Raw genomic sequence first — 115,343 nt, forward strand, 5'->3', positions numbered from 1 at the left:
ATTTATGAGTGCACAGCCTAATGCGCTTGATTGCCTTGCCTCTGTGTTCCGGGCTTATGAGCAATCTCATGTATTTCCGACTAATCTGCCTCTAATTCAAGCGGTTTTATCAGCCGCTTGAAAAGTAGGCACTGATTTTTCGTCGCAGTAATTGAGGATATTAGCCCAGTGGCGCGTACTTGGCACCATCAACTGAAGATGGACGGCCTTCGAGGTTGAGCGCGCTGATGCGTTGTGGCGTCTCGGCAATGATCTTGCCGCGTTTGACGACGGTCAGACGGTTGGCTTTGAGACGCAGAGCTTCCAGTGGGTCACGTGCCTGCAACACCACGAAATCTGCATTACAACCTTTTTCAAGGCCGTAACCTTCAAGGCCAAGCGCCTTGGCTGAATTGACAGTGAGAGAATTGAAGACCTGCTTCTTGCCTTCAATCGACGTCATCTGCGCAACATGGACAGCCATATGGCCGACTTCGAGCATGTCGCCTGAGCCCATCGAATACCAAGGGTCCATAACGCAGTCATGGCCGAAGGCAACGTTCACGCCTGCTGCCATTAGTTCCGGTACACGTGTCATGCCGCGACGCTTCGGATAGGTGTCGGCACGGCCCTGAAGCGTGATGTTGATCAGCGGATTTGGAATGGCGTTCATTTCAGCTTCCGCAATCAGCGGAATGAGCTTGGAGACGTAATAATTGTCCATGGAATGCATGGAAGTAAGGTGCGAGCCGGATACGCGGCCCTGAAGACCGAAGCGCATTGTCTGCGCTGCCAGTGTTTCGACATGGCGCGACATTGGGTCATCGGTTTCATCGCAATGGATATCAACCGGCAGACCACGTTCTGCGGCGATGCGGCAGAGTTCTTCGAGTGAAGCTGCACCATCGGCCATGGTGCGCTCAAAATGCGGAATGCCGCCCACGACATCAAGGCCCATATCCAGCGAGCGATTGACAAGATCAACTGCACCGGGAGAACGATAATAACCATCCTGTGGGAAAGCCACGAGCTGAAGGTCGATATAAGGTTTAACCTTTTCGCGAACTTCGATCATTGCGGTCGCAGTAAGGAGGCGTGGATCACTTACATCGACATGGCTGCGGATGGCGAGCAAGCCCTGGCTGACGGCGAGGTCGCAATAGCGCAATGCGCGTTCAACCATGGCTTCAACGGTCAGCATGGGCTTTAATTCGCCCCAGAGTGCAATGCCTTCCAGCAGTGTACCGGAGCGGTTAAGGCGCGGCAAACCCAGCGAAAGTGTCGCGTCCATATGGAAATGTGGATCAACGAAGGGGGGGGTCACAAGGCGGTCGGAAGCATCGATTTCCCTGGCTGCCTGATGTTCGCCTTTTGAGGGGACGATATCGGCAATTTTGCCGTCCTTGACCAGAATGTCCTGCTTTTCACGTCCGTCGGGAAGATTGGCGTTTCTCACAATCAAATCGAACATCGGGCGGACCTTTCATATTTTGGGCAGGGTGAGCGGCGGCTAAAAGCGCGGCCCATTTTTCATTGCCTTATACCCAACTTTGCACGTGTGCAATGCTAACGCGGGCTTAAGGGGTCGTCATCCGCAACGTAAAATGCTAGGCCCCCAAAATACTCTTTGCAGGATCGTCATGTTCACCATCAGCCGCATTGAAACTATCAGCCAGGAGATCAAGAAGAGCCGGTTTCTGGCTGTTGCTGCACCCGTGGCTAATGAACAGGCAGCGAAGGATTTTCTGACTGAGCATTCCGATCTTGCGGCTAATCACAATTGCTGGGCGTGGCGGATAGGGCAGAATTATCGCTTCAGTGATGATGGTGAACCAAGCGGCACTGCGGGTAAGCCCATTCTGCAAGCAATCGATGGTCAGCAACTCGATAATATAGCGGTCGTCGTAACGCGCTGGTTTGGCGGCATATTGCTGGGCAGCGGCGGATTGATGCGAGCTTATGGTGGCACCGCTGCAATGTGTTTACGGCAAGCAGAAAAATCCGAAGTGATCCCGGTGACAGGTTTCTCGCTGGCTTGCGATTTTTCCGATCATGCTTTGTTAAAAGCTCGCCTTACGGCAGTCGAGCATGTGACGATTGCAAACGAGAATTTTACGGGAACAGGTGTCGAAATGAGCGGTGCGATGCCGCTCGCTGTTCAAGGCGAACTGGCGCAGCTCATCACCGACCTGACGCGCGGCAAGACGATCGTCAAATTTGAGGATTAAAGCGCTCCCGAAAAGTGTGAAGCGGCTTTCGGAGACATGCATACTAGATGCGCGTTAAAACAACGTGGTCTAAAGCGGCGGTTGCGACTTTCGGAGCGCTTCCGCCGAATAGTGCTTGCGCTTGTCCTCATACATCAGCAGGTCGGCACGCTTTGCAACCGTTTCCAGTTTTTCGCCTTGCATACTGGTGGCAGCACCCATTGAAAGCTCGACTTTCAGCTGCGAATAATACTGGTTATTGATGTCTACCAGTCGCCGGATATCTTCCATAACGGCCTCTGCGCCGCGCTCGTCGACATAAGGCAGAACAACTGCAAACTCGTCGCCGCCAATACGGGCGGCGTGACCCGGCAGTTTTACGGCTTCATTCAGAACTTCACCGATACGGCGCAGCAGACCATCGCCGCTTGCATGACCAAGCTGGTCGTTGGCAGCTTTCAAACCATTGAGATCAATGATGATGATCGAGACAAGTGCGTGTCCCTTGCGCTCAAGGCGATTGAGCTCGTCCACATAGAAAGCGCGATTGTGCAGCTTGGTCAGGACGTCGTGCTTGCCGAGATATTCGAGATAGGCTTCGGCTTTCTTGCGGGCGGTGATGTCAGCAAGTGCGACCTGAACAAGCGACCAGTCTTCTTCATGACCCGGCAGGACCGAGAATTGCAGGAGCAAATGCCGCTCGGAGCCATCAAGCGCATAATTGACAACTTCGCGCCGCTGAAACAGCACGCCATTCCACAGATCAATCAGCTGCTCGCGGAAGTTCGTTTCCATATCGCCTTTGAAAATATGCGGCAGGTTTTGCAGAAGTGTCTTTTTGTCGGGCGCGAGAAACAGCTCGAGCGTTTCACGATTGATATCGAGAACACGGATTTCACTCATGCACTGACGCACGAATTCCGGATGCACATCTGTGAAAACGCGGAAATCGACGATGCCGCGCTCGCGGATATCGTTCATCAGCTGTTTGATACGGCTGAAATCTTCAACCCAGAGCGAAACTGGCGAATGCTCAAACAGACCTTCGGCGTGCTGTTTATGCTTGCTTTGCTCACGCCGGGCTTCTTCGCGCGCAGTCACATCTTCAATGGACAGAAGAACGCGATCCCAGCTGTGCTCGTAGCCTGGTAACACCAGGCCCTTGAGCTGGATGTCGAGGCGCTTGCCACCCAGCGAATAATTGACGGTATCACTGATGAAAGCGTTGTCACCGTTCCAGAGTTGCACCATCTCATTGATGTGCGGTTCAAGCATGTCGTCGCGGAATACATGATCGAGGTTCTCGATCAGATGATTGACATCGCGGGCCTCGTATAACGCCAGCGTCTTGCGATTGACTTTGAGAACACGGATCAGGCTTGTGCAGATGCGCAAGCGGCTCGTATCTTCTTTCAGGAAGGTTCTGAGGTCCGTAACGCCGAGTTTCCGCCATTGTTCGAACTGCTCGCGTAATCCGCTGTAGTCTTCAAGCCACAGGGAAATTGGCGCTAGCTCAAAGACATTGGCACCGTCATTCAAGGCAGATTCAATATTCATGGTTCGGCTCTAAACCTGAGGCGTCCGTGCAAGAAGCGCAGATCAAACTGGAAAATAATGACCGCCTTATATTATGCGATGAGAAGATAGACCAGCAATTATGTCGGTTGCTATGTTTATTAACCAAAACTCGTAGCGATTGCTTAAAGGGCAGTTTGGTAGAGACAAGCCCATCAATAACAATTATCGATTGTATATAAAACTGATCATTGTTCATTTGTGCTTTCGTCTTAAGCGTTGCCGAGGGGGCTTGGCGGACGAGAGTTGCCGGGGCGGGTTTGAGGGTGATGACAAAAAATGGATGAGCGACTTAAAAGTCAGGACGTGCCTCTGGCCGTGGATCTCGACGGAACGCTCATCGCAACCGACTTGCTTTGGGAGAGCGCTTTCGTTCTTCTTAAGAAGAATGCTCTCTATGTTTTTCTGTTCCCATTCTGGCTCTTGTCGGGCAAGGCCTATCTCAAGCAGCAAATTGCGCGCCGTATCGTGATTGATGCTTCATTGTTGCCGTATCGTAAAGAATTTCTCGATTATCTTCGTCAGGAACATGCGCGGGGTCGCAGGCTGGTTCTGGCGACCGCAGCAGCGGAGCCACTGGCGCAGTCGGTTGCGTCGGAGCTCGGTATTTTTGAGACTGTTTTGGCCACAACCGGCAGCAACAATCTTTCTTCGCATAACAAAGCGCGCGCACTTACAGAGCATTATGGCCCCAAAGGCTTTGACTATGCCGGTAATGATCGCGCCGATATTGCGGTCTTTGCGGCTGCGCGAGATGTAGTTGTTGTTGCGCCGGATCGGGCTGCCGCGCGTTTTCAAATGGCCAATGGCAGTCGGCTCTTTGAGAAAAAAGCGACAGGCATCAAACCCTATCTGAAAATGTTGCGTGTCCATCAATGGCTCAAGAACCTGCTGGTTTTTGTGCCCGCGATCCTCGCTCACACGATCTTCTTTCCTGAAGTGTTGCTGGCTTCGGTTCTGGCCTTCGTCGCCTTTTCTGCGGCCGCCTCAGCGATCTATATTCTCAATGATATCATTGATCTGCCGCTTGATCGCCAGCATACCAGAAAGCGCTCGCGCCCTTTTGCAAGCGGTGTTCTGAGCATTCCGTTCGGCCTCAAGGTTTCAGCACTGCTTTTGCTGATTGCAGCCGCAACCTGCTTTTTCCTGCCGCCGATTTTTGCGCTGGTGATCGGTCTTTATCTGGTTGCAACGACAGCCTATTCGCTGGTGCTGAAGCGGGCATTGCTGGTTGACGTCATCTGCCTTGCAGCACTTTACACCTTGAGGCTGTTGGGCGGCACGGCAGCGACCGAAATTCCGCAGTCTTTCTGGCTGATGGCTTTTGCAATGTTCTTCTTCCTGTCGCTGGCGCTGGTGAAACGCTACGTCGAGTTGCAGCACTCGACGGTTACAGAAAAAGATCGTATCGCCGGTCGTGGCTATCGTCCTGAAGACAGAGATATTGTTGGTCAAAGCGGGGTTGCTTCCGGCTTCACCGCCGTGGTGGTTCTGGCGCTTTATATCAACAGTGCCGCTGTTCAGGAGCTTTATACCTATCCATGGCTGATCTGGCCGTTGGTGCCGATTGTTCTCTACATCATCATGCGTGTGTGGATATTGGCGCATCGCAAGGAAATGGACGATGATCCCGTCGTTTTCCTCGCCAATGACTGGCGCAGCCAGGTCGTGATCGCGATTGGTGCTGTATTGCTGTTCGTAGCCGGGATGCGTTGATGGACCAGTCGTTCGACAGCTTTGGGCGCATTGATCGCCACAGGCGAAACGCAATTGCGTTTGATGAAGTATGGTCCGAGCTGGAGGGTGTTAAAAGCCTGCTCGCCTATGGCAACGGGCGCTCTTATGGCGACAGCTGTCATAACGATGCCGGATTGCTTGTACCGATGCGCCCGCATGGTCGCATTGTAGGTTTCGACGTTCATACGGGTATTCTCGAAGCGGAATCCGGCGTGATGTTGAGCGATATCATCTCAGCTGTCGCACCCCATGGCTATTTTCTACCGGTGACGCCCGGTACGCGGTTTGTGACGCTGGGTGGTGCGATCGCCAATGATGTGCATGGCAAGAACCACCATTTGCGTGGAACATTCGGCAGGCATGTTGAAAGCCTCGAACTACTACGGTCCGACGGCGTGCACTACATCTGTTCAAGCGGTGAAAATGCCGAACTCTTTGCAGCAACGATTGGTGGTATGGGTCTCACCGGCCTGATCCTCAATGCCCGCATCCGGCTGATGCCGGTTGCGTCTCTTGATATCGAAGAACGCATTACGCCTTTCCAAAGTCTGTCCGAATATTTTGCAATCGCGGAAGATTCCGACCACCAGAATGAATATTCGGTTGCTTGGGTCGATCAGCTGGCCAGTGGTCGTTCTGAGGGGCGTGGCGTATTATTGACCGGCAACCACGGGATGAATGGCAATCACAACGGGCGGATCGGCGAAGCCAAACTCGGCCTGCCATTCGATCTGCCGTTTTCAATGTTGAACCGACCGAGCCTGACCGCATTCAATACTCTCTATTACCATGCCAAACGTCGCAAGCAGGAGCCGCATCTGGTGAGCTTCGCGAGTTTCTTCTATCCGCTCGACGGCTTGCGCAACTGGAACAGGCTTTATGGTCCTGCCGGTCTTTACCAGCATCAAAGCGTGATACCCTTTGACCAGGCTGAACGCGTTATTCCTGCCATGTTGGCTGCAAGCCGCGCGGCAGGTCAGGCATCATTCCTGACGGTGTTGAAGCGTTTTGGTGATGTGCGTTCGCCAGGGCTGCTGTCATTCCCGAAGCCGGGATATACTCTGACGATGGATTTCCCCAATCGAGGGCGGAAGACCCTTGAACTGTTGGGGCAACTCGACAGCATGACAATCGAGGCGGGCGGGCGCGTTAATCCTTATAAGGATCAGCGTATGAGTGCTCAGACATTTAAAGCGGGCTTTGCAGAATGGCAGCAGCTTGAGCAAATGCGCGATGCGCGTTTCTGCTCGGATTTCTGGCGACGTACCGCTTTGGAGCGCATCCCGAAAACTGTGTAACGGTTTTCGGACATGATGCGCGACAGAACAAAAATCAGAGCGCCGATCTGAGCATATCAAATCGACAAGCGCACGGACCAATTAACGACGGGACACAACATGAAATATATCCCATTCATTCTTTTCACGGTCATGACCAATGCGGCCGCCCAGCTGCTGCTCAAATATGGCATGATCACGCTTGGCCCGGTCAGCTTTTCGGCTGATACGCTGATCCAGCGCGTTTTCCAGATCGTGTTCAATCCATGGGTTTTCGCGGGTCTGTTCATGTTTGTGATCTCAATGGCCTCACATCTTTATGTGCTCTCGAAAGTCGACTTATCCTTTGCGTATCCTTTCCTGAGCCTCGCCTATGTTGCGGTTGCGCTTTTCGCGTGGCTTTTGTTCAAGGAAGAACTGGGCGCCTACAAGATCGCGGGTATCGCCTTCATTTGCATCGGAACAGTGCTGATCGCGCAAAGCGGTAAGACGCCGAATGCCGAACAGAACGCAGCGGTTCAAGACCGTTCGCCAGTTTAGTTTTTTACAGTCGGGGCTTGATTATGAGACATATTATTTTTGGTGGTGATGGTTTTGTGGGGCGCTATCTGGCTCCCATGCTCCTTGCCGATGGGCATGAAGTTATCGTCGCGGATATCGTGAAAAGCGATCTCGCACATTATAGCGAGGTGACGTTTGTCCATACCGATGTGACCGACCCGGAAGCGATCCGCAAACTTGGCATTCGCGCCGATGACATGGTCTATAATCTGTCGGCCAAGATGCTGTCGCCGCTTCAGGTGCGCGCCAAACGCCACGATTTCTTTTTCCCGGTCAATTATTACGGCACGGAAAATATTATCAAGGCGATGGACGAGGCGGGTGCAAAACGCCTCGTGCATTTCACGACAGATATGGTCTATGGCCACACCTATGTCTGGCCGCAAAAGGAAGATCACCCTTGCAATCCGCTTGGTGAATATGGCCTGTCGAAGTTTAGAACCGAGGAGCTGGCTGCGGAATGGCGCACGCGCGGGATGAATATTTCGCTGTTCCGTCCGCGTCTGATTATCGGACCAGGACGCCTTGGCATTCTGGAAAAGCTGTTCAAGCTCATCGATAATAACCTGCCGGTGCCAATGATCGGTTCAGGCAAGAACCCTTATCAGTTCATTTCGGTCTTCGACTGCGCCTCTGCGGCTTATGCGGCCTTCAAGGCCGGCGTGCCCAACGATGTATATAATCTCGGTTCGCTCAACCCGCCGCCGGTGCGTAAACTGCTGGGTGATCTGGTCAAACACGCGGGATCGAAATCCATTCTGGTGCCAACGCCTGCGTGGGCCGTCAAGCGCACGCTGGACTTTCTTGACTGGCTCAACAAGCCATTGATGGACCCGGAGCAATATCTGATTGCCGATGAAATGTGCGTTCTGGATGTGTCAAAAGGCGAACGGGAATTGGGTTGGGTGCCGCAGTATCGTGATGAGGACATGCTGATCGCAGCCTATAGCGAATATCGCAAGAAACTTGCCGATGCATCGAAGGCGGCGTGAGGATAAAACCATGACAAAGACAGTTACAACACATGATCCGATTGTGGTTGCCAACCACACGCCGAAGCCGAAACTTCTGACAGTAGAAGACGCCAAGGCGCTCGATCTGCCGCGCATGACGGAACTTTTCACCGGACATCTTAATCCGGGACAGCTGCATTTCATGAAGCTGCTCGGGTTTCACAAGGTGAAAATCGAACGTGCCGAAGGCATGTATTATATTGATCAGAACGGTCGCAAGATACTTGATTTCTTCGGCGGCTTTGGTTCGCTGGCACTTGGTCATAATCATCCGCGCATTCTCGAGGCGCGCGCCAAATTTCAGGAAGAAATGCGGCACGAAATCGCCATCGCGTTTATGTCGCAATATGCGGCTGCATTGGCCTATGACATTGCAGCCTGTTCACCGGGCGATCTTGATATGGTCTTCCTTGGCTCATCTGGCTCGGAAGCCATGGAAGCCGCGATCAAGGTTGCAGAACGCGCCGCAGGCCCGAAGAAGCCTAAGATTGTTTATGCAGAAAACTCGTTCCACGGCAAAACGAAGGGCGTTCTGTCGATCACAGATGGCGGACTTTACCGCGGCGAGTTCAAACTGGTCGACAATACCGTTCGAGTGCCGTTTGGTGATATCGAAGCGATTGAAAATGCGTTCCGTTCTGATCCGGAAATCGGCGTGATTGTACTTGAAACCGTTCAGGGTGGCGGTGGCATCATTCAGGCCGATACTGCCTTCTGGCAGAAGCTGCGTCAGCTTTGTGATCAGTATGGCGTGATCTGGATTGCCGATGAAGTGCAGTGCGGCTTTGGCCGTACCGGCAAGTTCTATGCCTTTGAACATTACGGCGTCATTCCCGATGTCACGGCCCTTGCCAAGTCACTCGGCGGCGGCAAGACGGCGATGGCGGCGATGATCGCTAAGCGCGACGTTTATATGAAAGCTTACGGCACACCAAAAACCGCGATGATCCATGCCATGGCAACGTTTGGCGGTATCGGCGAAGCCTGTATTACTTCGATTGAGACAATCAACGTACTTTACGACGAGCATCTGATCGATAATTCGGCTGAAACCGGTGATTATCTGCTTGATCGTCTGAAGGAGCTGCACGGACGATATCCGACGCTCATCAAGGATGTGCGCGGCAAGGGCATGATGGTGGGGCTTGAGTTCCATGATTTCTCAAAGGCTATGCCGATGGTTCTGCGCCCAGTGCTGGCCATGCTGGATGACAAGCTGAAAGGTTCGCTGCCGGGCTTTATCGGCAGTCACCTGCTGCGTGATCATGGCGTGCTGGTGGCTTTCACCGAGTATAATCGCAACGTGATCCGGCTTGAGCCGCCATTGATCTGCACACGCGCGCATGTTGATGAGTTCATCGCAGCGCTCGATGAGGTTCTGGGACGCGGCATTGTCGGTATCGTCAAGGATTTCGTGAAAGCGCAAATCAAGTAGAAATTAAAGGCCGGATGGTTTCATCCGGCCTTTCGCTTTGCCCGCTCTATTTTTGCAGAATGCCGGGGCGCAGCAACAAATCCCAGCACGCATCAAGCGGCACAACTTGGCGATCTTTGAGCGCATCTGCGTAAATTTCCTGCAATGCAAGACGCGTTGTCGTCATAGGACATTTAGGACGCAGAACGCCGTCGGTTGCTTCAACCGCCGCTCTGGTTTCAGGCGTCATCGCAGGGACAGTGCGGAACGGATCTGCGCCGATCTGGATTTTCCGTGTCGCTTCGCGGTCAAGCAGCCACGGAAAAGGATCGGTAAAATCGAGTGTCATCAGCGTTTTGAGATGAACGCCAGTGCTACTCTCGAACTTTCGGAAGGCTTTGACGGCTTCATCAGCGGAAATGATCCAGTACATCTGATAATCAAGCTCTGAATAAAGCCGCCAGCTTGGCAACTGGCCTTGCGTTGCCAATGCTTCGTAGGGCGCCGAATAATCGGCATAATGCACCGGCAGCAACTTCGCCCGATCCATAATGTCCGGTCTGGCGGACACCTGGCGCATGTTTTTAAGCTCTGTTACAGGCGGATGGACATAGGTGGGCGCTACCGCAATGGCGCGCAAAGTCTTGTGCGTAACCTTGCTGAAGGTCGGGATTACGCAGAAGGCCGCAAGCACCAGAAAAGCAATCTTTGCCTTGCCTTCAACGCGTTTGACGCGTTGGTATATCATCAGCAAAACGGGCCAGATGAAGATGAATTCCTGACTGCCGGTATTCTGTGTTTCCAGAATGATGCCGCCAAGCAGTATGGCTGCGAGCCATACGGAACTGCGGTCAAAAAAGCGGGTGGCAACAGTGCCGCGTGTCATTTCAATCCAGAATAGCACCAGAACGAGAATTGCTGTCGGCAGGACCACATCGAGTTTGCCAGATAAGACCGTTAAAAAACGTGGCAGCAGCGCGTCTTCATTCAGAGCCACAAGCTGCTCGATATCGGCGAGATAGGCCGAAATCATGTGGCCGTTTAGTTCGAGCGCGGCCGCTCCAATCAGTGTTATGGCGGCAGCAATCAAAACGGTTCTGATCGATAAGCGCCCTGCAAGAAGTGCCGTCAGCCCGAACAGACCACCAACCAGAAACCCTGTGATCTTCGTGAGAAACAAAGCAAGCATTGCGACAGCACAAAAGGCTGCAAGCTTGCGACCGTTCGCAATGAACATCAGGCCGCATGTCAGCACATAGAGCAACAGCGACACTTGCCGGTTATAGATGCCGAAGCCGTCCAGACCGGGATAGGAAGTGTAGGTCTGCACATTGGCAGGGAATATGGCGAAGGCGAGAAACGGAATGAGAAGCGCAAAGGCAAGCGTTCGGCTTTTGCTTCCCACTTCAGAGAGAACCACGATCATCAGTGGTGCTGCCACGATAAGTGTCGACCATTGCACAAGCAGCAGGGATTGTGCCTGCGGAAACAGCTTCATTCCCCAGGAGAAGAGATAATATCCCAGCGGGCCTACAGGGGTGAAGAAATCAACCGAGGGAATTTGTCCGGTGTTAATGCGCTGTGCTGCATCAAGATAGAGATAGGTATCCCAATACATGGGGCCGATTGGCACGGTCAGCGGGATGCTCAACAGACCCACCAATGCAACAAGTGCAAGCAGCATCCAGAAGATTGGGCCGCCGGCAAAGCGTGTTTTTCCGTTTTCTCTATCAGGCGCTGAAGAGACTGAAATTTTCAAATTCTGCCCCCGCTCCTTTGAAATGGCTCTGTGTTATACCCTTTCTATCGCGGATATGTTTAAAAACTCCAAAACACGCCTTGCGCTCACAATTTACCGCAATATGGTGCCGCAATCTTATTAAATCGGAGTTGAATGTTGCAGAGCGTCGATGTTTTGGTGATAGGCGCTGGCGCTGCTGGCATGATGTGCGCGATCGAGGCCGCAAAGCGCGGTCGTTCTGTATTGGTCTTGGACCACGCGAAAAAGCCCGGTGACAAGATCCGCATTTCCGGGGGCGGTCGCTGCAACTTTACCAATATTCATGCGAGCCCGAAGAACTTCCTGTCGCAAAATCCACATTTCTGCATTTCGGCACTAAGCCGTTATACGCAGCGCGATTTCATCAAGCTCGTGGAGAAGTACCGCATCGCTTATCACGAGAAGACGCTTGGCCAATTGTTTTGCGATGGTTCCGCAACGCAGATCATCGATATGTTGCTTGATGAAATGCAGCGCCATGGTGCACGATTGTTGCTCGAAACATCGGTCGAGAACGTCGAGAAGACCGATCGAGGTTTCGTCATCCGGCATTCCGGCGGCACCGTTTCTTCCAAAGCGCTGGTCATTGCCACCGGTGGTAAATCCATTCCGAAGATGGGTGCGACAGGCTTTGGCTATGACGTTGCCGCGCGTTTCGGTGTGCGCATTGTTGAGACGCGCCCCGGTCTGGTTCCGCTGACCTTCGAGCCGCACTTGCTTGAGCGATTGAAACCGCTTGCAGGCGTTGCCGTTGATGCGGTGGTTTCATGCAAGAAAACAAAATTTGCCGAGGCGATGCTGTTCACGCATCGCGGTATCAGTGGACCGTCCATTCTTCAGATTTCATCATACTGGCGTGAAGGCGATGAGATCGTCATCTCCATGCTGCCAAAGACTGACCTGTTTGAAGCTCTCAGAGAGCAGCGCTCTAAAAACGGCAAGCAGGCACTACAAACGGCTTTATCATTCTTCATCCCCAGGAAGCTCGCGCAGCTGATCGCGGCAGATTTTCCGGCAACCAACCTTGCCGATCTGTCAGACGCTGTGTTGCGCCGTGCCGCGGCTGCGGTCAATGACTGGCATGTTAAGCCCGCCGGTTCGGAAGGTTATCGGACTGCGGAAGTCACATTGGGCGGGGTCGATACGCGCGATATCGATTCCAAAACCATGGAAGCCAAGAACGTACCCGGCCTTTATTTCATTGGCGAGGTGGTCGATGTGACCGGCTGGCTTGGCGGCTATAATTTCCAGTGGGCGTGGTCGTCCGGCTGGTGTGCAGGACAAGTGGCTTAAGGCTTAACCAGACTGTCGGCGAGCTTCGGCGGATATTCAAGTTCGATTTCATTCTCGCCGTAGATGAAACCGCTGAGGCCCGGGCCTGTGATGATCGGGCGAATACGATACCTGCCAGGTGTAATGTCGGGTGGGAAGAACAGCGGATAGGCGTCCTGTCCGTCATTATCGTGATAGATCACATGCTGATCGCCACGTTTCTCAATCGGATTATCGTCGAGCATATGGCTTTCCCCCGGTGCCAGCGTCTGGCTTGAGAGATCATACAGCTTGTGGGCTACGCGCGTTCCGTTATCTCCATTGAAGAGAAGAAATAGTTCAGCATTGGAAAGCTCGACGTCCGTATCGCTGGTATTCCTGATCATTAGCGTGAAAAGATTGCGATAATAATCCGGGTTTTCAGTTGTATCTCCATAATCAGTGAGGCCGAGGGAGACCATTTGAGGCCTGCTTCCATTGGCGTCATAGCGGGAGACCAGATCATAAGCGTGCTTAAGGGAAATCCAGCCGCCGCGCAGGGTATCGCTGCCTTCACGGGCGAACTGCATAAAGTCGCCACTGAACGCAAGGATGCGAACCGTTTCACCTTTGACAACGTGGGCCGGTGTCCTGCTTTGCAAGTCCGCCGCGCTATATACTTCCAGTGTATCGACAGGGACTTCCCAGCTGTTCTCTATGTCGTCGCTGGGAATGACTGTCTCCAGCGTGATATTGCCTTGCCGATCATAGGACACCATGCGGGCGGGCCGGTTGAGATAGGGCCATTGCCAGACTTCTTCGTTGGGGCGGGATTGCTCAAGCAAATATGCAGAACCGTCACTGTCTATCTGCACAACATCGACGCGTGGGTCTTCGCCCGCAAAGTTGCAGCTGCTCCTGATGGCTTTTCTGCTTTCGACCAACTCGACATTCCATAAGCCGCCGCAGTTAAGTCGTTCACTGAATTCGTCTGAGAAATCGAGCGATGCGTAGGATTTTGTCGCTGGTTTATAGAGAAACAGACCGAAACCCGTATCCGTACTCTCGCTCGTGTTTGCTCCAAGCGCTACATCGGGGAATCCATCAAAATTGAAGTCTGCGACGGTAAAGATGGGATCACCATCAAAGTTTGCGGCCCATTCAGCATCAATCATCATGAGTTCTGAACCGTCGGGCTGCACAATGACATAGCCTTTATCGGCCTTTGCCACATGCGCAGTCACACCTGTTTCAGGTGTCAGCCGCTGTAATACTTCCGCAGCCGATGAAGCTGCCGGCAAGCTGAGAGAGAAACAAACGAGGGTAAGCCCAAACAGAGAGAAGCGGGAAAGCTGTGTCATCTTGAACGCATTTTTATGAATGAATAAGACTGCTTACATGATCCCGCCAGAAAGTGGGAGTATCCGCATTCATTATCTTCAAGCGGGTTCAGTCGTTTAAGTGTGTCGTCCGGTCGCGCTTGATGGAACCTGCTTGTTCCTTGGTTGCGATTCGCGTATCGCCTAAGAGAACGGATGAGGATGGAGGTCGTCCGAATGCCGCAAAGAAATTCTCCCCTGGCGCCGTTTCAGTATGGAACTTTTCGCGCCTTATGGTCTGCCACGCTATTTTCAAACCTCGGCGGTCTGGTGCAGACGGTCGGCGCAGGCTGGATGATGGCCACTATTGCGCGCTCGGATGATATGGTTGCACTGGTTCAGGCATCCACCACTTTGCCAGTGATGATCTTCTCGGTTGCGGCGGGCGCACTTGCAGATAATTTTGATCGCCGTCGCATCATGCTGACCGCTCAGATTCTGCTGCTTGTCATCTCGGTTGCGCTTGCGGCGTTCGCTTATCTTGGCGTGTTGACGCCATGGATGTTGCTCGGCTTCACCTTTCTCATCGGTTGTGGCGGTGCGTTGCATAATCCGTCATGGCAGGCATCCATGGGTGACATTGTTCCCAGAACAGATTTGCCTGCGGCGGTTGCGCTTAACTCGATGAGTTTCAATCTGATGCGCAGCATTGGCCCGGCAATTGGCGGCGCAATTGTTGCGGCAGCAGGCGCTGCTTTTGCCTTCATTTTCAACGCTTTCAGCTACTGCGCGCTTATTCTGGCACTTTGGCGATGGCAACCACAAACGACAAAATCCACTTTGCCTCGTGAAGCATTTGGACCTGCCATGGTCGCGGGGCTCCGTTATGTGGCCATGTCGCCAAACCTTCTGAAAGTCATGTTTCGCGGCTTTCTGTTCGGCCTGTCTGCCATTGTCATTCTTGCGTTATTGCCACTTGTGGCGCGTGACCTCGTTAAAGGTACTGCGCTGACATATGGCATCATGCTCGGCTTTTTCGGAATAGGTGCTATTGGCGGTGCGCTTTCAAGTGCCAGATTGCGAGAGCTGCTTGGCAATGAATGGCTCGTGCGCGGTGCTTTTGTTGCCTTTGCGCTGAGCTGTGTTTTGCTTTCTGTCAGCCGCAGTATCTGGATGAGCTGCATTTTCCTGCTTCCCGCAGGACTGTCCTGGGTACTTGCGCTTTCGTTGTTCAATGTGACGGTGCAGCTTTCCACTCCGCGCTGGGTGGTTGGCCGTGCACTGGCGCTTTATCAGACGGCCACGTTTGGTGGTATGGCAGCGGGTAGCTGGCTGTGGGGTTCGGTTGCAGATGATTTTGGCGTTCCGGGTGCATTGCTGGCAGCAGCCAGTGTTTTGCTCTTCGGTGCACTTGTCGGGTTTCTGCTGCCGCAGCCGGAATTTGAATCGCTTAATCTCGATCCGCTCAACCGCTTCAGCGAACCGCAATTGCGCCTTGATCTCAGGTCGCGCAGTGGCCCGATCATGATCATGGTGGATTATAAAATCGCTCAGGAAGATGTGCCGGCGTTTCTGGCAGCAATGGCGCTGCGGCGGCGTATCCGTATTCGCGATGGCGCACGACAATGGGCGTTGCTGCGCGATCTGGAAAACCCGGAAACATGGACGGAAAGCTATCACGTTCCGACATGGGTGGAATATGTGCGTCACAATCAGCGACGCACGCAGTCTGATGCGGAAGTTTCAGAAAGACTGTTTGCGCTGCATAAGGGGGCAACGCCCCCTCTGGTTCATCGCATGATAGAGCGGCAGACCGTATCCATTCACGATGACATGCCGCTCAAGGCGCATCTCGATTTGACGTGAGGCCGCCATACCAAGGTGCTAAGATGCTGACGCATAACGCCTTGAAAACGTTCAGTCGCCACACAGGCTCATCCAATATCCGATGGGTGCAACTCATCGGATATTGGTATCAGTTTCAGGCTGCTGAAAACTCGGTCTTTGCAATCTGGTTACGACCGCTTTTCTTGCTTGTGTAAAGCTGGTGATCGGCGTGCTGTAGCCAAAGAGAGCCACCCATATCCGGATGGGTACGTGCCGACGCAATCCCCATGCTGACCGTTACGTTGGTGCTGACTTCTGAACCGGGATGAGGAATGTTCAGCGACTGGATCTGAAACTGGATTTCATGAGCAGTGGCCAATGCTGTTTCAAGATCGGCACCGGGTAGAACACAGGCAAATTCCTCGCCGCCATAACGTGCAGTCATGCCTGACACCTTATGCACTGCGCGGTTCAGAGCGGCCGCGACCATGGCAATGCATCTGTCGCCTTCAGGATGACCATAGGTGTCGTTGAAGAGCTTGAAGAAATCGATGTCGAGCATGATGACAGAAAGCCAAGCGCCAGAAGGCGCAAGGCGCGAGATTTCTCCCGCCAGAATGACTTCCAGCTGCCGGCGGTTGCTGAGACCGGTCAAAGCGTCGGTGACAGCCATTTGAGCAAGCTGATCACGCAGGCGCTTGAGCTCAATATGATTGGAGACACGTGCGCGCAAAACAACCGGATTGATCGGCTTTGTTACATAATCGATGGCACCCAGTGAAAGGCCGCGGACCTCTGCCTCCTGATCATCGAGACCTGTTGTGAAAATAACCGGAACATCAGCCAGAAGGCGATCATTCTTAAGGCGCACGCAGACTTCATAGCCATCGAGGCCCGGCATCATGACATCGAGCAAAATCAGATCCGGTAAAACCGAACGGGCGACCTCCAAGGCCTGTTCACCAGATGTAGCGAAGCAGATTTCATAGTGGTCTTCCAGCACCGCGTTCATGATCTCGATGTTTGAAACTTCGTCATCGACGATCAGGACGGTTGCACGATCAGGCATTCATTATACTCCGGTAGTGTTTAGATCACCGCGTGGTTTTTATAATCTACGGCGAATTCCAGAGCGGCTCTTGTTCGGAATGAACGATTGAAACGGCTCTAAGTTCGCTGTGAACAATAGCTTCGGCCAGTGATGGCTGAAGCCATTGCGCAGCAAGTGATGATTAAGTTGCTAAAGGACGGTCCTCAGCAAAAGCTTCGTCCAGATTGCGCAGGGCTTGCTCGTAATCGAGCTTGTCCAACGCAGTTTTTGCCGCCCGCAAGGCTTCCGCATTATCGCCTTGGCTGGCATCAGAGCCAAGCAGTTGGAGCAATGCATCGAAACTGCTGCGAGCGCGCATGCTCCGGCGGGTGAGGAGGTCGCGCAGCGTCGTTACAGCCGATGCAATATCTGCGGATTGCGCACTTGTGCTTGTTTGTGGCGCGGCCGCTGCGGCCTGATCTTTCAGACTCGCCGCAGCTTTTAAGGCCGGCTTCAGCGCAGAGTTGAGCGCTGAAAGTGTTGGCTCCAGGCCAACCAGCTGTTCGTTGGCGATCGCCAGTTCCACTTCGGCAGAAATACGCGCAATTTCTGGCAGTTCCAGCGATGCTGCAACACCTTTGAGCGTATGCGCAAGACGTCGCGCGCCGGTCAGGTCGCCCTTGGCGATCTGATCCATCAGGGATTTTATGACGTTCTGAAAATCATCATGGAAACTGATGATGAGACGACGCAGCAGAGCCTGTTTTCCGTTCACACGCACCAGTGCCCGTGTCAGGTCGAATGGCGGAAGACGCTCGGGAAGATCGGCCTGAGTGACCTCAATCCTGCTTTCCTGCAATGGTGCAGAGGTCAGATCGACCCGGCGCGGCTTCATCCAGCGCTCAAGCGTTCCGATCAGCACACTCGGATCGATTGGTTTGGCGACGTGATCGTTCATACCGGCTTCCGCACATCTGCGGCGCTCTTCTTCATAGGCGTGCGCAGTCAACGCAATGATGGGTAGGGCATCCGGACTCCAGTCGCGACGAATATGACGGGTGGCTTCCAGCCCGTCCATTTCCGGCATCTGAACATCCATCAGCACAGCTGAATAGAGTGAGCCGGATCGCGCAACGCTTTCGCAGGCAATGCGACCGTTTTCTGCTGTATCCACGTCAAGACCCGCATCACACAGGAGTTGATAAGCAATTTCGCGATTAATCGCATTGTCTTCGACCAGCAGGACATGCGCACCGCGCAACGGTTCTGCGATCAATTCAGAATCCCTTGCTTCGTCCTTGGCATCTTTGGACAATGGGAAAAGCATGTTCAGCGTTTGCAGGATTTGTTGGGCTTCGATGGGTTTGGGCAGGTAGGCAGCAATGCCGGCACGTGACGCTTTTTCCTTGAACTCGTCACTGCCATAGGCGGTAATCAGGACAATTTCCGGCAATTTGGCAAGCTTTGCATTGGCATAGAGACTGCCCACTGTTTCCATGCCGTCCATGCCCGGCATTTTCCAGTCGAGCAGCAGCAAATCATACGGCTGGCCGCGTTGGAACGCGGTTTCCAGTGCGCCGATAACCTCGGTGCCCGATGCGACCAGATCGACCTGGATCGACCAGTCCGCGAAAAGGCTTTGCAGAATTTCGCGGGAAGCCGGGTTGTCATCCGCAACAAGTATCCGAAGCTTCTGAATATGCGCTTGCGGTCTTTCGACAATTGCATGCGTTCGGTCGACGTTGCCAAGAGTGGTCGTGACTGTGAAGACACTGCCTTGGCCGGGAGTGCTGAGCACGGTGATGTCACCACCCATCTGTTCGGCAATCTGCTTGCTGATGACCAGCCCGAGCCCTGTGCCGCCGAAGCGACGTGTGGTCGAGCTGTCGGCCTGCGAGAATGAGCTGAACAGTTTGGATTGCTGGTCGGGCGTCATGCCGATACCGGTATCGGCAACAGCAATCTGCAATCTATAATCGCCGCTATCTGTCGCTTTGCCGCCTACACGAAGTGTCACCGAGCCGTTCTCGCTGAACTTGATGGCATTGCTCATCAGATTGAGCAGAACCTGGCCAAGGCGCATTTCATCGCCGACAAGGCGTTCGGGAACACCCTGATCGATGTGCAGGCTAACGGTTACATTTTTGGCCCGGGCATCGGCGCTGGTAATCTGCAATTTGCGATCAAAAAGGGCACGCAGCTCGAACGGACGGTTTTCCAGCGTGAGTTTGCCGGCATCGTTCTTGGAAAAATCCAGAATATCATTGATCAGGCGCAGCAGAGAGCCGCTCGCGCCATTAATTTTGGCAAGGTAATCGCGCTGGCGCTCTGTCATGTCAGTACGGAGCATCAGGTGGCAGAAACCCAATATCGCGTTGAGCGGCGTGCGGATTTCATGGCTCATATTGGCCAGGAACATACCTTTGGTTTTGTAGGCCTGTTCAACCTGGGCCGAGCGTGTCTCAATCTCTGCATTCTTGACCATGATCTCGTCGCGCATGTTGCTGATGCTGTTAACGCAAGCGACGAGCATGTCCGAGAACCACACCAGAACCGCGGCTTCAAGAGCGACAATCACGGCATGAATCATGACCCGGCGAATATCGCTGCCAGTCGGGAAAACGAGGGATGGCAGCATGTAATCAAGTGTCAGATGGTGCAGCGCGATGGCAACAGCCGCAATGATGGTCGCTCTTCGATCGCACCAGCCAATGGTGAGCGCAAGCATGGCAAAGAAGTACATATGCATGTCCATCTGCCAGATGTGACCACGCAGCAGATAGAGCAGAATTGCGGGTTCTGCCACGAGAGCTACCGCAGATAAAAAGCGGGTTGCGGGTGCGATATCGGCTCGCCACCACATCAGATTATAGCTTGCTGCGAGGAATGCCCCTGCAAGCGCCCCACCCATGACCGAAGCACCGGTTGCATATGCGATGGCTGCAAACAGCGGAACATGCAGCCAGAAAAAAACGACCAGAAAACGCGCAAAACGTCTGCGAATATCATCAAGCTCAATGATCATGGATTAGGCCCCGGTGACAGCAAGGTCAAAACAGCTGGACAGTTGTGCGGGTTCGAAGACGAGCCACGCGCCTGCATCGTAAAGTGCGTCAATGGCGTCAGGACGTGCAGAATATACAACCACAACGTTCATACGCTCATTGAAGGAAAGGATCTGTGCATCGGCTTTGCTGAGCAGCGTGGCCACTTGTGAGACATTTGCCCATGGCTGCATGAGAACGGCGAATTGGCCGTTCTCACCACGCGGAAAAAGCATCGCATAGATGAGTGCTACAAGACCGATGAGGAAAAGGGCGGTAGCTGGCAGCATGTCGAGCATGCGCCATTTTGACTGCGCTAAATGGGAGTTCATGTGTCTGTATCCGCAATTCAACACGCCTTAGACGTTACCGCTTCATAGTATATAAAAAAGCGCGTGTCTTGCTGTATATGCTAATTTAAGATTGTATTATTCGGTGACCGGTGAGGCTCGATCCGTCGTTCGTTTCAGAGCACATCTCGAAAAGTGTGAAACGGCTTTCGGATAAGATGCGCGTACAAACAAACAATCAGATCGAGATACGCTCTAATGGCCCGGTAACGCGGCAGGGGACGTCATACATCGAATTTCAGGCCTTTCAATATAATGAATTGCGCCTTGTTTTCCGGCGAACGGTCCACGACGCAGCAGGCTGAATATCAGCCCGCGCTTGGTTTTGAGTATACCCCTTTAGTTCAATACCTCAAATTTTCGCTGAGCCCTTTGAGTGAGGCTGGCCACTATAAATTGCCAATGATTTTTATGTTATGCAGAATTTTGCTTTACGTACCTCAAAGCCAACGTTAAGGTTATATGGTGAAGCTTTGGGAGGAGTTCACATGCAAGTGGAAAATCTGACAATCAGAAGTCGCGGCGGGCGTTCAAGCGATAGCGCTTGCGTTGGTGCGCGCGTATGAACGCAACCCGAAACGAGCATGAGGCGCCGCTTCTGGAGGCGGTCTCGTTGTCAAAATCGTTCGGACCTGTTCAGGTTCTGAAAAATATAAATCTCAGCATTTATGGCGGCGAAGTTCACGCGATTATTGGCGAGAATGGTGCCGGTAAATCGACATTGATGAAGCTGCTGGCGGGCAATGAGCGTCCTACCAGCGGTGAAATCCACATTGATGGAAAGCCAATTTCGTTTTCCGGTCCGGTAGAAGCTGAAGCGCAAGGCATTGTTCTGGTGCATCAGGAAATCTTGCTGGCACCGGATCTGACTGTTGCGCAGAATATTTATCTGGGGCGCGAACTTTCCAACGGTCTCGTTGTTGATGACAAATCGATGCGCGAAGGCGCTCGCAAAGCCATTCGTGATCTTGGTGCAGATATTAGTGCCGATGCCATCGTGGGAAGTTTGTCTATTGCACAACGCCAGCTTGTGCAGATCGCCCGCGTTCTGCTTGTGCCACATCGCGTGGTGATCTTTGATGAGCCAACGGCATCGCTTACCCCGGTTGAAACCGAGGCGCTTCTGAAAGTGATTTGCGACATTCGCGCCAAAGGCGTTGCGGTTCTCTATATTTCGCACCGGTTACCGGAAGTGAAAGAGATTTCAGACCGTGTGACGGTCTTGCGCGATGGGACGCTCGTGGCAGCACATATGGCGTCCGAGCTTCAGCCAAACGACATGGCCCGACTGATGGTGGGGCGTGATGTTGCCAAGCTTTATCCAGATCGCGCAGCACGTCACGGACAGGTGCCGGTTCTGGAGGTCGATGATTTTACCGTTCCGGGCTATGTTAAAACGGCAAGTTTTACGTTGAGCAAGGGCGAAATTCTCGGTTTTGCAGGGCTTGTTGGTGCCGGTCGAACGGAATTGATGGAAGGTATTGTCGGGCTGCGTCCTGGCAAGGGGCAGGTTCGTCATAATGGAAAACCGGTCAATTTCCGCAATGCCCACGAAAGTCTTTCCGCCGGTATCGCCTATCTGAGCGAAGATCGGAAGGGCAAGGGTCTGCTGCTTACCAAGGACCTCGGTATCAATCTGACACTCGCTTCGATCAGTAAATTCGTACGGGGCTTGCAAATTGATCGGCGCAAAGAGCGCACGGCGCTCGACGATGCGATCAAGGAGTTTGATATCCGCACGGGCCGCAAGGATATTCTTGCCGGGCAGCTTTCTGGAGGCAATCAGCAGAAGCTTCTGCTGGCAAAAATGATGATGCTCAACCCGTCTATCGTCATTATCGACGAGCCGACGCGCGGCATTGATGTGGGCACCAAAGAACAGATTTATCAGTTCATTGCCAATTTGGCCGACGAGGGCAAGTCGATCATCGTCGTATCTTCTGAAATGCCGGAACTCATTGGCGTATGCGACCGTATCGTCGTCATGCGCGAGGGCAGGGTTGCAGGCGAGGTGACAGGCGAACGCATGACCGAAAATGACATCGTTGTCTTAGCAACCGGCGTCAGCACCGAAGAAGCGGCTTAAACAAAAAAAGGGGAGTAAATGACAGACGTAGTGACTGATAAAAGCAGAGTGCCGAAAACGTCCAAAGATTGGGATCTTAGGGCTGTTGCGCCTTTTATTGCGCTGCTTTTGCTGCTTGTTCTGGGTACAATTGCCAATCCGAATTTCATCAGCATCGACAATCTGTTGAATGTTGCGACGCGTAGCGCATTCATTGCAATCATCGCGCTTGGTGCCACCTACGTGATCTCTTCGGGGGGGCTCGATTTGTCTGTCGGTGCTATGGCAGCTTTTGTCGGCAGCATCATGATCATGTTTATGAACAGCGGTGTTATTGCCGATCCGGTCATGATGCTGATCGCTGCCGTACTTCTGGCCGTTGTGGTGGGGGCACTTTGCGGACTGACAAATGGATTGATTACAACACTTGGCGGTATAGAACCGTTTATTGCCACGCTCGGTACGATGGGTATCTATCGTGGCCTGACGACCTGGCTGTCACAGGGCGGCGCAATTACGCTGCGCAATCCTGAAATTCAGGCGCTTTACCGCCCTGTCTATTTCGGTTCCGTTTTTGGTGTCCCGATCCCGGTTATTGCGATTTTCGTCACGGCGGCGATAGCGGCTTTTGTGCTCTATCGCACACGCTATGGTCGCCATGTCATTGCAGTTGGTTCCAGTGAAGATGTTGCGCGTTACTCGGGCATCTCCGTCAAACGCGTTCGTACCATTGCCTATATCGTGCAGGGGCTCTGCGTGGCAGTTGCGGTGCTGCTCTATGTACCACGGTTGGGGTCGACCTCCGCAACAACGGGCATGTTGTGGGAATTGCAGGCGATCACCGCAGTCGTTGTTGGCGGTACGGCATTGCGAGGCGGAGTGGGGCGTGTCTGGGGCACGATCTGCGGCGCATTCATTCTGGAAATTGTCGGCAATATCATGCTGCTTTCCAATTTCATCAGCGAGTATCTGATCGGGGCTATTCAGGGCGCGATTATCATCATTGCCATGCTGGTGCAGCGTTCGTTGTCGCGACGATAACGGCCAGTGCCTGATGGCGCTGGCCACTAAGTTTGACGGGATTGAAGGGGCGGTCCGGTCACAGAGGGATAAAGCCCCCTGAACATTTGGGAGGAAATAATGCGAGGAAAACTTTTAAGTGTTGCTTTTGCAGCATTGGCCGCAGGTGCGTTGGTCTTTACGGGCGTTGCAAGTGCGCAGGACAAGAAGGTAACAATCGGCGTGTCCATTCCAGCCGCCGACCATGGCTGGACTGCCGGTGTTGTCTATCATGCAGAACGCGTGGCCAAGCTTTTGATGCAGGAGCATCCCGGCCTTAACGTGATCGTCAAGACTTCGCCGGATGCAGCAAGCCAGGCAAATGCATTGCAGGATCTTGCCGTTCAGGGCCTGGACGGTCTTGTGGTGCTGCCATCCGATCCTGATCCACTTGTCAATGCTATCAAGGAGATCAAGGACAAGGGCACGTTTGTAGCACTGGTCGATCGCGCACCAAGCAACAACGACAATTCGATCCGTGATCTCTATGTGGCGGGCAACAACCCTGCTCTCGGTCAGGTTGCTGGCGAATACATCAAGAAGACTACGCCAGACGCACAGGTCGTCATCATTCGCGGCCTGCCTATTCCTATCGATCAACAGCGTCAGGACGGCTTTGACAAAGGTATCGAAGGCTCGAATGTAAAGGTTCTCGATCGTCAGTATGGCAACTGGAACCGCGACGATGCCTTCCGCGTGATGCAGGACTTCCTGACGAAATATCCGAAGATCGATGTCGTCTGGTGTCAGGATGATGACATGGCCGTTGGCGTGCTTGAAGCAATCAAGCAGGCTAACCGCGAAGATATCCAGTATGTTATCGGCGGTGCCGGTTCCAAGGATATGATCAAGAAGGTCATGGATGGCGACAAGCTTATGCCGGTCGATGTTCTCTACCCACCCGCAATGGTTTCAACAGCCATGCAGCTCGCTGCCGGTCATTTCTATGATCAGATTCCAGTGAGCGGCAACTATATCCTTGATGCCACGTTGGTGACCAAGGACAACGCCGAGCAGTTCTACTTCCCGGATTCTCCGTTCTAATACTCATATGCGCGTCTGCCTTGGCGGACGCGCAGTTTAACGCTTGAGGGCTTCTCGCCCCTATGCCCGATATCGGGTCGAATTTTCAGTTGGAGGACTTTTGATGAAGACGATCAAAGGGCCTGGGATATTTCTCGGGCAGTTTGCGGGCGATGAAGCGCCGTTTAATACATGGGACGGCATCACCAAATGGGCCGCAGAAAAAGGCTATGCCGGTGTGCAGGTGCCAACATGGGCCAGCCAGCTGATCGATCTGAAGAAGGCCTCGGAATCCAAAGATTATTGCGATGAGTTTGCTGGTGTCGCGCGTGAAAATGGCGTTGAGGTGACAGAGCTTTCGACGCATTTGCAAGGCCAGCTTGTTGCCGTGCATCCAGTCTATGATGAAGCTTTTGACGGCTTTGCTGTTCCTGAAGTACGCGGAAATCCGAAAGCGCGTCAGGCATGGGCTGTCGAGCAGGTAAAAATGGCGATCAAGGCGTCGCGCAATCTCGGCATTGGCGCTCACGCGACATTCTCAGGCGCTTTGGCCTGGCCATTCATCTATCCATGGCCGCAGCGTCCTGCTGGTCTGGTTGAAACGGCATTTGACGAACTGGCGCGTCGTTGGACACCAATCCTCGATCATGCGGATGAGCATGGCGTCGATATCTGCTATGAAATTCATCCGGGCGAAGATCTGCATGATGGTGTGACGTTCGAGATGTTTCTGGAGCGCGTTAAAAATCATCCGCGCGCCAATATGCTCTATGATCCGTCGCATTACGTGCTGCAATGTCTCGACTATCTTGACAATATCGACATCTACAAAGACCGCATCAAGATGTTTCACGTCAAGGATGCCGAGTTTAACCCGACGGGTCGTCAGGGTGTCTATGGCGGCTATCAGGGTTGGGTCAATCGCGCTGGTCGCTTCCGTTCGCTCGGTGATGGGCAAGTCGATTTTGGTGCTGTGTTCTCGAAAATGGCTGCCAATGATTTTGATGGCTGGGCTGTGGTCGAATGGGAATGCGCACTGAAGCATCCTGAAGACGGTGCGCGTGAGGGTGCGGAATTTGTCAAACACCACATCATTCGCGTAACCGACAAAGCGTTTGATGACTTTGCGGCCGGCGGCACCGATGATGCAGCCAATCGCCGTATGCTGGGACTATAGGATAGTATAATGACGATTGAAGCAAAGACCAAAGAAACCGCAAATCCACGCATTCGGCTTGGCATGGTTGGCGGCGGCTCGGGTGCATTCATTGGCGGTGTACATCGCATGGCCTCGCGGCTCGACAACCGCTTTGAACTGGTGGCAGGCGCTTTGTCTTCGTCACCGGAAAAAGCACAGGCGTCGGGGCGTGAGCTTGGCCTTGCGGAAGACCGCATCTATTCGAGCTATAAGGAAATGGCAATCCGCGAAGCACGTCTCAAGAACGGGATCGAGGCTGTGGCCATCGTGACGCCAAACCACGTGCATTATGATGCCGCCAAGGAGTTTCTGCGCCGCGGCATTCATGTGATCTGCGACAAGCCGCTGACTTCGACACTGGCCGACGCAAAGAAGCTCAAAAAAGTGGCCGACGAGAGCGGCGCTTTGTTTGTGCTTACCCATAATTACACTGGGTATCCGATGGTTCGTCAGGCGCGCGAAATGATCGCCAGTGGTGAACTGGGTGATCTGCGTGTGGTGCAGGTGGAATATGCGCAGGACTGGCTGACGGAAGCTGTTGAAGAAACCGGTGCCAAGGGTGCTGTCTGGCGGACAGATCCAGCTCAGTCTGGTCTTGGTGGCGCGACAGGCGACATCGGCACCCATGCCTTCAACCTTGCGTCGTTTGTGACAGGGCTGACGCTTGACAGCCTTGCAGCTGACCTCGACAGCTTCGTTGCAGGTCGTCGCCTTGACGACAATGCACATGTGATGCTGCGTTTTGCAGGTGGTGCTAAGGGTATGCTCTGGTGCAGCCAGGTAGCACCCGGCAATGAGAATGCGCTGCGTCTTCGCGTTTATGGCACGAAGGGCGGCATTGAATGGGCGCAGGAAGATCCGAACCGGCTCTGGTTTACACCATTTGGCGAACAGAAGCGGTTGATCACCCGTGGCGGTTCAGGCGTAGGACAGGCAGCAACCCGCGTGACCCGCGTGCCGGGCGGTCATCCGGAGGGCTATCTGGAAGCCTTTGCGACAATCTACGTTGAAGCGGCCAATGCCATTCAGGCAAAGCGTGACAACACGCATCTGGACAGTGCGGTTGTTTATCCAACCGTGGATGACGGCGTCAAAGGCGTAGCATTCATCGACGCCTGTGTGCGCTCGTCCAGCAAAAATGGCGGATGGGTAAACCTTTGATATAAAATCAAATCGAAAAACGCCGCCATTTTTGGCGGCGTTTTTGTTTGGATTGATGGCACAATCAGCCACTCAATTCGTTCGCCGTAGAAAAGCCATCTTGTTTTCATGTCTGAGGCAAAGATGCCTGATACAGCCGACTAATATAATCTGCCGGCGCATAGGGTGTGCGAATTCAAAGCCGTACGAAAGCGTGTGCCATGCAGAAGTTTCGTCCCACAATTGCCAGCGGGCCGCTGTGCCTTTTAACAGCACTCTACGTTCTCATTTTCACGAACATGTCTTTCTGGCGTGCAATTGGCACCTATTATGCCGATTCTCCATTGAGGCTTGCGGGCATAGTGGCCACGCTTTTGCTGCTGCATGTGGCTCTGTTTGTTCTGTTCTCGGCAAAATATATCATCAAGCCAATACTGATATTTTTCGTGATCATTGCTGCGGGCGGCTCCTATTTCACCGACACATTCGGCACGATCATCGACAAGAATGTCGTTGAGGCAGCGCTGACAACCACACAGGCTGAGTCCGGTGCATTGCTGACGCCGAGCTTCCTTTGGCACATGCTGCTTTATGGCGTTATTCCATCGTTGCTGATTGCATGGGTGCGCGTCAAACACCGCCGGTTGCTCGGAAAGCTGATGGTGAACACAGGCGTCATTCTCACCTGCCTGATTGCAGCAGTCACTATACTGGGCACGAACTATGCTGCCTACTCGTCCATGTTCCGTGAGCATGGTGCTGATATCATGCAAAAACTTATGCCCGGCACCCCGATCACCAGCACGATTCAATATGTTTCAAACATCGTCAAAAACCGCGACATTCCAATGGAGCCGCTTGGATTGGATGCCAAACAAGCGCTGACACTATTGCCGTCGGGCAAAAAGCTCGTGACAGTTGTGGTGGTAGGCGAAACCGCACGCGCACAAAATTTCAGCCTCAATGGCTATGCGCGCGAGACCAATCCGGAACTGAAAAAGCGTGATGTGGTTGCCTTCACCGATACAACAAGCTGCGGCACCGAGACTTCCGTTTCTGTACCGTGCATGTTTTCACCATTCACCCGCGAAGATTATTCCAACACGAAGTTCCGCGGGTCTGAGAACCTGATGGATGTGCTCAAACATGCAGGCGTTGAAGTCAGCTGGTACGAGAACAATACTGGTAGCAAGGGTGTTGCAGAGCGGATCAAACTGATTGAACTGCAGAGCACGAAGGATAGTCGCTATTGCGAAGGCGGTGAATGTCTCGATCAGATACTGGTCGACAATCTGTCCAGGGAGCTTGACGAGGTTTCTGGTAATGCGACCATCGTTCTGCACATGACGGGTAGTCACGGACCAGCCTATTATCGTCGCTATCCAGTGGAATATGAAGGTTTCAAGCCGGATTGCCGCTCCAACGACTTCGCCAGGTGTTCACAGGAAGAAATCGTCAATGCCTATGACAATTCTATCCTCTACACCGACCACATTCTGTCGGAAGTTATTGATCTTCTTAAAGCGCGTGAGAACAAGTTTGCATCCGCGATGATCTATATGTCGGACCATGGCGAGTCGCTTGGTGAGGATGGTCTTTATCTTCATGCCGCGCCCTATTTCATAGCGCCATCACAACAGACCCACATACCGTTCATCACATGGTTTGCACCGGAATATGCATCGGATACGGGCTTGAATCTCGACTGCCTGCGTAAGACGGCGGCAGAGCCGTCCTCGCATGACAATCTGTTCCACACAGTGCTTGGGATGATGGCGGTAAAGACTTCTGCTTATGATCAGAGTTTGGATCGTTTTGCGGCCTGTCGGATGACGCATAATGTGGTATCGAATTAAAAAAAGCCCCGCTCACTGAGCGGGGCTTTTTGCTTTGTAACCAGCTCTTCTCATGCAAAACTGCTTCGCAGTTTTGGTTCAAATGCTTTAAACGTAACGGTTGACCACGTTTTCCAGATATTCCTGACGTCCGGATTTTGGCTGCGGATTGATGTCTTTCGTTTCGACTTCTGAAGCAATCTGTTCCAGCGAAAGACCGGTTGCGAGTTGTTTGCCGAAAGCGCCAGACCAACCAGCATAGCGCTCATCAAGCGGCTTCGTCAGAGCGCCGTCATTCAACATCTGGGCGGCGGCCTTAAGGCCACGCGCGCAACAATCCATGCCACCAATATGACCGATCAGCAGATCCTGCGGGTCGAGCGACTGACGACGCAGTTTCGCGTCGAAGTTGGTGCCGCCATTCCTGAAGCCACCATCGAGCAGCACCTGATAATAGGCAAGCGCCATTTCAGGCACATTGTTCGGGAACTGATCTGTATCCCAGCCCGACTGATAATCGTTGCGGTTCATGTCGATGGAACCGAGAATGCCGAGGCTGCGGGCGAGTGCCAGCTCATGCTCGAAGGAATGGCCGGCAAGAATTGCATGGCCCTGTTCGATGTTGAGCTTTACTTCGTTTTCCAGACCATAGCGCTTGAGGAAGCCGTAAACCGTTGCGACATCGTAATCATACTGATGCTTGGTTGGTTCCTGTGGCTTCGGCTCAATAAGGATCGTGCCCTTGAAGCCGATCTTGTGCTTATACTCGACCACGAGGTTGAGGAAGCGGCCCATATTGTCGAGCTCACGGCTCAGGTCGGTGTTGAGAAGGGTTTCATAACCTTCGCGACCACCCCAAAGAACATAGTTATCGCCGCCAAGGCGCTTGGTCGCGTCGAGACAGGTTTTGACGGTGGCTGCGGCAAAAGCAAACACTTCCGGATCGGGGTTGGTTGCAGCGCCTGACATATAGCGACGATGCGAGAAGAGATTGGCTGTGCCCCATAGAAGCTTGATGCCGGTTTCTGCTTGCTTCTGCTCAAAAACATCGACGATGGCTTCAAGGTTTTTGGTGTTCTCAGCGAAGTTATTGCCTTCCGGGCGGACGTCTGCATCGTGGAAGCAATAATAAGGCGCACCGAGAAGCGAGAAGAATTCAAATGCCACATCGGCTTTCAGCTTTGCAGCTTCGAGACTGTCCTTATACCAGGGACGGTCAAAGGTGCGGCCGCCAAAAGGATCGCCGCCTTCCCATGCAAATGTGTGCCAATAGGCGACAGCAAAGCGCAGGTGGTCTTCCAGCCGTTTACCAAAGACGATCTCGTCCGGGTTGTAGTGACGGAACGCCAGCGGATTGTCGCTGTCAGGTCCTTCGTAACGTATTTTCTGGATGTCGCCGAAAAATCCGGTGCTCATCATGCTCCTCCAATGTTGATGCTGGTGACGCTGTCGCTTCGCTTTTTACGCGAGTGGACGCAGCGCGGGATAAAGTGCGTGATAGCGCTGATAGGCTTCGTCATATGACGAGATCAGCGCCTGTTCGGGTTCAATGGTGCGGGCCGTGCGAGGTGGCGTACAAATCGCAAATGGGTCGGCACCGCTGGCGGCGATCAGTCCGAGGCGCGCCGCACCGAAAGCCGCACCAAAATCGCCTTCTTCAGGCAGGGAAATAGGCACATTCAATGCGGTAGCGATTGATTTCAGCCAATAGGAAGAGCGCGAGCCGCCGCCCACAGCGATGAGGGACTTGATTTCTGTGCCTGCCGACTGGAGCGCCACGAGATTGTCACGGATGGCAAAGGCCACGCCTTCAAGCACCGCCTGCGTCATCGCGTTGCGATCGGTTTCATGCTCAAGGCCGCTGAATACACCACGGATTTTCGCGTCATTGTAAGGCGTGCGTTCGCCGGACAAATAAGGCAGGAAGGTCACACTGCCGGGTGCTTTGAGTGTATCGCCAAGTTCCGTGTCGAGCGCATGCGGGGTTGCGCCAACGATACGGGAAAACCAGTCGAGCGCACTCGCGGCAGACAGGATAACGCCCATCTGATGCCATGTACCGGGAAGCGCGTGACAAAAGGCGTGAACCGCACTTTCAGGCTTTGGCTGGTAGGCGCCATTGGCCGCAAACAGAACGCCCGACGTACCAAGCGAAACGAAAGCATGTCCGGGCTGGACCGTTCCCATGCCACAAGCAGAAGCCGCGTTATCGCCTGCGCCACCTGCAACGACAGGAGCATTTGTAAGCCCCCAACGCGCGGTGAGTTCAGCGCGCAAGGTTCCGGTGGCATCGCTGCCTTCGGCAAGCTTAGGCATATGGTTCTCAGTCAGGCCTGTCTTTGCGAGCAGCTCAGTTGACCATTTGCGCGCGCCGGTATCGAGCCAGCTCGTGCCAGCCGAATCCGACACATCGGACACATATTCGCCGGTCAGCCAAAGGCGCAGATAATCCTTTGGCAAAAGAACCTTGCGGGTGCGGGCAAAAATATCTGGTTCGTTGCGGGCGACCCAAACGAGCTTAGGCGCGGTAAAGCCGGGGAAAACGATGTTTCCGGTGATGGCGCGGAAGGCTGGATCGGCGTCAAGTTCTGCCGCTTCCCTATAGCTGCGTGTATCGTTCCAAAGGATGCAGGGGCGTAATACCTGATCGTGTTCATCAAGCAACGTCGCGCCATGCATCTGGCCTGAAAGGCCGATCCCCGCAACGGCTGCAAACTCTTGGGGATACGCCGCGCGCAGACCGTCAATGGCTGTTTCGCAAGCCTTGATCCATTGCGCCGGGTCCTGCTCACTCCAGCCGGGATGAGGCCGGAAAACGTCGAGTTCACCATGCGCTGAGCCTATCAACTTCTGCTCGCTGTCGATCAGAAGCGCCTTTACGCCGGATGTTCCAAGATCAAGGCCGAGATACATAATCGCTCCTGTGGATTTGTCGTTTTGCCTGCGCTTCAGTCGAGCTGCGGCAGGTTGTCTTTCAGAAAGATTTCGATGCGGATATGTTCCTGCCCGGGAACAATTGCCAGGCGATCTGCCGTTGCTTTAAGAACACGAATGGCACTGCGGATTTCATGGCCCGCATCCTGTGCAAGGACTGCATGAACGAGACCGTCTTTCAGGGCCTGCGATGTGACGTCGTCACGTTCATGGGCGATAACGAGGGGCTGATTGTCATTTCGGGCAGCCGCAAGTGCTCGTACAAGTCCGCTGTTGCCCGCACCCAGACTATAAATTCCTGCAAGGTCTTTGCGGTTTTTTAGCAATTCAAGCACGAGCTTTTCGACGCGCGCGCCTTCATCGAAACCTTCCAGAACCGGCAGAATCTCACGCCCGGAAAAATCGGACTCCATGGCGCTTTTAAAGCCTTCAAAACGCTCCTGATGGTCGTGCACTTTCAGCGAGCCGGCGATGACCGCGATGGCTCCATTGGTGCCACTTGCAAAAAGGCCCAGCAGCCGCGCTGCAGTGCGTCCGGCAGCGCCGTTATCGATGCCGACATAATGTTCGCGGGATGAATTGCCGAGGTCTGAAACAAGCGTAACCGCATGAACGCCCTGTTCCGCGAGGCGTAAGCAGGCGTCGCGCACCGGGTCGGTATCGACCGCAACAAAAGCGACACCATCAGGTTTGCGTTCCGCACTCGCTTGCAGCGCTTCAACGAGTGCTGCTTCATCAAATGCCGGTACAAGCACGAGATTGATGAGAACACGCTCGGAAAGTCCGCGTTCTGTTGCCGCTTCAAGCTCTGCCCGAAGGCTCTGCATGAAGGTGTTTTCATTATCCGGCAAAATAAAATCAAACTGATAAAGCCTGCCGCGCGCAAGATTGGCGGCGCCGACATCGCGTACATAGCCAAGCGTGTTCATCGCCTCCGTGACACGGTCGCGAGTCTTTGCTCTCACACCGGGGCGATCGTTCAGCACACGGTCTACCGTGGCGAGGCTGACGCCCGCAGTTCTGGCTATATCATGCACAGTGGGTTTCATTTTCACTCCTCGGAGCGGAACATAGGATCAAAAATGAGGTACGTAAATCAAAAAATGCTTGCTATTCATTTTTGTTCACGTATCAATTGCATCCGAGGATGAGATCTTGCACCTTTGCGGGCAAGACTCACTGGAGTGATCTTGGTGCATTGCACCGCAGGGAGGATCAGCCAGATATGAAATCAAGCAGCTTCGTTAGGGGCTGCTTTGTCGTGCCAGACTCCGGGGGCGGGTTCGTTCGGGGCGAGGATTTATATCAACCGGCATAATGCCGGCGGTGATTGGAGGAACAGTGCATGAAACGTCGTAATTTTCTAACAGGCGCGCTGGTTGCAGCAGCTCTCGGCATTGGCGCAATGGGCGCAACACCAGCTTTTGCATCGCCGGAAAATCCGGTTATCGGTTTTTCCATTGATGATCTGCGCGTTGAACGCTGGGCACGCGACCGCGATTATTTCATCGCGGCAGCAGAAAAGCTGGGTGCCAAGGTCAACGTTCAGTCGGCTGATGGCAACGAAGAAAAGCAGGTCAAGCAGGTTGAAAATCTGATCTCGCAGGGCGTTGATGCCATCGTGATTGTGCCTATGAATTCGAAGGTTTTTGACGCGGTTGTGGCCGACGCGAAGGCTTCCGGCATCAAGGTTCTTTCCTATGACCGCCTGATCCTCAATGCCGATATCGACGCTTACATTTCCTTCGACAATGAGCGCGTTGGTTTCATGCAGGCTGAAGCGGTTCTGAAGGCAAAGCCAGAAGGCAATTATTATTTGCTCGGCGGTTCGCCAACCGACAACAACGCGAAGCTGCTTCGCGCTGGTCAGGAACGGGCGCTGAAGGAAGCGGTTGATTCAGGCAAGGTCAAGATCGTTGGCTCGCAGTGGGTCAAGGAATGGAGCCCGACTGAAGCGCTTTCGATCATGGAAAACGCGCTGACAGCCGCACAGAACAAGGTTGATGCAGTTGTCGCTTCCAATGACGGCACTGCCGGTGGTGCGATTCAGGCACTTGCAGCGCAGGGCCTTGCGGGTAAGACTGCTGTGTCCGGTCAGGATAGTGATCTGGCAGCCGTTAAGCGTCTGGTTGATGGCACGCAGACCGTTACGGTTTACAAGCCACTCAAGCTGATTGCTGAAGAAGCAGCCAAGCTGACCGTGCAGCTGGTGAAGGGCGAAAAGCCGGAGTTCAACGGCAAGATCGATAACGGTTCCAAGGAAGTTGATACGCTTCTGCTCACGCCGACTGCCGTGACCAAAGACAATATCGACATCTATGTAACGGATGGCTTCTACACCAAGGAGCAGATCGAAGGGAAATAGGCCTTCTTTCTGTGAAGCTGAGAATGAGTTGCGGGGCCGGATGCTGGAAACTTATGCTTCCAGCGTCTGGCCTCACATTAAGTTTGGCAGGACTGTCTTTGACAGCGTTGTCGGACAATTTTTTATGTAGATACTGCAAGGTCGTTATTGATGTCCGAATATCTTTTGGAAATGCGAAACATCGGTAAAGAGTTCAACGGCGTGAAGGCGCTGGATGGCATTTACCTGAAAGTGCGCGCGGGAGAATGTGTCGGACTCTGTGGCGAAAATGGCGCTGGCAAGTCCACGCTGATGAAGGTTCTGTCGGGCGTCTATCCCTATGGCACCTGGACCGGTGAAATCTTCTGGGAAGGGGAGGCGCTGAAAGCCAGTGGCATCCGTGACACGGAAGCAGCCGGGATTGTCATCATTCATCAGGAACTGATGATGGTTCCACATCTGTCTGTGGCTGAGAACATCTTTCTGGGTTCGGAGCCGACCAATGGCGGCTTCATCGATTACGATCAGATGAATGCGCGGGCAACTGAACTGTTGGCGCGGCTCAAGATTAACGACATCAATGTAGCATTGCCCGTTTATCATTATTCTGGCGGCAAGCAGCAGCTGATCGAGATCGCAAAAGCGATCAACAAGAATGCCAGGCTGTTGATCCTTGATGAACCGACGTCTGCGCTGACCGCTTCTGAAACGCGGGTTCTGCTTGATCTGATCAAGGACTTCAAAGCACAGGGCATGGCTTGCGTATACATCTCTCACAAGCTCGATGAAGTGGCGGAGATTTCCGACACCGTGACGGTCATCCGCGATGGCGCGCATATCGCGACGCGACCGATGGCAGAACTGACAACGCCTGATATTATCACCATGATGGTAGGGCGCGAGATGAAAAACCTCTTCCCGCGCGAACCGCATGACATTGGCGAGGTGATGTTTGAAGCTCGCAATGTGAGCTGCTGGGGTGTCACCAACCCCGACCGCAAGGTGGTCGACAATGTTTCGTTTGCGTTGAGACGCGGCGAGATTTTGGGCATTGCAGGTCTTGTAGGAGCGGGGCGCACCGAACTCGTATCGAGCCTGTTTGGTGTATGGCCGGGTGCCCATGAGGGGCAGATATTTCTCGACGGCAAAGAAATCAAAATCCGCACGCCGCGCGATGCCGTGCGGCAGGGCATTTGCATGGTGCCCGAGGATCGCAAGCGGGACGGTATCCTTCCGATCATGCCGGTTGGCCATAATATGACGATCTCGGTGCTGGATCGCTTTTCGCTGCGCGGCCTGATTGATAAGGAAGCGGAACTGGCCACCATCCAGCGCGAAATTCTGCGGCTCAAAGTCAAGACAGCTGATCCTATGCTGGCGATCGCGTCGCTTTCGGGCGGCAATCAGCAAAAGGCAGTGCTGTCTAAAATGATGTTGCCCGATCCCAAGGTTCTGATCCTTGATGAGCCGACACGTGGTGTCGATGTTGGGGCGAAATATGAAATCTACAAGCTGATATTCGCGCTCGCCAAACAAGGCGTTGCGATCTTGATGGTTTCGTCGGAAATGCCGGAAGTGCTCGGTATCAGCGATCGAGTTCTCGTGATTGGCGAGGGCAAATTGCGTGGCGACTTCCCGAATGAAAATCTCACCCAGGAGAAGGTTCTTGCCGCTGCTATCGGCAAGCCTGCAACCAATGCGGCCTAGTCTTTGAAGACTGATCTGCAACTAATCTAACCGGTGCATGACATGACGTTGACAGGCAAAAGCCTCAGAAAATTTCTTGCAGAATACAAGATCGTAGCGCTCCTGATTGTGGTGGCTCTCATCTGGGCATTCTTTGCCGTAATGACCTATGACCCGGAAATGGGGCGCTCGCAGTTTCTGACGGCGCGCAATTTCTCCAACCTTCTGCGTCAGATGGCGATTACAGGCATGTTGGCCTCGGCGATGGTGTTTGTCATTGTCGCGGGTGAAATCGACCTGTCTGTCGGGGCACTGCTTGGGCTTCTTGGTGGGGTCGCCGCAGTTCTGGACGTGGTTTACGGTTGGCCATTATGGGCCACAGTAAGTACGGTTCTTGTATTGGGCGTGATACTGGGCGGCTTTAACGGCTGGCTCACTGCCTATCTCGGTATTCCGTCGTTTATTGTCACTCTTGGCGGACAATTGGTGTTTCGCGGTATCGTATTGGGCATCATGGGCGGCGTCACTATTGCGCCGATTTCGTCGGATTTCAAATATATCGGACAGGGTTATCTGCCGGGCTGGCTCGGTAACGTCTGTGCTATGGTCCTCTTCACAGTGCTCATACTGATCACGCTGCGAACCCGCGCCAGTAAACGAAAGCACAGTCTGCAGACACTTTCACCTGCGATGGAAACCGCTCGTCTTCTTGGCACAGGCGTCCTGATCCTTGGCTTTATCCTGATACTCAACAGCTATCAGGGGGTGCCGGTTCCAGTTCTGGTTTTGCTGGTCATTCTGGGTGTTTTCACCGTCATTTCCCGCCAGACGGTTTTCGGGCGGCATATTTATGCTGTCGGCTCTAATTTGGAAGCGACGCGTTTTTCGGGCGTCAATGTGAACTTCGTCAAGATGGCGGTGTTTGCGCTGATGGGCTTGATGGCTGCGGTTGCCGGTCTGACAACGACGGCGCGCCTTGCAGCAGGAACGCCTTCAGCAGGCTTCGGTGGCGAACTGGATGCGATCGCGTCGTGTTTTATTGGTGGCACGTCCATGCGCGGGGGCGTGGGATCGGTCATTGGTGCGCTGGTCGGTGCGCTCATCATGTCGAGCCTCGACAATGGCATGTCTATGCTTGGTGTCGATACCTTCTGGCAGCAGATCATCAAGGGCAGCATTCTGGTGCTGGCCGTTTATCTCGATATCGTTTCATCAGGCACGCGTCGCGCCTGATAAGAGTTGAGCGCCCGATGCGGGTGGGGGAGTATCGCGCAGAGCCATAAAGGTTCTGCGCGATATTATTATCTAGCTCTTTTCGTCGCCGCTTGGGCGACCAATGCTGAGCAACTGGTATATTATCAGCGCTGCAAAAGTGGACGTTCCAATTCCGCCCAGCGCAAAATCACCAATATTGACGGTAAAATCGCCAGCACCAAAAATCAGGGCCACACCAACTGTGAACAGATTGCGCGGGTCGGCGAAATTGACCTTGTTCACCACCCAGATACGCGCCATCGCGGATGCGATGAGACCGAAGACGGATATAGCAAGGCCTGCGAGAACCGGCGCTGGAATGGTCTGCAAGATCGCGCCGAACTTTGGTGACATGCCGAGCGCAATTGCGACCACCGCAGCGATTACGAAGATCAGGGTCGAATAAACCTTGGTCATAGCCATAACGCCGATATTTTCGGCATAGGTGGTGACGCCTGTGCCGCCGCCAGAACCGGAAATCATCGTGGCAAGACCGTCACCCAGAAAGCCGCGACCGATATAGCGGTCCATATTCTGGCCGGTAATTGAGCCAAGCGCTTTGATGTGTCCAAGATTTTCAGCGACAAGAACGATCGCGACCGGTGCAATCAGTGTGATTGCTGGCCAGGTGAACTCGGGTTTAGCAAAGGCAGGCAGGCCGAACCATGCGGCCGCACCGACAGGGGCAAAATTGATGCCGGGAACCATGCCCATACCATTGCCGAAAATCAGCACGAGGCAATAGCCAAACAGGAGCGCAAGCAGCACAGCAATGCGCTTCGTGGCGAGCGGACCATAGGCCGAAATCATCGCCATGCAGAGGACCGTAAGCATTGCGATGGTCATATGCGCGCCAGTGCCTTTAAGCTGACCAACTGCCACAGGTGCAAGGTTCAGGCCGATGGCAACGCCGATTGCCCCGGTCACAGCAGGCGGCATGAGTTTCTCGACCCAGCCTGTTCCTACCGTCATAACGATGAGGCCGATCAGGGCATAAAGCGCGCCACAGGCGATGATGCCGCCAAGCGCCAGACCGATATTGGGATTGGGGCCGCTGCCGGAATAGCCAGTAACGGCTATGACAACCGCAATGAAGGCAAAGGACGAGCCGAGATAGCTCGGAACACGCCCGCCGGTCATCAGGAAGAACAACAATGTTCCGATGCCTGAGAAGAACACCGCAACATTGGGATCAAACCCCATAAGTAAAGGTGCAACGATCGTGGACCCGGACATTGCCAACAGATGTTGGATGCCCATCGGCACCGCAGCTGCGGTTGGAAGCCTCTCATCGGGCAATACAGTGCTGTTATTGGTAAGCCGCCATTTCGGGAAGTAAGACATAGACCCCTCATACTCATATTTATCAAAGTGCATTTATCCGCATTCCATGCGGATCGCCAGTGTCTATGAGTAAGAGAAGCGAAGCTGAATGTTTTAGCATTAAACCGTGAGGGGCTTCCTTACACGCGAGCGCGAAGCTTTCTCAATGGTGCGACGAAGCTGCAAAGGGCACAGGATTTATGCTTTAAGGAAGGAACGTTCATGCTCGACGGACTCGGTTGCGTTGCTCCCCGCCATTGGGGTGTTGTAAGCCCCGATAACAAAAGAGGCCGGAACATCATAACAAATGTTCCGGCCTCACAATGTATAAGCCTTCGCATTAAGCGAGGGGTTTTTTGCCACCCGTGGCCTGCTTCCGATAATTGCATCCCTTTGCCTCGGGCAGCGAGCAATGCCGGAATTTGACCACTGACACGAATATGACTCTAGCGAAGCTCCTGAATTCGACGTTTGAAACTGAATCTGAGTCAGCAGGGGTTCAAACGTCAAACTCAGTCCACCAGAATGGAACGATCAGAACTTGTAGGCGACGCCCAGTCTCAGATCGTTTGTACGCAATCGGCTTGAGTACCCACCTTCATTGTCGCCTTCAGTTTGCTTTCCAAAATCGGTAAAGCGATATTCCAGCCTCAGAATGACATTGTCGGTTGCTGCATAATCCACACCAGCGCCGACCGTGTAGCCTGTTTTCCACGATTTGCTGGTGAACTGATCATCACCAACCGGATTAGGATCTAACGAAGTTGTGTTGATGGTTTGCTTAATGCGCCCAAAGGCAACACCACCGGTAACGAATGGAAGAAAGCGATCTACCGCATACCCGGCTCGAGCGCGAACAGATCCTGCCCAATCGAGCGATTGGCTATACTTTGTCTGTTCGCCGTCCATATCGGTGAAGGTTTGATTGCCAGTCATGCGTGCATAAATAGCGTCGGCTTCGACACCCAACACGACATTCTGCCCCATATCGAAGTTATAGCCACCGTAAACGCCGCCCAGAAAGCCGTTTGATTTTGGTTTGATGGTTAAATTATCTCCGATGTCACCCGGAATATCGGCGTCTGGTCCAGTCCATGCGTTAATCTTCGGGCTAGCCCAGCCATAGCCGACCTGGCCACCGATATAGGCACCTGCCCAGCTGAAGGCCGGGGCAGCGATTGCAACAGGAGCTGGCTCTTGAGTCATGACAGCATCAGCCGCATGGGCAGTGGACAGGGCGCCGGTCGAGAAAATTGATAGCGCGATAAATGTCTTGATTTTCATAAAATGCCTCGATCTGAATTTAACAAGATGAACTTTTATTAGCTTTTAATTTAATCTAAAATCGCAATTTGTTGGGCTGTAGATATATTTTGACTAAATATCGATTATATTAAATAAAAAATGTCAGATATAACAACATACATATATTATATACTATAGAGATTTCTGAATATATTTCTTATCTATGATATATTGTTTATTATATCACATTATAAGAAGTAAAAATTGACATTGTATTAAATATTGTCCCCAAAGTTGGTACCCGGGGATGGGTTGAGAGCCAAGTGCTTTTAAAAAATGCTGTGCTTGGCGGAACAGACTATATCGCTGATCAACACGACCTTGGTTACGATGTTGGTACCACACCACCAGATTTTCGAACGCATGATCATGCGCCGTGTACGCGGGACAGGTCTTTAATTTTAACAGGGGATAGTCCCGGCACACTTGCGCACTATGTAACCTCCTTGCACGTATCGGTTTCAAGGAGGAAACGGCAATGCAGCATCGAATCCACGAGAACATGGAAGTAATCGGAGCGGATGGCGTTCATGTTGGAACGGTTGATCGCCTCGAAGGCAATCGTATCAAGCTTAAGAAAACTGATAACTCAGCAGCTCACCGAGATCACCATCATTATATCGAACTCGGCTTCGTCGCCGACATCGAAAGCGATGATAAGGTCAGGCTATCGGCCAACGCCGATGTCGCCGTAACCCTTGAAGAAGAAGACTCAGGAAAGCCGGTCGATCTTTGACGGTTTGAATCTTTGCGCAAAAGTGAGGCAGCCTCTTCCCACAAGGGCGGCCTTTCTTTTGTGGAAGCCGTAATCAAGTTGCGTCTGCGACAGAGCGCTGATTGTTATTTGTGGACGCCATTACGAAAGCTGACAATCCTGGTCGCTTTAATTGGTGATCTCATACAATAACATTCTGATAAAATTTCGTGACTTGCCCTCCTCTATCGGAAGGCAGATTGTCATTATCAAACATCAGCAAAGAAGGCAGTGAACTCATGGGAAACTTCAAAGCATTTACGTCTATAAGCGTGATCGCCTTGCTCTCGTTTGCACTGTCTGGATGCGTGAGTGAGTCATATTCCTATGACGGCTATAGAAATTATGACCCGTCATATGGTGGTTATTATTCGGGGTCGGACGTTATCTATCGCTCTGGCCCGAGATATAACTCACGGTATTATAGAGATAATCGTTACTACCGTAATGATTCGTATCGTGAGAGATCTCGCTCGAGACCGGAGCGGCGTCCTGAAAATACCAGGCCGACTTATCGCTCAGACAAGCGGCTTATCGTTGTGCCGAGCAGTAATCAGTCAACCGATACTCCCAACAACTCAGGACCAATGCGTATTTTCAAGAGAGAGTCCCATAACTAGGGCTGGTCTGCCCTCGGTTTTGAAGGTCTCGGAATCCAAGGTAGCTTGATTAAAGTTCTGTCGAGAAGCGCACGATATGCGCCGCAGCGCTCGTGTCATCTGTCTATCTGATTTTGTTGAAGAATTTGCTGGCTTGGTCTGGATTCGAACCAGAATTAACGGAGCCAACCAAAGGAACATAGGTGGTGATGCGTTTATGGGAAGCTGGCCGCTCAGTTTAACCGCAGTCGGTTCCGACGAAGGGCCAAATGACAAGCGCAGCGAACAGTTGAATGTGGCTCAGCGGAGTGCTGGAAGAAACGATGGATGAGGACCTTGCCGTCATCGAGGAGGAACTGGAGGCATCGTAGGACGCACCAACGCATTCGCCACCGACACCACCATGAAGCGGCCTTGTGCTTACCTCAAGGACGTGCTGGCCCGCCTGCCAACGCTGCCAAATAGCCGCATCGGGGAATTACTGCGGCATCACTGGATGTTGGCTGACTAGTCTGGGGCGTCAAGGGCGCGCGGCGGGCGCTTACGATTCACTGGTTTCCTTATTTCTTCTTTTTCCCTTGATCGTGATGCCACTTAATGGCGAAGAACATGCCGGTGCCTAACACGAGAAACTTGAACGCAAAGAATACTATAGGGAACCAATCCATCGTTTTGAACATTTCCAGGCTATTATTTGACACTATTTATCGTGAGGAGCATTACCTCAAAACTGCTGCTTTAGCGGCTTCACTTTTTGTTCAAACCATTGTCGAATCCAACTTTGGACTGGCCCTGAATTAGTCGAGAGTTTCCGACATTAGATAGCCGTTTGGCTCTCATAAGAGATTGGCGCTTTATATCCGAGAGCGGAGTGTCTGCAAATAGGATTGTAGAGGCCATCAATATACTGTCCAATAGCTCTAATGCCTGCTTCAGCGCATACACTGACGAAAGTGGAACGCTGGTTTCCCACACCGTTTTAATCACAGGCGGATTGATCCAATAATGACCTATAAAAGCATTTAAGCGAACAGCTGGCCACAGGGTGATGGGAAATTGTACCGTTGCTCTGAATAGAAAAGATATTAAGAACAGGGAGTTAGCAGAGTTAGTAGATTGCGGTTTGCGCAGGTACAAACCAAAAAAATCCGAAAACCTAATGAAATCAATTGGCTGGGGAACCTGGATTCGAACCAAGACCAACGGAGTTGGAGTCCCGGGCAATATGTTGATATATAATGACTATTTTGCAAAATTATGCATATCACTCCCTTCGTGAAACAATGAGTTAGATATAAAACGCAAACCGATTTGCAGCAATTTCGTTCGATGGCCTCACTTCTAAATGCTAGCTTCACTCGGGTCGATTAGACGTCAGCTTTCGAGCCTATTGTGGTCATGGAGCAATTGCAGGATGCTTTCCGAAAGCCGAAGTAGCTGTTGCAGATCAATCCGCGCAACAGTATACTATTCGGGTCGGAAAAGGCAGACTTGGTGTGGTCCAGCCCAGGTCCTTTCGGAAACGAAAGCTCTGTCCGTGCCTCATGCATGAGTCCCGCGACGAATGTCGGACGCTGTTCAAGCGCCCGTTGTTCGTCCGTGTGGTTCTCAAACCGACGAACCGCTCCGGTCGAACACCACGAAGGAGTAGTTCATGCATATCCTCGATCAGGCTCACTATGATGTCGTCATCGCCGGTGCTGGCCCTGTCGGACTTTTTCTCGCCTGTGAGTTGCGCCTCGCCGGCGTGTCAGTGCTGGTGCTGGATCAAGCCGAGGACCCTTACTCTGCTCTGAAGCGCTTGCCCTTCGGCGTGCGCGGCCTTTCGGCACCTACCATCGAAACCTTCTACCGTCGCGGCCTACTAGACAAAATGGCTACACCGCAACGGGCGAAGGGTGGCTCAGGCGGTAGCAGCGCGGCGACCGGCGCGCATTGGATGCAACAGCAGCGTCGTCCAGGCGGACATTTTGCCGGCATCCAGTTTTACCATGACCACATTGACACCTCGAAATGGCAGCACCGCCTGCCAAACTCGGCCAGTCCCAGCATGGCGGTGACGATGGAGCACCTTGAATGCATCCTGACTGATCGCGCCATCTTGTTAGGCGTCGAGATCAGGCGCAACGTTGGTGTCGAAGGCTTCGAGCAGACGGCCGAAGACGTGACCGTTCGCGCCGGTAGCGAGATTTTTCGCGGACGCTGGCTCGTCGGTTGTGATGGCGGACGAAGTACGGTTCGCAAGGCCGGCGGCTTCGCTTTTGTCGGTACCGACCCGGAGTTCACGGGCTACTCCGTGCAGGTCGAGATGGCTGATCCTGACAAGCTCAAGCTGGGCCGAAACTACACGCCCACGGGCATGTATACCTATCAAGCGCCCGGCACAATCGCGATGGTCAATTTTGACGGCGGTGCTTACCATCGAACCCAGCCGGTTGTGCTGGATCATGTACAAAAAGTGCTGCGTTATATCTCCGGCACCGATGTTACGGTGACCGCGCTCGATCTTGCCACCACCTGGACCGATCGCGCTTTTCAGGCAACGGCTTACCGCAAAGGGCGGGTGCTGCTGGCCGGCGACGCTGCACACATTCATTCTCCGCTCGGCGGTCAAGGGCTTAACCTCGGGCTGGGTGACGCGATGAACCTTGGCTGGAAGCTTGCCGCTACCATCCGTGGCGACGCGCCCATCGGCCTGCTCGACAGCTACATGATCGAACGCCATCCGATCGGTGCGCAGGTGCTTGACTGGTCACGCGCGCAGGTCGCCCTGATGCGGCCTAGCCCGGCCACGCGAGCGCTTGAAGCAATTATCCGTGACCTGATCGACACGCGCGACGGCGCGACTTATTTTGCAGAGCGCGTGTGGGGCGTTTCGCTTCGCTATGATTTTGGCGATAGCCATGCGCTGGTGGGGCGCAGCGCGCCCGACTTCGAGTTGATCGATGGAACGAGGCTCGGCGACCTCCTCGCGACAGGGAAGGGCCTATTGCTGGACTTTGAAGCTACAGGGTCGCTTCACACGCTGGCAAGCCGCTGGGCCGAACGCATTACCTATGTCGCAGTTGATGCCAAGGATCGACTTGGCTTGAGTGCATTGCTTGTGCGACCGGATGGCGTTATCGCTTGGGTAGGTGAGACTGCATCTTACGATGCGGCAGCTGCCGAAGCTATGTCGCGGTGGTTCGGCAAACCTGACGAGGTACGTGAACCGGCCTGAACCGTCTCATCCACAGCTTTGGGCCGAATGTCCGCCTCCCACCCCGTTTCAGTCACGTGTAGATCGATCGAATAATGCAACATAGAAGCGTTTTGGCAGACAGCTGATGCCGAGAGGTTTGGAACGTGTACCGTTGTTTTAGAATTAAACGATAATAAAAACAGTGAGTTAGACTTCTCAAGAAACCGTAGTTTGCAAAGTTTACAAACGAAAGATAGCCAAAAATGTAGATTAGCCAGAAAAAAACTAATGAAATCAATTGGCTGGGGAACCTGGATTCGAACCAAGACTAACGGAGTCAGAGTCCGTCGTTCTACCATTAAACTATTCCCCAGCAGGGTGCGCATATCAGCTTTATTTTTCTGAGGCGCTATGCCGACTAAAGCTTGAAGCTTCGTTCGTCGACGGCCTCCATCTAGCGAACTCAAACGATGAGTGCAAGCCCTTCTTTCAAAAAAATCGTGGCAAATTCAGTTATTTCGCAGTTGCGCATGGAAAGAACCGGTTTGTAGCGAGGTGCTGTCCAGTTTGAGCATAAAAAAAGCCCGGCAGCAGAGTGCGGCCGGGCAAAGGGGCAGGCTGGCCGAGAGGGGACCCGGCCTGTGAAGGTGGCGCCTGCCAGATGTTCGTTCAGCAGATGTGGCGCGTGGCTTCGACACGCAAGCGGGCATCTGCCAAGGCGGCCAGTATACGGGTCGGATCGTCCGCACCGCGCTTGTGGATTGCCGTATAAATGTCTCCGCTCTGCAACCCGATATCCTTCAGAAGGTGATTGTCGAGCTCATTGAGGCGAAGCACATGGCGTCGGTTTCGGAAAAGCGTCCAGCGACGCATAACCGACGTAAACACGGCATTTACCATTTGCTTGAGCACGGAGGTCGTTGCGCTCGTTGTCGGTAAGGGTGTCATGGTGGTCTTGCTGATCGCTGTCATTGCCGCTCTCCTTCAAGCGCGCTTGGTCAAAATGTTTCTATCGTCAGGTCATTCGCTTTCGCGTCTCCATTCTCTGCGATGGCGCCTTTATCCAATAATTGAATTGATTGTTCTAACGAATGTTTTTAATGTAATAGTTCAATAATTATGATGGATGGTACTGATGAGCGCGCCCTTGGATCTTGACCAGTTGCAGACCTTCATCGCCATTGCCGATACGGGTAGTTTTACCAAAGCGGCAGACGCTGTTTTCAAAACACAATCAGCGGTTTCCATGCAGATGCGCCGCCTTGAGGAGCGCATTGGAAAGGCGCTTTTTGAACGCGACGGGCGCGTCAATCGCCTGACCGAAGATGGCGAAAGGCTGCTGCTTTATGCGCGCCGTATGTTGCTGCTGAATGGTGAGACCATGGCGGCTTTTGATGATACGCAACTCGAAGGCCATGTGCGCATCGGCACGCCCGATGATTACGCAGATCGGTTTCTGCCAGAAATCATGGCGCGATTTGCACGCTCCAATCCGCGTGTTGAGCTATCTGTGGTATGCGAGCCGACTGTCAATCTCGATGAGATGATCCGTCGTGGAACGCTTGATATTGCCCTTGTGACCCAGTGCGATGACAAACGACGGTCCGAGGTGGTCCGTACTGAGCCGCTTCTGTGGGTGACGTCTGCCAATCATGCGGTACATGAGGAGGCCATGCTTCCGCTTGCGGTGGGACGTCCGACCTGTATCTGGCGTCACGCGGCAATCGACGTGCTTGAACAGGTTCAGCGCGATTATCGTATTATCATTACGAGCTGGTCTGCGACTGTTCTTGCGGCCGCGGTGCTGTCCGGTCTTGCGGTATCGGTTTTGCCGGAATGTGCGCTGAGGCCGGGAATGCGTGTTCTGGGTGTGGCCGATGGCTTTGGCACTTTGCCGGAATTCGGCATCGGCATCATGCGCGGCCATACCAAACAGAATGCAATCGTTGATGCGCTGGCCCAGCATATCATTGAAAGTCTTGATAATATTTCTTCGCCAGCACCCGCTTCTATGGTTTCCGCTGAAATTGCATCGTTCCCTTCTGTCCGCACACGTCGTGTGCGCAGCAACGAATTGCTGCCAGGCTGGTGACCGTGCATAATCGAAAAAGGCGGCGTCTTGACCAGTTGACCGGAGGGGGTGGCTGGTTGCCTATGATGGGATGAGCATGGGTTCCGATTCTACACCAACCGGCACCGCTTCGAATGTAGCGGAATATAGCGTTTCCGAGATTTCCGGCGCTTTGAAGCGTACGGTCGAGGATACGTTTTCGCATGTGCGCGTGCGCGGTGAGATTTCCGGTTATCGAGGTCCACATTCGTCGGGTCATGCCTATTTTGCTTTAAAAGATGATCGCGCGCGGCTTGAAGCGGTCATCTGGCGCGGTTCCATGGGACGTTTGCGCTTTCGTCCTGAAGAGGGAATGGAGGTCATTGCCACTGGCAAACTGACAACCTATCCAGGTTCTTCCAAATATCAGATCGTCATCGAGCAGATGGAGCCCGCAGGTGCGGGTGCCTTGATGGCACTCCTCGAAGAGCGCAAGCGCCGTCTTGCCGCCGAAGGACTGTTCGATCCGGCAACGAAGCAGCTTCTGCCTTACATGCCGCGTGTGATTGGCGTTGTGACATCACCAACGGGCGCGGTCATTCGTGATATTATTCACCGCATTTCGGATCGTTTTCCGCTGCATGTGATCGTCTGGCCGGTGCGCGTGCAGGGAGATACCAGCGGCGCAGAGGTGGCCGCGGCGGTTGAGGGGTTTAATGCATTGGCCGAAGATGGTGCCATTGTGCGGCCTGATGTGCTGATTGTCGCGCGTGGCGGCGGTAGCCTTGAAGACCTCTGGGGTTTTAACGATGAGATCGTCGTGCGGGCAGTTGCAGCATCGCATATTCCAGTGATTTCGGCTGTTGGCCACGAGACCGACTGGACCTTGATCGATCTTGCCGCGGACATGCGTGCGCCAACGCCGACAGGGGCTGCCGAAATGGCCGTGCCCGTCAAAGCTGATCTGGTGGCAACGGTTGCAACACAGTCTGCGCGTCTTGCTTCTGCAATGTCGCGGTTCATTGATTTAAGGCGCCAAGCGTATCGTGCTGCCGGTCGGGCTTTGCCATCTGCTGATCAGCTCCTGGCTTTGCCGCGTCGGCGGTTCGACGAGGCTGCATCGCGTCTCACACGCGCGCTTTTTGTGAATACGCAAAAGAAGCGTGTGCAATTTGAAGGTCGTGCGCGTCAATTGTCACCGCGTCTTCTGCAACGCGGATTTGACGAGCAGAAACGTAATATGAAGCTGCTTGGCCAGCGGTTGCCGCGTGCATTGGAAGCGTTCTTGCGCGAACGTCGCACGGTGTTTGCAAGACGCGCCGACCGGCTCGCGCCCGAACCTCTACTGCGACGCACAGCGCAGGCCAGGACCGCTATCGATCAACTCGATCGCCGCCGTGATCAGGCTATCGGCTTGCTGCTCGAACGCATCAGACGCCGTGGACAGGAGCTGGAAAGGCTTATGCGCACGCTGTCTTATGAAAGCGTGCTGGAGCGCGGCTTCGCGATTGTTTTCGATGCGGAAGGCAACCCGATCAAACAGGCAACGAGCGTTTCCGAGGGTGATGCTCTGTCGATTCGTTTCCGTGATGGCGATGTTTCCGCAACTGTTGGCGAAACTCCGGGAACACCTTCGTCCAAAGGTCCGACACGCAAAACATCGTCGTCTCGCCCCGGTGGGCAGGGATCGCTATTTTAGCAACAGTCGCCGATAGATTGCCCCATGATTGCCTCGTCACTGCACGTAAGTCGCAGATTATGTTGTTTTCTTAAGGCTGGCTTAAGTTTGTTCTTCTCTTTCTCAGCACATATTCGCTGACGTGTATTCCCAATGGGAAAGCGCGTGGTTTTAGAGCATCTCCAGCAAAAAGTGCGCGAGCCTTTGTGCTGGGTGATGTGAAATACAAATACGGAGAGCGGGTCTGACAACGCCGTTTTGGCTGGAGCCGATCTAACTCGTGCAAATGAAAGAGTGTTGAATGTCGCGTAAATTTTCTCAAGGCAGTGGCTTGCCGCTTTTGCCCAATGGCGTAACGAGCCGCCGTACTTTTCTCATTGGTGCGAGTGCCTTAGTGCTTTCTGGTTGCGTTTCGACAGCCCAACAGGGAAGGCCTGTCAAAGCCGCTGTGGAACCAGCTCCTGTTCGCGCTGTTCCGGCAATGTATGAGGCGATGCCCTATGAGCAGTTCCCTCTGCCAGCCGTGAATGTTGCCAAGGTCGATCCAAAGTTCTGGCGACAGGAAGTCGATTATCCGACTGACGAGAAAGTTGGCACGGTCATTGTCGATACGCCGAACAAATATCTCTACCACGTCCGTGGCAATGGCCGCGCAATGCGTTATGGCATCGGCGTCGGCCGTGATGGCTTCTCATGGGCGGGCCGTGCGATCATTGCTTACAAGCGCCAATGGCCACGCTGGACCCCGCCGGACGAAATGGTCGCTCGTCAGCCAGCTCTTCAGCCTTACAGCATTGCCAATGGCGGTATGCCTCCCAGCTTGAAAAATCCGCTCGGCGCACGCGCGCTTTATATTCACAAGGATGGTCGGGACACGATCTACCGCATTCACGGTTCGTCGGAAGAATGGAGCATCGGCAAGGCGGTATCGTCTGGCTGTATCCGTCTGCTCAATCAGGATGTCATCGACCTTTATAACAATGTGCGCGACGGCAGCACGATTGTCGTGATTCCCGATCCGACAAAAGGCACGCAAGTGACGAGCTGAATGTAAACAAGGGCGCGATTATCGCGCCCTTTTCCATTCTGTTTGGTGTCTTGATCAGATGCCTGTTTGTTTACAGATCACAACGCGCCAACCATCAGGGTCTTCATAGGTAAAGCTACGGTCAATCCAGTATGGGTTCTCAGGTACGACTGGAGCATAACCTTTATCCCGCATACGGTGGTTCAGCTTTTCGTAGGCATTCTCGTCAGTGATATAAATCACAAGCAGATTGTCTTCTGAGGGCGCCCGACAAGGACTACCTGCCTGATGCTCGGTGAATTCCAGATGCGCGGCTTTTCCGGGCAGCCCGAGCATGATGCCATTATATCCGTCATGATCTGCAAAAGAACCCAGCTCCGGCAGACCAAGACCATCTCGGTAGAAGGTAACGACTTCGCTGAATTTGTCGGTTGGCCGGGCAAAGCGGATCTGCACCGGTATTGCGCCTTCACCCAGCGTGAGAGAGGTCGATTGGGTATTCATTGTCGTCTCCTTTAGTTCTGCCCGGAAGAGGCGGTTATGGTTTGTACTGTTCGCCAGAGCGACGGACCTTGCATGACGATGACGCCTATGGCGACCAATGCAACACCAGCAATGCGGGAAGGGGTGATTGCCTTGCTCGCAAAGCCCACGATGCCGAAATGATCGATAAGCACAGACGCGATGAGCTGACCGGCAATGACTGCCGTCATGAAACCCGCAGCACCCAGCCTTGGTGCGAGAAGAATTGCAGCGGTGATGTAAAGCACGCCAGCAATGCCGCCGATCCATATCCATTTGGGTTGCCCGGAGAGGCCAGCAAAAGTTGGAAGCGAAACTTTCATCGCCAGCATCACCGGCAATACGCAGATCAGGCTGATAAGCAGTGAGATAACCGTTGCCCAGAGTGGATGGCCGAGCGCCCGCCCCAGCGAGGCATTGGCGCCTGCCTGAAATGGCACCACCGCACCCGCAATGAGAGCCGCGAAGAGAAATGTAAGTGATCCTTGAGCCTGCATGGAAAATCTTCCTGTGTTCCTTTGGCTCTGATCTAGTTATAGATAATAAGAATTTGAAATTCAGATTACCGGGGCAATTATGCATCAGGCGAATAATCTACGGAATGTCGACCTCAACCTGTTGGTGATTTTGGATGCGCTTCTGACGGAGCGTCATGTGTCGCGTGCAGCGGTGCGGCTCAATATGAGCCAACCCGCAGTCAGTCACGCGCTGGCGCGTCTGCGCGAGTTACTCGATGACCAACTGCTTATTCGGGAAGGTGCAGGTCTATCTCTGACAATCAAGGCAATGGAAATTACCAGGCCGCTTACGGAAGTGCTATCGGGCGTCCGCAGTGTACTTGGCCCGCTTGGTTTTGAACCTGCAACCACGCGGCATCGCTTTCATCTCTCCATGTCGGATTATGGCGGCAATATTGTGCTGCCTGGATTGGTCAGAGAGTTACGAAACGATGCGCCTGGCATTGACCTCGCGATCAGCCAGTTCAGCCGCGAAGGCATGATCGCACGCATTCTGGATGGCGAGATCGATCTGGGCTTTGGGGTGTTCCCGCATTTGCCTGCTCAGATCGCTGCCGATGTGCTGATGAAGGATGAATATGTGTGTCTTCTGGATCGCCGGAGCCTAGAAGGACGGCAATTCGATGCCGATATTTATTTTTCGCGACCGCATGCGCTTGTAGCAGTGCGTGGTGACGCGACGACCGAGATCGAAGCAAGCCTGAAAATTGCGGGATACACACGGCATATCGCGGTGGTTGTTCCTCACTGGAGTGTCGCGCCACAACTGATCGCAGGCACTGATCTTATCCTGACGATAGCGCGTGGTGGGCTTAAAAATCTGCCGCCGGATGACAATCTTGTTGTCCTGCCTGCACCTGTAGCGTTGCCGCCAGTACCGTTTGTGCAAATATGGCATAAGCGCCGGGAAAGTGACCCGGCGCATCGTTGGTTGCGGACGAAGATAACCTCCGTTTTATATGGAGATTAATACGCGTATTCGAGGAAGATCGGCTCAACTGAACCGGCCCAAACACTGTTATAGGCTTTGAGCATGCGCTCCGCATCGGTAATGCCAGCAGCGACAATTTCTTCCAGTGGTGCCAGGAAATGTGTTTCGTCAAATCCATCGGCGTTCAGCTTGTTGCGGTTGAGAAGGCCGAGACGCGAGATTTCAAGCGTCTTGCGGGCGATCTGCGCAACCGGCTTACCACGGAATGAAGCATTGAGCGCTTTTGCAGGAACATCATTGCGCAAGGCCAGAACTTCTTCATAGGTCCAGTCTTTTGTCAGATCTTCTGCGGCATCGAGCGCTTCGTCGTCATAGAGCAGGCCAACCCAATAGGCAGGCAGGGCGCAGATACGACGCCACGGACCACCGTCAGCTCCGCGCATTTCGAGGAAGCGCTTGAGGCGCACTTCTGGGAACAGTGTCGACAAATGGTTGGTCCAGTCGCCCATATTCGGCACAGGATCGCTGACTTCGCCCTTCAAAGCGCCATTCATGAACTGGCGGAAAGTCACATGCGTGCAGTCATGATAACGACCGTCGCGCAGGATAAAATACATCGGTACATCAAGCGCCCATTCGACATAATCGATGAAACCGAAGTTTTCGGAGAAGACAAACGGCAACACGCCCGAGCGCTGGTTGTCAGTATCGCGCCAGATATTGGAGCGCCATGACTGAAGACCGTTTGGCTTGCCTTCGGTGAAAGGAGAACTGGCAAACAGCGCTGTCGCAATGGACTGCAGCTTCATCGAGACCTGCATCTTACGGCGCATGTCTGTTTCAGAACCAAAGTCGAGGTTAACCTGAACGGTCGACGTGCGGTACATCATGTCGAGACCTTCATGCCCGACTTTCGGCATGTAGTTGCTCATGATTTTATAGCGCGACTTCGGCATGACCGGCGTTTCAGCCAATGTCCATTTTGGACTGCCACCAAGACCCAGGAAACGAATGCCGAGCGGCTCGGCAATCTCACGCACTTGCGAAAGATGGGCGTTCACTTCACGACAAGTCTGATGAATGGTCGAAAGAGGCGCGCCGGACAGTTCAAACTGGCCGCCCGGTTCGAGCGAAATCGCGCCTTGTCCCGTAGGCTCGACCAGGCCGATGATGTTGCCTTCATCGATGATTGGCTCCCAGCCAAGCTTGGCCTTCATACCTTCCAGAATGGCCTTGATGCCGCTCGGGCCTTCGTAAGGAACAGGACTGTTGTTTGCAACGTAGAAAGGAAATTTCTCGTGCTCGGTGCCGATGCGCCACGCATCTTTCGGCTTGCTGCCTTCGGCAAGATAGGCTGCGAGTTCTTCAACACCAGTCAGTGCTGTTTCATCGGTCGTGTCGCGCGCCATGCGTATTGTCCCTAGTCGGATTTATATTTGTCAGCGTGATTGGACAAATTTGTCAAATCACGCAAGTCAATTTCATTGATGATTGGATTTTCTCAAATTCATGCTGTTGCTTTCCAGTCGCCCAACACCGCCTGTACCAGCGTCAATGCTGCAACTGCGGCCGTATCTGCACGCAGAATTCGCGGGCCCAGCGGTATCGCTGTTACAAAGGGAAGGCTGCGCAACTGCTGTCGTTCGATCTCTGAAAACCCGCCTTCAGGGCCGATCAGAACCGCATAAGGGCCGGGCTGCAAGCTGCCCAGAATGGTCAGCGGATCATCCGTTTCATGGCCTTCATCGCAGAATATGAGACGACGTGACGGATCCCATTGTTCCAGAAAACGATCAAAACGCAGAGCATCGCGGCATTCTGGTATTGCCAACACCCCGCATTGTTCGGCAGCCTCGATGGCATTGGCCTTGATACGATCTGTCCCAAGCTTGGGTACCTGCGTATGCTGCGTTACGACGGGCTGCAAAATGCCCGCGCCCAGTTCAACGGCTTTCTGCACCATGTAGTCGAGCCGCCCCTGTTTCAGCGGCGCGAAACAATAGAGCAGATCGCATGGTGCTGGTTGCGGACGTGTTTGCTCGACTGCTTCAAGAAACAAGCGCTTCTTGCCCTCAGGCCGCAACCGCATTTTCCATTCGCCATCCTGTCCGTTGAAGGCGAGGATTTCGTCGCCGTCCTTCAATCGCAGCACATGCGTCAGATAATGAGCGGCTTGCGTCGGCGCTTCCACGTTTACGCCATCGCCAAGGCCGGTCTCGATATAAAGTCTCTGCATTTTATAATTCGCGCGCATGATCGCATCGATGGCAGAGGGCTGGCCCAATGGTCAAGCTTTTTGGTTGGTCGGGGAGATTTGAATGCGTAGCTACACAAACATTTGATGGGACTAATAAAGTAGTTGCATTGAACTAGATTGTATCCATATAGATATGAAGCTATCTATTTGAATGGAATTTAAGTGATGAAACAAGCCTGGGGCGAATTTGCACCGCTGTTGTCAGCCAATGCCCGTGGATGGCGTAAAGCCTTCGATGCCGCAATGGCGGAACACAACCTCTCGGACGCAAAAGCCATCCCGCTCATGACGCTTTTACGGCATGGTGATTGCATTCCTCAGGGTGTGCTTGCCGAAAGAGTCGGAATTGAAGGAGCAACCATCGTCCGTGTCGTGGATGAATTGGAAAAGGAAGCCCTGATCCGCCGAATCCCTGACGATACGGATCGCCGGGTCAAGCTCATTCAGTTGACGGATGAGGGGCGGATCCTTGCGGCCAAGGTAGAAAAGACTGCGGCGCGTCTGCGAATGGCTTTTCTTGGCGACCTTGATCCTGATGCCGTTGATACCGCGATGGATGTGTTGCGCAAACTTCACGAGAAATTCCAGAACCCGTCTTCCTGACCGGAAGGCACACAGACATTCTAATGAACATTCCAGAAGCCAATGATTAAACCCGCTGAAACATTGCCGCGATTTTGGGACGTGGTCTTCTCACTGAAGACCTTTGCGGCCGCCATGCTTGCGCTGTGGATTGCCCTGATGGCAGACCTTCCCAACCCATATTGGTCGGTTGCGGCTGTCTATATCGTTGCGCATCCGCTTTCGGGCGCTACAACGTCCAAGGGTTTCTATCGTTTGATTGGTACAATTATTGGCGGTGCGGTCACGATTCTCTTCGTGCCGCATCTGGTCAACTCACCTGAAATTCTGACGCTGGCAATCGGTCTGTGGATGGGACTTTGTCTTGCCATCAGCCTGCTGGATGGCACGCCACGCAGCTACCTTTTCATGCTGGCTGGTTATACCGTCGCTATTGCGAGCTTTGCGGTTGTCTCTTCGCCCGCCACGACCTTTGATTATGCGGTGGGCCGTGTAGAAGAAATTGCCATCGGCATCATTTGTGCGTCCCTCGTCAATCGTTTGGTATTTCCGCGCCATAGCGGTCCCGTTCTTGTCGCACGTATCGATAACTGGCTGCGCGACGGCTCCAAGCTTGCCGTTGCAACGCTGCGTGGGGACGGCGATAGCCCGGAATTCAGGCGTGACCGCCAGCGGCTCGCAGCTGATGCTCTCGAACTGCGAAATCTGACGACACATATCGCCTATGACACATCATCCATCCGCAACGTCGGAATGCTTTTGCATGTGTTACAACAGCGTATGGTTGCCGTTCTGCCGATTGTTTCCAGTCTGCATGATGTGTTGGTCCTCAAGCCCGGCGAGAGCGAAAAGCCGTGGCATCCTGCGGTGCAGAAGCTTCTGGATGAAGCTTGCGACTGGCTTGAAAGTGGAGAAGCTCTGACGGAACAGCGCCGGGGAATGCTTCTTGGCTATCTTGATGAAATCGAAAAGCATGGCAGAGATGCGGATAGCTGGGATGAATTGCTGCCGTTCAATCTGGCGGCGCGTGTGCGTGATCTGGTCCAGATCTGGAGCGACTGCATTACGCTGCGTCAGGACATTGTTTCCGGTTCGCGTCATTCGCTACGTTGGCGCCGTTACGATGCACATCTGAAGGCCCGTCCGCAGCACAGAGATTATGGCATGGCCTTTCTTTCTGGCTTCTCGGCCTTTCTCGCGACGTGTATTGCCACGACATTCTGGATTGCGACCGGCTGGTCGCAGGGTAGCGCCGCCGCCATGATGGCAGGGATATTCTGTTGTATTTTTGCGGGCATGGACGATCCCGTCCCGGTGATGCGCAAATTCAACTGGTTGCTACTGATCGTGATTGCTGCGGCATTTGTGTTTGAATTTGCATTATTGCCGCTGGTCGATGGGTTCTTCCCGTTGGTGCTCGTGCTTGGCCTGTTTCTGATCCCTGCCGGTCTGCTGCTTGCGATCCCATCGCAGTTTTTGCTCGGTATGGTGCTATGTGTGAACCTGCCAAACATGCTGATGCTGCAAGGTCATCTGACGCATGATTTTGTGAGCTTTGCCAATGTCAATCTGGCCACCGTTCTGGGTATCGTCATTGCTGCGGTGGTAACATCAATTGTGCGTTCGGTCGGTGCCGAATGGAGCGTGCGTCGCCTCGTCAGAGCAGGCTGGAATGACATTGTGCTTGCAACCGAGCGTCAGCCGGGCCGACATCGTCGTCAGCGAATGAACCGGTTGCTGCTCAAAATGATTGACCGCATCGGCATGATGACGCCGCGCCTTGCTTTGATACCGGCTGCGGATATTGCCAAGGTTGATCTGTTGCGAGATTTGCGCAACGGCATGAACACGATTGATTTGCAGCAATATCGTTCAAAGCTGCCAGATCCCTGCCGTGATGCGGTGGATTTGGTGCTGGACGGCGTTGGTGCGCATTATCGGGCCCTGTCGCGTGACGCCAGGTTGGAAACACGTGACGATATCGATGCTGATCTTCTGGCTGTCATCGATCAAGCCATCACAGCCATCATTGAAAATGGTTCACCAGCAACTGCCAAACGGCCACGTATTGCGCTGGTTGGCTTGCGCTTCAACCTGTTTCCGAAAGCTCCGCCCTTTGCCCTTCCACCGCAGCCACAGCTTGAGCTGCCACAGGCCGCATAAGGCATGCGCTTCGTACGAATGGAACTTGAACAGTCATGAGACCTGAACTCGATATCTATGGGATTTATCTGCCGACTTTGGCAGTTCTGGCGCTCGGCGCTTATTTCGCCAATTCAGTCCTGCAGCGGCTGCTGGTGCGCGCTCGCTTTTATCGGTTTGTCTGGCATCGGCCCTTGTTTGATGCCGCTATGTACTTTTGTATTCTTGGCGTAAGCGCCGTACTCTTGAATGGAATACCGCTATGAAAAAGCTCTTTGCACATTCCGGCCGGGTTTTCCTGACCCTTGTCATGGTCACGATGGCAGGGCTGCTCGGCTGGCATCTTTGGGATTATTACATGAATGCGCCATGGACACGCGACGGCAAAATCCGCGCTGATGTCGTGCGCGTGGCCCCCGACGTTTCCGGTCTTGTGAGCGAAGTGCTGGTCCATGACAATCAGACGGTTCAGCAGGGCGAGGTGATTTTCCGCATTGATCAGGCGCGCTACAAACTGGCACTTCAGTTGGCCGATGCGAAGCTTGCCAGCAGCAAGGCGGCATTGGATATGGCCAATCGCGATCAGACCCGCTATCGCAAGCTCAACGACACGACTGTGACCCAGCAGAAAATGGAGCAGATCGAAACGACAACCCAGCAGGCTGAGGCCACCCATCGTCAGGCTGAGCTTGACCGTGATTTGGCATCCCTCAATCTGGACCGGTCGTCGGTCAAGGCTCCGGTGAATGGCGTGATCACCAATTTCTCGCTTCAACCAGGGGATTATGTGACGACTGGTTCCGCAGTGACAGCGCTGGTTGATACGGATTCATTTTATGTTTCCGGTTATTTTGAAGAAAACAAACTTGAGCGTATCCAGATCGGCGATCCGGTTTTGGTTGATGTGATGGGCAGCAAGGTTCAGCTCAAAGGCAAGGTCGAAGGCATTGCCGGAGGCATTGAAGACCGCGAGCGTACGGACTCAACCAGTCTGCTTGCCAATGTCTCGCCAACATTCAACTGGGTTCGCCTCGCGCAGCGTGTGCCGGTCAGAGTGAAACTGGAGGAAGTGCCACAGGGTGTCCATCTGGTGGCTGGTCGTACAGTCAGCGTTTCAGTCGTCAACTGAAACAACCCAATCAGTCAGTAAAGCCCGGCTATTGTCCGGGCTTTTTTCATGATAGCAATCTTCGCAAAGAAGCGGCTTTGGAGCTTGAACGATGAGCGTGTTGGTCATTCAGAACTATCCGGATTCGGGCCTGGGGCAAATCGAGCCTATATTGATTGAGGCGGGTCGTTCGATTGATCTGCGCCACGCCTATCGGGGTGACGCGCTTCCACGGGATGACAGTGATTATCAGGCGCTTATCGTACTCGGTGGTGAGCAGAATGCGCTTGCAGATGCCCAATGCCCGTATTTTCCTGATCTCCTCAACCTCATTCGTGCTTTCGGCGATAAGGACAAGGCTGTGCTTGGCATTTGCCTCGGGAGCCAGCTCGTCGCACGGGCCTATGGAGGCGAAAATATTCTGGATCGCCCCATGGAGTTTGGCTGGCATGAAGTGCGGCTGACAGAGAAGGGGCAGAGCGACCCGGTACTGGCTGCCGCAGGCTCTGCGTTTCCGATTTTTCATTGGCACCGCGATACGTTTTCATTGCCAGAAGGAGCTATTCACATCGCAGTCAGCGATATGACAGCTCATCAGGCTTACCGGATCGGCCGAGCGGTCTATGGCACGCAGTTTCACTTTGAAGCCGACACCAAACTGGTCGTCGGCTGGAATGAAACACTCAGCGATGTGATCGCCGAGTTCGATCCTGAATGGGCGGCTGAATTTCCTGCACATTTACAGCATTCGGGCATTGCAGCAGATAAAGCAGGTGCCGCGCTCGCACGTGCATGGACCAATCTGATCTAGCACGGACGCCCTAAAAGTTGCCTGTAAACAACAACTCGCCCCTATAAGGCGTTGCGACTTTGCCACAGGGGAAAGCCATTCGGGTTTTTCCCTTGGAAAGGGACAATTGTAGCCCTCGCGTTCAGTTGCGGGTAACTTTTTTCAGGTGTAACTGAGGCCAACTTCCGGGTGGCAAGTGATCGGACAAGGTGCGAGCCTTGCTCATTATGAAAACTCGGTTTCCCGATCCTCCCGGTAACCCTGTAAAGAGTTTTCGATCATGACCGCTAAGCATGCCGCTCTCCTCACCGTCCTGATGATTTCTGCGATCGTGTTCATGGCAGTTGGTATTTTCACAGTCGATGCAGGTAACAGCATGACCTCGACTGATGGCTACGGCATTTCAAGCGCGCGTTAGTTTTTTTGGGCTGGCGGCTGGGCCAGTCGCTTCCAGAAAGCGCTTTTCAGAGCCATCGATGACGATGGCTGACAGCTTTCCACTCTTCCATGCATATGTATCGAGATTAACCCGATTGGGTTGAACGTCGATTGCACTCTGCGGTGTATGGCCGTGGATAATGACTTTTTCCAATGGATCGGTCCATTTCAGAAACAGCGTCCTGATCCACATCAGGTCTTCGGGGTCCTGAGCGTCGAGCGGCACTGCCGGGTTAACGCCCGCATGACAGAAAAAGAAATCATCGAAGTTCACTGAATGCGGCATGGAGCGGATATAGTCGATGTGCGCCTGTGGTACGGTGTCCACGAGCTGTTTATATCCGGTAATTGCTGACTCTGGATCGTTATAATCAACCTCAACTCCATAAGAGCGCGCAGTGTCGCTGCCGCCATGATGGGCAAAAATCCCGTTCGTGTCTCCCGTCGCAAGATAGCGCAGGAAACCATCATCATGATTGCCGATCAAAGACAGAACGCGCGGATCGTGTGCTGATGCGCTGACCAGAAAATCAAGCACGCCTTTAGAATCCGGTCCCCGGTCGATGTAATCGCCAAGATGAATGATACGCCAGTCATGTGCAGGTTTGCGGTCGAGATCGGCGCGGATAAGGCCATGCATATCCTGCAAAAGATCGAGGCGCCCATGAATGTCGCCAATGGCATAAAGCCGGACGCCTTCGGGTCCTTTAGCGTCCTTCAAGGTCACACCGGTCATAAGTCATCGCTTTCTTTTGCGTCTTTTCCTGCTCGCTGACGGTATCGCAAACGAGACACGCGCTCGCGTTCATCATTCAGCTCTCTGTCGTTCGTCGCCTGTTCGACAAAGCGGATGTGTTTTTGAACAGCTTCGCGGGCCGCTTGCGGGTTACCTGCAATGACGGCGTCGTAAATGGCGCGGTGCTGTGACAGGAACATGTCAGCGACGCCGGGGTAATTGTAAATCAGACTGCGATTGTAAAAAACCCCATCTTTGAGCAGTTGATAGCAGGAGCGTAATGTGTGCAGCAGCACGATATTATGTGCGGCTTCACCGATAGCATTGTGAAAATCGACGTCAAGCCGCGCTTCCGTATCGAAATCTCCGGCACCATGCGCGGTTTCCATTGCAACGATGATTTCCTTCAGGAGCGCCTTGTCGGCGGGCGTTGCGCGTAGCGCTGCAAACTCAGCGGCAATGCCTTCTATTTCACGGCGGTATTCGAGATAATCGGCTTTGGCTTTGCGATGGTCTGCAAAGAGCTTCACCACCGGTGCGCTGAAAACCTGCCCGATGACATCGGCAACGAATGTGCCGCCACCGTGGCGTGAACTAAGAAGCCCGGCATTTTCAAGCCGCTTCAGGGCATCTCGCAAAATAGGACGGGAAATATCGAACTGGCGCGCAAGTTCCCGTTCGCCCGGAAGCCGGTCGCCACCGCGCAAGACGCCTTCGAGAATCAGGCTCTCGATCTGGTGGACGACATCATCCGCTGTGCGGCTCGCTTGAATGCGTGAAAAAATTGTATCGGCCATGCCGTTTGAAGCCCTCTCCATATCGGCGGCAAGTTAGCCTTAAGGTGTCAGTCGAGCAACGGGGAGTTTACAGGTTAAACAAAAACCCCGGAAGGAATGCTTCCGGGGTTTGAGAAGATTGCAGCTCTGCGTCAGGCCTTCTTGCGCTTGCGGCCTGAAAAGAATGCGACGAGGCCCGCAACAAGGCCATACATCGCCCATTTGAAGGGAAGGACATCTGCCGTTTCGCTACGGATAGGCAGTACGGTAACTGTGCCTGGGCGGCTTTCAAAGCCAGATTTTCCTTCGGCTTTTGCCTGTTCAATCTGCTGCGGCGAGACGACCCATTCGGCGCCACGTGACTTGTCGTAGAACATGAAGCCAAAGCCGACGATAACGGCTACGACAACTGCGAGAATAAGGCGGGTAGGTGTATTCATCATCATTCCTCAAAAATCGACATGGCAGGGAGGAGGCCATCCGATTCGCTGAATTATGGGGCTAGAAGGCTATTGATAATCAATTGCTTAGCCGGCTGCATTTGCACGCTTTCTAATAAAAGCAGCTTGGTTTCATACGCAATCAGACGGGAAACGTCTATTTTGCCGGCATGTTTTGTGGAGAACTGCCGCTCTCCCAATAAGGAACCGGCCCGTAAAGATCAGCCAGATAATCTATGAACAGCCGCACCTTTGCAGGCAGGAATTGCTTTGAGGGGTAGACAGCATGGATCGCCACATTGCGGGAAGCCGAATATTCAGGCAGCACTTGCACGAGTTTACCGGCTGCGAGTTCAGGTCCCACATCCCATGTCGAACGCTGGGCGATACCAAGCCCTGCCAGAACCGCTTCACGCACCATCTCGCTTGAATTGGTTTGCAATGGTCCCTGTGGGCGGATGGTGATCGGCCCTTTCGGTCCTTCAAGCCGCCATGGATCATTATTATGCGGAGCAAGACATATATGCCCCTGCAAATCCTCGATGCTTTCGGGCGTGCCGCGCTCGGTGATATAATGCGGTGAGGCAACCAGCACTCGACGCACTGGCGCAAGGCGCCGGGCGACAAGGGTTGAGTCTGACAACTCGCCAATGCGGATCGCGAGATCATAGCCATCGCCAACGATATCCACCATCTCGTCAGAAAGCTGCATATTGACCGTGAGGTCTGAGTTGGTCCGCATGAAAGGCACAAGATAGGGCGCGATATGCATGCGCCCGAAGGTCGTCGGGGCTGATATTTTCAGTGTCCCGCGCGCGTTTGCTGATCTGCGGGCAACGAAGGCTTCTGCCTCTTCGATATTGCTCAGAATTGCCAGAACGCGCTCATGATAACCTTGACCGGCTTCGGTCAAAGCAATCTGACGTGTGGTTCGCTGCAAAAGACGCGTGCCGAGACGTTCTTCAAGTCGTCCCAGTCTTTTGGAAACAACTGCTGGTGATAGTCCAAGATCACGCGCTGCCGCTGACATGCTGCCCGTTGAAACAACACGCGCGAAAATCTCCATATCCGCCAGACTGCTCATCATGATAGTTTCAAATCCTCCCTGGCAGATATATGCACTGGCTCATCTAGCCGAGGCTGGCAAAGGACCGCAAGGCGATTATGCCGCAGCGTCACAACTGTTTCGCTATAGGCCAATTGGTAAAATAATATTACCACTTGACCCAAGCGACGCTGAATGCACTCTGGGGAGGCGGAGGAACACATGAGCGGACTGATTATGCCGGAGCCAAATGCTTCGGTTCTTGAACGGCGCGATACAATCGTTGCTGACCTTAGGGCAATAGTACCGGGGGAGGGCGTTGTCGATGCGACCAATACCATGCGGGTGTTCGAAACAGACGGGCTGACCGCGCATCGCGCATTGCCACTTGTTGTGGTGCTGCCGGAGACCGTCGAGCAAGTTTCACAAATACTGCGTTATTGCCATGAGAATGAAATCCGCGTTGTGCCACGCGGTGCAGGGACGTCGCTTTCCGGTGGTTCCATGCCTCTGGTTGATGCCGTGTTGTTGGGCATGTCGCGCTTCAATCGTATTCTTGAAATCGATTATCCCAACCGTGTCGCTGTCGTGCAGCCGGGTGTGACCAATCTTGGCATCACAAAGGCCGTGGAACACGAAGGCTTCTATTATGCGCCTGATCCATCTTCGCAGATTGCATGCTCCATCGGTGGCAATGTCGCGGAAAATGCGGGCGGCGTGCATTGTCTGAAATATGGGCTTACTGCCAATAATGTGCTTGGCATCGAGATGGTGCTGATCACTGGCGAAGTGCTGCGTCTCGGCGGCAAGCATCTTGATAGCGAAGGCTATGATCTGCTGGGGCTGATGACAGGTTCTGAAGGGCTTTTGGGCGTCGTTACGGAAATCACCGTGCGTATACTGCAAAAACCTGAAACGGCGCGCGCGGTCATGATCGGGTTCCCGTCGAGCGAACAGGCAGGCCAGTGCGTAGCCGATATCATTGGTTGCGGGATTATTCCTGGTGGTATGGAAATGATGGACCGTCCGGCCATTCAGGCGGCGGAAGACTTTGTTCGCGTCGGTTATCCGCTGGATGTCGAAGCACTGCTCATTGTCGAACTCGATGGCCCTCCGGTAGAGGTCGATCATCTGATTGATCAGGTGGAAGCAATTGCGCTTAAGAACGGTTCGACCGTCTGCACGCTTTCGCAATCGGAGGAGCAGCGCCTGGCGTTCTGGGCGGGAAGAAAAGCGGCGTTCCCGGCGGTGGGTCGTATCTCGCCTGACTATCTCTGCATGGATGGCACGATACCGCGCAAGGAATTGCCGCGTGTGCTTTCAGGAATGCGCGATCTTTCACAAAAATACGGGCTTCGCGTTGCCAATGTCTTTCATGCGGGCGATGGCAATCTCCATCCGCTCATCCTGTATGACGCGAATATTCCGGGTGAACTGGAAGCGGCGGAAGATTTCGGTGCAGATATTTTGCGGCTTTGCGTCGAGGTCGGCGGTGTGTTGACCGGCGAGCATGGTGTGGGCATCGAGAAGCGAGATCTTATGCCTGTCATGTTCAACGAGATTGATCTCGATCAGCAGATGCGCGTCAAATGTGCGTTCGATCCCAAGCATCTGCTCAATCCCGGCAAGGTCTTTCCGCAATTGCGCCGCTGCGCTGAGCTTGGACGCATGCACGTGCATCGTGGCGAGCTGGCGTTTCCGGATATTCCCCGATTTTAATCCCTGCTTTGATACGGTTTTGATGATGACTGACACAAACATAATAAAGCCGCAGGATGAAGCGGGCGTTCTGGAGGCGGTGCAATGGGCTTTGGCCAATTCAACGCCGCTGGAAATTCTTGGTCGGGGCAGCAAACGCGGCATTGGGCGCCCCATGGCCACAGGTGCTGTGCTTGATGTATCGAGCCTGTCGGGGGTAACTCTTTATGAACCCGACGAACTGGTGCTCTCCGCAAAGGCGGGCACACCGCTTTGCGAAATTGAAAAACTGTTGGCAGACAACAAACAGTGTTTTCATTTCGAACCGATGGATTACGGCCCACTCCTTTCAGGCGATGCTGGAAGTGGCACAATAGCGGGCGCGCTTGCTGCCAATCTTTCTGGTCCGCGTCGCGTCAAGTCGGGTGCCGCACGCGATCATATATTGGGCGTGCGCGTGGTTTCAGGGCGGGGTGAGCTGTTCAAATCCGGCGGACGCGTGGTCAAGAATGTCACCGGTTACGATCTTTCAAAAGGCATGGCCAATTCATGGGGTACGCTGGGCGTAGCCACTGAAGTGACCTTCAAGGTGTTGCCTGCGCCTGAAACGGTGGCAACACTTGCTGTGCGCGGGCTCGATGATGAGGCGGCTAGTCGTATCATGGCCATGGCTATGGGGTCGCGTGAAGAAGTGGCTTCAAGCGCTCATCTGCCACCAAGCGTGGCTTGGCGCTTTCTGGATGGCAATCTGGGTAGTGAAGCCGCTACTGTTCTGCGGATAGAAGGCTTTGCGCCCTCGGTTCGGCATCGCAGCGCGCAATTGCAGGCATTGCTGGGCTCCACGGGGGAGATCATTTCTCTTGATGAAGCGCAGTCGCGTCAGCTTTGGCGCGAGGTGCGTGACGTATTGCCTTTTGTGAAAAAGGGCGATCAACGCCCGGTCTGGCGTGTTTCAATGGCACCTATGCAGGGCTGGAAAATGGTGGATGAATTCCGACGCCATGCTGGTGCAGATGCTTATTATGACTGGCAGGGCGGATTGATCTGGCTGCGTATGGAATCCGAGCCCGAGGCTCAGATACTCCGCGCCCTTATTGCCAGATATGGCGGGGGCCATGCCACGCTGGTCCGGGCATCGGAGCAGGTGCGTGCAAATACCGATGTATTTGAGCCGCAATCGGCCGCGCTTGCCGCTTTGTCGCGACGTCTCAAGCAGCAGTTTGATCCGGAGAATATTCTCAATCCGGGCCGTATTTATCCTGAGCAGGCAGGAGTGTGACGCCATGCAAACCCAATTCAGTCCTGAGCAACTGCTTGATCCCGGCGTCAATGAGGCCGAAAAAATCTTGCGCAAATGTGTGCATTGCGGCTTCTGCACGGCAACATGTCCGACATATGTGACGCTGGGCAATGAGCTGGATAGCCCGCGTGGGCGCATCTATCTTATCAAGGATATGCTGGAGAATAATCGCCCGGCTGATGAACAAGTCGTTCGGCACGTTGACCGCTGCCTGTCGTGCCTGTCGTGCATGACGACCTGTCCGTCGGGTGTCAATTATATGCATCTGATCGACCACGCGCGGTCGCATATCGAGAAGACCTATAAGCGCCCGTTTATGAACCGCTTTCTGCGCGGAGTTCTGGCACAGGTTCTGCCGTATCCGGGCCGTTTCCGGCTGGCATTGCAACTCGCAAACCTTGGGCGGCCGTTTGCTTCCTTGTTCCGCAAAAGCGATACATTGAGGCCAGTCGCCGCCATGCTCGATCTTGCGCCGCAACATCTGCCCGCCCGACAGCAGGTCAATGCTATCAGCCCTGCGAAGGGCGAAAAGCGTGGGCGGGTCGCCATCCTCAATGGCTGTGCACAGCCCGTGCTCAATCCCGGCATCAATGCGGCCACCCTGCGCCTGCTGAACCGGATCGGTATCGAGGTGATAACGCCGAAAGGTGAAGGATGTTGTGGTTCGCTGGTGCATCATATGGGACGTGAGGAGCAGGCGCTTGAACAAGCGCGGCACAATGTCGACGTCTGGACCCGCGAAATTGAAGCCGGTGGTCTGGACGCCATTATCGTAACGACGTCTGGCTGCGGTACAACGATTAAGGATTACGGATATATGCTGAGGCTGGACCCTGCATATAAGGATAAGGCAGCAAAGGTCTCTGAGCTGGCCAAGGACGTGACCGAATATCTGACCTCAATAGAGCTGCCCGAGCCGCCACGGCCTGCAAGCCTGACAGTTGCTTATCACTCTGCGTGTTCCATGCAGCATGGTCAGAAGTTGGTGCGTCAGCCGAAGGATTTGCTTGCTAGGGCGGGTTTTACGGTGCGGGAGCCTCTGGAGGGGCATCTTTGCTGTGGCTCGGCTGGCACATACAACATCATGCAGCCTGAAATCGCGACCAAACTTCGTGACCGCAAGGTCAAGAACATTGAGGCCACAGGAGCGGATTTGATCGCGACAGGCAATATTGGCTGTATGACGCAAATCGCAACCGGCAGCAGGTTACCCATCGTGCATACAATTGAATTGCTCGATTGGGCTTATGGCGGACCAAAACCTGCGGCCCTTTCAAGCGCCAGTCTTCACTGACCGGGCGTAATGCAAAGGGAACCCTTTGAACCCCTTTGTTTCTTTCAGAACGAAGGTGGTCTGCATCTCCTTGATGCGGGGCAGGCGACGTAAGGTCGACATGGCGAAGTCTGCATAGGTATCGAGGTCATGCGATACTACTTGCAGCAGGAAATCGGCGTCGCCTGCAATGCTGTAACAGGTGATGACTTCATCAAGCCCCATCAGTTCGGCGGCAAATTGCTCGGCCTCGGCTTCACTGTGGCTGTCGATCTTGATCCGCACAAATGCCATCACACCAAGGCCAATGGCTTTCCGATCCAATGTGGCGCGATAGCCTTGTATGATGCCATCTTCTTCAAGCTTGCGCACTTTGCGCCAGCTTGGTGATGTGGACATGCTGATCTTATCGGCCAGCGCCTGATTGGTCAGGCGGCCGTCTTCCTGTAAAGCATCGAGAATCTTGATGTCGGATGGTTCGAGTGGGATCATGAGAATCGACCTGAAATGTTTTAAAATCTGGTAGATCTTACCAAATTCAGACCTGTAGTGGGGAATAAAGATAAGAACTGCCTCCCCAGGTGATGTAATTCTGGTCGGAACATCAATTCCGCCGGAGCCATCATGCAAGAAGATTTGCGCCTCGCCATCATCGTCAACCCGGAACTGCCGCTGGGATTGCTTGCCAATACGGTCGGCACAATTTCGATTGGTCTGGGCGCTAAGCTGCCATACATCGCAGCCCGACAACTGACCGATAAGTCAGGCACTGCAATTGATATCAGTTCTGATCGCCCGGTACCGGTTCTGCAGGCCGATGCCGAGACTATTCGGTCTATTGTTCTGAAGGCGGCGAGCTTTGAAGAACGACAGGCCGTTGTGGCATTCCCGGCGTTTGCTCGCTCGATGCATGTCTATGCCGAGTATGAAAAGACATTCCCGGACAAAGAGCTGTCATCGGAAACAATTGACGGGGTGGGTATTGCAGGGCCAGCCAAATGGGTGCGTTCACTGACCGGAAGCTTAAAGCTTCTGCGATAAAAAAGAAGCCCGGCAGAGCCGGGCTTCTCGTTTCAATCAACCCAACGAAAACGTGTTTGGGTTTGGTCCGATACGGCCATCGGCCTTGTCAAGTTTGGTGATTGCGTCGTGATCGGTACCGTTAAGACGGAAATCGAAAATATCGAAGTTTTCCTTGATACGGGCAGGTGTAACCGACTTCGGGATAACGATATTGCCGGTTTCGATATGCCAGCGCAGGATTACCTGAGCGACTGACTTACCGTGCTTTTCGGCGATTGTTTTCAGCGTTGGATTTTCCAGAATGGTGCCCTGTCCGAGCGGGCTCCACGCTTCCGTCGCGATGTCGTGCTTGCTGTGGAACAGACGCAGTTCGTCCTGCTGGAACTGTGGATGCAGCTCAATCTGGTTCAGAACTGGCGTAACATCGCTTTCTTTCAGAATGCGCTCAAGATCGGCGGTGCGGAAATTCGACACGCCAATAGATTTTGCGCGGCCTTCTTCTTTCAGCTTGATGAATGCGCGCCATGTTTCCATGAACAGGTCCTTGGAAGGGATGGGCCAATGGATCAGATAAAGATCCACATAGTCGGTTCCAAGCTTCTTCAGGCTGGTGTCGAACGCCTTGAGGGTCGATTCATAGCCTTGATCGCTGTTCCAGAGTTTGGTCGTCAGATAAATGTCGCTACGGGCAATGCCTGAATCGCTGATTGCTTTGCCGGTGCCTTCTTCGTTGCCATAGATGGCAGCGGTGTCGATGTGACGATAGCCGACTTTCAACGCTTCACTGACAGCCGCGATGGCTTCATCGTTGCCAACTTGCCAGACACCGTAACCGAGCTGTGGAATGTGATTGCCGTCGTTCAGTTTTACCGCCGGTACGGTCATGATCTGTCCTTCCCTCTTACGTGCATACTGTTTGATGTATCCACTCCAGCATATGGGTGTTCGCACAAAAAGTGAAAGGCATTTCCGACATGTTTGCCGGTGATGAGCGCGCTTTCTTCTAAAAAAAGCCAAAGGTTTCAATTTGATGACAAAAAAGACCGCTGTTGTTGCGATAACAGCGGTCTGATAGCTTTGTTTGTCAAGAAAAGGCTTAGCGGACCACGACCTGTGTGCCGACAGGGACACGTCCGTAAAGATCGGTCACGTCTTCGTTACGCATACGGAAGCACCCCGAAGACATAGCTTTTCCGATGGTCCATGGCTGATTGGTGCCGTGAATGCGATAAAGTGTCGAACCCAGATAGAGTGCACGCGCACCGAGAGGATTGTTGACGCCGCCCTTCATCTGCGCGGGCAAAATGCGCCCCTTTTTGCGCTCACGCGCGATCATTTCTTTTGGCGGTGTCCAGGTTGGCCATTCAGCTTTGCGACTGATCCGCTGCGTACCCTTCCAGCCAAAACCTTGCTTGCCAACGCCAATGCCGTAACGGCGCGCCTGTCCATTGCCCTCGACGAGATAGAGGAAGCGCTTGCTGGTATCGATCACCAGAGTACCGGGCTTTTCGCCGCCCGAATAAGACACTGTCTGTGGCAGGAACACCGGATCGAACTGCTGCTTCTTCCGTACAACCTTGGCCGGGTTCGCTGCCGGGCGTTGCTGGCTTACATTCTGATAGCGAGGCTTTTGCGGCTGCTTCTGGCGGACGACGGTGCGCTTTTGCGGCTGTACGGCGTCGAGCTGTGGCAGAACGCGGACAGCTGGTCCGTTGAGCTGCGCGATCCAGCGTTGTGATGTTTCGTTGTCGACGCGAACCGGTGGTTGGGTCGCGTAACGATCATTGGCAAAAGCCATGCTTGTGGTCACGATGGAAACGGCTATTGCCGCAAGTGATCCGATTAAAAGCAGATGACGTGGTTTCATAAGCCAAATCCGACTGTTTTGCGTTCTGCATTTGCCCAGCATCTGCAATAACGCGGTTGCCCGTCGCGCTCCTGACATCTCCTGTCAGGAGAACGGCCCCGAAATTCTAGGTCCCATTGTGCCGGGCAATGGAATCATAAAAGTAAATTTTGCCGCGTGTCGGGTCGTAAACTCGTTCAAATTAAAGTTGTGGTTAGCCACAAGTTGCGCGACATGATTAAAAATGAATGAAACTTCGGAGGACTGAAATGAGCGACACGGTGCAGGAAAAGACAGGCCTGATCGTTAATGCCGATGGCAAGATGCGCTGTTTCTGGCCCGGTGAATTGCCTGATTATATTGCCTATCATGATCATGAGTGGGGCGTCCCAGTCACGAGCGATCAGCGTCTGTTTGAGAAAATCTGTCTTGAAGGCTTTCAGTCGGGACTGTCGTGGCTGACGATCCTGCGTAAGCGTGAGAATTTCCGCGCAGCCTTTGACGGGTTCGATTTCGACCGCGTGGCCCTTTATGACGATACAGATATCGAGCGACTGCTGGCTGACAAGGGCATCGTGCGCCATCGTGGAAAGATCGTTTCCACCATCAACAATGCCAGGCGCGCTATAGAACTGGTCAAGGAAAAAGGTTCGCTTGCTGCCTATTTTTGGTCGTTTGAGCCGGGTGCGGAAGATCGTCCGCAAGTGGTGGATTATCCCACTTTGTCGGCCAATCCAACAACACCCACATCAACCCGGATTTCAAAAGACCTCAAGAAGCGCGGCTGGTCTTTTGTGGGCCCCACAACCGTTTATGCATTCATGCAAGCCATGGGGCTGGTCAATGACCACATTGAGGGCTGCCATTGCCGCCCGAATATCGAAAAGCTTCGGCAGGCATTGAAGCGACCGCAATAACGGTTCGATTGCGCTGGAATCCGTTTTCTGGCACAACCACGAGGCCTCGTTATGGGAGTGTGAAAATGGATCTGACGTCGCTTGCAGTCTTTGCCGGAATTTTGATGGTTGCAGCTGGCACGCCGGGTCCAAATATCGGTGCGCTGGTCGCTCGTGTCATCAGCCGCGGCCACAAGGGTGTTTTTCCATTCATGCTCGGGCTGTGGATCGGTGATGCTGTCTGGCTGTCACTGGCGGTCTGGGGGCTTTCGACGCTGGCGCAGAACTTCCATACTGTTTTCCTTGTGCTCAAATATGGTGGTCTTGTCTATCTGGCCTATCTCGCATGGAAAATGTGGTTTGCACCGGTCGGCGATCTCGTCAGCGAGGAAATCATTCCGCGTCGCAATGAAGCGGGTGGGCTTTTCCTGAGCGCCCTGGCGATCACACTCGGCAACCCGAAGATCATGGTTTTTTATATTGCCATCCTGCCAACGGTGATTGATCTGACAGCCGTTTCAATTCTCGGTTGGGGCGAACTGCTGCTGGTCATGTTCATGGTTCTGGCAGTTGTTTATAACGCCTGGGTGCTGCTGGCTGTGCAGGCACGTCGCTTTTTGCGTACCCCGCGTATGGTGAAGATTGCCAATCGCACATGCGCCGGAATGATGGCTGGTGTGGCTGTGGCCATTGCCACACGCTAAACACTGACTTTTAAAGCGCTACCTGCCCTTGCCGCACCCGGTTTGATGCGTTAGGAAACCGGCAACGGATTTGCCGGTCTTTACTGGCGCAACATGAACAAAATCAGCGATCAGGCAGGAAAAATGGCCGATAAAGCGGACAAGATGAAGGCGCGGTTGCCGCGCGGGTTTGTCGATCGGGTGCCAGATGATCTGCGCGCCACCGAAAAGATGACTGCGACCATCCGTGAGGTCTACGACCTTTATGGGTTTGAGCCGGTTGAAACACCGCTCATCGAGTATACAGACGCGCTTGGAAAGTTTCTCCCGGATCAGGACCGCCCGAATGAGGGCGTGTTCTCGTTTCAGGACGATGATGAGCAGTGGTTGTCGCTACGCTACGATCTGACAGCGCCGCTTGCGCGCTTTGTGGCTGAAAATTACGAAAGCCTGCCGAAGCCTTATCGCAGCTATCGCAATGGTTGGGTTTTCCGGAACGAAAAGCCGGGTCCGGGCCGTTTCCGCCAGTTCATGCAGTTCGATGCCGACACGGTTGGCGCGCCGAACGTATCGGCTGATGCCGAAATGTGCATGATGATGGCTGATACCGTTGAGCGCCTTGGCATTCAGCGAGGCGATTATGTCATCCGCGTCAATAACCGCAAGGTTCTGGATGGCGTTCTCGAAGCGATCGGCCTTGCGGGCGATGACAATGCGGGCAAGCGCCTCAATGTTCTGCGCGCCATCGACAAACTCGACAAGTTTGGTGCTGAAGGCGTTCGTCTTCTGCTGGGCAAAGGTCGTCTTGATGAGAGCGGAGATTTCACCAAAGGCGCGTTGCTTGACGATGCGGCCGTTGAGAAAGTTTTGGCCTTTACTGCTGCGGGCGGCGCCAATGGCGCTGAAACCATTGCCAACTTGCAGGCCGTTGTAGCTGGAAACGCCAAAGGTGAAGAAGGCGTTCAAGAGCTTGCCGATATGGAAGCACTGTTCGACGCTGGCGGCTACGAAGGTCGCGTGAAGATCGATCCATCGGTTGTACGCGGTCTTGAATATTATACGGGCCCGGTTTTTGAGGCTGAGCTTCTGTTCGACGTGACCAACGAAGACGGCCAGAAGGTTGTTTTTGGTTCAGTCGGCGGCGGCGGCCGTTACGATGGTCTGGTTTCGCGCTTCCGTGGCGAGCCTGTGCCAGCAACCGGTTTTTCGATCGGCGTTTCGCGTCTGATGACGGCGCTGAAAAATCTCGGCAAGCTTGATGTTTCTGATGTCGTTGGACCGGTTGTGGTTCTGGTCATGGACAAGGACGCAGCAAGCCTTGGTCGTTATCAGAAAATGGTTTCCGAGCTGCGCCAGTCCGGCATACGCGCCGAAATGTATGTCGGTGGTTCTGGCATGAAAGCGCAGATGAAATATGCGGATCGTCGTGATGCGCCGTGCGTGATCATTCAGGGTTCGCAGGAACGTGAAGCAGGCGAAGTGCAGATCAAGGATCTGATCGAGGGCAAGCGTATCTCTGCCGAGATCGAGGACAATACAACCTGGCGCGAAAGCCGCCCGGCACAGGTCACGGTCAAGGAAGAAGGTATCGTTGAAGCAGTTCGTGAAATCCTTGAAGCCCATCTGAGCATTCAGGCTCGCGATCGCGCACAGCAGGCAAAGTGACGGGACGATGACTGGATCACGCAAATCACCGATCTTCGCAACTCTTCGCGGCCAGCTTGATGCCAGCGAAGCAGAGCTTGTTGATATTCCGCTGATCCAGCCAGCCGATCCGTTTCTGGATATGGCGGGCGAGGATTTGCGCCGCCGTATTTTCCTCACTGAAAACGAGAATGGTGATAGTCTTTGCCTGCGCCCGGAATTCACAATTCCGGTTTGTCGCAATCACATCGCGCTCAATGCTGCAACGCCAAAGCGTTATGCTTATCTGGGCGAGGTTTTTCGTCAGCGTCGTGACGGCGCTGCGGAGTTTCTTCAGGCAGGTATCGAAGACCTCGGTGCTGCCGATGAGGCTGCATCGGATGCTCGTTCGATTGGCGATGCGCTTGCATGTGTGAAATCTGCTGCTGCCAACGTACAGCTTGAAATCGTTCTGGGTGATCAGGCGGTTTTTGCAGGCATGCTCAAGGCGCTTGGTTTGCCACAGGGATGGCGCAAGAAACTGCTGCGCGCCTTTGGTGATGAAGATACGATGGATGCAGCGTTTGCAGAACTGACGGGCGAACAGCGCAACGATCCGCTGCCTGAACAGCTCGCAGGGCTCGTTGCTGAAGGTGATGAGGCTGGGCTTGCCCGTATGCTTGAAACCGAAATGCTGGAAGCAGGCATTTCACCCGGAGCTGGCCGCACCCCGTCCGAGATCGCGCGACGCCTGATCGAGAAAGAAGATCTGGCCGCAACACGGTTCCCATCCTCGGCCCTCGAAGTTTTGAAGCGGTTCCTCGCAACGCGTGTTTCGCTGGAAGCGGCAAGCATCACGTTGCGCGCCTTCGCTGCCGACAATGCACTTGATTTGAACGCTGTTCTGCAAAAATTTGAAGCACGTACCGATGCAATTATTGCAGCCGGTATTTCGGCGGAAGACATCGTCTATGACGCGTCTTTTGGCCGTCCGCTCGATTATTACACCGGCCTTGTCTACGAAATCCGCCAGGCCGGTAGTGATAAGGAAATGGTTCTGGCGGGTGGTGGTCGTTATGACCGTCTGCTGACCATGCTCGGCGCATCCGAAAACATTCCCGGCGTCGGCTTTTCCATCTGGCTTGACCGGCTTCAGGCGCTGAGCGGAGAACAATCATGACTGTGACATTGGCACTCCCTTCCAAGGGACGGTTGAAGGAGCAGACGCTCGCGGTTCTGGAGAAGGCAGGATACAAGGTCGTTCTGCCGGACGATTCACGCAATTATCGCGCGCGGGTCGAAGGCGAGAATGACATCGACATTCTGTTCCTGTCGGCATCTGAAATTGCGCGTGAACTGGGTTATGGCAGCGTCGATCTTGGCGTGACGGGTGAAGACCTCGTTCGTGAGACGCTGGCCCATGCCGATGAACGCGTTGCGATTGAAGCAGAGCTTGGTTTTGGTCATGCCGATGTTGTGGTTGCAGTGCCGGAAGTGTGGCGCGATGTGACGACGATGGCCGATCTTGATGACGTGGCCGCGGATTTCCGTCAGCGTCATGGACGCCGTTTGCGCATTGCCACCAAATATTGGCGCCTGACGCAGCAGTTCTTTTCGCAAAAGCATGGCATTCAGGTTTATCGCATTGTCGAAAGCCTTGGGGCTACTGAAGGTGCCCCGGCAGCAGGCTCGGCTGATATGATCGTCGATATCACGTCAACGGGATCGACGTTGACCGCTAATCATCTGAAGGTATTGCAGGATGGCATCATTCTGCGCTCACAGGCTTGTCTTGTATCTGCCCGTCGCGATGAGACAAATGCGCGAGTTGCCGAAGTTGTGTCGCGTATCCGCAAGGGCCTTGCTGGCTGAAAAAAATACCGTGCAAAAAAAAGCCGGAGCATATGCTCCGGCTTTTTTGTTTTTAAGTTTTCGGTTTGCTGCCGATGAGGCCGTAATAGGCAATATAGATGTAACAGATGATTGGCATCAGGAATGCCAGATGGATGCCCACTGTATCGGCCAGTGCGCCCTGAATAAGCGGAATGATAGCGCCGCCGACAATTGCCAGACACAGAATGCCAGAACCCTGACTGGTGTGTTTGCCAAGACCATGCAGCGCGAGGCTGAAGATTGTCGGGAACATGATCGAGTTGAAGAGGCCGATAGCGAGTACTGACCACATGGCAACATGGCCTGTCGTTGTAACCGTGATGAGCAGTAGAATGATTGCGAAGGCTGCATTGAAGGCAAGCGCTTTGCCGTCATCGATATAGCGCATTGCAACAGAGCCAATGAAACGTCCGACCATTGCACCGCCCCAGAAATAGGTAACGTGATGGGCGGCGTCGGATTCGCTCAGTCCTGCGATTGTAGGGTCGCTCAGGAAGTTGACAAGGAAGCTGCCGATGCTGACTTCCGCACCCACATAGACAAAGAGCCCCACCGCACCGAGCACGAGGTGGCGATACTGCCAGGCAGAACCTTCCTCCTTGCTGGATACGGCAGTTTCTTCTTCCTGGACTTCAGGCAGTTTCAGGATCGCGAAAACCACTGCAAGAACAGCGAAAGCCAATGCCAGCAACAAGTAAGGGAACTGAACTGCATCCGCTTCAGCGGAATTCGCAGCATCGGTTGTGGCTGCTGAGAGGATCAGGAATGCACCAAAAAGCGGTGCAACTGTTGTTCCGAGTGAATTGAAAGCCTGTGTCAGCGTCAGACGGCTTGCTGCGGTTTCTGGCGCACCTAAGACGGTGACGTAAGGATTTGCCGCGACCTGCAGGATCGTAACGCCTGACGCCAAAACGAATAGCGCTCCGAGAAACAGTCCGTAGACGCGGTAGGATGCAGCTGGGATAAACAGTGCGCAGCCAATCGCGGCAACCACCAGACCCGTCACGATGCCCCATTTATAGGAGATGCGCTTAACCAGTGCGCCCGCCGGTAGCGAGACGATGAAATATGCCCCGAAGAAGCAAAACTGTATCAGCATCGACTGGGTATAGTTGAGCTGAAACACGCTTTTCAAATGCGGGATCAGAATGTCATTGAGACAAGTGATAAAGCCCCACATGAAGAAGAGCATGGTGAGGCTTGCGAGTGCAAAGCTATAATTTTTGCCCGAAGGGGCATCAGCCCGAAGCTGATTGTTCGTTGCGGGTGCAATGGCCATTTGTTCTCTACAAGCTAAGTTAATAGACACGTCTGGGAGGACGATATGTCTTTCCAAAATGAAAATAGGCGGCTGCAATATCTTACAAGATCGCTGGATGCAATCATTGCGCAATCTAAGTAACAGTTCTGTGTATCAATAAAGCTTATGCTAAAAAAAGCCGCGCTGATGAGGCGCGGCTTTTTATATTAAATCTTGAGGCTCGATCAGCCGCGCTTTGCGTCGATCGAGATTGAACCTGCACCCTGTAGTGCGAGCAGGATCAGACCGCCAGCAATAGCGAGGTTCTTCTGCGCCATCATGGCGTTCATGCCTTCGGCAAAGTTCATGTGGGCAACGAGTGTTGCGCCAATGGTGAACAGAGCCACGATTGCAGCAGAAATACGGGTCTGGAAACCAACGAGAATGGCGAGACCGCCGACAAATTCAACCAGACCGACGAGAACTGCAGTTACAGTTGGAACCGGAAGGCCGAGACCGGCGAAGTAGCCAGCAGTGCCCGAAATTGCCGTCAGCTTGCTGAAGCCGGCGAGAATGAACAGGATCGACAGGAAAACGCGTGCGACGAGCGTGGCCAGGCCGTTGCTCTGAGGAGTAATAGACGACATTAATGGTATCTCCAATTAAACTGAGCACCCAAATACCTACTCCACACTGTCAAGGAAAGATAGATATTCCTCGACAGTTTGTTCACCACTTATGCACAATCACTCCGGCGCGATCATTTTTTCGGCGCGAACCAACCGGTCATAGTCTTCTGCGGAGACGTGACCGCTCTTCAACGCTTCTTCCCGCAGGGTGGTGCCGTTCTTATGTGCAGTCTTGGCAATTCTGGCTGCATTATCGTAGCCGATAGCTGGCGCCAGTGCAGTCACAAGCATCAACGAGCGTTCAAGAAGGTCCTTGATACGGTCTTCGTTGGCTTCGATGCCTTCAACACAGTGGTCGGCGAAAGAAACCATGGAATCGCTCAGAATGCGGATCGATTGCAGGACATTATAAGCGATGACTGGTTTGAAGACATTGAGTTCGAAGTGACCCTGACTTGCCGCAACCGTAACAGAAGTTTGATTGCCGAAGACCTGTGTTGCGACCATCGTCAAAGCTTCCGCCTGTGTCGGGTTGACCTTGCCCGGCATGATCGAGGACCCCGGCTCATTTTCCGGCAGCGATAGTTCGCCAAGGCCGGAACGCGGACCGGAACCCAGAAACCGAATATCGTTGGCGATCTTGAAAAGGTCTGCCGCGAGCGCATTGAGACTGCCGTGGAAGTTGAGGATCGCACCATGGCTGGCAAGCGCCTCAAACTTGTTTGGCGCCGTTTTGAAGCTGAGGCCTGTGATTTCGCTCACAGCATCCGCAAAGCCGGTATCAAAGCCTTTTGGTGCATTAAGCCCGGTGCCAACAGCCGTTCCGCCTTGTGCAAGCAGGAAAACGTCGGTCAGCGACTGCTCAATGCGGTGGCGCGCATATTCCAATGCTGCGCGATAACCGGAAAATTCCTGACCGAGCGTAACAGGGGTCGCATCCTGCGTGTGCGTGCGGCCAATCTTGATGATGTCCCTGAACGCTTCCTCTTTGACCTTGAGGGCCTTGGTAAGATGCTCAAGTGCCGGGTAGAGCCGGTTTACCGCTTCAACGGCTGTCGCGATGTGAATTGCGGTTGGAAAGCTGTCGTTTGACGACTGGCTCATATTGACGTGGTCGTTTGGGTGGACCGGCTTTTTCGAGCCCAGTTCACCGCCGAGAAGCTCGATAGCGCGATTGGAAATGACTTCGTTGGCATTCATGTTCGACTGCGTACCGGAGCCTGTCTGCCAGACAACGAGCGGAAAATGATCGTCCAGCTTGCCTTCAATGACTTCGGATGCGGCAACGGCAATAACCTGCCCGAGAACGGGATCAAGCTTGCCCAGCGCGATATTGGTTTCAGCTGCGGCGCGCTTAACAACGCCCAGTGCGTGCACGAGCGGCAGAGGCATACGTTCGCCGCCGATCTTGAAATTATGCAGCGAGCGTTGCGTCTGCGCACCCCAGTAACGGTCGGCGGCAACATCGATCGGTCCGAAAGTATCTGTTTCGGTACGCGTGGCAGTCATTTTCAGTCTCCGGCTTGTTTCAGGCGGGGAAAATGCCCGCCTGTAGAATCGAGGATAGCAGCATTGGCAGAATATTGGCTATGCATGCTTGCATGCCAAAGCCTTAGCTCTCAACCATTTGATAAAATATGATTATAAAAGTCAAATTTTATTGACTGCTATATTCCGCTGACGATCAGTTATCCTCGTTGTCGTCATCGCTGTCGTCGGTCTCTGAAATCCAGGCGGTCGGCTCAACCTTCTGCTGGGTTTTGCTGTCGGTGAAAATCCACCAGCCAGTGTCTGTTTCGTCCCAGTCGCCACCACCCGCTTTGAGCTTATCAAGCGAGCGGTATTGGCCCACTGACTCATTGCGCTGATCGTCATCATCGATCCAGACCACAGTGACTTTACGCCCGTCTTTTGGTGCGGTGGTTATCGGAAGTTCTTTGCGCATATGATTATCCATCTCATTGTCAGTTCAGATAATCATAGGGCAAAAAGGCATTGCGACAAGCCGGATTGGGCCGGATTGGGCCGGATTGGGCCGCGTTAGATTTCATATTGCGTCATTACCCGGCTTGTCATGGAGCCAATTAGCCGGCGCGAGCGGCCTTCAATGCGTTGCCCCACCATGCAAGTTGGTCGAGCATGTTTTTTGCAGCTTCAGCCAGATGCGGGAAATCATCCAGCGTATTTTCTTTTTTGACAACTGCGAGGTAATCCGGGAACAGAATGTGCACGCCTGTCTTGACTGACATTGCAGACATTTCAACGGCAATCATGCGCAGATGCTCGACAGCCCGTGCACCACCGACACCGCCATGGCCAACGAAACCGATTGGCTTCTGAATCCAATCACCATAATCAATGGCGTTTTTCAGAACAGCTGTCGGTCCATGATTATATTCGGCTGCCGTCAGAATATAGGCGTCGAACGTACGAAGCCTGGTCTTCCACTTGTCTGCAGTTTCGGCCTGCGCAGTTGTCGTTGAGGTGTCGCCATAAAAGCCCATTGGATAATCGGCGAGGTCCAGAATTTCGACATCGAATTCAGGACGCTCGGCAGCGACCTTTGCAATCCATTCTGCCGAAACCGGCGAGAAACGCTGTTCGCGGGTGCTGCCGACAATCACTGCGACTTTAAGCTTGCTCATGGAAATGTCCTTTTTAAGTGGTAACCATTGGAGACTAACGCTATACCGGTGACTATATAAGGCACGCAAGGAGGCACTTTTATGAAACCCGGTGACTTTAAGGAAACCAGTGCTTGCAAGGCTGTGACCGATATCCTGTCACGGGTGGGCGATAAATGGACGGTTCTTGTCGTCAGCTATCTTGGTAATCGCCCGATGCGGTTTAATGAGCTGCGCCGCACGGTTAACGGCATTTCACAGAAGATGCTGACGACGACGCTGCGCAATCTCGAACGTGATGGATTTGTATTGCGGACGGTGTTTCCAACTATTCCACCCAAGGTGGAATATGAGCTGACCGAATTGGGGCGCAACCTTCTGGAGCCTGTCCGTGCTTTGGGTGAGTGGGCGATTGCCAATGAAGTGCAGGTCATGATGGCGCGTGCGCGCTATGATACCCGTATATCTGGCGATGGGTATGCACACGCCGATGCTGCGGAATAAGTCAGTTAAATGATCGGTTGCTGAAAAGTGGAAAGGCAGGCTTACGCCTGCCCTTCCTGTTGCCTGAGACAGGACTTCCAAAGTGCGGGGGCAAACAGGAAGTCCATCTCGTATCGCTAGCGATTGACCATGAAAGTCGCCGAAAGTAAATCAGAAAATGCTAAAATACATGCAAGGCGATTAATAAAGCCTGTGATAGGTAAATTTTCTATAAATCACAAAGAGTTACACGATGTAAAAAAGGCGGCCAGAGGCCGCCTTTCTTGATAGTTATGTCTTCTTAGAAATCCATGCCGCCCATGCCGCCCATGCCGCCAGGCATGCCAGCTGGAGCCGAATCCTTCTTAGGAAGTTCAGCAATCATGGCTTCCGTGGTGATCAGCAGGCCAGCAATTGAAGCTGCATTCTGCAGAGCGGTACGGACAACCTTGACCGGGTCAACGATGCCGAGTGCGATCAGATCGCCATATTCACCGTTTGCAGTGTTGTAGCCGAAGGTTTCCGAAGAGTTTTCGAGGATCTTGCCAACGATAACCGAAGCTTCTTCACCAGCATTGGTCGTGATCTGACGGGCAGGAGCCTGCAGTGCGCGACGAACGATGTTGATGCCAGCTTCCTGGTCGGAATTGATGCCCTTGACGGTGATCTTGACCGAAGCGCGGAGCAAAGCGGTACCGCCGCCTGCAACAATGCCTTCTTCAACCGCAGCGCGGGTTGCGTTCAGAGCATCGTCAACGCGATCCTTCTTTTCCTTGACTTCGATTTCCGTTGCACCGCCAACGCGGATAACTGCAACGCCGCCAGCAAGCTTAGCAAGACGTTCCTGCAGCTTTTCACGGTCGTAGTCGGAAGAGGTTTCTTCGATCTGCTGCTTGATCTGACCAACGCGAGCGTCGATTTCAGCCTTCTTGCCAGCGCCATCAACGATGGTGGTGGTTTCCTTGTTGATCGACACCTTCTTGGCGCGGCCGAGCATGTCGAGCGTAACGCTTTCGAGCTTGATGCCGAGGTCTTCAGAAATAACCTGACCACCGGTGAGGATCGCGATGTCTTCGAGCATTGCCTTGCGGCGATCGCCGAAGCCAGGAGCCTTAACAGCAGCAATCTTCAGGCCGCCACGCAGCTTGTTGACAACGAGCGTAGCAAGAGCTTCGCCTTCGACGTCTTCAGCAACGATGATGAGTGGCTTGGAAGTCTGAACGACAGCTTCGAGAACTGGCAGAAGAGCCTGCAGGTTCGAAAGCTTCTTTTCGTGCAGAAGGATGTATGCGTCTTCGAGATCAGCAACCATCTTGTCTGGGTTGGTGACGAAGTATGGCGACAGGTAGCCGCGGTCGAACTGCATGCCTTCAACGACTTCGAGTTCGGTTTCAGCGGTCTTGGCTTCTTCAACCGTGATAACGCCTTCGTTGCCGACTTTCTGCATCGCTTCAGCGATCATCTTGCCGATTTCGAGTTCGCCGTTAGCGGAGATCGTGCCAACCTGAGCAACTTCTTCCGAAGTGTTGATCTTCTTTGCCTTCTTAAGCAATTCAGCAACAACTTCAGTCACTGCGAGGTCGATACCGCGCTTGAGGTCCATCGGGTTCATGCCAGCAGCAACAGCCTTGGCACCTTCCTGAACGATGGCCTGACCGAGAACGGTCGCGGTTGTCGTGCCGTCACCGGCAGTGTCGTTGGTCTTCGAAGCCACTTCGCGCAGCATCTGTGCGCCCATGTTTTCGAACTTGTCTTCCAGTTCGATTTCCTTGGCAACCGATACACCGTCTTTGGTGATGCGTGGTGCGCCGAAGGACTTGTCGATAACAACGTTACGACCCTTAGGGCCGAGCGTTACCTTAACAGCGTCAGCGAGGATATCGACGCCGCGCAGCATCTTTTCGCGCGCATTGCGACCGAATTTTACTTCTTTAGCAGCCATTTTACTCTCCTGGGAAATATCCCGGTCAGATTATGGTGATGAATGAATTATGTACCGGCTATTCCGCCGGTTTAATGAAGGTATTGGCAGACAATACCGGTCCGCAGGCGTTAGCCGACGATACCAAGAATGTCAGATTCCTTCATGATCAGCAGGTCTTCGCCGCCGATCTTGACTTCGGTGCCCGACCACTTGCCGAACAGAACCTTGTCACCAGCCTTAACTTCCAGAGCGATCAGCTTACCAGCTTCGTCACGGGCGCCAGCGCCAGCAGCGACGATTTCGCCTTCCTGTGGCTTTTCCTTGGCGGTTTCAGGGATGATGATGCCGCCAGCAGTCTTTGCTTCCGATTCTACGCGACGAACGACTACGCGGTCGTGAAGCGGACGGAACTTAATCTCAGCCATGGTATAACCCTTGGTGTTGTAGACGTTGAACCCTGTTGAAGCGAGCCGACCGGCCCGCACTGTTAGCACTCTAGGTATCCGAGTGCTAACATGCCTCTGAGATAGAAGCGGGGCTATTCTTTGTCAAGGATCGTTGCCGTTTTTTGACAGTTCGGAAGATAATTTCCGCTTATATGCGCGTTCACGGCTGAGAACGTCTGTTCCTGAGATGTAGGGACTACACCGCTGAGCCACAAGGCGAACAGGAAAATAACCGCCTTCGATCGGTTATGTTCAGGAATTGACCGGTTTGGTTAATGGCGGCTGAGCGAAAGACTGATTGAATTCTGACGAACACAATGCGTTCATTTGGACGCAGACGGCTCTAAGCCGGGTGACAGATCGGGCTGCTTCTTGTAGAGGAAACCTCAGGATGCGTCAGAAGCATCTTTGTTAAAGTCCATCACCTGCACCGATGTTGCACGGTATGGATTCCCGCTTTCACCGGTCATGGACCGGACCAGCATACTGAGGAAAACCATGAAGCTGCCTGAACGCCTGGATGATCTGACGGATGGATATGATGCGATCTTCTGTGATGTCTGGGGTGTTCTGCACAATGGCGAAGTAGCCTTTGCTCCCGCCGTAGCCGCTCTGAAACGTGCACGTGCTAAGGGATTGACGGTTGTCCTGGTGACGAATGCGCCGCGTCCTTATCCGAGTGTTATAGCGCAAATGACGCTGCTTGGTGTGCCGGAAGATGCTTATGACCGGGTGGTCACTTCGGGTGATGTGACCCGTGACCTTATCATTGAAGGGCCGCGCAAAGTTTTCCACATCGGTAGTGAACGCGAGACTGTCATTTATGATGGGCTTGATGTTGAACTGGTCGAGGAGTTCGAAGCTTCCGGCGTCGTTTGCACAGGCCTTTATGACGATGAGACAGAAACACCGGAAAATTATACCGAGCTGTTGCAGCGTCTGCGCTCCCGCAATCTGCCTTTCATCTGTGCCAATCCGGATATCATGGTCGAACGCGGCCCGCGCCTGATCTGGTGTGCAGGCGCTCTTGCCCGCGATTTTAGTCAGCTGGGCGGCCGCACGCTGATTGCAGGCAAGCCGCATCGCCCGATCTATGAAGCTGCTTCAAAGGCAGTCGAGGAAGTCCGCGGGCATACGGTCGACAGAAAACGAATTCTCGGTATCGGCGACGGCGTGTTGACGGACGTAAAAGGTGCTGCGGATTATGGTCTGGATGTGCTCTATATATCGGGCGGTGTCCATGCTGCCGATTACGCGGCCGACGGAAACGTTGATTTCGATAAAATGAATGCTTTTCTACAAAAGCACGGCCATGCTCCAATCGCATCGCTTTATGCACTCGTCTGATATTTTCGAGAAACTGCTTCGACCATGACAAAACCTGTTTTTCAGCGCCTTTCAGGAACGGATGCATTGCCGCTTACCTTACGTGATTGCGTGGTGGCGATCGGCAATTTTGATGGTGTCCATCGCGGCCATCAGGCTGTGCTGGAGCGTGCGCTGGAACTCGCACACAGGGATGGTTTGCCTGCGGTCGTGCTGACCTTTGAGCCGCACCCACGCAGTTTCTTCAAGCCCAACGAGCCGATTGAACGGCTCACTGACGCTGTCGAGAAGGCTGAAATTTTGCGTCTCATGGGGTTTGATGCGGTTGTTGAACAGCCGTTTACTGCGGATTTTTCAGCGCAGTCGGCAGAAGACTTTGTGCACAATATCCTTGTTGAACGATTGCATGCCAACCGTGTTGTCACGGGCTATGATTTCCATTTCGGCAAGGCGCGTCGGGGCACACCTCAGTTTCTGGAGGAAGCTGGCCAATCGTCAGGTTTCAGCGTGTCACTGGTGGATGCTTTTGGCGATGAAGGCGGAAATCTCGTTTCGTCGACGCGGGTTCGCGCTCTCCTGTGTGAGGGCGAAGTCGCTGAAGCCGCCGGTCTGCTTGGCTATCGCTACCGGGTTAGCGGAGAGGTCATCCATGGCAAAAAACTTGGACGCACGCTGGGTTTTCCAACGGCAAATATGACAATCGACGATCATGTCAGTTTGAAGCATGGCATTTACGCGGTCCGCTTTCGCAGGGCTGATGGTATCTTGCACGACGGTGTTGCGAGTTTTGGTCGCCGTCCGACTGTCGCAAGCGATGGCAAGCCTTTGCTTGAAACATTCGTGTTTGATTTTTCAGGCGATCTCTATGGAGAAGTTGCTGAAGTTTCCTTCTTTGGCTACCTGCGCGGCGAAGTAAAATTCGACGGACTCGATCCGCTTATCGCGCAGATGAAGCGCGATGAAGAAGAAGCGCGCGCGCTGCTGGCAGGGGCGCAGCCGCTGTCCGAGCTTGATCGCCTTTTGTCGTTTCCAGCATCAGCTTAAAAATAGCTACAAAAAAGTTGTAGTCATTTCTACCTTAGATTTAAGTTTAATTTTACATATTCCGTTCAAACAGTGTTAAATGCCCTCAAAGTTTACGGGCCACTGTTATCGGAGTTTCATGTGACGCGTATTGTCCCCCTTGCCTTTGTTACAGGCGCCGCATTGTTCGTAGGTCCTTTGTCGGTCGTTGCTGCAGATATGCAGCAGACGGATGTATATGCGGCTGAAGAAGTGAAACCCGCCCGTAAATACTTCTGGTCGGGCGACTGGTATCTCAAGGTTGGTGCTGCTGGCTTGGTTGCTCCGAAATTTGAAGGCTCCAACAAATATAAGTTTTCAGCGCAGCCTCTGGTCTCGCTTGGCCGTCAGGGTGAAGCAGAGCGCTTCTCCTCGCGCAATGACAACGTATCCTTTGCGGTGATCGATACAGACCGCTTCCGCGTCGGTGCGACGGGCAAGCTGCTGTTCAAACGCGATACGGATATTGATGGTATTCATGAAACGAAGTTCGGCGGTGAAGCCGGTGGCTTCGTCGATGTCTATCCGACCGATTGGCTGCGTTTCCGTGGTGAAGTGCGTCAGGGTATTCGCGCCCATAAGGGCGTTGTTGCTGATGTTGCAGCAGACGCATTCTATGACGTGACGCCGGTGATCCGCGTTTCGGCTGGTCCGCGCGCGACCTTCGCATCCAAAGACTATTTCAAGACTTATTATGGTGTGACGGCTGAAGAAGCGGTTGCATCCGGCGTCAAGGAATATCGTCCCGGCGGCGGTTGGGAATCGGTTGGCGTTGGTGGCGCCATCACCTGGAAGGCAACGGATAAGATCGATACCAGCCTGTTTGGTGAATATAGCCGTCTTCAGGGTCCTGCAAAGGACTCCAGCATCGTGAAGCAGCATGGCTCACGGGATCAGTTTATGGTCGGTATTGCTGCGACTTACCGCTTTGATTTCTCACTCGACTGATCGAAACGGGTCAATCTGTTAAGTTTTCGAGGGCAGGGCTGCAAGTTTATTGCGCCCTGCCTCTTTATTCCTGTGAAGGTCATTGCTAAAAGCGTGCCCATGATGACGGATTTTCGGCATATTATCGCGGCCATACGAATTATTGGCCCGGCCTTCCTCTAAGCCTTGATAGCATTGCGTGACGCGCAATGCATGGCAGGAAGGTCCGGGAACGACCGGCTGTGCCTCGCAGCCTTTTGAATTTTCCCGGCTGTATGTTGCAGCCTCCTGAACTTTCAGCATCCTCGCCCACCATATTGCTGCGCGGGATTGACAGGCAAGTAATAAAATGACCGAGACGACTGCCAAGATCGACTATTCCAAAACTCTCAACCTGCCACAGACCGAGTTCCCCATGCGTGCGGGATTGCCTGCGCGTGAGCCTCTGTTTGTGCAGCGCTGGGAGGAAATGAACCTCTATAAAAAGCTGCGTGAAGACGCGAAGGACCGTCCGCTGTATGTGCTGCATGACGGTCCTCCTTACGCAAATGGCAACATTCATATCGGTCACGCGCTGAACAAGATCCTCAAGGATGTGATCACGCGCTCATTCCAGATGCGCGGCTTCAACTCGAATTATGTGCCGGGCTGGGATTGTCATGGTCTGCCGATCGAGTGGAAGATCGAGGAAAAATACCGTGCGCAGAGCAAGAACAAGGATGAAGTAGCAATCAACGAGTTCCGCAAGGAATGCCGTGAATTTGCTGCGGGCTGGATCAAGATACAGTCGGAAGAGTTCAAGCGCCTCGCAATCTGCGGCGATTTTGAAAATCCATATACGACCATGAATTTCCATGCGGAAGCGCGGATTGCTGGTGAGTTGCTGAAGTTTGCTGCAACCGGCCAGCTTTATCGCGGGTCGAAGCCTGTTATGTGGTCGGTTGTCGAGCGCACAGCGCTTGCAGAAGCAGAAGTCGAATATCACGACATCGAGTCGGATATGATCTGGGTGAAGTTCCCTGTTGCCGGTTCTGGCGATCTTGCTGGTAGCTCGGTCGTTATCTGGACAACGACCCCCTGGACCATTCCGGGCAATCGTGCTGTCGCTTATTCGACGCGTGTCGAATACGGCCTCTACGAGGTGACGGCTGCTGAAAATGACTTTGGCCCACGTCCAGGCGAGAAGCTTATCTTCGCAGATAAATTGGCCGAAGAATGCGCCAAGAAGGCAAAGCTTGAGTTCAAACGTCTGCGCGATGTGACGGGTGAAGAGCTTGCCAGGAATGTGCTTGATCATCCGCTCAAGGGTTTCGGCGGCGGATATGAGTTCGTCGTTCCGCTGGTTTCGGGTGATCATGTCACCGACGATGCTGGTACGGGCTTTGTGCACACCGCGCCAAGCCATGGTCGCGAAGACTTTGAAGCTTGGATGGACAGCGCGCGTGAGCTGGAAGCCCGCGGCATTGATCCGAGCATCCCGTTTCCGGTTGGCGATGATGGCTATTACACCAAGGATGCGCCGGGCTTTGGCCCGGATCGCGAAGGTGGTCCTGCGCGCGTTATCGATGATAACGGCAAGAAGGGCGATGCGAACGACTCCGTCATCAAACAGCTTATCGCGACTGACAAGCTGTTTGCACGCGGACGTCTGAAGCATTCCTATCCGCATTCATGGCGCTCGAAAAAGCCGGTTATCTTCCGCAACACCCCGCAGTGGTTTGTCTATATGGACAAGAACCTCGGTGATGGCACCACGCTGCGTTCGCGCTCGCTGAAAGCGATTGAAGATACACGTTTTGTGCCTGCTGCTGGCCAGAATCGTCTTCGTGCCATGATCGAAGGTCGCCCGGATTGGGTTCTTTCGCGTCAGCGCGCATGGGGTGTGCCAATCTGCGTCTTCGCTGATGAGGAAGGCAATATCCTTCAGGACGATGCCGTGAACAAGCGTATCCTTGAAGCTTTCGAGGCAGAAGGTGCTGATGCATGGTTTGCGGAAGGTGCGCGTGAGCGTTTCCTTGGCAATCGTGCTGGTGAAAGCTGGACGCAGGTTCGCGACATTCTCGACGTCTGGTTCGATTCTGGCTCGACGCACACATTCACGCTGGAAGACCGCCCGGACATGAAGTGGCCGGCGGATGTTTATCTCGAAGGCTCCGACCAGCATCGCGGCTGGTTCCATTCATCGCTGCTTGAAAGCTGCGGAACGCGTGGCCGCGCGCCTTACAATGCTGTTGTTACCCATGGGTTCACCATGGACGAGAACGGCAAAAAAATGTCGAAGTCGCTGGGCAATACTGTCACGCCACAGGACGTCATCAAGGATTCAGGTGCGGATATTCTTCGCCTCTGGGTGATGACAACCGACTATTGGGAAGATCAGCGCCTCGGCAAGAGCATCATTCAGACCAATATCGATGCGTATCGCAAGCTGCGTAACACCATTCGCTGGATGCTGGGTACGCTTGCCCATGATGAAGGCGAGAACGTTCCGCACGCAGAGCTGCCGGAACTTGAACGCCTTATGCTGCATCGTCTGGCGGAACTCGATGAAGTCGTGCGTTCAGGTTATGACGCGTTTGATTTCAAGCGCATTGCACGTGCACTGATCGACTTCATGAATGTCGAGCTTTCGGCATTCTACTTCGATATCCGCAAGGATGCGCTTTATTGCGATGCACCATCGAGTGTCCGCCGCAAGGCAGCACTTCAGACCGTTCGCGAGATTTTTGACCGCGTAACGACCTGGCTTGCTCCGATGCTGCCTTTCACGATGGAAGAAGCTTGGCTGGATCGCTATCCGCAATCTGTTTCGGTGCATCTGGAACAGTTCCGCAAGACGCCAGCCGAATGGCGCGACGATGTGCTGGCTGAAAAGTGGCGTAAGGTTCGCAATGTTCGCCGTGTCGTTACTGGTGCTCTGGAACTGGAACGTGCTGATAAACGCATTGGTTCTTCGCTGGAAGCAGCACCTGTTGTCTATATCGCTGACAAGAGCCTCGCCGATTCGCTTGAAGGATTGGATTTCGCTGAAATCTGCATCACCAGCGGTATTGACGTGACAGATGCTGGGGCTCCTGCTGAAGCTTTCACGTTGGACGAAGTGAAGGGCGTTGCAGTTGTTCCTGTACGTGCAGAAGGCGAGAAATGTGCGCGTTCCTGGCGCTATACCACAGATGTAGGTTTAGACGCGGAATTCCCGGAAGTCTCGGCTCGCGATGCTGCAGCCCTTCACGAATTGAAGGCTCTCGGCCGACTTTCGTCATAATAATTAAAGGCCCGGTTGCGCTGTGCATCCGGGCTTTCCGCTTCAGGGCTTGCCTTTTAAAATGAGGACATGGTGAAATAGCGGTTAATATCGCGATTGCCCGTAGAGATGCTCTCATGTACAAGGCTGTCCTTGAGATAAACTTGCAATCTGCCTTGGAGTTGCCGGTTTCTTGCGGCAAGGGTGAAAAAAGAAGCCTTTGGCGAAAAGAAAATCGACAGGCGTAAAAGAAGTGGCGCTAATGAAGATTGAAGGACGAGTTCTGGTATTGATGACGGCAGTTGCGGGCCTCGCGCTGTCTGGTTGTGTGTCGTCGCCGACCTACGGAACCGGCAAAACTGCGAATGCGCAGCTTCTCGACGACGTGTCGAACATGGCAAGCTTTGGTCAGGGCAAGAAAAAAGACCGTATTGATTACAAGCCGCGTCCTGATCTTGTGCGTCCAGCGCAGGGTGACAGGGGTTCGTTGCCAGCTCCTCAGGAAAGCCTTGCAAGTGCAGGTGATCCGGCATGGCCAGAATCGCCGGAACAGCGCCGCAAGCGTTTGCGTGATGAAATCACCGCAAACCGCGACAATCCAAACTTCGTTTCTCCTGTTGAGCAGGATGTGCCTGTTGCAAACAACCTTCGCGCTTCGCTGCCTAGCGGTAGCAGCCGTCGCGAGGATTATGCATCGCGCACGCCAACCTTCGATCCAGCCAGAGTTGCTGAATTGAAGAAGCAGCGTGCAGAGCAGACGCAAGGAACATCATCCAATCGGCGCTATCTGAGCGAGCCGCCTCTTGGTTATCGTCAGCCGGCAGCGACAGCTGCTGTTGGTGAAATGGGCCAGGATGAGGCGCAGAAAGAACGCGAGCGCAAGAAAGCAGCTGGCGGTGGCGGCAAGAGCTGGCGCGATCTGCTGCCCTGGAATTAATATCTATAGTATAGATTTTCAAAAACACGGAAACCGGAAGAAAAATTCTTCCGGTTTCTTTTTTGTATCAGCATTATAATCCATCCATAAAGCTGACGTGGATTTTTTTGGTTGAATCCATAATATTAAATATTTTTAATGTTGTCTATTCTGAACAATATTTGATTTCAATCAACGAAAACATTCTGGCAGAGCGTATCATGCAGATTTTCATGATGCGAGGTATAGCAATGCATAGGATAAATTCAATTTGGGACGAACCAAATGGCTATGGTGTTATAAGCCGCACGCTTCATTGGCTAATGGCCGCGCTTTTTCTATGGCAGTTCACGTCTGCTATCCTGCGCGTATTCATCAAGGACACCGCACTTTATAGTTTCTTCTGGTCATCGCATTTTACAATTGGCTTTTCCTTGCTGTTGCTCGTTTTGCTGCGCGGCATCTGGGGGCTGCTGAATCTCTCTAGTCGACCGCATAAGCCCGGTGTCATGGGTAAGCTCGCGGGTGTCGGCCATCTGGTGATTTATGCGCTTATGTTTGCAGTACCTGCGCTTGCGCTGCTGCGAAGCTATGGCAATGGCCGCGGCTTTTCTGCCTTCGGTATCCAGATATTTGAGCAGACCGGCATTCAGAATGCGGCCTTAACTGCGCCGGGCAATGCATTCCACGGTCTTCTTGGCTGGGTGTTGCTGGCCGCTATTATCGGACATGTACTGATGGCGATGCTTCATCATTTTGCACTCCGCGATAACACTCTTCGCCGCATGACGGGGCACAGGGTCATAAACTGAGCTGCTGGCTACCGTTTCTCGCGAAAAAAATCCCGGAGGATTTTCTGGGCTTTTTCTTCAGAAAAGCCTGCGTAAATTTCTGGAACGTGATGGCATGTGGGCTGTGTGTAGAAGCGCGACCCATATTCCACACCGCCACCTTTGGGGTCGGCGGCGCCGTAATACAGTCTGCGAATACGGGCAAACGAAATCGCGGCTGCACACATTGTACAGGGTTCAAGCGTCACATAGAGATCGCAGTCGAGCAGGCGTTCGGACCTAAGTGCTTCTCCTGCCTGACGGATTACGAGTACTTCCGCATGCGCCGTGACATCATTCAGTTCGCGCGTACGGTTGCCTGCACGGGCAATTATCGCGCCTTCATGCACGATGACTGCACCAATCGGCACCTCGCCGCGAAGGGCTGCAGATTTGGCTTCTTCGAGCGCAATATCCATCGGTGTCGCCACTTTTGAGGATGAAATGTCTGTAACCTTTTTCAACCTAACCTCATTTCGTGCATCGGACCGGGAAATTTCGCTCGCAAGCCATTGAGCGATTTGTTACTGCATAAGTCACGAAATCAAAACCGATTTGCAAACGGATTTATACAGCGTTCTTGACCGGACGGTTCTTTGCCAACCCCAAAGGGGCGAAAGACGACACGGCGGCGCTGCTGAAAGGCCAATACCAGATGAGCACTGAAGACGATAACAAGGGCGGTCGACGCCCCCCGCATGGACGTGGTGAAGGCCGTGGCGATCGCCCCGGCGGCAGTCGCGGTGAACGCGGCGAGCGACATTCGGGTCCTCGAGAAGATAGACCGCGTGAGGATCGCCCACGCGAAGACAGACCTCGCCGTGACGATGATCGCGGTGCGCCGCGCAAGTTTGGTTCGCGCGCGCCGCAAGAGGGTGACGATACCAGCGAGCGCATTGCCAAGCGTCTGGCACGTGCAGGCATTGCATCGCGCCGCGAAGCCGAGACCATGATTGCGGCAGGCCGCATCTCAGTTAACGGCAAGGTGCTTGAAAGCCCTGCAGTGAACGTGAAGCGCACCGATGTCATCACGGTTGATGGCAAGCAGCTAAAGCAGGCCGAACGCACCCGTCTCTGGCTCTATCACAAGCCAGCAGGTCTTGTGACGACCAATCGTGACCCTGAAGGTCGTCCGACCGTTTTTGAAGCACTGCCTCCGGAAATGCCGCGCGTACTTTCGGTTGGGCGTCTCGACATCAATACCGAAGGTCTGCTTCTGCTTACCAATGATGGTGGTCTGTCGCGCGTTCTGGAACTGCCTTCAACCGGTTGGCTGCGCCGCTACCGCGTTCGCGCTCATGGCAAGGTCACGCAGGTCCAGCTTGATGCGCTGAAGGACGGCATTGCAGTCGAGGGCGTTTTCTACGGCAGCATCGAAGCAACGCTTGAGCGTGAGCAGGGTGCCAACGTCTGGATTTCGATCGGTCTGCGCGAAGGCAAGAACCGCGAAGTCAAGAACATCCTCGGTGCGCTCGGTCTGACGGTTGGCCGTCTGATCCGCGTTTCGTTTGGTCCTTTCCAGCTTGGCGATCTTGAAGAAGGTGCAGTTCGTGAAATTCGCGGACGTATTCTGCGCGATCAGCTTGGTGAGAAGCTTGTTGAGGAATCAGGTGCAGATTTCGATGCTCCGGTTCTGAACGAGTTCTCCAATACCGTTGTGCAGGGCCGCACGCGGCGCGAGATGGAGCAGCAGCAGGAGCCAGAAGGCGAGTATCGTCGCCAGCCGCGCGAGCGCGAATGGATCTCCAGCCAGCCAGAGCGCCGCAAGCGTGAAGAGAAAAAAGAAGACAAGGTTGAACCGCGTCGCCGTGGCAACAGCAACGTCTGGATGGCTCCAGGTGCACGCCCACAGGGCGACAAAGCCGCCGCGCAGAAAGCAGCTCGTGCTGAGAGCCGTGGCGCGCGTGCAAGCCGCTCCGACGGTGATTTGCAGTCCCGTCCACGCCGTTTCGCCGACGGCGATCAGCGTCGCGACGAAGGTCGCGATGACCGTCCTCGTCGTTCCGAAGGGCGTTTTGATAAACAGGGTGCGCGTCCAGAAGGCCGCAACGATAGCCGTTCAGGGCCTCGTACGCCTCGTCCGGAAGGTGACTTTCAATCCCGCCCACGTCGTTCAGCTGATGGCGATCAGCGTCGCGAGGGAGGCCGTGATGATCGTCCTCGTCGCTTTGAGGGTCGTCCGGAAGGCAGGTCCGAGGGGCGCACAGAGGGTCGTTATGAGCCTCGTGGACCAAGGCCGGAAGGTCAGGATGCGCGCAAACAAGAACGCCGTCCAGGTAAGCGCGAGCGCGCTGAACTGAAAAGCGAGGGTGGCGAAAAATCGTCGGGTGGTTATGAAGGCCGCAGCTTCGGCAAGCCTTCAGGTCCGCGCAGCGAAGGTCGCTTTGGCGGTGGTAATGCCGACCGTGGCCCACGCACCAGCGGTCCTCGTTCTGGCGGTGACGATAGTCGTGGCCCATCCAAGGGACCGAGAAGCTTTGGCAAGGGTCCAGACCGTGGCGGTTCTGGCGGCAAGCCAGCTAATCGCAAACCGAGTGATGGAAAGCCAAGAGGTGGCAAGCCAGGGGGTAGCGGTGCGGATCGTCGGCGGTAAATTCCGCGGGCGGGCGCTCGTCACACCGACAACAAATGCCATTCGTCCGACCACAGATCGGACTCGGGAAAGCCTTTTCAATATTCTCGCACACAGCTTCCCGGACAAGGTTGAAGGCGGGCGCGTTCTGGACCTCTTTGCAGGGACAGGCGCTCTCGGCCTTGAAGCGCTTTCTCGCGGCGCGCGCTATGCTGTTTTTGTCGAAGAATCTGCTGAAGGGCGTGGCCTTCTCCGTCAGAACATCGAAGCCTTTGGCCTGCAGGGTCAGACCAAGGTTTTGCGCCGTGACGCCTGCAAACTTGGCGAAGCGGGTACGATGGAACCATTCGACCTGATTTTTGCTGATCCGCCATATGGTCGTCGTATGGGAGAAAAGGCACTTTTGTCAGCGCTTGAAGGTAGTTGGCTTAATCCTGACGCACTTCTCGTGCTTGAAGAAGATGCAGAAGCTTCGCTTGAGCTGGATGAACGATTCGTCGTGCATGAAGAGCGGAATTATGGTGGTACCATCATTCGGCTTATCCAGTTGAAAGCGAATTAGAGATTTATTCGGAACCGGGTGACCGGTTTCGAAACGAAGTGAACTTTGAATACAGGTCTTGCCGCTCGCCAGCCATCGCAACGTTGTCAGGGCGGAATGCAACTGATTGGAGATGTCGTTTGGTGCATAACCCCTCACTCCGGCACTTTTTGTTGTCCACCGCCCTTGGTTTGGCGCTGGCTCTGCCACTTGCAACAGGTTCGGTTCAGGCGCAGACGCCAGCTCCGGCCGCTGCAACAGAGGCTACTCAGCCTCCGGCACAGGCAAACTTGCCAGAAATCACGAAATCCGAAGATATCAGCAGCTTTACCCTCGAAAACGGGTTGAAGGTTGTGGTTATTCCAGATCACCGTGCGCCGGTGGTCACTCAGATGATCTGGTATCATGTGGGATCGGCAGATGAGGCCCCTGGTAAATCCGGCATTGCGCATTTCCTTGAACATCTGATGTTCAAGGGCACCAAAACCTATCCGGCCGGTGAATTTTCAGCGAAGATCGCAGCCATTGGCGGTCAGGAAAACGCGTTCACTTCTTATGATTTCACAGCGTATTTCCAGCGCGTTGCTCCAGATGCGCTTGAGATGGTTATGGGTTATGAATCTGATCGCATGGCCAATCTTGTTCTGGATGAAGAAGCCGTCACGACTGAACGCGAGGTTATTCTTGAGGAGCGTCGTATGCGCGTGGATTCTAATCCCGCAGCGATGCTGATGGAAAACACTGATGGCGTGCTCTACTATAATCATCCCTATCGCGTGCCTGTAATCGGCTGGCGACAGGAAATGGAGAAACTCAGCCTCAAGGATGCGGTGGATTTCTACCAGCAATATTACACCCCGAATAATGCAACGCTGGTGATCGCTGGCGACGTTACACCTGAACGCGTGCGCGATCTTGTCATGAAGACCTGGGCCACAATTCCCAAGCGCGCCGATGTGCTGCCGCGTGAGCGTCCGCAGGAGCCGGTCAAGCACGCTGCCCGCGTTGTGACATTGCATGATGATCGCGTCAGCACGCCATCATTCCGTGTGTCGTGGCTGGTGCCGTCCTATTCCAATGAAAAGCGCTTCCCGAATGTGAAGGCAGGTGATGCGCCTGCACTCGATCTTTTGAGCGAAATTCTCGGCGGCTCGCTGCGCTCCCGTCTTTATCAGGAGCTGATTGTCAAACAGGGCATCGCGTCCAATACGGGTGCGAGCTATGATGGCGATCCCCTCGATGACGGCACATTCTCGGTTTACGGTTCGCCACAGAACGGCAAGACGCTGGCCGATGTCGAAAAAGCCGTTGATGCTGAAGTTGCACGTATCATCAAGGACGGCGTGACACAGACCGAACTCGATCAGGCGCGTAACCGCTTCCTGAAAGCTGTTACATTTGCGCGCGACAGTCAGTCCGGTATGGCCCGTATTTATGGCTCCACGCTTTCCATTGGTCAGAGCATTGAAGATATTCAGAAATGGCCGGATGTGATCAAGGGTGTAACGGTCGAGCAGATCAAAGATGCTGCGAGCCGCTATCTGGTGAAAAATCAGTCGGTGACGAGTTATTTGCTGCCGCCGGATACTGAGCCTGAAAATGCACGCGAAAATCCGAATGCTGCCGCTGGCAATGCAGGTGAGAATGGCGCGGGAGGAGCAATCCAGTGAGCAAAGCTATTGCGTTGAATGTTAATCGTGCAAAGACCGCAATGATGGCGCTGGCAACATCCATGATGTTGCTGGTGATTCTGAACCTTCCGGCATACGCAATCGAGATTCAGGAAGTTGTTTCGCCAAAGGGTATCAAAGCCTGGCTGGTTGAAGACAGTTCTGTGCCGCTCATTTCCATGCGCTTCTCGTTCAAGGGGGGTACATCGCAGGACCCGGGTGGCAAGGAAGGCCTTGCCAATCTGATGACAGGCCTTTTCGATGAAGGCGCTGGCGACCTTGATTCCGACAGTTTTCAGGAACGTATCGATAATCTCGGTGCGGAGATGAGCTTCTCGGCTTCTCCTGATTCGGTTTCCGGTAATATTCGTATGCTTGCCGAGAATCGCGACGCGGTGAACGGCTTATTGGCGCTGGCTGTTAACAAGCCGCGCTTTGATCAGGATGCGATTGACCGTATTCGTCAGCAGGTGGTTGCAAGCCTTGAAGCCTCTCAGCGCAACCCTTCGACGATTGCCTCACGCAAGTTCTCCGAAGTTCTCTACGGCAACCATCCCTATGGACGCCCGGACGAAGGCACGGTTAAGTCGCTGCAATCAATCAACCGCGAAGACCTTGTCAATTTCCACCGCAAGAACTTTGCTCGTGATCGTCTGACGATCGGCGTTGTTGGCTCCATTAATGCCAGGGACCTTGGCGAAATGCTCGACAAGGTATTCGGTGATCTGCCTGCAAATGCGGAACTGGTGCCAGTTCCTGATGCGAAACTCGCACTTGGCACAACGACCAGCCTCAGCTTTGATATGCCGCAGACATCGATCAGCTTTGTCTATCCGGCAGTGCCTCGCAAAGATCCGGAATTCTTTGCTTCTTACCTGATGAACCACATTCTGGGTGGGGGGTTCACGTCGCGTCTTTATGCAGAAGTGCGTGAAAAGCGCGGTCTGGCCTATTCGGTGTCATCATCGATGGCGCTGCGTGATCACGTGTCAGCGTTGACGATCTCGACGGCGACCCGTCCTGAAAAGGCACAGGAATCGCTCAAGATCATTCGCGAGCAGGTAGCTGCGATGGCCAATGACGGCCCAACAGAAGCTGAGCTTGCAGCGGCAAAGAACTATCTCAAAGGTTCTTACGCAGTGAACAATCTCGATTCCTCGGTGTCGATCGCAGATACACTTGTTGGTCTGCAGGAAGCGGGGCTTGATCGTGAGTACATCGACAAGCGGGCCGAGCTGATAGATGCCGTCACACTCGATCAGGTGAAAGCTATTGCTAAAAAGCTTCTGGAAGCAGAACCTGCAATTCTGATTTTTGGACCTGCGCAATCGTAAACTGGCGCAATGGCAAGCCGATATGCCGTGAGGAAAGCTTCATGGATATAACAGTACCAACATCTCCGCGTATCGCCATCGCCTTTGGTGGCGGCGGTGCGCGCGGCATCGCTCATATACACATTGTCGAAGTGCTGGACGAGCTAGGCATCAAACCGGTTGCGATCGCCGGTTCGTCTATCGGCTCGATTGTCGGTGCCGGAATGGCGAATGGCATGAGCGGCAAGGAAATCCATGAATATATGGCGGCGATTTTTAATCGCCGTTCGGAAGTCGCTCGTCGCATGTGGCAAGCGCGTCCGGAACGCTGGGTGGAGCTACTGAAAGGTGGCTTTCGCGTCAGTCAGTTCAATATCGAAAAGATACTGGAAGTCTTTCTACCGGCGGCACTGCCCGAAAATGTAGAAGAATTGAAAATCCCGATGAGCATTACGGCTTCGGATTTTCATTCGGCTACTGAATTGAATATCGAACAAGGCGACCTGCGCTCAGCCATTGCGGCTTCCTGCGCTATTCCGCCAGTGTTTAGACCGGTGCGCCGCAATGGACGTATTCTGGTGGATGGTGGCTTGCTCAATCCGGTGCCATTCGATCTGCTCTTCGATAAGGCAGATATTGTGATCGGCATTGATGTTGTTGGTGCCCCTGTTGGCCCTGATGACTATATGCCAACCACAATCGAAGCAGTTATGGGAGCCAATCAGCTCACCATGTGCTCGATCATCGAGAACAAATTCCGCAATCGTCCACCGCATATATTCCTGCGTCCGAATGTCGAACGAATTGGTCTGCTGGACTTTCTTAAATTCGAGCAGATTTTATCGCAAAGCGCAGACATACGCGAAGAGTTGAAGCTTGCGCTCGATACGGTTTTAGGCGGGAAGCCAGCTGTAGCAGCGTCCTGAGCATAAAGCTGAAAAGTCGGGAACCGATTTCCCGATAAGACGCGCGTTAAGAAAAGCGAACAGAGTGTCGATCTGATTCAATCAGATCGACACGACTTTGCTCCTATTCAGCAGCAACTGCTGCCGAGGGTGTACCTTCATCGACATTGGCAACCGCATCCATGCCATCGCCGGCTTTGTCTATGCGCTGGCCCTCGCGTTGTGGCTTAACCAGAGGCTCAGGTGTAACGGGCTTGTTGAAGAGCAAATGCCGACCTGCCATGATCCCTTCAGATGCCTGTACGTGCAGGCGATCCTCGTCACGCTGGCGCACATCTTCGCGGATCGCATAGGCGTTGGCTTCCGACAAGCCAAGTCCTTCCAGCGTGCGCTGACCGAACAAAAGCCCGGATTCGAATGTTTCACGAAGTTCGTATTCCACGCCTTGTGCACGCAGTTGCAACGTGTGTTCCCGATCATAAGAACGCACGAACAGGCGCACGTCAGGATATTCTGACTGGATGAGGTTCACGATCCGGTTGGTGATTTCCTTTTTATGGGTACAAACGGCCACAATTTTCGCTTTGCGAATACCGGATGCTTCCAGCACATCCTTGCGGGAACCATCGCCAAAATAAATGCGAAAGCCAAACTTGCCTGCGGCACGCACGCGATTGGGGGAATTATCGATGACTGTCACATCGATACCGCCTGCCAGCAATATCTGAGCGGAAATCTGTCCATAACGCGAAAAACCGATCATCAGCACATCAGCGCCGGCGCCCTCAAAGTTTTCTTCGATAACGTCTTCGGTCTTATCCTTGATCAGCAGTCTCGAGCCAATGGCTACAGAAAGCGGTGTGAGCGCCATCGAGACGGTAACTGCGGCGACAAGTTCCGAGCTGAGTGCACTGGAAATCACGGCAGCAGCGGCTGCTGCTGAAAACAGCACAAATGCAAATTCTCCGCCCTGCGGCAGCAGGAAAGCAACCCGGATCGCATCATTGTGGTTGGAGCGGAAGATGCGGCACAAAACATAGGTGATAGCTGCTTTGACGACCATGAAGATCGGGACCGCAAGCAGGATTGTTTTCCAGTATTGAAGGATCACAGTCAGATTGAGCGAAAGGCCGACAGCCACGAAAAACAGGCCGAGGAAAATTCCACGGAATGGTTCGATATCGGCTTCGAGCTCATGCCTGTAAGAGGATTCGGCCAGCAACACGCCTGCGATGAACGCGCCCATTGCCATGGATAGCCCCGCTGCCTGTAAAAGACTGGCTGAACCCAGAACCACGAAAAGAGCCGCAGCGATCATCACTTCGCGTGCACCGGTATTGGCAATGATACGGAACATCGGATTGATCAGATACCGTCCCGCAATCACCAGTGCGATGATCGCGGCAATGGCTGTCGCCAGATGAAAGCCTGCGCTCGCCTGCGACGGTTCATTGGGGGACAGCGCCGGAATGATCGCCAGAATAGGAACAATGGCGAGGTCCTGAAACAACAGGATGGCAAAGGCGCGCTGCCCATGTTTCTGATTGGTTTCAGCACGGTCTTCCAACACCTGCATGGCGAATGCTGTTGAGGATAGTGCTAAGCCGAAGCCGATGATGATGGCTGCATTGGTCTCCAGTCCGGCAAGATAGACGCCCAGGGCAGCCAGCGCAGAGCCAGTGAGCAAAACCTGCGCAGCACCCAGTCCGAAAATTGCGTGACGCAACGACCAAAGTCGCGAAGGCTTCAGTTCAAGCCCGATAATGAAGAGCAGGAAGACGACGCCGAGCTCGGAAAAATGCAGCAGTTCCTCACCTTCGGAGATAAGGCGTGCGACGGGACCGATCGCAATACCGGCGGCGAGATAGCCCAGAACAGTACCGAGCCCAAGGCGTTTGAATAGGGGCGCAGCGATGATCGCACCACCCAGAATCACCAGCGCCTGTAAGTAAAGACTTCCGCCTGTTGCGACCATGTTTTGCTCTTGGAATATGAAGAATGTGGCAGGCTTGCCTTGAAGCCCCCGGATTTCAGCAATATAGAAACATGATATGGCTCTAATCAGTCTAATGTCGAACAATTTGACGATATTTTTTCGCAAATTCCCATTACGGTTGGTTATATCTCGTGGTTACCAGTCTGGTGCCGTTTTGCCCCTATAGTCTTGGATTATGTAATGATTTCAGATAATTCGTCGGAGAAACTGGTCGACCGCGCTGCCCAGCTGGTGGCTGCTGCAAGGCGTGCGGGTGCTGATCATGCTGACGCGGTTGTGATCCGTGCGCGCTCTGTCAGCGTTTCTGTTCGGCTTGGCAAGGTCGAGGGAACCGAATCGTCGGAGAGCGATGATTTTTCTCTTCGGGTGTTTGTCGGTCGTCGCATCGCCAGTGTTTCGGCCAATGCTGGCAGTGATCCCAACAAATTGGCGGAGCGCGCTGTTGCTATGGCACGCGTTGCACCAGAAGATCCGTATGAGCAATTGGCTGATCCGGCGTTGCTGGTGAACGCACCCCGCAATCTTGATCTCTTCGACGCGATTGAAGTCGATACGGCACGCCTTACTGAAGACGCGCTGGCAACGGAAGCAGCAGCACGTGCGGTGCAAGGTGTAAGCAATTCCGGCGGTGCCGGAGCTTCACGCAGCATGGGTGGTCTGGTGCTGGTCACATCGTCGGGCTTTTCAGGCGAGTATGCTGCAACGCGTTTCGGCCGTTCGGTGTCTGCAATTGCAGGCGAGGGGACCAAGATGGAGCGCGACTATGATTTCAGCTCGCGCCTTCACTTTGCCGATCTCGACACACCTGAAAACATCGGCAGACGCGCCGGTGAGCGCGCCGTGCGTCGTCTCGGTGCAAGGCAAGCCAGGACGGGTCCGGTTACAGTCGTTTTTGATCCGCGTCTGGCGCGGGGCATTGCGGGCCATCTTGCGAGCGCAATCAATGGCGCGGCCGTTGCACGCAAGACAAGCTTTCTGCGTGACAGTCTTGGAAAGCAGATTCTGAAAACTGGGATCAATGTTACCGATGATCCGTTGCGCATCCGCGGGTCTTCGTCTCGCCCCTTTGATGGCGAGGGCATTGAAGGGCAGCCCCTGACGATGGTTGAGGATGGCGTATTGCAGCATTGGCTCCTGGCTGGCTCGAGTGCACGCGAACTGGGACTGACAGGCAATGGACGCGGTGTGCGTTCGGGTTCCGGCGTCTCACCCGCTTCGACCAACTTTGCCATTGAACCGGGTGCAGAAACACCGGAATCACTGATCCGTTCTGTAGGCACAGGCTTTTATGTAACGGAAGTGTTCGGGCAGGGTGTGGATATGATCACTGGCCAATATAGCCGTGGTGCTTCCGGGTTCTGGATTGAGAACGGTGAGCTTGCCTATCCTGTGAGCGAGGTAACGATTGCCTCTAATCTTAAGGACATGTTCCTCAACATGACGCCCGGCTCCGACATTGATCGGAACTTTGGCATGACAGCCCCAACTCTTGTAATTGAAGGCATGACCCTTGCCGGAAATTGAGAAACGCAAAGACATTCAGAACGAGCTTGAACTTTTACGCAATGCGGCACGCGAAGCAGGCCGCATCGCCATGCGTTATTTTGGGCAGTCGCCGGAAGTCTGGTTGAAAGATGGGCAATCGCCCGTCAGCGAAGCTGATTTTGCTGTCGATAGCTATCTGAAGGAAGTGTTGCTCGAAGCGCGGCCTGACTATGGCTGGATTTCGGAAGAAACGACGGATGACCGGGCTGCTGCTGTGCGCAGCCGCGCTTTTGTTGTCGATCCGATTGATGGCACACGCGGTTATATCAATGGGCAAACCCAGTGGTGCGTGAGCATTGCCATTGTTGAAGACGGCAAGCCGATTGCCGGTGTGTTGCAATGTCCCGCGCGTAATGAAGTGATTGAGGCCGGCAAAGGTTTTGGTGCATCTCAGAATGGCACGCCTATTCAAACGCGCCTGCCTCCGCTGGGAGAAAAAATTTCGCTCGCTTCCGCAAAGCGTATGGTCGATGAGCTGCCCGAAGGCTGGCGTGATCGGGTGATCGTACATCCTTATGTGCCATCGCTTGCCTATCGCATTGCAATGGTGGCGCGTGGTGATATTGCCGGCACCTTCATTCGGCCAAATTCACATGATTGGGACTTGGCCGCAGCCGATCTCATCCTCAGTGAGTCGGGCGGAGCGCTCTTGACCCATGACGCTCAGCCTCTCGTTTATGGTGGACCGACGCTACAACATGGTGCGCTGGTTGCTGCCAGTGGAAACCTTCTGCAGGAAATGTTGAGTGTTGTCGCGGACTGGCCATTGAGCTAATCATGCTGCGAACCGGAATAAGCGCATCCCGAAACGCGTGAAGCGGCTTTTGGACTAAGATGCGCGTTAGATAAAAATGTTGAGATGCGCGATTTGATTTTGTCAGATCGAAACGCGTTTTTGTTCAAGGGATATTGTCATGAGTGCCGAAGGCGACAAGAAGCAGCTTCTTCATCTGGTATTTGGCGGTGAGCTGACAAAGCTCGGAACCGTTCAGTTCCGCGATCTCGATAACCTCGATGTCGTTGGTATCTATCCTGATTACGAGTCTGCAAAGACTGCCTGGAAATCGAAGGCGCAGCAGACCGTAGATAACGCGCATATGCGTTATTTCATTGTGCACCTGCATCGATTGCTTGATCCTGAAGGCGTGGACCTGAAAGCGGAATAAGCACTTTTGTCCGCTCCACGCGAAGATCAGATGGCAAAGGAAAAAGGCGTATCAAAAGCTGATGCGCGTAGCCGTTCGGATGGCTTTGCCAAACGCATGTGGCGCCGCATTCGCGGCCCGATTGCGCGTTCGGCTTTCATACAATCTGTGCTGGTGCAGCTGATTTCCAGCTATCTGAGATTTGTGCATCTGACCAATCCGCGTCTGAAGGGATCTGCCGATATCAAGACCCTTTTGCGTGAGAATAGTCCCTCAATCATAACGTTCTGGCACGGTCAGCACATTATGGCTGCGGTGGTACGTCCGCACGATCTGGAAGTGGTGGCCATGTTTTCGCGCAGTGCCGATGCAGAACTTAATGCACGCATTGCTGAAAAGTTCGGCTTTATCACAGTGCGTGGCTCTGGCGGCCGCGGCGAAGGCAATTCCGCTAGAAAAGGCGGGGCGCGTGCACTTTTAACGTTGAAAAATGCCCTGAAAAAGGGACAATCAGCGTCGATGATTGCTGACATCGCCCATGGCAAAGCGCGTGAAGCGGGCGAAGGAATTATTTTGCTGGCCAAATTGTCAGGTCGACCAATAATGCCTTTTGCGTATGCTTTTTCGCGGAATCATGTTTTGCATAAGACTTGGGACAAGACCACAATTCCGTTGCCATTCGGACGCTCGACCATTGTTTGCGGAGAGCCGGTCTGGGTGGATGAAAATGCCGATGAGGCGCAACTGGAAGAAAAGCGCATGGAATTGACGCGCCAACTCAATGACGCGACGACCAAAGCCTATGCCGCATTGGAGGCAGATAAATGAGTGAACGTTGGGCACGAAACATGTTGTCTGCCTATCGAATGCTCGGCTCTGCCGCCTATCCCTTCATCGGGGCTTACATTTCCTATCGTGCGTCGCGTGGCAAGGAAGAGCGCGTGCGGCGTGGCGAACGCTACGGAAAGACTTCCATTGCGCGACCACAAGGGCCTGTCATTTGGGCCCACGCTGCAAGTGTTGGAGAATCGGTAGCCATGGCGCCGCTGATTGAAAGCATTGCAGCCACTGGTATCCACATCGTTATGACGACCGGAACGGTGACATCTGCAAAACTGGTCGCCGACCAGCTGGGCAATCAGGTTATCCATCAATATGCGCCGCTTGATTTGCAGCCAGCGGTCAATAATTTTCTTGATCACTGGAAACCTGATCTGGCGATAGGCTGTGAATCTGAGATTTGGCCAGCCACGGTGCTTTCGCTTGGCGCGCGGCATATTCCGCATGTGCTGGTCAACGGCCGTTTGTCCGACCGCTCTTTTGCTGCGTGGCAGAAACGTCCTGAACTGGCAGAAGCGCTGTTTGAAAACTTTGCGCATGTGATTGCGCAATCCGAGCTGGATGGCGATCGCTTTCGCGCTCTTGGTGCAAGGCCCGTTTCAGTTTCGGGCAATCTCAAGGTCGATACTGCTCCGGCACCTGCCGATCCGCAGGCACTGGCAACCATGCAGCGCCAAATTGCCGGGCGTCGCACATGGGCCGCAATCTCTACCCATGACGGTGAAGAAGAAATAGCCGCAGAAGTGCACCAGATGCTGAAGGTCCGGTATCCGCGTCTGGTCACGATAATCGTCCCGCGCCATCCAAACCGCGCTTCTTCCATTGAAGCCATGCTTGGCGAAAAGGGATTGAAGGTGGCTGCACGCAGCCGCGGAGACGTTATTGAAGCGGATACTGACATTCTGCTGGGTGATACGATTGGTGAAATGGGACTTTATCTCCAGCTCACCGAGATTGCCTTCATTGGCAATTCACTGACCAAAGAAGGCGGCCATAACCCGCTTGAGCCTGCCATGATGAACACTGCGGTGCTGACGGGCAAGAATGTTCAGAATTTCCGCGAATCCTTCCAGCGGCTTATCAAGAATGGTGGCGCGCGCGTTGTGAAGGATCGCAACATGCTCGCTGGTGCAATCAATTTTCTTTTTAACAATCCAGAACATCTGCGCTCGATGATCATTGCCGGTGCAAATACGGTAAAAGATATGCGCGGCGCGCTGGATCGTACTTTGAATTCGCTGGAGCCATTCATTCAACCGCTGGTCTTGCAGGCGCAGTTGCCGGGCAATCGCAATGATGCAGCCTATAGCAACGGCGGCATCTGATCATGGCAGGCGAGGCACCACCTTTCTGGTGGGACAAGCCTGACTGGCGGGCTTGTGGGCTTTCACCGCTTTCGTGGATTTATGGTGCTGTTGCGGGGCGGCGACTTCTCAAGGCAGAGCCGCCAAAAGTTGCAGCTCCCGTTCTCTGCATCGGTAATTTTACGGTTGGTGGCGCGGGAAAAACCCCGACAGCCATAGCCTTTGCAAAGGCTGCTAAAGCACGCGGTTTGCAACCCGGTATCGTTTCACGTGGTTATGGCGGCAATTATAAAGGGCTGCACATTGTTGATCCGTCGAGTGACAGTGCGCGTCATGTGGGCGACGAACCACTGCTGCTTGCGCGTCATGCGCCAGTCGCTCTTTGCCCGGATCGTTTGAAGTCCGCGCTGAAGTTACGCCAGCGCGGCTGTGATTTCATTATCATGGATGATGGTTTCCAGAGCGCTCGACTGCATGCTGACTTTGCATTGCTGGTGGTCGATTCGACACGTGGTGTCGGCAACGGCCGGGTGATTCCCGCAGGGCCGTTGCGTGCTCCCATGACCGATCAGATGCGCAAGACTGACGCTCTGCTGCGTATTGGCAAGGGTGGTGAGGCTGATTTTGTGGTGCGACAGGCATCGCGTGCCGGACGCGCCGTTTACGAGGCACAACTGGTGCCGTCGTCTTCGGCAGCGGTTGCTGGTAATCGCTGGCTGGCTTTTGCGGGAATTGGTAATCCAGCGAAGTTCTTTGCGAGCGTACAGGAGGCTGGTGGCGAAGTCGTGGAAGGCCAAACCTTCCCGGATCATTATAGCTATCAGCCTGATGATATTCATAAACTCGTCGATACGGCGAACAGGCTTGGAACAGGTCTGATTACGACAGCCAAGGACCATGTCCGTCTTGTGACTATGAGTGATGTGTCGAGTGAGTTTATGCGCGAATTGGCCGTGCTCGATGTGGATCTGCAATTCGAGCGCAAGGACGCGCTGGACCATATTCTCGATATGGCAGTCGAGCGGTACAAAGCCCGCTCCATCACCTGATAACTAAGCCTTCTTGCGGCTGCGTAATTCCGGATTAAGTGCCAGCTCACGCTCATAAGAGATCAGCCCGGAGGCATAGGCTTCTTGTCGTGCAACGCTCCAGTATTTCAGCTCATCGAGCTGAATAGGTGCACCTGTGACTGCGCACAGGACAAAAGAGCCGTGCTTCACGATTTCAAAATCGCCATCGAGATAACGCAGGACAGCTTCTGAAGATCGGGGTGATTCAAATTTGTTCATTGTGTAATTCCTTGATGCCAGAATCTATCAAGCATGGACGTGGGCGTCTAGTGGTCTGATTCCGACATTTGCATCCCTCGGTTATAGGCGTTGGATAAATGTCGGTCGGGGTTCAAACGTCAAATTCAATCCACCAGAGCGTATCCCGAAAAGTGTAATGCGGGTTTCGGGAAGGATGCGCGCTAAAGCGGAGTTAACGTCTTCCGAACAAGCGTTCAATATCGGTAAGCTTCAGTTCGATATAGGTAGGGCGTCCGTGATTGCATGTGCCAGAGCCGGGTGTCGCTTCCATATCACGCAACAGCGCATTCATTTCCTCAGGCTTCAAGCGTCGGCCTGAACGCACCGAGCCATGGCAGGCCATGGTCGCGGCGACGTGGTTCAGCATGGCTTTGAGCCCATCGGATGTGTCATGTTCTGCAACTTCATCTGCAAGGTCACGAATGAGTTGCTGCACATTCATCTCGCCGAGCATCGCAGGTGTTTCACGCACTGCGATAGCACCAGGACCGAACTGCTCGATGCCCAGGCCAAAGCGGGCGAGCGTCTCAGAATGGGCGGTTAGGCGCTCCGCGTCTTCTTCCGGCAGGTCGACAATTTCGGGAATGAGCAGCATCTGCCCTGGTATCGCGCGCGAATGGAGCGCATTCTTGAGCGCTTCATAGACGAGACGTTCGTGGGCGGCATGCTGGTCTACAATGACCAGACTGTCCTCTGTTTGCGCGACGATGTAGTTCTCGTGGATTTGTGCCCGCGCAGCGCCCAGCGGTTTCTGCATTGTCTCGACAGTGGCTTCAGTGATTGTGGCGCGTGCATCGGCGGCAGGAATTGTGATTGATTCAATTGTTGCCTGCTCGTCTTCATGAAATGCAAGCGGGCTATCAAAACCAAGTGGCTTATGCGCAGGATGCGCTGTTTGCGGCGACCATTCTGTACGTGGTGTGGAAGGTGTCGCCGGGCGCCATGTGGGCGCTGTATAGCCACTGGTTGAGGTGCGCGGCTGAAATCCTTCAGCACGAAACGCCTGTAACATGGCTTCTGCACCGCTTGTTGCGGGACGTATGCCCGATTGCGCGAGGGCTTGCTTGATGGCACCTACAATAAGGCCGCGCACGAGGCCCGGATCGCGAAAGCGGACATCTGCTTTGGCAGGATGCACATTCACATCCACCAGGGACGGATCGAGTGTTAGAAACAGCACCGCGACCGGATGCCGGTCACGCGCAATGACATCAGAATATGCGCCGCGTAGCGCTCCGAAAATCTGCTTGTCGCGAACAGGTCGGCCATTCACATATGCAAACTGATGCAGTGCATTTCCCCGGTTGAAGGATGGAATGCCCGCAAAGCCCACAAGTCTCACGCCATCACGTTCAGCATCTATAAGCAGCGCATTATCCGAAAACTCCTTGCCGAGTATCTGGCCGATACGTTCAAGGGTGGCATCCACGCCAGTTCCTGTTGCCGGGAGTTCGAGTGGAGTCCGATCAGTTCCCGCCAGCGAAAACCGTACTTGTGGAAATGCAATTGCGATCCGTTTTACGATATCAGTGATAGCGGTGGCCTCGGCACGATCCGTCTTCATGAACTTGAGACGTGCAGGCGTCGCATAGAAGAGGTCACGCACTTCTGCAATCGTGCCGCGATTAAGGGCTGCGGGGCGTGGCCCGTCCAGATGCCCGCCATTGACGGCGACTTCAAACCCGGATTCCGCATCCTGTGGGCGCGATTTCAGTGTGAGTTTTGAAACGGAACCGATCGACGGCAGCGCTTCGCCGCGAAATCCCAGCGCGCGAATATCATTCACATCGTCGGTGAGCTTCGATGTGCAGTGGCGCGAAACTGCCAGTGACAGCTCATTGGAAGGAATGCCCGAACCATTATCGGTCACGCGCAGAAGCGTCTTGCCGCCGCCCGCGGTCACAACCTCAATACGGGTTGCGCCCGCGTCAATCGCGTTTTCGACAAGTTCCTTGATCACGCTGGCGGGGCGTTCAATCACCTCGCCAGCGGCAATCTGGTTGATAATGGTTTCGCTTAAGTGCTGGATTGTCATGGAGCGACTATAGCGGATTCGCAGCTGCGAAAAACCGCCATTTGTTGATGATCCAGATCACAATTCGCGTAGCCGCATCTTTAATCAGGTGCGCCCATAAATATCATCGTAACGGACGATGTCGTCTTCGCCCAGATATTCGCCGCTTTGCACTTCAATCAGCACCAGCGGCAGAATGCCGGGGTTTTCGAGACGGTGCTTGAAGCCGCAAGGGATATAGGTCGATTGATTATTGGTGAGCAGGATTTCCCGTTCGCCATTGACGACCTTTGCCGTGCCGGAAACCACAATCCAGTGTTCGGAACGGTGGTGATGCGCTTGCAGGCTCAGACGGCGACCGGGCTTGACCTCGATGCGCTTGATCTTGAAGCCATCGCCTTCTTCCAGAACCGTGTAAGTGCCCCATGGACGGTGAGCGGTACGATGTAATTTGGCCGCTTCGTGGCCTTGAGCACGCAATTTGTTGAAAACCTTGCGAACATCCTGTGCCTTATCGCGATGGGCGACAAGCAGGGCGTCCGGCGTATCGACAACCAGAAGATCGTGAACGCCGACGAGACTGACGAGACGGGTTTCCGAAAGAACAAAGCTGTCGGTCGTTTCTTCAAGAACCGTTTCGCCGCGCAATCGGTTGCCGTCAGCATCAGGCTCGATCAGATCGGCCATTGCTGCCCACGAGCCAATATCGGACCAGCCACAGGAAACAGGGATACAGGCGATGTTGTCTGCCTTTTCCATAACTGCATAGTCGATAGAAATGGCAGGCGTTGCAGCAAACTGATCCCTGGCGATTTCCAGCGTTCTGGTTTCGCCATTTAAACCCCGACGTGAGTGTTCTAGCGCCGATCTCGCGCCGGTTAGAACTTCTGGTGCATGACGCTGCATCGCATCGATCATCGTCGAAGCCTTGAAGCAGAACATGCCGGAATTCCAATAATAGCGGCCGCTTTCAACATAGGTCTGTGCGGTAGCAGCGTCGGGCTTTTCAACAAAGCGCAGAACGTCCGTACCATCGACTTCGATGTAGCCAAAGCCTGTCTCTGGATGATCAGGCACGATTCCGAAAGTGACGATGCGGCCAGCTTCAGCAAGTTTGCGTGCTTCCACCACAGCTGCTGCAAATGCTGTTTCATCTTCGATCAAATGATCCGCTGGCAAAATGAGCAAAGTCGCATCGGCACCATAGGTTGATGCTGCCTGAATGGCTGCCAATGCTACTGCAGGTGCTGTATCGCGGCCAAGCGGTTCCAGAAGGAACGTATTTTCGATCTTGTGCGCAGAGGTATCAGTCTTGGCGTCGGCATAGGCATCAAGCGTCAGAAACAGGAAATCGCGGTTCGTGACCGTGAGAATCTGATCGGCATCCTGAAGCCGCGAAGCGCGCGCATAAGTCTTTCCGATCAGCGTGCCGCCATCAGGCAGCCCGATGAATGGCTTTGGGTGGGCGTCGCGTGAAAGCGGCCAGAGTCTGGAACCAGAACCGCCGCTGATGATAACCGGGATAAAGCTCATTTGCTGGTGGCATCCTTCGTTGCGTTACGGGCGATTTCGAGTCCCATTGTCAATAGTTCACTGGCTTGCGCTTCGCTGGCGGCTTCCACATAGCAGCGCAGTTCAGGCGCATTGCCTGACGCACGATAATGCACAGCATTACCTGATTTAAAGAACAGCTTCACACCATCGATTGCTTCAAACCGTATAACGGTGTCCGTTGTCGGGAAAAGCTGAATACGTGCGTCTTCCTGCGTGATGACAGACAGAAATGCGGCACTTTTTTCTTGCGGCACATTCTGCAAACGGTCGCTCAGCGCAATACGAAAGCCATAGCTGCGCGCGATTTCAGAAAGAGGCGTTTGCGTTTGTTTGATCGTGCTCAGGCAGGCAAGAATTGGCAGAAGAGCATCACGTGTTGGGAGCACAGATAGTTGCCGACCTTCCTTGTCGATAGTGCTTCCGAGAAGCACACCACCATTGGCTTCAAATCCAACGACGTTCTTTGAGTTTTCGTTCAAAGCCTGTTGCATGCCAGCGATTACATATGGCGAGCCAACGCGCGTGCGCAGAACACGGGAAAATCTCCCACATTCCTCGAGGGCTGCATTTGAGGTTACTGGCGTGACGATTGTGTCTGCATTCGCCCACGCAGCAGTGATCGCGCCCACAAGATCGCCACGCACGAAGTCACCATGTTCGTCGGCGATTAGCGGGCGATCCGCATCGCCATCTGTCGAGACGATGGCATCAAAGCTGTCCTGCTTTGCCCAGTCTGCAAGCAGTTGAATATCCTCAGGTCGCAAGGCTTCTGTATCGACAGGTACAAAAATATCAGAACGGCCCAGCGCCACTGTCTCCGCCCCAAGTGTGCCAAGGATTTTGGTGAGCAGATCGCGTGCAACGGAGGAGTGCTGGTAGACGCCGACTTTCAGTCCTGCGAGGCTCTCATGACCGAAAAGCGTGATATAGCGCTCGGCATAGGCGTTGATTGCGCTATCGTTCACAGGCATGTTCGCGGCTTTTCTTGACGCAACATCTGCCGGAAGAGCGGCATAAGCCGCGCTTATCGCGGCTTCATCATTCTTATCGATTTCGCCATCGGCGCGATAGAATTTCAGCCCATTGCGATCATCCGGGATATGACTGCCGGTGACCATGATACATGGCGCATTTTGTGCCATGGCATAATAGCTCAGAGCGGGTGTAGGCAAGACGCCGCAATCAACAGGTTTGAAACCTGCATTCTCAATCGCACCCATTGCAAGCGCCGCAATATCTGGGCTCGACGGGCGCAAATCCTGACCGACAAAAACCTTGTCGCCTGTGTTCAGACTGCCTCTCGATTTTAGCATATGCACGAATGCCAGCGAATAAGCATAAGCAGGCAATCCGTTAAGCTCGGTCGCCAGTCCTCTGAGACCGCTTGTGCCGAATTTGAGGGAATTGTCTGTCATGCGGTGTCCGAACCTGTTTTCTGATGAAAATCAATTTAGTGCATTGTTTAGACTGCCAGTGCGGCCTTCGTGCACCCGACAAGGTGCACGGCGCTCTAATTCCAATATCAGGCTCTGTAAAAGCCGTTTCTCATATCGCGTATATTACGGACTGTTTCAATCGTTGCGTGTTTATGTGGTTATCGAGAACTTTCCGCTTAGAGCGGCTCCAGTGAATACTGAACAGTCGGAACCGCTCTATCTGTTCACTTTTATGCATTTTCGAGCCAAAACCGGTTTCCGCTTTTGGCTCGGAAGCTCTAGACATAGTCGCGATGGGCGGGCAGGTTAAGGTCCGGCAGACTTTCGGCCTGCATCACCGCACGGGCAACGGCATGAGCCATCACAGTCGCAGCGATAGCGCCAATGGCCGTTACATCAGCTTCAACACCTTCTGCATTACCTGTCGAGAGCGCAAAGATCGTATCGCCATCCCACATTGTGTGGATAGGGTTGATCGATCGGGCAAAGCCATCATGCGCCATGCCAGCAATCTTCTTCAGCTCAGCCTTGTTGAAAGGAACGTTGGTTGCAATCGCACCGATGGTCGTGTTGGCCCCGCCGGATTTGACGACATTGCGGCCCTGCATGATCGAGTCCATGATGTTGCGGAAGCCTTTGCCGTCTTCGTTACGCGCGCCAGCCAGAATCTGTTGCGAATTGGGCGCGTAGACGTCACCTACAGCGTTTACGGCAACGATTGCGCCAACCACGACGTCAGTTCCGGGGACCTTGTAGCTCGCTGTGCCAAGGCCACCTTTCATCGCATATTCCATGCCAAACATTTTGCCGACAGTTGCGCCAGCGCCTGCACCAATATTGCCTTCGCCGGAGGCTTCGGCTTTTGCTGCTTTGCAAGCCAGATATCCCGCTTCTTCATCGGGGCGAATTGAAAAGTCGCCAACACCGAGGTCCATCAGAATGGCGGCAGGTACAATCGGAACGACACCCTTGCCGATCTTGAAACCCAGATTGTTCTCTTCCAGATAACGCATCACACCGGTAGCAGCGCTCAGACCGTAGGCACTGCCACCCGACAGCAGAATAGCCTGCACCTGTTGCACGTAATTCATTGGATCGAGTAGATCGGTCTCGCGGGTGCCGGGTGCCGAGCCGCGCACATCGACGCCTGCTGTCGCACCATCTTCGCAAAGCAGAACCGTACAGCCGGTTGGGCGCTTGGTCAGTGTGTGATGTCCGAGTTTGATCCCCGGCACATCGGTAATGCTTCCGCCCATCAATTCCAGCATGCTTTCATCTCCCCTTTGTGCTGCTGTTGCCGAACCGACCATGAAGGGTACTGTTCCCAGCCCCGCAAGTGATTTTGCGAATGTTCTTCGATCCATAGGTATGTCCTCCCCCAATATGTTTATTCAGAGCATTTCCAGCAAAAGTGCGCAGCGGTTTTGCATGAGGTAAATGCGTAAGAAAGAATGATCAGAGTGGTTCCAATGATTTAGTCTTAACTGGAGCCGCTCTGATCAGATGATATATTCTTTTCCCTTGCGCGACGCTGGCGCAAGACATCAGCCACAAATGTTCGCGACAAAGCATGATAGAGCGGCTCGTGCGAAATGAGCCGGGCGGTGCCATATCCGAGCATCGACGCGCACATCAGCGGAATTACGTTGTTATGGTTACCTGTCATTTCCAGAATGATGACAAAGGCAGTCATGGGCGCTTGCACGACGCCTGCAAAATAGCCAGCCATGCCCAACACAGCAGCAAGACTGGCGCTGGTGCCGAGCAGCAGGCCTATCGTGCTGCCAAGTCCGGCGCCGACAGCCAGGGAAGGTGCAAATATCCCTCCGGGAATACCGGACACCATTGAGAGAAGGCCTGCAACGAACTTCTCTATGAAGTAGAAGGGTGGAAGTGACAGACCTTCCACTGCGCTGCGCGCCTGATCATAACCGGTGCCAAAGGTTGCTCCGCCAGATGCAATGCCGATAATGGCAATTACCAGACCGCATATGCCTGCGATAATGACAGTGTCCCGAAGCGGTGCCTTCTGTACGCGTCGTCGTGCACGATTTGTCAGATTGAGTGCGAGCGCGCTGAATGCAGCGCCGAATGCGCCACCAATAACGCCGCATCCAATCACCAGAATCCAGTCCATGTGGGTTGCGACGGTTACAGTTGTCAGGCCGAAATAGTTATAGTTTCCCACCAGGCCGAGCGAGGCGAGACCTGCGAGGATAACCGCGGAGAGAACCAGACCATTGGTTCGTGCCGCATAGGCTCGCCCCATTTCTTCAATGGCGAAAACGATGCCTGCAAGCGGCGTATTGAAGGCTGCGGCGATACCGGCCGCGGAGCCGGCAAGAATGAGTCCGCGCGCCTGTTCCATGCTGCCGATGCGTGCCGATAACAGCATGATCGACGCGCCGATTTGCACGGTGGGCCCTTCGCGTCCGATGGAGGCGCCAGAGAAAAGGCCAACGATTGTCAGAATGATCTTACCAAATGCGATCCTGAGCGAGAGCAGTATTGTCCGGTCTTCCGGGTTAGTCAGATGACGGGCGGCAATCGCCTGCGGGATGCCGCTGCCGCCTGAACCGGGGAAACAGGTGATTGCTATCCATGAGCACAGCATGAAGCCCAGTGGCGTGATAATGAGCGGCAACCAGGTCCGCCATGGGCTGGCAGAGCCGTTAGTCAATGTTTTGAACCAATCCTGCGCAATATCTGCGGCTTCGGCGAAGGCAACGCTGATAAGCCCGATTGCGATGGCGCCGCACCAGAAAACGAGGCGAGGCTTCCACAAACGTGGAGACATCCACATTGCCTGTGATCGGCGAATGAGTGGAACGCGTTGATATGATTTACGCATTTTGCCCCCTTTGGGCTAATTACAGCAAATATGCCGGCGATTTATCACGAAAATCGTTATCAGTAACTGAAACTTGTCTGTAAAAGACTTTCCAAGCAGTCATAACCATGTTACCAGCCGGTGCCAATTCAACACGAAACCCAGTCTAGTCGCTGCTCCCGGACGCTTTCCGGAGAGGCGGCTTTTCTCATTCGATAAAACCGGTAAAGGAATTGGCAATGGCAAAAATCGTGGAATCTTCCACCGGCGCGCTCGCTCTTACTTTCGATGATGTGCTTTTGCAGCCGGGCCATTCCGAGGTGATGCCGGGTCAGGTTGATCTGCGCACTCGTATTGCGGCAGACATTGAGCTTAATCTGCCACTCCTTTCAGCTGCTATGGATACGGTCACGGAATCGCGCCTTGCTATCGCAATGGCACAATCGGGCGGCATTGGCGTTATTCATCGCAATCTGACACCTGAACGTCAGGCTGAAGAAGTCCGTCAGGTCAAGAAGTTTGAATCTGGCATGGTGGTGAATCCCGTCACTATCGGACCGGATGCGACGCTTGCCGATGCACAGGCGCTGATGAAAGCGCATCGCATTTCCGGTATTCCTGTTGTCGAGAACGCCGGCAAAGGTCCGGGCCGTCTGGTTGGCATTCTGACCAATCGTGATGTGCGTTTTGCTTCCGATCCGGCGCAGAAAATCTACGAGCTGATGACGCGCGAAAACCTGATCACGGTTCGCGAAAACGTGCAGCAGGATGAAGCCAAGCGCTTGCTGCATGCACACCGTATCGAAAAGCTGCTGGTTGTCGATGACCAGGGTCGTTGCGTTGGCCTCATCACGGTCAAGGACATTGAAAAGTCGCAGCTCAATCCAAATGCAGCCAAGGATGCGCAGGGTCGCCTGCGTGCTGCTGCTGCCACAAGCGTTGGTGAAGATGGCTACGAACGCGCTGAGCGCCTCATTGATGCAGGCGTCGACCTTTTGGTTGTCGATACGGCACATGGTCATTCGCAGCGTGTTCTCGATGCCGTTGCACGCATCAAGAAAGCCTATCCAAATGTTGCCATTCTGGCAGGCAATGTTGCCACCGCTGGTGGCACACAGGCATTGATCGACGCTGGTGCGGATGCCGTCAAGGTTGGTATCGGACCTGGCTCGATCTGCACCACGCGTATTGTTGCAGGCGTTGGAGTGCCACAGCTTTCGGCAATCATGTCGGCTGTTGAAGCAGCTCAAAAGCACAATATTCCGGTAATCGCCGACGGCGGCATCAAGTTCTCCGGCGATTTTGCCAAGGCGCTTGCGGCTGGTGCCGTTGCTGCAATGGCTGGTTCGCTTCTGGCTGGCACGGAAGAAAGCCCGGGCGAAGTCTATTTGCATCAGGGCCGTTCGTTTAAATCTTACCGCGGCATGGGCTCCGTTGGTGCAATGGCCCGTGGTTCGGCAGATCGTTATTTCCAGGCGGAAGTGCGCGACGAACTGAAGCTGGTACCAGAAGGTATCGAAGGTCAGGTCGCTTACAAGGGCCCGATCTCAGCCGTTCTGCATCAGCTTGCCGGTGGCCTGCGCGCCTCCATGGGTTATGTGGGTGCGAAGACGCTGGAAGAATTCCGCGATAGAGCAACCTTCGTGCGCATCTCGAATGCGGGCCTGCGCGAGAGCCATTCCCATGGCGTATCGATCACCCGTGAAAGCCCGAACTATCCGGGCGGCATGTAATATCTATCGAATATTATCTTAAATCAGGCGGCCTTCGGGCCGCCTTTTTAGTTTGCAAGTGACGGCTTAGTTTACAAGTGACGGCAACTCATCGTCGTTGATGAGAAGATTGTTCGCGCTTTCCACTATGCATTCAGCAAGTGCCTGAAAGTCTTTGTGACGCTTGCTTTGTCTGCGCCAGAAGAGTGCGATTTCTCGTTTTGGCTGTTCCCCTTCAAAGGGAACGATGCGCATGTGATTACTGCGTGCTTCGGCACGAACGGCTATTTCCGGGATCAGCGTCAGTCCCATGCCGTGGCTCACCATTTGCAGCAGTGTTGTCATGCTGGTTGCGCCATATTTTACCAGTTGGCGCTGCGATGGCAGCGAACAAACAGCCAGTGCCTGATCGCGCATGCAGTGTCCTTCTTCCAACAGCAGCAAACGATCCAGCGCAACATTGTCCTGTGTCATGGGAGAAGAGAGGATGGTCTGGTCGTTGCTTGAGGTAGCGATCAGGAATCGGTCGTCAAAGAGCTTTTCATGCGCGAGACGATCATCCGCGATCGGAAGCGCTGCAACGATGGCGTCGATTTCGCCGGCATTGAGTTCGTCGAGAAGCTTGGCCGTCACACTTTCGCGCAGTTGCAGACGGAATGATGGATGCCGCTCTCTGAGCAATGGAATGAGATGGGGCACCACATAAGGCGCGACTGTCGGAATAATCCCTAAGCGCAACTGGGTTTGCAGCAAGCCTTTGCTTTGCGCCGATATTTCCTCCAGCGCATGGAGTTCTTTGAGAATGGTTCTGACGCCGGGAAGCAGGTCGCGGCCAAGCTCCGTAATGATGACTTTACGTTGCGAGCGTTCAAATAGCGGCGCGCCAGCGACCGCTTCCATTTCTGCAATCTGTGCCGAGAGGGCGGGCTGTGAAATATGCGCGAGCTCTGCCGCTTTCCGAAAATGAAGCGTGCTGGCAAGCGCATCGAAGTAGCGCATTTGTCTGATCGTGAACATGATAGGAAAATCCTATCAATAATAACACAAAAAGCAATTGGAGATTATTATTGGAACAAGTCTAAACTGCATTCGTTACCCAGCCAGGGCATGATGCAGCGAGGCTGTTTTGTGCCAGAAGCCAGGCTTGAATGCTGGATCGACCAATTTATTTTAGGAGGGAAATTCCCATGGCAGACCGTCCGATTATGACTACAAGCGCTGGTGCGCCAATCCCGGATAACCAGAATTCCCTGACCGCTGGTGAGCGCGGCCCTGTTTTGTTGCAGGACTATCAGCTGCTTGAGAAGCTGTCGCACCAGAACCGTGAGCGTATTCCTGAACGTGTTGTTCACGCCAAGGGTTGGGGTGCATTCGGCACGCTGACAATTACTGGCGATATTTCCAAATACACCAGGGCCAAGGCTTTGCAGCCGGGTGCCAAGACCCCGATGCTGGCCCGCTTCTCGACTGTTGCCGGAGAGCAGGGCGCTGCCGATGCCGAACGCGATGTGCGCGGCTTTGCTCTGAAATTTTACACCGAAGAAGGCAACTGGGATCTGGTTGGCAACAACACACCCGTCTTCTTTGTTCGTGATCCGTTGAAGTTCCCGGATTTCATTCACACCCAGAAACGTCATCCGAAATCCAATCTGCGTTCCGCAACCGC

At 53.8% G+C, this 115,343-nt stretch carries 100 protein-coding genes and 1 tRNA gene (1 of these 101 running past the window's edge); 59 read left to right on the top strand and 42 right to left on the bottom strand.

Going from position 1 to position 115,343, the window contains the following annotated elements; genetic code table 11:
* Positions 1-160 precede the first annotated feature (160 nt).
* Positions 161-1,450: an amidohydrolase family protein gene (locus tag CEV32_RS01000; RefSeq protein WP_094573583.1), complete on the bottom strand. Its 1,290-nt coding sequence runs from the start codon at positions 1,448-1,450 to the stop codon at positions 161-163.
* A 169-nt stretch (positions 1,451-1,619) separates the two neighbouring features.
* Here CEV32_RS01000 and CEV32_RS01005 point away from each other — a divergent pair, with 169 nt between their 5' ends.
* Positions 1,620-2,207, top strand: a complete 588-nt coding sequence (locus CEV32_RS01005) for an IMPACT family protein (RefSeq protein WP_094573584.1) — start codon at positions 1,620-1,622, stop codon at positions 2,205-2,207.
* A gap of 69 nt (positions 2,208-2,276) precedes the next feature.
* On the opposite strand, the gene CEV32_RS01010 is transcribed toward CEV32_RS01005, so the two are convergent.
* Positions 2,277-3,743, bottom strand: a complete 1,467-nt coding sequence (locus tag CEV32_RS01010) for a sensor domain-containing diguanylate cyclase (RefSeq protein ID WP_094573585.1) — start codon at positions 3,741-3,743, stop codon at positions 2,277-2,279.
* A 297-nt stretch (positions 3,744-4,040) separates the two neighbouring features.
* Between CEV32_RS01010 and CEV32_RS01015 the strand changes: the two genes are divergently transcribed.
* The 5 genes from CEV32_RS01015 (at position 4,041) to CEV32_RS01035 (ending at position 9,784) form a co-directional block, all read left to right on the top strand.
* Positions 4,041-5,477, top strand: coding sequence for a UbiA family prenyltransferase (locus CEV32_RS01015; protein WP_094573586.1), 1,437 nt, complete (start codon positions 4,041-4,043; stop codon positions 5,475-5,477).
* Positions 5,477-6,796, top strand: coding sequence for an FAD-binding oxidoreductase (locus tag CEV32_RS01020; RefSeq protein WP_094573587.1), 1,320 nt, complete (start codon positions 5,477-5,479; stop codon positions 6,794-6,796). Before CEV32_RS01015 ends, CEV32_RS01020 begins: the two co-directional genes overlap by 1 nt.
* A gap of 99 nt (positions 6,797-6,895) precedes the next feature.
* Complete coding sequence (locus CEV32_RS01025; RefSeq protein ID WP_094573588.1) at positions 6,896-7,315, top strand: EamA family transporter; 420 nt, start codon at positions 6,896-6,898, stop codon at positions 7,313-7,315.
* A gap of 23 nt (positions 7,316-7,338) precedes the next feature.
* Positions 7,339-8,328: an NAD-dependent epimerase/dehydratase family protein gene (locus CEV32_RS01030; protein WP_094573589.1), complete on the top strand. Its 990-nt coding sequence runs from the start codon at positions 7,339-7,341 to the stop codon at positions 8,326-8,328.
* A 10-nt stretch (positions 8,329-8,338) separates the two neighbouring features.
* A complete protein-coding gene (locus CEV32_RS01035; protein WP_094573590.1) occupies positions 8,339-9,784 on the top strand; it encodes an aspartate aminotransferase family protein in 1,446 nt (481 codons plus the stop codon).
* Positions 9,785-9,830: 46 nt separating this feature from the next.
* On the opposite strand, the gene CEV32_RS01040 is transcribed toward CEV32_RS01035, so the two are convergent.
* The gene (locus CEV32_RS01040) at positions 9,831-11,516 is read right to left on the bottom strand and encodes a hypothetical protein (protein WP_374883386.1); all 1,686 of its coding nucleotides are present in this window, start codon (positions 11,514-11,516) and stop codon (positions 9,831-9,833) included.
* A 144-nt stretch (positions 11,517-11,660) separates the two neighbouring features.
* Between CEV32_RS01040 and CEV32_RS01045 the strand changes: the two genes are divergently transcribed.
* Complete coding sequence (locus CEV32_RS01045; protein WP_094573703.1) at positions 11,661-12,836, top strand: BaiN/RdsA family NAD(P)/FAD-dependent oxidoreductase; 1,176 nt, start codon at positions 11,661-11,663, stop codon at positions 12,834-12,836.
* Here the strand turns inward: CEV32_RS01045 and CEV32_RS01050 are convergent.
* Complete coding sequence (locus tag CEV32_RS01050; RefSeq protein ID WP_094573591.1) at positions 12,833-14,155, bottom strand: FG-GAP repeat protein; 1,323 nt, start codon at positions 14,153-14,155, stop codon at positions 12,833-12,835. The two genes, CEV32_RS01045 and CEV32_RS01050, sit on opposite strands and share 4 nt — an antisense overlap.
* 195 nt (positions 14,156-14,350) lie before the next feature.
* Here CEV32_RS01050 and CEV32_RS01055 point away from each other — a divergent pair, with 195 nt between their 5' ends.
* Entirely contained in the window at positions 14,351-15,979 is a 1,629-nt protein-coding gene (locus CEV32_RS01055; RefSeq protein ID WP_094573592.1) for an MFS transporter, read from the top strand.
* Between the two features lie 115 nt (positions 15,980-16,094).
* Here the strand turns inward: CEV32_RS01055 and CEV32_RS01060 are convergent, their stop codons facing one another.
* From CEV32_RS01060 to CEV32_RS01070, 3 genes are all read right to left on the bottom strand, one after another.
* Positions 16,095-17,009, bottom strand: a complete 915-nt coding sequence (locus tag CEV32_RS01060; RefSeq protein ID WP_094573593.1) for a diguanylate cyclase — start codon at positions 17,007-17,009, stop codon at positions 16,095-16,097.
* A 163-nt stretch (positions 17,010-17,172) separates the two neighbouring features.
* On the bottom strand, positions 17,173-19,995 hold the full coding sequence (locus CEV32_RS01065; protein WP_094573594.1) for a response regulator: 2,823 nt from the start codon (positions 19,993-19,995) through the stop codon (positions 17,173-17,175).
* Between the two features lie 3 nt (positions 19,996-19,998).
* The gene (locus tag CEV32_RS01070; protein ID WP_143128772.1) at positions 19,999-20,346 is read right to left on the bottom strand and encodes a hypothetical protein; all 348 of its coding nucleotides are present in this window, start codon (positions 20,344-20,346) and stop codon (positions 19,999-20,001) included.
* A gap of 580 nt (positions 20,347-20,926) precedes the next feature.
* Between CEV32_RS01070 and CEV32_RS01075 the strand changes: the two genes are divergently transcribed.
* From CEV32_RS01075 to CEV32_RS01100, 6 genes are all read left to right on the top strand, one after another.
* Positions 20,927-22,450, top strand: a complete 1,524-nt coding sequence (locus CEV32_RS01075) for a sugar ABC transporter ATP-binding protein (protein WP_094573596.1) — start codon at positions 20,927-20,929, stop codon at positions 22,448-22,450.
* Between the two features lie 18 nt (positions 22,451-22,468).
* On the top strand, positions 22,469-23,470 hold the full coding sequence (locus CEV32_RS01080) for an ABC transporter permease (protein WP_094573597.1): 1,002 nt from the start codon (positions 22,469-22,471) through the stop codon (positions 23,468-23,470).
* Between the two features lie 99 nt (positions 23,471-23,569).
* Entirely contained in the window at positions 23,570-24,532 is a 963-nt protein-coding gene (locus CEV32_RS01085) for a substrate-binding domain-containing protein (RefSeq protein ID WP_094573598.1), read from the top strand.
* A 103-nt stretch (positions 24,533-24,635) separates the two neighbouring features.
* Complete coding sequence (locus CEV32_RS01090) at positions 24,636-25,688, top strand: sugar phosphate isomerase/epimerase family protein (protein WP_094573599.1); 1,053 nt, start codon at positions 24,636-24,638, stop codon at positions 25,686-25,688.
* 9 nt (positions 25,689-25,697) lie between these two features.
* Positions 25,698-26,870: a Gfo/Idh/MocA family protein gene (locus tag CEV32_RS01095; RefSeq protein ID WP_094573600.1), complete on the top strand. Its 1,173-nt coding sequence runs from the start codon at positions 25,698-25,700 to the stop codon at positions 26,868-26,870.
* 200 nt (positions 26,871-27,070) lie between these two features.
* Complete coding sequence (locus CEV32_RS01100) at positions 27,071-28,705, top strand: phosphoethanolamine transferase (RefSeq protein ID WP_094573601.1); 1,635 nt, start codon at positions 27,071-27,073, stop codon at positions 28,703-28,705.
* Between the two features lie 87 nt (positions 28,706-28,792).
* Here CEV32_RS01100 and xylA read toward each other — a convergent pair whose 3' ends face one another.
* The 3 genes from xylA to CEV32_RS01115 are packed head-to-tail and all read right to left on the bottom strand — an operon-like array spanning position 28,793 to position 32,667.
* Positions 28,793-30,100, bottom strand: coding sequence for a xylose isomerase (gene xylA, locus CEV32_RS01105; protein ID WP_094573602.1), 1,308 nt, complete (start codon positions 30,098-30,100; stop codon positions 28,793-28,795).
* A gap of 45 nt (positions 30,101-30,145) precedes the next feature.
* On the bottom strand, positions 30,146-31,597 hold the full coding sequence (gene xylB, locus CEV32_RS01110) for a xylulokinase (protein ID WP_094573603.1): 1,452 nt from the start codon (positions 31,595-31,597) through the stop codon (positions 30,146-30,148).
* Between the two features lie 35 nt (positions 31,598-31,632).
* Positions 31,633-32,667, bottom strand: coding sequence for a LacI family DNA-binding transcriptional regulator (locus CEV32_RS01115; RefSeq protein WP_094573604.1), 1,035 nt, complete (start codon positions 32,665-32,667; stop codon positions 31,633-31,635).
* 296 nt (positions 32,668-32,963) lie between these two features.
* Between CEV32_RS01115 and xylF the strand changes: the two genes are divergently transcribed.
* From xylF to CEV32_RS01130, 3 genes are all read left to right on the top strand, one after another.
* Entirely contained in the window at positions 32,964-33,983 is a 1,020-nt protein-coding gene (gene xylF / locus CEV32_RS01120) for a D-xylose ABC transporter substrate-binding protein (RefSeq protein WP_094573605.1), read from the top strand.
* Between the two features lie 150 nt (positions 33,984-34,133).
* On the top strand, positions 34,134-35,669 hold the full coding sequence (locus CEV32_RS01125) for a xylose ABC transporter ATP-binding protein (protein ID WP_094573606.1): 1,536 nt from the start codon (positions 34,134-34,136) through the stop codon (positions 35,667-35,669).
* Positions 35,670-35,711: 42 nt separating this feature from the next.
* Complete coding sequence (locus CEV32_RS01130) at positions 35,712-36,881, top strand: sugar ABC transporter permease (RefSeq protein WP_094573607.1); 1,170 nt, start codon at positions 35,712-35,714, stop codon at positions 36,879-36,881.
* A 72-nt stretch (positions 36,882-36,953) separates the two neighbouring features.
* Here CEV32_RS01130 and CEV32_RS01135 read toward each other — a convergent pair whose 3' ends face one another.
* Complete coding sequence (locus tag CEV32_RS01135) at positions 36,954-38,246, bottom strand: solute carrier family 23 protein (RefSeq protein WP_094573608.1); 1,293 nt, start codon at positions 38,244-38,246, stop codon at positions 36,954-36,956.
* A gap of 513 nt (positions 38,247-38,759) precedes the next feature.
* Positions 38,760-39,509, bottom strand: coding sequence for an outer membrane protein (locus CEV32_RS01140; RefSeq protein WP_094573609.1), 750 nt, complete (start codon positions 39,507-39,509; stop codon positions 38,760-38,762).
* Positions 39,510-40,008: 499 nt separating this feature from the next.
* On the opposite strand from CEV32_RS01140, the gene CEV32_RS01145 reads away from it, so the two are divergent.
* The 3 genes from CEV32_RS01145 to CEV32_RS01165 all read left to right on the top strand — a co-directional run bounded on the left by CEV32_RS01145 (position 40,009) and on the right by CEV32_RS01165 (position 44,103).
* Complete coding sequence (locus CEV32_RS01145) at positions 40,009-40,266, top strand: DUF2171 domain-containing protein (RefSeq protein ID WP_094573610.1); 258 nt, start codon at positions 40,009-40,011, stop codon at positions 40,264-40,266.
* Positions 40,267-40,980: 714 nt separating this feature from the next.
* Complete coding sequence (locus CEV32_RS01150; RefSeq protein ID WP_094573611.1) at positions 40,981-41,214, top strand: hypothetical protein; 234 nt, start codon at positions 40,981-40,983, stop codon at positions 41,212-41,214.
* A 1,323-nt stretch (positions 41,215-42,537) separates the two neighbouring features.
* The gene (locus tag CEV32_RS01165; protein ID WP_094573614.1) at positions 42,538-44,103 is read left to right on the top strand and encodes an FAD-dependent monooxygenase; all 1,566 of its coding nucleotides are present in this window, start codon (positions 42,538-42,540) and stop codon (positions 44,101-44,103) included.
* Between the two features lie 260 nt (positions 44,104-44,363).
* Here the strand turns inward: CEV32_RS01165 and CEV32_RS01170 are convergent.
* Together CEV32_RS01170 and CEV32_RS01175 are read right to left on the bottom strand one after the other, a co-directional pair.
* A tRNA-Gln gene (locus CEV32_RS01170) sits at positions 44,364-44,437 on the bottom strand.
* A gap of 296 nt (positions 44,438-44,733) precedes the next feature.
* On the bottom strand, positions 44,734-45,036 hold the full coding sequence (locus CEV32_RS01175) for a DUF1127 domain-containing protein (protein WP_094573615.1): 303 nt from the start codon (positions 45,034-45,036) through the stop codon (positions 44,734-44,736).
* A gap of 163 nt (positions 45,037-45,199) precedes the next feature.
* Between CEV32_RS01175 and CEV32_RS01180 the strand changes: the two genes are divergently transcribed.
* The 3 genes from CEV32_RS01180 to CEV32_RS01190 all read left to right on the top strand — a co-directional run bounded on the left by CEV32_RS01180 (position 45,200) and on the right by CEV32_RS01190 (position 48,840).
* Positions 45,200-46,156: a LysR substrate-binding domain-containing protein gene (locus CEV32_RS01180; RefSeq protein WP_094573616.1), complete on the top strand. Its 957-nt coding sequence runs from the start codon at positions 45,200-45,202 to the stop codon at positions 46,154-46,156.
* A 76-nt stretch (positions 46,157-46,232) separates the two neighbouring features.
* Positions 46,233-47,813, top strand: a complete 1,581-nt coding sequence (gene xseA / locus CEV32_RS01185; RefSeq protein ID WP_094573704.1) for an exodeoxyribonuclease VII large subunit — start codon at positions 46,233-46,235, stop codon at positions 47,811-47,813.
* A gap of 280 nt (positions 47,814-48,093) precedes the next feature.
* Entirely contained in the window at positions 48,094-48,840 is a 747-nt protein-coding gene (locus tag CEV32_RS01190) for a L,D-transpeptidase (RefSeq protein WP_094573617.1), read from the top strand.
* Between the two features lie 54 nt (positions 48,841-48,894).
* Here the strand turns inward: CEV32_RS01190 and CEV32_RS01195 are convergent, their stop codons facing one another.
* Together CEV32_RS01195 and CEV32_RS01200 are read right to left on the bottom strand one after the other, a co-directional pair.
* The gene (locus CEV32_RS01195) at positions 48,895-49,323 is read right to left on the bottom strand and encodes a VOC family protein (RefSeq protein WP_094573618.1); all 429 of its coding nucleotides are present in this window, start codon (positions 49,321-49,323) and stop codon (positions 48,895-48,897) included.
* An 11-nt stretch (positions 49,324-49,334) separates the two neighbouring features.
* The gene (locus CEV32_RS01200) at positions 49,335-49,838 is read right to left on the bottom strand and encodes a DMT family transporter (protein ID WP_094573619.1); all 504 of its coding nucleotides are present in this window, start codon (positions 49,836-49,838) and stop codon (positions 49,335-49,337) included.
* Between the two features lie 79 nt (positions 49,839-49,917).
* On the opposite strand from CEV32_RS01200, the gene CEV32_RS01205 reads away from it, so the two are divergent.
* On the top strand, positions 49,918-50,829 hold the full coding sequence (locus CEV32_RS01205) for a LysR family transcriptional regulator (RefSeq protein WP_094573620.1): 912 nt from the start codon (positions 49,918-49,920) through the stop codon (positions 50,827-50,829).
* On the opposite strand, the gene CEV32_RS01210 is transcribed toward CEV32_RS01205, so the two are convergent.
* Positions 50,826-52,199, bottom strand: a complete 1,374-nt coding sequence (locus CEV32_RS01210) for a glutamate--cysteine ligase (protein ID WP_094573621.1) — start codon at positions 52,197-52,199, stop codon at positions 50,826-50,828. The two genes, CEV32_RS01205 and CEV32_RS01210, sit on opposite strands and share 4 nt — an antisense overlap.
* A 98-nt stretch (positions 52,200-52,297) precedes the next feature.
* On the bottom strand, positions 52,298-53,044 hold the full coding sequence (locus CEV32_RS01215) for a 16S rRNA (uracil(1498)-N(3))-methyltransferase (RefSeq protein ID WP_094573705.1): 747 nt from the start codon (positions 53,042-53,044) through the stop codon (positions 52,298-52,300).
* A gap of 168 nt (positions 53,045-53,212) precedes the next feature.
* On the opposite strand from CEV32_RS01215, the gene CEV32_RS01220 reads away from it, so the two are divergent.
* The 6 genes from CEV32_RS01220 (at position 53,213) to CEV32_RS23565 (ending at position 58,087) form a co-directional block, all read left to right on the top strand.
* A complete protein-coding gene (locus tag CEV32_RS01220; protein WP_094573622.1) occupies positions 53,213-53,650 on the top strand; it encodes a MarR family winged helix-turn-helix transcriptional regulator in 438 nt (145 codons plus the stop codon).
* A gap of 42 nt (positions 53,651-53,692) precedes the next feature.
* The gene (locus CEV32_RS01225) at positions 53,693-55,792 is read left to right on the top strand and encodes an FUSC family protein (RefSeq protein WP_094573623.1); all 2,100 of its coding nucleotides are present in this window, start codon (positions 53,693-53,695) and stop codon (positions 55,790-55,792) included.
* Between the two features lie 35 nt (positions 55,793-55,827).
* Positions 55,828-56,037: a DUF1656 domain-containing protein gene (locus tag CEV32_RS01230; RefSeq protein WP_094573624.1), complete on the top strand. Its 210-nt coding sequence runs from the start codon at positions 55,828-55,830 to the stop codon at positions 56,035-56,037.
* The gene (locus CEV32_RS01235) at positions 56,034-56,900 is read left to right on the top strand and encodes an efflux RND transporter periplasmic adaptor subunit (RefSeq protein WP_094573625.1); all 867 of its coding nucleotides are present in this window, start codon (positions 56,034-56,036) and stop codon (positions 56,898-56,900) included. Before CEV32_RS01230 ends, CEV32_RS01235 begins: the two co-directional genes overlap by 4 nt.
* 91 nt (positions 56,901-56,991) lie before the next feature.
* A complete protein-coding gene (locus tag CEV32_RS01240; RefSeq protein WP_094573626.1) occupies positions 56,992-57,690 on the top strand; it encodes a type 1 glutamine amidotransferase in 699 nt (232 codons plus the stop codon).
* A 259-nt stretch (positions 57,691-57,949) separates the two neighbouring features.
* On the top strand, positions 57,950-58,087 hold the full coding sequence (locus CEV32_RS23565; protein WP_007877997.1) for a hypothetical protein: 138 nt from the start codon (positions 57,950-57,952) through the stop codon (positions 58,085-58,087).
* Here the strand turns inward: CEV32_RS23565 and CEV32_RS01245 are convergent.
* The 4 genes from CEV32_RS01245 to CEV32_RS01260 all read right to left on the bottom strand — a co-directional run bounded on the left by CEV32_RS01245 (position 58,073) and on the right by CEV32_RS01260 (position 61,146).
* Positions 58,073-58,843: a metallophosphoesterase gene (locus CEV32_RS01245; protein ID WP_094573627.1), complete on the bottom strand. Its 771-nt coding sequence runs from the start codon at positions 58,841-58,843 to the stop codon at positions 58,073-58,075. The genes CEV32_RS23565 and CEV32_RS01245 overlap by 15 nt on opposite strands.
* Entirely contained in the window at positions 58,840-59,640 is an 801-nt protein-coding gene (locus tag CEV32_RS01250) for an FCD domain-containing protein (protein ID WP_094573628.1), read from the bottom strand. Before CEV32_RS01250 ends, CEV32_RS01245 begins: the two co-directional genes overlap by 4 nt.
* Before the next feature lie 131 nt (positions 59,641-59,771).
* Entirely contained in the window at positions 59,772-60,059 is a 288-nt protein-coding gene (locus tag CEV32_RS01255) for a hypothetical protein (protein ID WP_094573706.1), read from the bottom strand.
* A gap of 157 nt (positions 60,060-60,216) precedes the next feature.
* Positions 60,217-61,146 carry a LysR family transcriptional regulator gene (locus tag CEV32_RS01260; protein WP_094573629.1) on the bottom strand — a complete coding sequence of 310 codons (930 nt, stop codon included), beginning with the start codon at positions 61,144-61,146 and terminating at the stop codon, positions 60,217-60,219.
* 180 nt (positions 61,147-61,326) lie between these two features.
* Between CEV32_RS01260 and CEV32_RS01265 the strand changes: the two genes are divergently transcribed.
* The 3 genes from CEV32_RS01265 to glcF are packed head-to-tail and all read left to right on the top strand — an operon-like array spanning position 61,327 to position 65,396.
* A complete protein-coding gene (locus CEV32_RS01265) occupies positions 61,327-62,823 on the top strand; it encodes an FAD-linked oxidase C-terminal domain-containing protein (RefSeq protein WP_094573630.1) in 1,497 nt (498 codons plus the stop codon).
* Between the two features lie 25 nt (positions 62,824-62,848).
* Complete coding sequence (glcE, locus tag CEV32_RS01270; protein ID WP_094573707.1) at positions 62,849-64,081, top strand: glycolate oxidase subunit GlcE; 1,233 nt, start codon at positions 62,849-62,851, stop codon at positions 64,079-64,081.
* A 4-nt stretch (positions 64,082-64,085) separates the two neighbouring features.
* On the top strand, positions 64,086-65,396 hold the full coding sequence (glcF, locus tag CEV32_RS01275; RefSeq protein ID WP_094573631.1) for a glycolate oxidase subunit GlcF: 1,311 nt from the start codon (positions 64,086-64,088) through the stop codon (positions 65,394-65,396).
* On the opposite strand, the gene CEV32_RS01280 is transcribed toward glcF, so the two are convergent.
* Positions 65,376-65,867 carry an Lrp/AsnC family transcriptional regulator gene (locus CEV32_RS01280; RefSeq protein ID WP_094573708.1) on the bottom strand — a complete coding sequence of 164 codons (492 nt, stop codon included), beginning with the start codon at positions 65,865-65,867 and terminating at the stop codon, positions 65,376-65,378. The genes glcF and CEV32_RS01280 overlap by 21 nt on opposite strands.
* A 132-nt stretch (positions 65,868-65,999) precedes the next feature.
* Between CEV32_RS01280 and CEV32_RS01285 the strand changes: the two genes are divergently transcribed.
* Positions 66,000-66,416 carry a DUF2000 domain-containing protein gene (locus tag CEV32_RS01285; protein WP_094573632.1) on the top strand — a complete coding sequence of 139 codons (417 nt, stop codon included), beginning with the start codon at positions 66,000-66,002 and terminating at the stop codon, positions 66,414-66,416.
* A 36-nt stretch (positions 66,417-66,452) separates the two neighbouring features.
* On the opposite strand, the gene CEV32_RS01290 is transcribed toward CEV32_RS01285, so the two are convergent.
* Both CEV32_RS01290 and CEV32_RS01295 read right to left on the bottom strand, forming a co-directional pair.
* Positions 66,453-67,283, bottom strand: coding sequence for an aldo/keto reductase (locus CEV32_RS01290; protein WP_094573633.1), 831 nt, complete (start codon positions 67,281-67,283; stop codon positions 66,453-66,455).
* A 211-nt stretch (positions 67,284-67,494) separates the two neighbouring features.
* A complete protein-coding gene (locus CEV32_RS01295) occupies positions 67,495-68,265 on the bottom strand; it encodes a L,D-transpeptidase (RefSeq protein WP_094573634.1) in 771 nt (256 codons plus the stop codon).
* Between the two features lie 248 nt (positions 68,266-68,513).
* On the opposite strand from CEV32_RS01295, the gene CEV32_RS01300 reads away from it, so the two are divergent.
* The 5 genes from CEV32_RS01300 (at position 68,514) to hisG (ending at position 73,318) form a co-directional block, all read left to right on the top strand.
* Positions 68,514-69,161: a DNA-3-methyladenine glycosylase I gene (locus CEV32_RS01300; protein WP_094573635.1), complete on the top strand. Its 648-nt coding sequence runs from the start codon at positions 68,514-68,516 to the stop codon at positions 69,159-69,161.
* Positions 69,162-69,226: 65 nt separating this feature from the next.
* Positions 69,227-69,844 carry a LysE family translocator gene (locus CEV32_RS01305; protein WP_094573636.1) on the top strand — a complete coding sequence of 206 codons (618 nt, stop codon included), beginning with the start codon at positions 69,227-69,229 and terminating at the stop codon, positions 69,842-69,844.
* Positions 69,845-69,967: 123 nt separating this feature from the next.
* Positions 69,968-71,488, top strand: coding sequence for a histidine--tRNA ligase (gene hisS, locus CEV32_RS01310; protein ID WP_094573709.1), 1,521 nt, complete (start codon positions 69,968-69,970; stop codon positions 71,486-71,488).
* Positions 71,489-71,495: 7 nt separating this feature from the next.
* Positions 71,496-72,626: an ATP phosphoribosyltransferase regulatory subunit gene (locus CEV32_RS01315; RefSeq protein ID WP_094573637.1), complete on the top strand. Its 1,131-nt coding sequence runs from the start codon at positions 71,496-71,498 to the stop codon at positions 72,624-72,626.
* Positions 72,623-73,318: an ATP phosphoribosyltransferase gene (gene hisG / locus CEV32_RS01320; protein WP_094573638.1), complete on the top strand. Its 696-nt coding sequence runs from the start codon at positions 72,623-72,625 to the stop codon at positions 73,316-73,318. Before CEV32_RS01315 ends, hisG begins: the two co-directional genes overlap by 4 nt.
* 52 nt (positions 73,319-73,370) lie before the next feature.
* Here the strand turns inward: hisG and CEV32_RS01325 are convergent, their stop codons facing one another.
* The 5 genes from CEV32_RS01325 to CEV32_RS01345 form a co-directional block, all read right to left on the bottom strand.
* Positions 73,371-74,618 carry a sugar MFS transporter gene (locus tag CEV32_RS01325; protein WP_094573639.1) on the bottom strand — a complete coding sequence of 416 codons (1,248 nt, stop codon included), beginning with the start codon at positions 74,616-74,618 and terminating at the stop codon, positions 73,371-73,373.
* Between the two features lie 206 nt (positions 74,619-74,824).
* A complete protein-coding gene (locus tag CEV32_RS01330; RefSeq protein WP_094573640.1) occupies positions 74,825-75,226 on the bottom strand; it encodes a DoxX family protein in 402 nt (133 codons plus the stop codon).
* A gap of 99 nt (positions 75,227-75,325) precedes the next feature.
* Positions 75,326-76,717, bottom strand: coding sequence for a class II fumarate hydratase (gene fumC, locus CEV32_RS01335; RefSeq protein ID WP_094573641.1), 1,392 nt, complete (start codon positions 76,715-76,717; stop codon positions 75,326-75,328).
* A gap of 175 nt (positions 76,718-76,892) precedes the next feature.
* Positions 76,893-77,153 (bottom strand): hypothetical protein, encoded by a 261-nt coding sequence (locus tag CEV32_RS01340; protein WP_094573710.1) that lies wholly within the window; start codon positions 77,151-77,153, stop codon positions 76,893-76,895.
* Positions 77,154-77,292: 139 nt separating this feature from the next.
* Positions 77,293-77,853 (bottom strand): NADPH-dependent FMN reductase, encoded by a 561-nt coding sequence (locus CEV32_RS01345; RefSeq protein WP_094573642.1) that lies wholly within the window; start codon positions 77,851-77,853, stop codon positions 77,293-77,295.
* 81 nt (positions 77,854-77,934) lie between these two features.
* Between CEV32_RS01345 and CEV32_RS01350 the strand changes: the two genes are divergently transcribed.
* Entirely contained in the window at positions 77,935-78,336 is a 402-nt protein-coding gene (locus CEV32_RS01350) for a winged helix-turn-helix transcriptional regulator (RefSeq protein WP_094573643.1), read from the top strand.
* A gap of 280 nt (positions 78,337-78,616) precedes the next feature.
* Here the strand turns inward: CEV32_RS01350 and groL are convergent, their stop codons facing one another.
* Together groL and groES are read right to left on the bottom strand one after the other, a co-directional pair.
* On the bottom strand, positions 78,617-80,257 hold the full coding sequence (gene groL, locus CEV32_RS01355) for a chaperonin GroEL (protein WP_094573644.1): 1,641 nt from the start codon (positions 80,255-80,257) through the stop codon (positions 78,617-78,619).
* A gap of 110 nt (positions 80,258-80,367) precedes the next feature.
* Positions 80,368-80,664 (bottom strand): co-chaperone GroES, encoded by a 297-nt coding sequence (gene groES / locus CEV32_RS01360; protein ID WP_094573711.1) that lies wholly within the window; start codon positions 80,662-80,664, stop codon positions 80,368-80,370.
* Positions 80,665-81,183: 519 nt separating this feature from the next.
* Here groES and CEV32_RS01365 point away from each other — a divergent pair.
* From CEV32_RS01365 to CEV32_RS01375, 3 genes are all read left to right on the top strand, one after another.
* The gene (locus CEV32_RS01365) at positions 81,184-82,032 is read left to right on the top strand and encodes a TIGR01459 family HAD-type hydrolase (RefSeq protein ID WP_094573645.1); all 849 of its coding nucleotides are present in this window, start codon (positions 81,184-81,186) and stop codon (positions 82,030-82,032) included.
* A 24-nt stretch (positions 82,033-82,056) separates the two neighbouring features.
* Positions 82,057-83,055, top strand: a complete 999-nt coding sequence (locus CEV32_RS01370) for a bifunctional riboflavin kinase/FAD synthetase (protein ID WP_094573646.1) — start codon at positions 82,057-82,059, stop codon at positions 83,053-83,055.
* A gap of 120 nt (positions 83,056-83,175) precedes the next feature.
* On the top strand, positions 83,176-84,021 hold the full coding sequence (locus tag CEV32_RS01375) for a MipA/OmpV family protein (protein WP_208620775.1): 846 nt from the start codon (positions 83,176-83,178) through the stop codon (positions 84,019-84,021).
* Positions 84,022-84,039: 18 nt separating this feature from the next.
* Here CEV32_RS01375 and CEV32_RS23305 read toward each other — a convergent pair whose 3' ends face one another.
* Positions 84,040-84,303, bottom strand: a complete 264-nt coding sequence (locus tag CEV32_RS23305) for a hypothetical protein (RefSeq protein ID WP_143128773.1) — start codon at positions 84,301-84,303, stop codon at positions 84,040-84,042.
* A gap of 46 nt (positions 84,304-84,349) precedes the next feature.
* Between CEV32_RS23305 and ileS the strand changes: the two genes are divergently transcribed.
* From ileS to CEV32_RS01390, 3 genes are all read left to right on the top strand, one after another.
* A complete protein-coding gene (gene ileS / locus CEV32_RS01380; RefSeq protein ID WP_094573647.1) occupies positions 84,350-87,265 on the top strand; it encodes an isoleucine--tRNA ligase in 2,916 nt (971 codons plus the stop codon).
* A 241-nt stretch (positions 87,266-87,506) separates the two neighbouring features.
* A complete protein-coding gene (locus tag CEV32_RS01385; RefSeq protein WP_094573648.1) occupies positions 87,507-88,181 on the top strand; it encodes a hypothetical protein in 675 nt (224 codons plus the stop codon).
* A 230-nt stretch (positions 88,182-88,411) separates the two neighbouring features.
* On the top strand, positions 88,412-88,972 hold the full coding sequence (locus CEV32_RS01390) for a cytochrome b (protein ID WP_094573713.1): 561 nt from the start codon (positions 88,412-88,414) through the stop codon (positions 88,970-88,972).
* 8 nt (positions 88,973-88,980) lie between these two features.
* Here the strand turns inward: CEV32_RS01390 and CEV32_RS01395 are convergent, their stop codons facing one another.
* Positions 88,981-89,409 (bottom strand): nucleoside deaminase, encoded by a 429-nt coding sequence (locus CEV32_RS01395; RefSeq protein WP_374883388.1) that lies wholly within the window; start codon positions 89,407-89,409, stop codon positions 88,981-88,983.
* Between the two features lie 236 nt (positions 89,410-89,645).
* Here CEV32_RS01395 and CEV32_RS01400 point away from each other — a divergent pair, with 236 nt between their 5' ends.
* The 5 genes from CEV32_RS01400 to CEV32_RS01425 all read left to right on the top strand — a co-directional run bounded on the left by CEV32_RS01400 (position 89,646) and on the right by CEV32_RS01425 (position 96,012).
* A complete protein-coding gene (locus CEV32_RS01400; RefSeq protein WP_094573650.1) occupies positions 89,646-91,583 on the top strand; it encodes a pseudouridine synthase in 1,938 nt (645 codons plus the stop codon).
* Positions 91,564-92,124: a 16S rRNA (guanine(966)-N(2))-methyltransferase RsmD gene (gene rsmD, locus CEV32_RS01405; protein WP_328587904.1), complete on the top strand. Its 561-nt coding sequence runs from the start codon at positions 91,564-91,566 to the stop codon at positions 92,122-92,124. Before CEV32_RS01400 ends, rsmD begins: the two co-directional genes overlap by 20 nt.
* 122 nt (positions 92,125-92,246) lie before the next feature.
* Positions 92,247-93,773: a M16 family metallopeptidase gene (locus CEV32_RS01410; RefSeq protein ID WP_094573715.1), complete on the top strand. Its 1,527-nt coding sequence runs from the start codon at positions 92,247-92,249 to the stop codon at positions 93,771-93,773.
* Positions 93,774-93,814: 41 nt separating this feature from the next.
* Entirely contained in the window at positions 93,815-95,107 is a 1,293-nt protein-coding gene (locus CEV32_RS01420; protein ID WP_235818685.1) for a M16 family metallopeptidase, read from the top strand.
* 41 nt (positions 95,108-95,148) lie between these two features.
* On the top strand, positions 95,149-96,012 hold the full coding sequence (locus CEV32_RS01425; RefSeq protein ID WP_094573652.1) for a patatin-like phospholipase family protein: 864 nt from the start codon (positions 95,149-95,151) through the stop codon (positions 96,010-96,012).
* A 103-nt stretch (positions 96,013-96,115) separates the two neighbouring features.
* Here the strand turns inward: CEV32_RS01425 and CEV32_RS01430 are convergent, their stop codons facing one another.
* A complete protein-coding gene (locus CEV32_RS01430) occupies positions 96,116-97,966 on the bottom strand; it encodes a monovalent cation:proton antiporter-2 (CPA2) family protein (RefSeq protein WP_094573653.1) in 1,851 nt (616 codons plus the stop codon).
* Between the two features lie 201 nt (positions 97,967-98,167).
* Here CEV32_RS01430 and CEV32_RS01435 point away from each other — a divergent pair, with 201 nt between their 5' ends.
* From CEV32_RS01435 to lpxK, 6 genes are all read left to right on the top strand, one after another.
* Complete coding sequence (locus CEV32_RS01435) at positions 98,168-99,511, top strand: TldD/PmbA family protein (RefSeq protein WP_094573654.1); 1,344 nt, start codon at positions 98,168-98,170, stop codon at positions 99,509-99,511.
* Entirely contained in the window at positions 99,498-100,307 is an 810-nt protein-coding gene (locus CEV32_RS01440; RefSeq protein WP_094573655.1) for a 3'(2'),5'-bisphosphate nucleotidase CysQ, read from the top strand. The genes CEV32_RS01435 and CEV32_RS01440 overlap by 14 nt, the downstream gene beginning before the upstream one ends.
* Positions 100,308-100,446: 139 nt before the next feature.
* Positions 100,447-100,698 carry a DUF4170 domain-containing protein gene (locus CEV32_RS01445; RefSeq protein WP_007878087.1) on the top strand — a complete coding sequence of 84 codons (252 nt, stop codon included), beginning with the start codon at positions 100,447-100,449 and terminating at the stop codon, positions 100,696-100,698.
* A 30-nt stretch (positions 100,699-100,728) separates the two neighbouring features.
* Positions 100,729-101,505, top strand: a complete 777-nt coding sequence (locus tag CEV32_RS01450) for a lysophospholipid acyltransferase family protein (RefSeq protein WP_094573717.1) — start codon at positions 100,729-100,731, stop codon at positions 101,503-101,505.
* On the top strand, positions 101,502-102,842 hold the full coding sequence (waaA, locus tag CEV32_RS01455) for a lipid IV(A) 3-deoxy-D-manno-octulosonic acid transferase (RefSeq protein ID WP_094573656.1): 1,341 nt from the start codon (positions 101,502-101,504) through the stop codon (positions 102,840-102,842). Before CEV32_RS01450 ends, waaA begins: the two co-directional genes overlap by 4 nt.
* Before the next feature lie 2 nt (positions 102,843-102,844).
* Complete coding sequence (gene lpxK, locus CEV32_RS01460; RefSeq protein WP_094573657.1) at positions 102,845-103,870, top strand: tetraacyldisaccharide 4'-kinase; 1,026 nt, start codon at positions 102,845-102,847, stop codon at positions 103,868-103,870.
* A 3-nt stretch (positions 103,871-103,873) separates the two neighbouring features.
* On the opposite strand, the gene CEV32_RS01465 is transcribed toward lpxK, so the two are convergent.
* The 6 genes from CEV32_RS01465 to CEV32_RS01490 form a co-directional block, all read right to left on the bottom strand.
* Positions 103,874-104,110, bottom strand: a complete 237-nt coding sequence (locus CEV32_RS01465; RefSeq protein WP_094573658.1) for a DUF2093 domain-containing protein — start codon at positions 104,108-104,110, stop codon at positions 103,874-103,876.
* Between the two features lie 193 nt (positions 104,111-104,303).
* Positions 104,304-106,166 (bottom strand): DNA mismatch repair endonuclease MutL, encoded by a 1,863-nt coding sequence (gene mutL, locus CEV32_RS01470; RefSeq protein ID WP_094573659.1) that lies wholly within the window; start codon positions 106,164-106,166, stop codon positions 104,304-104,306.
* An 84-nt stretch (positions 106,167-106,250) separates the two neighbouring features.
* The gene (locus tag CEV32_RS01475) at positions 106,251-107,678 is read right to left on the bottom strand and encodes a mannose-1-phosphate guanylyltransferase/mannose-6-phosphate isomerase (RefSeq protein WP_094573660.1); all 1,428 of its coding nucleotides are present in this window, start codon (positions 107,676-107,678) and stop codon (positions 106,251-106,253) included.
* Positions 107,675-109,114 carry a phosphomannomutase gene (locus CEV32_RS01480; RefSeq protein WP_094573661.1) on the bottom strand — a complete coding sequence of 480 codons (1,440 nt, stop codon included), beginning with the start codon at positions 109,112-109,114 and terminating at the stop codon, positions 107,675-107,677. The genes CEV32_RS01475 and CEV32_RS01480 overlap by 4 nt, the downstream gene beginning before the upstream one ends.
* A gap of 299 nt (positions 109,115-109,413) precedes the next feature.
* Positions 109,414-110,499 (bottom strand): P1 family peptidase, encoded by a 1,086-nt coding sequence (locus CEV32_RS01485; RefSeq protein ID WP_094573662.1) that lies wholly within the window; start codon positions 110,497-110,499, stop codon positions 109,414-109,416.
* Between the two features lie 116 nt (positions 110,500-110,615).
* A complete protein-coding gene (locus tag CEV32_RS01490) occupies positions 110,616-111,986 on the bottom strand; it encodes a chloride channel protein (RefSeq protein WP_094573663.1) in 1,371 nt (456 codons plus the stop codon).
* A gap of 218 nt (positions 111,987-112,204) precedes the next feature.
* Between CEV32_RS01490 and guaB the strand changes: the two genes are divergently transcribed.
* A complete protein-coding gene (gene guaB, locus CEV32_RS01495; protein ID WP_094573664.1) occupies positions 112,205-113,698 on the top strand; it encodes an IMP dehydrogenase in 1,494 nt (497 codons plus the stop codon).
* Between the two features lie 66 nt (positions 113,699-113,764).
* Here the strand turns inward: guaB and CEV32_RS01500 are convergent, their stop codons facing one another.
* On the bottom strand, positions 113,765-114,694 hold the full coding sequence (locus tag CEV32_RS01500; RefSeq protein WP_094573665.1) for a hydrogen peroxide-inducible genes activator: 930 nt from the start codon (positions 114,692-114,694) through the stop codon (positions 113,765-113,767).
* 170 nt (positions 114,695-114,864) lie between these two features.
* Here CEV32_RS01500 and katA point away from each other — a divergent pair, with 170 nt between their 5' ends.
* Positions 114,865-115,343: the 5' portion of a catalase KatA gene (gene katA, locus CEV32_RS01505; protein ID WP_094573666.1), read on the top strand. Its footprint extends 1,024 nt past the window's final position; 479 of the gene's 1,503 nt are visible here — the first part of the coding sequence; its start codon is at positions 114,865-114,867; the stop codon falls past the right edge of the window.

It is taken from the genome of Brucella rhizosphaerae (assembly GCF_002252475.1).
GTDB lineage: Bacteria > Pseudomonadota > Alphaproteobacteria > Rhizobiales > Rhizobiaceae > Brucella > Brucella rhizosphaerae.

Coding starts and splice junctions, on each gene's coding strand:
- CEV32_RS01450 (WP_094573717.1), top strand. CDS start 100,729: ATGGCAAAGGAAAAAGGCGTATCAAAAGCTGATGCGCGTAGCCGTTCG.
- CEV32_RS01195 (WP_094573618.1), bottom strand. CDS start 49,323: ATGAATACCCAATCGACCTCTCTCACGCTGGGTGAAGGCGCAATACCG.
- CEV32_RS01190 (WP_094573617.1), top strand. CDS start 48,094: ATGTCGCGTAAATTTTCTCAAGGCAGTGGCTTGCCGCTTTTGCCCAAT.
- CEV32_RS01085 (WP_094573598.1), top strand. CDS start 23,570: ATGCGAGGAAAACTTTTAAGTGTTGCTTTTGCAGCATTGGCCGCAGGT.
- CEV32_RS01095 (WP_094573600.1), top strand. CDS start 25,698: ATGACGATTGAAGCAAAGACCAAAGAAACCGCAAATCCACGCATTCGG.
- CEV32_RS01050 (WP_094573591.1), bottom strand. CDS start 14,155: ATGACACAGCTTTCCCGCTTCTCTCTGTTTGGGCTTACCCTCGTTTGT.
- waaA (WP_094573656.1), top strand. CDS start 101,502: ATGAGTGAACGTTGGGCACGAAACATGTTGTCTGCCTATCGAATGCTC.
- CEV32_RS01055 (WP_094573592.1), top strand. CDS start 14,351: ATGCCGCAAAGAAATTCTCCCCTGGCGCCGTTTCAGTATGGAACTTTT.
- fumC (WP_094573641.1), bottom strand. CDS start 76,717: ATGACTGCCACGCGTACCGAAACAGATACTTTCGGACCGATCGATGTT.
- CEV32_RS01035 (WP_094573590.1), top strand. CDS start 8,339: ATGACAAAGACAGTTACAACACATGATCCGATTGTGGTTGCCAACCAC.
- guaB (WP_094573664.1), top strand. CDS start 112,205: ATGGCAAAAATCGTGGAATCTTCCACCGGCGCGCTCGCTCTTACTTTC.
- CEV32_RS01480 (WP_094573661.1), bottom strand. CDS start 109,114: ATGACAGACAATTCCCTCAAATTCGGCACAAGCGGTCTCAGAGGACTG.
- xylB (WP_094573603.1), bottom strand. CDS start 31,597: ATGTATCTCGGCCTTGATCTTGGAACATCCGGCGTAAAGGCGCTTCTG.
- CEV32_RS01150 (WP_094573611.1), top strand. CDS start 40,981: ATGCGCCGCAGCGCTCGTGTCATCTGTCTATCTGATTTTGTTGAAGAA.
- CEV32_RS01390 (WP_094573713.1), top strand. CDS start 88,412: ATGCATAGGATAAATTCAATTTGGGACGAACCAAATGGCTATGGTGTT.
- CEV32_RS01060 (WP_094573593.1), bottom strand. CDS start 17,009: ATGCCTGATCGTGCAACCGTCCTGATCGTCGATGACGAAGTTTCAAAC.
- CEV32_RS01205 (WP_094573620.1), top strand. CDS start 49,918: ATGCATCAGGCGAATAATCTACGGAATGTCGACCTCAACCTGTTGGTG.
- CEV32_RS01285 (WP_094573632.1), top strand. CDS start 66,000: ATGCAAGAAGATTTGCGCCTCGCCATCATCGTCAACCCGGAACTGCCG.
- glcE (WP_094573707.1), top strand. CDS start 62,849: ATGACTGACACAAACATAATAAAGCCGCAGGATGAAGCGGGCGTTCTG.
- glcF (WP_094573631.1), top strand. CDS start 64,086: ATGCAAACCCAATTCAGTCCTGAGCAACTGCTTGATCCCGGCGTCAAT.
- CEV32_RS01135 (WP_094573608.1), bottom strand. CDS start 38,246: ATGTCTTACTTCCCGAAATGGCGGCTTACCAATAACAGCACTGTATTG.
- xseA (WP_094573704.1), top strand. CDS start 46,233: ATGGGTTCCGATTCTACACCAACCGGCACCGCTTCGAATGTAGCGGAA.
- CEV32_RS01365 (WP_094573645.1), top strand. CDS start 81,184: ATGAAGCTGCCTGAACGCCTGGATGATCTGACGGATGGATATGATGCG.
- CEV32_RS01425 (WP_094573652.1), top strand. CDS start 95,149: ATGGATATAACAGTACCAACATCTCCGCGTATCGCCATCGCCTTTGGT.
- CEV32_RS01180 (WP_094573616.1), top strand. CDS start 45,200: ATGAGCGCGCCCTTGGATCTTGACCAGTTGCAGACCTTCATCGCCATT.
- CEV32_RS01065 (WP_094573594.1), bottom strand. CDS start 19,995: ATGATCATTGAGCTTGATGATATTCGCAGACGTTTTGCGCGTTTTCTG.
- CEV32_RS01475 (WP_094573660.1), bottom strand. CDS start 107,678: ATGAGCTTTATCCCGGTTATCATCAGCGGCGGTTCTGGTTCCAGACTC.
- CEV32_RS01255 (WP_094573706.1), bottom strand. CDS start 60,059: ATGAATACACCTACCCGCCTTATTCTCGCAGTTGTCGTAGCCGTTATC.
- CEV32_RS01385 (WP_094573648.1), top strand. CDS start 87,507: ATGAAGATTGAAGGACGAGTTCTGGTATTGATGACGGCAGTTGCGGGC.
- CEV32_RS01235 (WP_094573625.1), top strand. CDS start 56,034: ATGAAAAAGCTCTTTGCACATTCCGGCCGGGTTTTCCTGACCCTTGTC.
- CEV32_RS01165 (WP_094573614.1), top strand. CDS start 42,538: ATGCATATCCTCGATCAGGCTCACTATGATGTCGTCATCGCCGGTGCT.
- CEV32_RS01350 (WP_094573643.1), top strand. CDS start 77,935: ATGAAACCCGGTGACTTTAAGGAAACCAGTGCTTGCAAGGCTGTGACC.
- CEV32_RS01200 (WP_094573619.1), bottom strand. CDS start 49,838: ATGCAGGCTCAAGGATCACTTACATTTCTCTTCGCGGCTCTCATTGCG.
- CEV32_RS01330 (WP_094573640.1), bottom strand. CDS start 75,226: ATGTCGTCTATTACTCCTCAGAGCAACGGCCTGGCCACGCTCGTCGCA.
- CEV32_RS01225 (WP_094573623.1), top strand. CDS start 53,693: ATGATTAAACCCGCTGAAACATTGCCGCGATTTTGGGACGTGGTCTTC.
- groES (WP_094573711.1), bottom strand. CDS start 80,664: ATGGCTGAGATTAAGTTCCGTCCGCTTCACGACCGCGTAGTCGTTCGT.
- CEV32_RS01300 (WP_094573635.1), top strand. CDS start 68,514: ATGAGCGACACGGTGCAGGAAAAGACAGGCCTGATCGTTAATGCCGAT.
- CEV32_RS01220 (WP_094573622.1), top strand. CDS start 53,213: ATGAAACAAGCCTGGGGCGAATTTGCACCGCTGTTGTCAGCCAATGCC.
- CEV32_RS01485 (WP_094573662.1), bottom strand. CDS start 110,499: ATGGATCGAAGAACATTCGCAAAATCACTTGCGGGGCTGGGAACAGTA.
- CEV32_RS01325 (WP_094573639.1), bottom strand. CDS start 74,618: ATGGCCATTGCACCCGCAACGAACAATCAGCTTCGGGCTGATGCCCCT.
- CEV32_RS01250 (WP_094573628.1), bottom strand. CDS start 59,640: ATGGCCGATACAATTTTTTCACGCATTCAAGCGAGCCGCACAGCGGAT.
- CEV32_RS01260 (WP_094573629.1), bottom strand. CDS start 61,146: ATGATGAGCAGTCTGGCGGATATGGAGATTTTCGCGCGTGTTGTTTCA.
- CEV32_RS01430 (WP_094573653.1), bottom strand. CDS start 97,966: ATGGTCGCAACAGGCGGAAGTCTTTACTTACAGGCGCTGGTGATTCTG.
- CEV32_RS01420 (WP_235818685.1), top strand. CDS start 93,815: ATGATGGCGCTGGCAACATCCATGATGTTGCTGGTGATTCTGAACCTT.
- hisG (WP_094573638.1), top strand. CDS start 72,623: ATGACTGTGACATTGGCACTCCCTTCCAAGGGACGGTTGAAGGAGCAG.
- CEV32_RS01280 (WP_094573708.1), bottom strand. CDS start 65,867: ATGATCCCACTCGAACCATCCGACATCAAGATTCTCGATGCTTTACAG.
- CEV32_RS01435 (WP_094573654.1), top strand. CDS start 98,168: ATGATTTCAGATAATTCGTCGGAGAAACTGGTCGACCGCGCTGCCCAG.
- CEV32_RS23565 (WP_007877997.1), top strand. CDS start 57,950: ATGACCGCTAAGCATGCCGCTCTCCTCACCGTCCTGATGATTTCTGCG.
- CEV32_RS01010 (WP_094573585.1), bottom strand. CDS start 3,743: ATGAATATTGAATCTGCCTTGAATGACGGTGCCAATGTCTTTGAGCTA.
- CEV32_RS01140 (WP_094573609.1), bottom strand. CDS start 39,509: ATGAAAATCAAGACATTTATCGCGCTATCAATTTTCTCGACCGGCGCC.
- CEV32_RS01465 (WP_094573658.1), bottom strand. CDS start 104,110: ATGAACAAATTTGAATCACCCCGATCTTCAGAAGCTGTCCTGCGTTAT.
- xylF (WP_094573605.1), top strand. CDS start 32,964: ATGAAACGTCGTAATTTTCTAACAGGCGCGCTGGTTGCAGCAGCTCTC.
- CEV32_RS01315 (WP_094573637.1), top strand. CDS start 71,496: ATGACTGGATCACGCAAATCACCGATCTTCGCAACTCTTCGCGGCCAG.
- CEV32_RS01080 (WP_094573597.1), top strand. CDS start 22,469: ATGACAGACGTAGTGACTGATAAAAGCAGAGTGCCGAAAACGTCCAAA.
- CEV32_RS01005 (WP_094573584.1), top strand. CDS start 1,620: ATGTTCACCATCAGCCGCATTGAAACTATCAGCCAGGAGATCAAGAAG.
- CEV32_RS01025 (WP_094573588.1), top strand. CDS start 6,896: ATGAAATATATCCCATTCATTCTTTTCACGGTCATGACCAATGCGGCC.
- CEV32_RS01125 (WP_094573606.1), top strand. CDS start 34,134: ATGTCCGAATATCTTTTGGAAATGCGAAACATCGGTAAAGAGTTCAAC.
- ileS (WP_094573647.1), top strand. CDS start 84,350: ATGACCGAGACGACTGCCAAGATCGACTATTCCAAAACTCTCAACCTG.
- CEV32_RS01175 (WP_094573615.1), bottom strand. CDS start 45,036: ATGACAGCGATCAGCAAGACCACCATGACACCCTTACCGACAACGAGC.
- CEV32_RS01070 (WP_143128772.1), bottom strand. CDS start 20,346: ATGAACTCCCATTTAGCGCAGTCAAAATGGCGCATGCTCGACATGCTG.
- mutL (WP_094573659.1), bottom strand. CDS start 106,166: ATGACAATCCAGCACTTAAGCGAAACCATTATCAACCAGATTGCCGCT.
- CEV32_RS01075 (WP_094573596.1), top strand. CDS start 20,927: ATGAACGCAACCCGAAACGAGCATGAGGCGCCGCTTCTGGAGGCGGTC.
- CEV32_RS01290 (WP_094573633.1), bottom strand. CDS start 67,283: ATGACCGTACCGGCGGTAAAACTGAACGACGGCAATCACATTCCACAG.
- CEV32_RS01500 (WP_094573665.1), bottom strand. CDS start 114,694: ATGTTCACGATCAGACAAATGCGCTACTTCGATGCGCTTGCCAGCACG.
- CEV32_RS23305 (WP_143128773.1), bottom strand. CDS start 84,303: ATGCTGAAAGTTCAGGAGGCTGCAACATACAGCCGGGAAAATTCAAAA.
- CEV32_RS01295 (WP_094573634.1), bottom strand. CDS start 68,265: ATGAAACCACGTCATCTGCTTTTAATCGGATCACTTGCGGCAATAGCC.
- CEV32_RS01345 (WP_094573642.1), bottom strand. CDS start 77,853: ATGAGCAAGCTTAAAGTCGCAGTGATTGTCGGCAGCACCCGCGAACAG.
- CEV32_RS01145 (WP_094573610.1), top strand. CDS start 40,009: ATGCAGCATCGAATCCACGAGAACATGGAAGTAATCGGAGCGGATGGC.
- CEV32_RS01015 (WP_094573586.1), top strand. CDS start 4,041: ATGGATGAGCGACTTAAAAGTCAGGACGTGCCTCTGGCCGTGGATCTC.
- CEV32_RS01240 (WP_094573626.1), top strand. CDS start 56,992: ATGAGCGTGTTGGTCATTCAGAACTATCCGGATTCGGGCCTGGGGCAA.
- CEV32_RS01000 (WP_094573583.1), bottom strand. CDS start 1,450: ATGTTCGATTTGATTGTGAGAAACGCCAATCTTCCCGACGGACGTGAA.
- CEV32_RS01445 (WP_007878087.1), top strand. CDS start 100,447: ATGAGTGCCGAAGGCGACAAGAAGCAGCTTCTTCATCTGGTATTTGGC.
- CEV32_RS01230 (WP_094573624.1), top strand. CDS start 55,828: ATGAGACCTGAACTCGATATCTATGGGATTTATCTGCCGACTTTGGCA.
- CEV32_RS01215 (WP_094573705.1), bottom strand. CDS start 53,044: ATGCGCGCGAATTATAAAATGCAGAGACTTTATATCGAGACCGGCCTT.
- groL (WP_094573644.1), bottom strand. CDS start 80,257: ATGGCTGCTAAAGAAGTAAAATTCGGTCGCAATGCGCGCGAAAAGATG.
- CEV32_RS01130 (WP_094573607.1), top strand. CDS start 35,712: ATGACGTTGACAGGCAAAAGCCTCAGAAAATTTCTTGCAGAATACAAG.
- CEV32_RS01395 (WP_374883388.1), bottom strand. CDS start 89,409: ATGGATATTGCGCTCGAAGAAGCCAAATCTGCAGCCCTTCGCGGCGAG.
- CEV32_RS01340 (WP_094573710.1), bottom strand. CDS start 77,153: ATGCGCAAAGAACTTCCGATAACCACCGCACCAAAAGACGGGCGTAAA.
- hisS (WP_094573709.1), top strand. CDS start 69,968: ATGGCCGATAAAGCGGACAAGATGAAGGCGCGGTTGCCGCGCGGGTTT.
- CEV32_RS01020 (WP_094573587.1), top strand. CDS start 5,477: ATGGACCAGTCGTTCGACAGCTTTGGGCGCATTGATCGCCACAGGCGA.
- CEV32_RS01245 (WP_094573627.1), bottom strand. CDS start 58,843: ATGACCGGTGTGACCTTGAAGGACGCTAAAGGACCCGAAGGCGTCCGG.
- CEV32_RS01090 (WP_094573599.1), top strand. CDS start 24,636: ATGAAGACGATCAAAGGGCCTGGGATATTTCTCGGGCAGTTTGCGGGC.
- CEV32_RS01370 (WP_094573646.1), top strand. CDS start 82,057: ATGACAAAACCTGTTTTTCAGCGCCTTTCAGGAACGGATGCATTGCCG.
- CEV32_RS01265 (WP_094573630.1), top strand. CDS start 61,327: ATGAGCGGACTGATTATGCCGGAGCCAAATGCTTCGGTTCTTGAACGG.
- xylA (WP_094573602.1), bottom strand. CDS start 30,100: ATGAGCACCGGATTTTTCGGCGACATCCAGAAAATACGTTACGAAGGA.
- CEV32_RS01490 (WP_094573663.1), bottom strand. CDS start 111,986: ATGCGTAAATCATATCAACGCGTTCCACTCATTCGCCGATCACAGGCA.
- CEV32_RS01100 (WP_094573601.1), top strand. CDS start 27,071: ATGCAGAAGTTTCGTCCCACAATTGCCAGCGGGCCGCTGTGCCTTTTA.
- CEV32_RS01210 (WP_094573621.1), bottom strand. CDS start 52,199: ATGGCGCGCGACACGACCGATGAAACAGCACTGACTGGTGTTGAAGAA.
- CEV32_RS01305 (WP_094573636.1), top strand. CDS start 69,227: ATGGATCTGACGTCGCTTGCAGTCTTTGCCGGAATTTTGATGGTTGCA.
- CEV32_RS01115 (WP_094573604.1), bottom strand. CDS start 32,667: ATGAAACCCACTGTGCATGATATAGCCAGAACTGCGGGCGTCAGCCTC.
- lpxK (WP_094573657.1), top strand. CDS start 102,845: ATGGCAGGCGAGGCACCACCTTTCTGGTGGGACAAGCCTGACTGGCGG.
- CEV32_RS01400 (WP_094573650.1), top strand. CDS start 89,646: ATGAGCACTGAAGACGATAACAAGGGCGGTCGACGCCCCCCGCATGGA.
- CEV32_RS01030 (WP_094573589.1), top strand. CDS start 7,339: ATGAGACATATTATTTTTGGTGGTGATGGTTTTGTGGGGCGCTATCTG.